This is a genomic window from Pseudorhodoplanes sp. (assembly GCF_059499825.1).
The window spans coordinates 1-114,751 of sequence record NZ_JCABZI010000020.1; the positions used below are offsets into that span (position 1 = coordinate 1).

Sequence of the window (114,751 nt, forward strand, 5' to 3'; positions counted from 1 at the left end):
GATGAGCCAGACCGTCGCCCATATGGACGAGATGACCCAGCAGAACGCGGCGCTCGCCGAGGAAAGCGCCGCCAGCGCCACCTCGCTTCTGAACCAAATTCAGCATCTCGATGGAATGGTCGCGACCTTCTGCACCCATGCTTCCGCAAACGGCGCGAAGGCAAAACCCGTGCAATCGATGGGCCGTCGCGCCGCTTGAATTAAAGCGCTTCCGGCTTGGGTTAAATCGATTGTGACGTGATGGACGGCTCGGGGCCTGGTTCAACGTCAGCGTCGAAGAGGTCGGCGATGGCACGAGCATTGAGCGACGATCTTCGCGGGCGGGTTTTGAAGGCCTCGACGGCTGGTTTGTCGGCCCGTCAGACGGCGGCGCGGTTCCCCGCTGTCGTCGAAGTGCGAGAGACCATCGCCGACTTCCATGCCATGGTCCGCAGGAGGGACGACGCCGATCTTGGATCATGGATCGACCGCGCGCTTGGCAGGCTCGTCGCCACCTTCGGCCGCGGCATCGTCAAGGACGAGGCGGCCGTGCGAGCCGCGATCGGGCTGCCATGGTCGAACGGGCAGACCGAAGGTCGGATCACCAGGCTCAAATTCGTCAAAAGGCAGATGTACGGCCGCGGGAAGATCGATCTCCTCCAAGCTCGGCTGATCGGCGCGTCGACGCCCTGAGCTGCAGCGAAAATGCGTCAGCCCCAAAATTGGACGCAGATCCCCCGCCTCACGGGGTCGAACTTGCACGCCGAAACACAATCATGCGCGTTGAGACCATCTTCTGCGTCTCGCGGGAATAGGTGCGCACGATCGGGATGCGGCTATAAGCGAGCCACATCTGCAGGACCTTCGCCACGACGGGCAGGCCGTGAAGCTTGATCACCTTGTAGCTCCAGTCGATCAGATTAGCTTCGCCAGGATCAACCGCAGCGGGATGACAGCCTGCGCAGGCAGCCGGATACGTCGCAAATCCGCTGCTCATCAGACGGCTTCAACAATGGTCACGTTCGCGCTTCCGCCCGCCTCGCACATTGTTTGCAGACCGAAGCGCCTCGAGGTGGCTCGCAGGGCGTGGACGAGTGTCGCCATCAGCTTAGTCCCGCTGGCACCCAAGGGGTGGCCGAGCGCGATGGCGCCGCCGTTGACGTTGAGCCGGGACGGGTCGGCGCCGGTAAGGCTTAGCCAGGCGAGCGGAACCGAGGCGAACGCCTCGTTAACCTCGAACAAGTCGATATCCTCGATACGCATACCTGCTCGGTCGAGCGCACGGCGGGTCGCATGGATCGGCTCTTCCAACATGATCACCGGGTCACCCGCGCTAACGAAGAGATGGTGGATGCGGGCCATGGGCACGAGGTGGTGATCCCTCACGGCCCGCTCGCTGGCAATGAGGATGCCCGAGGCTCCGTCGCAGATCTGGCTTGCGTTGGCCGCGGTCGTTAATCCGCCCTCGGTGAGCGGTCTTACGGCAGCGATACCGGCGAGCGAGGCATCTGTCCTAATACCCTCGTCGCGCTGGTGAACGCTGCCGTCGGGTAGGGCGAGGGTGACGATTTCTTCCGCAAAGGCCCCCGTCATCGAGGCGGCCGAGGCCTTACGATGGCTTTCGAGCGCATAACGGTCGAGGTCGTCGCGGGACAGTCCATGCTTGCGAGCCAACATTTCCGCCCCTTCGAACTGGCTGAACCCGGACACGCCGTAGCGGTTGGCGATACGTGGGCTGATCGGCCCTGTTCCCATGCCCGCCTGCCGATATAGCTCGACGTTGCTGAACATGGGCACGCGGCTCATGCTTTCGACGCCGGCCGCGATGACAAGATCCTGCGTCCCCGACATCACGGCTTGGGCGGCGAAATGGACCGCTTGCTGGGAGGACCCGCACTGGCGGTCGATCGTTACGGCCGGCACGCTGTCGGGCAGTTGCGAGGCCAGCACGACGTTGCGCCCCAGTGCGAAAGCCTGCTCGCCGCCCTGCGTTACGCAGCCGACTATCACGTCGTCGATGGCGGCAGGATCAATTTCGGTCCGCGCGACCAAGGCATTCAGGATCTCGGCGCCGAGATCGGCCGGGTGCCAGCCCGCGAGCTTGCCGCCGCGCCGGCCGCCGGCTGTGCGCACGGCATCCACGATATAGGCCTCCGCCATTGTCCATCTCCTTTCGCCAGTTGGGCTGCCGCCCGGCCGAGTGTCAGGCCGGCGCCATCCGGATCGCCCCGTCGAGCCGGATGGTCTCGCCGTTGAGCATCGGATTGGCGATGATCGCCTCGACCAGCATCGCGAATTCGTCGGGATCGCCCAGGCGCGGCGGGAACGGCACCTGGCGGCTAAGCGAATCCTGCGTCTCCTGCGGCAAGGCCGCGAGGAGCGGAGTAAGGAAAAGCCCCGGTGCAATGGTGGCGACGCGAATGGCGTGGCGCGCCAGCTCCCGCGCGATCGGCAGCGTCATGGCGACGATGCCACCTTTCGAAGCGGCATAGGCGGCCTGGCCGATCTGGCCGTCGAAGGCCGCGACCGAGGCCGTGTTGACGATGACGCCACGCTCGGCTCCGATCGGCTCGGCCCGATGCAGACGGGCGGCGAATTTCGACAGCACGTTGAAGCTGCCGAACAGATTGACCATGACGATCTTCGCGAAGGCATCGAGCGGCAGGGGAGAGCCGTCCCGCGCGACCACTTTTGCCGGCGCGCCGATGCCGGCGCAGTTCACCAGGATGCGCGCGATGCCATGGCGACGTTCGGCCTCGGCCAGCGCGCTCGCGATCCCGTCCTCGTCGGTCACGTCGACGCGGATGAATTGGCCGTCGATCGACCGCGCCGCCGCCGGGCCCATGGCTTCATCTCGATCAAGGATCGTGACCCGGGCCCCCGCCGCCGCCAGCCGCTTGGCCGTCGATCCGCCGAGCCCGGAGGCTCCGCCCGTCACGATCGCCGCTACGCCGTCCGCTTTCACCGCTTGCCCTCTTCGTTCGGCCGTCGGGCGCGGCGAGACGGCCGACGCGTCGCATTCGGCTGAGCCTGCGGCGCTGAGGCCGGTGCCTTCAGAATGCCGTCGAAGATGATGCGGATGACGGTATCGGCGAAGGATGCGATGCGAACCGGATCGCGCAGGTCGATGTCGTAGATGTCCTCGACCATCGCCTTCAGGCCGAAGGTCAGCGAGGCGGCCGACGTGATCACATTGGTGACGTCGTGCACGGGAAGGTCGGGGATTGCCTTGGCCGCGATCGCCTCGCGCACCACGTCATCGAAGACATGGTAGCCGGCCGCGAAATAGTTCTCGACCAGCCAGGTCAGGCGCGGGCTGCGCACCGTTCCCTCGTGCACTGCGATCCTGACGAAATCCGGATTGCGCGCATTGGCCTCGATCAGCCGCCGGATCAGCGCTTTCAGCTTATCAAGCGGGCCGAGGCCGGCGAGATCGCGCGCCGCGGCGCGGAAGAGCGCGCCGCGGCGCTTCATCATCCGCCTGATCGCCTGCTCCCAGAGATTCGATTTCGAGCCGAAATGATAATGCACCATCGACTGCGAGAGACCCGCCGCCTCGGCGACGGCGCCCGTCGTGACAGGATCGTAGCCATGGTGAGCGAACAGTTTGATCGCGGCGTCGAGCAGGAGCTCCCGCGTCCGGTGTGTGGAGCCCGCTTCGTCGCGGCGCGGCCGGCCGGGAGGGCGCCTGCGCGGTGGGATCTTCGCGGGGCGAGGGCGTGAGGCGTCGTCCGTCATGGCTCCGGCGGCGTGGCTGGCGGGAGCGAAAAGCTTAATCCGGGAGGAGGTCGAGACCATAATCAATTACTCTATTGATTATTTTGCAAGGTGCAATAAGCTGATCGTAACGGGCGTCAAACGGCCTGAAATCAGAGGGAGGACGACGATGATCTCACGCCGCACATTCGCGGCTTCGGCGCTCGCAATCGCCGCGGGGGGCCGCCGCACCGCATTCGCCGCCGAGGGAGCGGTCAAGATCGGCGTGCTCAGCGACATGTCGGGCATCTATTCGGATTTCGGCGGTCGCGGCTCGGTGGTCGCGGCGACCATGGCGATCGAGGATTTCGGCGGCTCGCTGCTGGGGAAGCCGGTCGAGATCGTCTCGGCCGACCATCAGAACAAGGCCGATATCGGCGTCGGCGTCGTCCGGCGCTGGTATGACGCCGAGGGCGTCGATGTCGTCGTCGACGTTTTGAACTCGGGCCTCGCCCTGCCGGTCCAGGCCTTGGCGCAGGAAAAGAAAAAAATCGTCGTCTTCTCCGGCCTGAACAACAAGGATCTGAGCGGCAAGTTGTGCTCGCCGCACGGCTTTGTTTGGGGCTACGACAGCTATGCGCTCGGCAAGGGCGCGGCGACCGGCATCATGAAGGCCGGCGGAAAATCCTGGTTCTTCATCACGATCGACTACTCATCCGGGCATACGCTCGAGCAGGACACCGTCTCGGTTGTGAGGGCCAATGGCGGCGCCGTGGTCGGAACGGTCCGCTATGCTCTCGGCACCAAGGATTTCGCCTCCTTCATCCTGCAGGCGCAGGCCTCCAAGGCCGACGTGATCGCGCTCTCTACTGGCGGCGCCGACACCCAAGCGATGATCAAGCAGGCGGCCGAGTTCGGCGTCAGCCAGCGAATCGTGCCGCTGTTCTTCACGACGATGGATATCCAGGCGCTTGGCCTGCAGAGCGCCCAGGGCGCGCCGGTGGTGACCGATTTCTACTGGGACCAGACCGATGCAACCCGCGCCTGGTCGAAACGGTTCCAGGCCCGCCATGGCGGGCGCATCCCGACGGATGTCCAGGCGACGGTCTACAGCAGCACCCTGCATTATCTAAAGGCAGTGAAACAGGCCGGCAGCAAGGATACCGGCGCGGTGCTGGCGGCTTTCAATGGGCTGCCCGTCGATGATTTCATGACCAAGGCCGCTAGCATCAGGCCGGATGGGCGCCTGCTGCGCGACATGTATTTCGGCGAGGTCAAGAAGCCGTCGGAATCGACCTCGCCGGGCGACACGTTGAAAATTCTCACGACCATTCCGGGAGTGGAGGCCTTCCGTCCGGCGTCCGAGAGCGAATGTCCACTGCTGAGGCGATGAACGTGCGTAGGATCGGGACGGCGGCGCGATGATCAGCAAGCTTCTGATCGCCAATCGCGGCGAGGTTTCGATCCGCATCGCCCAAGCCGCAGCCGAGCTTGGCATCATAAGCGTTGCCGTTTTTTGCGCGGAGGACGCAGCCTGCCTGCATGTGGCGCGCGCCGACGAGGCTCTCGCACTGCCGCATTCGGGCGCGGCTGCCTATCTCGACGGCGCCGCCATCGTCGCGGCCGCCGTTGCGGCCGGCTGTGACGCTTTGCACCCGGGCTACGGGTTCCTCTCGGAGAATGCCGGTTTCGCCCGAGCCTGCGCTGACGCCGGCCTGATCTTCGTCGGTCCGTCGCCGGAGACGTTGGAGCTGTTCGGCGACAAGGCCGCGGCGCGGCGGCTTGCGCTGGAGGTCGGCCTGCCGCTGGCCCGCGGCACCAGCCGGGCGACCTCGTTCGAAGAGGCGGATGCGGAGATGGCCGCGCTTGGCGGTCCGGTCATGGTCAAAGCTCTGTCCGGCGGCGGCGGACGCGGCATGCGGGTGGTTGAGCGCCGCGAGGACCTGCCGGACGCATTCAGGCGGGCGGGCTCGGAGGCGCTCGCGGCCTTCGGCTCGGACGCGCTCTATGTCGAAGAGCTGATCCGCCCGGCGCGCCATATCGAGGTGCAGGTGATCGGCGACGCGACCGGTGCCATCCTGCATCTTGGCGAGCGCGAATGCAGCCTGCAGCGCCGGCACCAGAAGCTGATCGAGATCGCGCCCGCCCCGCATCTTGCCGCACCTATGAGGCAGGCTCTGTGCGACGCCGCGCTGACGCTGGCGCGCGCCGGACGGGTGACCAGCCTAACGACGATCGAGTTCCTCGTCGACGACAAGGCCGGGCGCTTCGTTTTCATGGAGGCCAATCCGCGCCTTCAGGTCGAGCATCCGGTGACGGAGGAGGTCATGGGGATCGACCTCGTCAAGACGCAGATTCGACTGGCTTGCGGCGAGAACCTTGCCGAGCTCGGCCTGTCTCAAGAGGCGGTCGTCGCGCGAGGCATGGCAGTGCAGGCGCGCATCAACATGGAGCGCGTCGTGGCGGACGGCTCCGCCCTGCCGACGGGGGGCGCGCTGTCGGCCTTCGATCCGCCGGGCGGCGCCGGCATCCGCGTCGAGAGCTTCGGCTACAGCGGCTACCGGACGACGGCGAGCTTCGATTCCCTGCTGGCCAAGCTGATCGTCTTCGCGCCGTCCGGCCGCTGGGAGGACGCGCGCGCCAAGCTCGAACGGGCGTTGGGCGGCTTCCGCATCGCCGGCGTCGAAACCAATCGCGGCTTCCTGATGAGCCTGCTTGCCGACGCCGAGGTCGCCGCCGGCGCCTTCGACACGACGCTGGTCGGGCGCAAGGCAGGGGTGCTCGTGGCGGCCCAGCCCGGCATCTCGCGCTTCGCCGCGCAGGCTACGCCCAACCGCGCGGCGGCCGACGCAGACGAGCCTCTCGCCATGGCGGACGGGCTGGAGCGCGTCGTCTCGCCGATGGGCGGCCTGCTCGTCGCCATCGATGTCGCCGTGGGCGATGCGGTCGAGGCGGGCGCACGCTTGGCCGTGATCGAGGCCATGAAGATGGAGCACCTGCTGACGGCGCCGATCTCCGGCACGGTTCGCAGCGTCCATGGCGTTGCGGGCGCCGCCGTCGCAATGGGCGAGACCATGATCGTCATCGAATTAGGGACAGTCACTGGTACGCCTGCCAATGCCATGGCCCCTGAAGACGTCGAGGCCGCTGCTCATCTCGGCGAACTGCGCGCGAAACGGGCAGGCCTGCTCGACGAGGGCCGGTCCGACGCCGTGGCGCGGCAGCGCAAGCGCGGCGCGCTGACGGCGCGTGAGCGCATCGCCCGGCTATGCGACGAGCGAACCTTCACCGAATTCGGCGGCCTGATCCGCGGCGAGAAACTCACCCGCGAGGCTCCGGCCGACGGCGTCGTCACCGGCTCGGCACGCGTTGATGGTCGGCCGGTCATGGTGATCGCCCAAGACTTTACCGTCTTCGGCGGCAGCTCCGGCCATCTCGGCGGCGCCAAGATGGAGCGCGCCGCAACCCTGGCGAAGACCCAAGGGATCCCGCTGGTCATGCTGCTCGACGGTGGCGGACACCGCATCCAGGACGGCCAGAGCTCGCGTGCCTATGCGGCGGCCGTCACCATCTTCCACGAATTCGCGCGCATGACCGGCTGGGTGCCAATGGTCTCCGCTGTGCTCGGTGCGGGCTTCGCGGCCAACACCAACTACAGTGCCATGGCCGATTTCGTGGTGATGGTGAAGGGGCGCTCGACGATGGGGCTGGCCGGTCCGGCGCTGGTGCGGGCCGGTACCGGCGAGGAAGCCACGGCCGAGGCCTTGGGCGGGACGGCCGTGCAGGTCGATGCGCAGGGCCTGGCCGATTTCGGGGCCGACAGCGAGGAGGCCGCGCTCGACGCGATCCGGCGCTTCCTGTCCTACCTGCCCTCCAATGCGGGCTTGCCGTCGCCAATGCTGTCGTCGCCGCCGGGAGCCCCGGAGTCCCTGAGCCTCGAACGCCTCGTGCCGGCGAATACGCGCCGCTCCTACGACATGGGCGCGGTCGTGGCGGGCCTCGTCGATCCCGGCAGCGTCTTCGAGCTCAAGCCGAGTTTTGCGCGCAACATCATAACAGCCTTCGCGCGGCTCGGCGGCCGTTCGGTCGGCGTCATCGCCAATCAGCCGCTCGTCAAAGGCGGCATGCTCGATGCCGACGCTTGCGAGAAGGCGGGTCATTTCATCGCGCTTTGCGACGCGTTCGGCCTGCCGCTGATCTATCTCGTCGACATTCCCGGCCTTTCGATCGGCAGCGGCGCCGAGCGCTCGACGCTCGGCCGGCGCAGCGCCAAGATGCTGTTCGAACTCGGCCACGCCACGGTGCCGCGCATCTCCGTCATCCTGCGCAAGGGCTACGGGCTCGGCTATCTCGCCATGGCCGGCGGGCGCAGTTTCGACGCCGACGCCTGTTTCGCCTGGCCGACGGCCGAGATCTGCGCGATGTCGGTCGAAGGCTCCGTCGATGTCGCCTATCGCAAGGACTACGAGACCGCGCCCGATCCGAAGGCGCGCCGGCAGGAGTTGATCGACGCCATCCGCGCCGGCATCGGGTCGGTCAAGGCAGCCGAGGGTTTTGGCATCGACGACGTCATTGAACCCGACGAGACCCGCGCGAGGCTGATCGAGGTGCTCGAACGGGCGCCGGCGCGCAGACGCCGTGACCTGCCGCCGAAAATTCGCGCGATCGCGCCGATCTGAAATGATGGTCGCGGCAGGACTACCGTGGAAGAGGCGTGCCGATGAGCGATGATATCCTTCATGCGCCGGCCCGCGATTGCGTGCTGCGCGATGTGCTCGACCGGTTTGCGGATGAAACGCCCGAGACGATTTTCGGCGTCTTCGAGGATCGCACGAGCTGGACCTTTGGCCAGCTTCGCAGCGAGGTCCGCGGCGCCGCACATGCCCTGCGAAAGCTCGGCGTGGCGCAGGGCGACCATGTCCTGGTCTGGCTGCCGAGCGGCCGCGATGCCCTGAAAACCTGGTTCGCGATCAATTATCTCGGGGCCGTCTACGTCCCGATCAACACCGCCTATCGCGGCCGCATTCTCGCGCACGTCGTGGCGAATTCGGACGCGGCGGTCGCGGTCGTCCATGCCGATCTCGTCGCGCGCCTGGCCGACATCGACAAGGCCCGGCTCGAACGGGTCGTCGTGCTCGGCGGCACAGCCGAGGCGATAGACGGCCTCGAGCTCCTAGAAGCCTCGGCGCTGGGCGCGGCGAGCGATCTCCCTGTCCCGATTGAGCGGCCGATCGCGCCTTGGGACACGCAGGCGATCCTCTACACCTCCGGCACGACCGGCCTATCCAAGGGGGTGCTCTCCTCATATCTGCACCTGCATGCGATGGGCGAGGGCTTTCCCCTGGTAGATGGCGGCGACCGGTTCTTGGTCAACCTGCCGCTATTCCATGCCGGCGGCACCGGGCCGGTCTATTGGATGCTTTGCCGCGGCGGCTCGATTGTGCTCGTCGCCTCTTTCAGGACGGAGCAGTTTTGGCCGATCGTCCGCGAGACCGGCGTCACCACGCTCATCCTGCTCGGCGTCATGGCCGGATTCCTAATGAAACGGCCCGATGACGGCGCCTCGGCCGGCCACCGGCTGCGTTCGGTCGTCGCCTTGCCGCTCGATGAGGGCGCCATCGCCTTCGGCCGGCGCTACGGACTGCGCTGGATGACCATCTTCAACATGACGGAGGTGTCCTGCCCCCTGGTGTCGGGCGAAAATCCGGACGTAGCGGCAAGCGCAGGTCGGCCGCGCGCGGGCGTCGAGGTCCGGATCGTTGACGAGAACGATATCGCTGTGGCGCCGGGCGAGATCGGCGAGCTGATCGTGCGCACCGATCGGCCATGGGCGTTGAATCATGGTTACTACAAGGATCCCGAGGCCACCGTGCGCGCCTGGCGCAATGGCTGGTTCCACACTGGCGATGGCTTCCGCGTCGACGAGGCGGGCGAATTTTTCTTCGTCGACCGCATGAAGGACGCGATCCGACGGCGTGGCGAGAACATCTCCTCCTTTGAGGTCGAGGCGGAAATCTGCGCCCATCCCGCCGTGCGGGAGGCCGCCGCCGTCGCCGTGCCGAGCGATGTCGCCGAGGACGACGTGTTGGTCGCGGTCTCGCTGGTGGAGGGCGCGCTTCTCGATCCGCTGGAGCTCATCGATTTCTTGCGCCCGCGCATGGCCCACTTCATGATCCCGCGCTACATCCGCGTTCTCGACGATCTGCCCAAGACGCCGACGCAGAAGGTGCAAAAGCATATCCTTCGCAGCGCCGGAGTGACGCCGGAAAGTTGGGACAGGGAAGCCGCTGGCGTCACCATCAAGCGCGACAGGATCGGCCGAACCATGGAAGGCGGCGGTTCGGACACACCCGCGCGAGACCAAGACCCGATTGCGACGGTCCCGGAAAGAAGCACGAGATGACGGATGCCGGGACCGCGTATGATCCCGTAGAGAACCGACTGCAGCCTCAAGGACCGTTGGCGGGCTTGCGGCTCGTCGAGTTCGCGGGGATCGGTCCCGGCCCCTTCGCCTGCATGTTGATGGCGGACATGGGTGCCGACATCGTTCGGATCGACCGGCCGGGAGGCGTCGATCGGTATGCGGACGGCATCGTCGCCCGGGGCCGCAAGACAGTGGTACTGGATTTGAAGTCCCCCGAAGGCATGAACGCCGCGCTTGATCTCGTAGTGCGCGCGGACGCCCTCGTCGAGGGGTTCCGACCCGGCGTGATGGAACGCCTCGGACTGGGACCGGAGGTCGTCCTGGCCCGCAACTCCCGGCTCGTCTACGGCCGGATGACGGGTTGGGGACAGGTCGGGCCCTTGGCCCATGCTGCTGGGCACGACATCAATTACATCGCGATCACCGGGGCATTGTCGGCGATCGGGGTTCGCGATCGACCTATGCCTCCGCTCAATCTCGTCGGCGATTACGGTGGCGGCGCGCTTTATCTCGTGACGGGGGTGCTTGCTGCGCTCTTGTCCGCGGCGCGGACGGGGCAGGGGCAGGTCGTCGACGCGGCGATCTGTGACGGCGCCGCCTCTCTGATGTCGACGGTCCACGACCTTGCGGCGAGGGACGAATGGTCGGACCATCGCGAATCCAACATGCTCGACGGGGGTGCGCCGTACTATCGGACATTCGAATGCTCGGACGGAAAGCATGTGGCCGTCGGCGCGATCGAACCGAAGTTCTACGAGCTGCTTTGCGTCGAGGCCGGAATCGAAACGGGCGACGTGGACGAGCGCGACGACGTCCGCCGGCGTCCTGCCCTGCACGCTCGCCTCGAGTCCGTGTTCAGAACTCGTTCAAGAGATGATTGGGCTCGGACGTTCGAAGGGTCGGATGCGTGCGTCGCACCGGTGCTGATGCCCTCGGAGGCCATGTCGCACCATCACATGGTCTCGCGTGGGTCGTACCTCGTCGTCGACGGGGTGGCACAGCCGGCGCCTGCCCCTCGATTTTCTGGCACGCCCTCAAGGGTGGGCGTCAAGCCTCAATCGGTTTCGGCGGCGGAGGCGATCACGGCTTGGGGGCGTCGACCTGGATGACCATGAGAAGGCTGCGACGTGGACTTCCATGGGTACGTCCTTCGGCTCAAAGTCGCCGGGGCCTTGGGACGTATCGGCAAAAGCGATGGTCTGGATCGAAAAAGGGCGAGTTTGCTCGTTGGAACCTAACCCCTAAAGATATCTCACGTTCACCAGGAAAGAGACAAAGGGAACAGACACTCGCCAACGAGCTTGCGTCGTCGAGAGGCATCCGAGGAGCCGTTTGAGCTCTGAAACTGGCACTGGGCGGCGCATTTCTGGCAGCCGACGGCGCTAAGCTGGTGGGTGCGGCGATGATAGCGGAAGCCTTCGTTCAAATCGGCGTCGGCCAATGGCGTCTGATCGTCGTCGGCGTCATAGAGGTGGCCGGTGTGCAATTGGGCTGTTCATACCCGGATGGACCGCACTGGCCGCGTTGGGCCTTCCTCGTCATGCTCGGTGCCATCGCCGCTCACGTCTTCTTCTTACCGACCGGCGTTGTACCCGCCGCGGAGCTCGGCGTGCTGGCGCTGACGCTGGTGTATCTCCGCCGCGATGAGCTCTCCGGACCCCACGATAGCTTCGAAGAGACGGCGGGAGATCAGCGCGTCGAGCCTCGCGCCGAAGCGGATGAGAAGTTGCGAGCGGGCGGTGTCGAACAAACCCATCGTCGCCAGTGTGATCGTCAGGATCAGGGTCAGCATCACCAAAGTAGTAACGATCTCGCTGACCAGGACGGGGTTATAGACCTGCATCAGGTAGAGCGGCGAACTAAGATAAGGCAGATTGATCGCGCTGCTGAACAGCCCGGCCATCGCAAAGCGGAGCAGGGCTCGCTCATGCAGGGCAGGGAAGGTCTTAAGGACCTGCAGTCGCGTTGGACCGAGGACACAATGCTCGACGACAAGCGGCGCCGCAACGGCACGGTGTCAGTCAACATCATCCTGTCGATGCCGCCCGGGACCGATCCGATCGCTGTGAAAGATGCCGTTCGGGCGTTCGCGATCGAGACTTTCGGAGCTAACCACGACTTCGTTTTTGTCCAGCATCTCGATGACAAGCACCCCCATGTGCATCTGACGGTTCGCTCGCAGGGCTACAATGGGAAGCGCCTGAATCCGCGAAAGGCTGATCTGGCGACGTGGCGCGAGCGGTTCGCTGGCGAGCTTCGCTTACGTAGCGTCGCGGCTGAGGCGACGCCGCGGCGGACGAGAGGAAAGGTGCGCAAGCTCGACAAGGCGACGGTGGTGGCGCGGCGTCGTTCCCGAGACTGACAAGGGTGCGCGAGACGATGTCGTCCGGCGGCGAAAGCGGGCGGCGCCGGCGTTCGGCCATGGGAGATAAAGGCTCGTGAGCGGCAGGCCAAAATTCGAGCCCAGTACCTGGCTCATGCCAAGGAGCTCGAGCGGACCGGGAAGGGTTAGCGATCGTGCGCTTGCGATTTCCGGCCGACCTGAGTCGAGTGGGGGATTCACACGGTGGCGCTGATCTGATTCACGGTACTGGCTGGATGGAGGCCGGCATGGATGGGCAAGCCGTTGTCGATGGATCTGCGGTCGCGGGCGCTGGCCGCGGTTGACGAGGGGATGAGTTGCCGGGCTGCGGCGGTGCGGTTCGGTGTGGCAGCCGCGACGGTGATCCGGTGGCACGTCCAGCGCCGCAGCACGGGCACCTATGCCGCCAAGCCGCAGGGTGGGGAGACGCGGTCGCGGCGGATCGAGGCGCATCGGGAGACGGTGCTGGCGCTACACGAAGCACGGCGCGACATCACGCTGGACGAGTTGCGTCGCGAACTGGGCCAAGCGGGCGTGACGGTGGCGATCTCGACACTGCACCGCTTCTTCGCACGTCACGGGATCACGCGTAAAAAAGGTCGGGCACGCGATTGAGCAGGACCGTGCCAACGTCCTGAGCCAGCGCGAGGCTTGGTTCGATGGCCAGCTCGACCTCGATCCCGAGCGGCTGGTGTTCATCGACGAGACCTGGACAGCGACCAACATGACGCGCAGCCACGGTCGCTGTCGGCGGGGCGAGCGGCTGCGAATGGGCTACCCGCACGGCCATCGCAAGACGACCACGCTGGTCGCCGGTTTGCCGCATGACGGGCATGGTCGCGCCGATGGTGCTCGACGGCCCGATCAACGGCGACTGGTTCGAAGCCTATGTCCGACAGGTCCTCGTGCCCGACCTCGGACGCGGCGACGTGGTCATCATGGACAACCTGTCCAGCCACAAGCGGGCCAGCGTCCGCGAGGCTATCGAAGCCGTCGGCGCCCGCCTGCTGTTCCTCCCGCCCTACAGCCCCGACTTCAACCCGATCGAGAAGGCATTCTCCCGCCTCAAGGCCATGCTCCGCAAGGCCGGCGAGCGGACCGTGTTCGGGCTCTGGTCCCTTATCGGCAATCTGGTCGCCTGTTCCAGCCGTAGGAATGCGCCAACTACTTCAGCTCGTGCGGCTATGATCCGGACTGATCGGAATCCGCTCTAGGGTGCGGAAATTCGTAGCGAAGATGCCGGATCCGGAAACGCGGCGGGAGCAGCTTACGCGAGAGTTGGCGAGAGATGCTCAGCGCTCTCGGACGGACAGAAGCGCGCATGACGTCAATGACAAAAAGCGCTGACTTATCGCATCCGTGCTGGCGCTAAAGGACATATTCCTGTCGGTGCAAGCTAGAAATGGCACCGTGCGCGCAAAGTTGAGATGACACTTTCGCGTTGGATGAGTCGCTGACGGTCAGGATTTCCTAGGGCGAAGCTGGTCAGGGTTGCATCGCCCTAGGAAATCCGGATGATAAGTCAATAGTGATTTATCATCAAGACCGGAACATGTGTCGGGCGTCCTGCCCCTGACGGCGTGGAGCCTTGGAAGATCTCGTGTTTTCTCGTTCCGCTTGTTGTTCTGCTATGTAAGCAAGCACTGATCCGAGGCGCTTGTTCTCGACGATCGCCGCCTGGTCGACCTTCTGCAGCTTGTCGAAGATCCGGTAGGGCAGGCTCATGCCGCAATGTTTGATCGCCAGCGTTCCATCCGGGTAGTCGATTACAGTGACGCGCTGGCGGGCGAGGGGACGCGTCAGCGGGCTCGGCTCAAGCATGAAGAGGATCTTGTCATATTGCAGTGTCAGGTTGTTGGAGACGGTGCGCTCCTCCTTCCAGGCCATGGCGTCATTCATGTTTAGATTGTCCGAGATCGACCGGTGTGAATCGACCTTATCCAACGGCTCTTTTCCGAATTTTGAGTTATACTGAAACAGGAAACGGCCTAGAAAATCGTTGGCCGCATCGACCGTTGACACGCCTTCGAGCCTCAGTTCCTTGACCAGGCGGTCCTGAAGGGTGCCGAACGATCGCTCTACGCGCCCTTTAGCTGATGGCGTATTGGCGCAGATGATGTCGATGTTAAGTTCGTGCAGTGCTCGGCCGAACTGGGTCATGCCGCTGCCACCCGCTGCATCGCGGTTGTTGACCCGGAAGATCGCATGCTTGTCTGAATAGAACGCGATCGGCCGGCCGTGTTTGGCGATGTAGGCCTTCGTCTGCCGCATGTAGTCGAAGCCTGATTCCGAAGCGACGAAAGCGGCATGCTGCAAGCGACTCGTGGCATCATCGATGTAGGCGAGCAGGGTGCATTCGGGACCGCGGTTCTCGAACCAGTGATGAATCGAGCCGTCGATCTGCACCAGCTCGCCGACACGTTCACGGCGGTATCGTGGTTGGTGGACAGAAGGCAGCCGCTGTCGGCGATCCAGCCAGAGACCGTCTTCAATCATCCATTTGCGCAGGGTCTCGCGTGAGACGTGACACCCATGGAGCTCGCTCAGCTTCTCGCTAGCGAGCGTCGGCCCAAAATCGGCGTAGCGCTCTTTGACTAGCAACATGGCGAGCTCACGCACTTGATTCGGTAGGCGGTGATTGCTGGGGTGACCTCTGCGTTTTGAGATCAAGCTGGCCGAACCGTGTTCTCGAAAGCCGGCCAGAATCCGAAACACTTGGCGGCGCCTCAAGCCGAGGAGGCGTGTCGCATCGGCGATCGTGACTCGACCGGCTTCGATATTGAGAAGCATGTCGAGCCGGGAAAACTCCTTCTTGCTCATAGAGATGACCGTCATGCCACACGACCTCCGCAACCCTCGAAACGCGGTGGAGTGTAGTTTGAACTTTGCAGAGGGGTGTCATCTCAATATTGCGTCTACAATTCCGATTCGCATAATCAAGATTATGGAACTACGTCGGCAATTTGTCTTCGCCACTAAAACTTTTTAGCGGTGCTGATATACACGATGTTCCAAGGCAAACGGATTTTTATTGGAAATCTCGCGTCTTCACCTTGATGGTATCGATGTGCAGGTCGCGAACGTAGATGTCCCTTGTGCGCAGGCCTTTCGGTGGGAGGTCGCGCGGATCGGGCGTGGAGCTTCCGTGATGAAACTCGTCGCCACGTCCGTGCCTCATCTGAAGAGGCCTAGCCATCTCGCCGACGCTTGCAAGCTCGCTCGAAAAGTCGGTCAAACGCTGAACCACGAGATGAACCACTTCCCCCTCGCGCTGGATCCGGCCCCTGACCGCAAGCATCCCGGCCGAGAGGATGACGCGCCTATTCAGTTCGAACACCTTTGGCCAGACGACGAGATTGGCGATGCCCGACTCGTCCTCGATCGTGATGAACATGACGCCCTTGGCGCTGCCGGGACGCTGTCGGACGAGCACAAGGCCTGCCGCCTCGATCCAACGCCCGTCGCGCGACGTCATCGCGGCGGCGCAGGTCACGATGCGCCGCCGCGCAAGGTCCTTCCGCAGGAAGGAAACTGGATGATCCCGCAGCGTTAAACCGACATGGGAGTAATCCTCGACCACCTCGCCGCCGGCCGTCATCGGACGAAGCACCACCTCCGGTTCGTCCAGTTCAGGGATGACTGATTGATCGCGGACCGAGGCTGCGGCGAACAGAGGCATCGGCTCGTCCCGCAACCCCTTGATCGCCCATAGGGCTTCCCGCCGTGCAAGTCCCAGCCCTGGCCGAAACGCGTCGGCCTCGGCCAATTGCGCCAAGGCCGACGCCGGTACCACTGCCCGCCGCCAAAGGTCATCCATCGACTGAAATGCAAGCGTGGCCCGGGTCGTCACCAGGCGACCTCCGTGCGCGTTTGCGAGGCCTTTCACCATTCGAAGCCCGAGTCTGACCGCGAACCGATCCTCGTCAGAGGTCGGCTCCAAGGTGCAGTCCCAGCGCGAGGCGTTGACGCAGACCGGCCGAACCTCGACGCCGTGCTGCTGTGCATCGCGTACGATCTGCGCCGGCGCGTAGAAGCCCATCGGCTGAGCATTCAGCAGCGCCGCGCAGAACACGTCCGGGTGCCAGCACTTGAGCCAGCTCGAGGCGTAGGCGATGAGCGCGAAGGACGCCGCATGTGACTCTGGAAAGCCATAAGAGCCGAAGCCCTCGAGTTGCTTGAAGGTACCTTCGGCGAAGGCGCGCTCGTAGCCATTGGCGACCATGCCATCGATCAGCTTGTCCTTGAACGACGAGACCCCGCCGGTGAACTTGAATGTCGCCATCGACTTGCGCAGCATGTCGGCCTCGCCAGGCGTGAAGCTGGCGCATTCGATCGCGACCCGCATGGCCTGCTCCTGGAAGAGCGGCACACCGAGCGTCTTGCCTAGAACCTTCTCCAGCGCCGGTGTCGGGTAGTGGACCGGCTCCTGGCCGGACCGACGGCGCAGGTAGGGATGCACCATGTCACCCTGGATCGGCCCCGGCCTGACAATTGCGACCTGGACGACGAGGTCGTAGAAGGTCCGGGGCTTGAGCCGCGGCAGCATCGACATCTGCGCCCGGCTCTCGATCTGGAAGGTGCCGAGCGTGTCGGCCTTGCGGATCATGGCGTAGGTGCGCGGATCCTCGGCGGGGATCGTCGCGAGGTCGAGCGTGATGCCCTTGTGCTCGGCGAGAAGGTCAAGGCCGCGCTTCATGCAGCTGAGCATCCCGAGCGCCAGCACATCGACCTTCATGAAGCGCAGCGCGTCGATGTCGTCCTTGTCCCACTCGATGACCTGGCGATCGGCCATGGCGGCAGGCTCGATCGGCACGAGCTCGTCGAGCCGATCATGCGTCAGGACGAAGCCGCCGGGATGCTGCGACAGGTGTCGCGGCGCGCCCATCAGCTGCCGGGCAAGATCGAGCGCGAGGAGGAGGCGGCGATCGGGAACGAGCTTGAGGTCCTTGACCTCCCTCATACCGACACCGTCCTTCGAGAACGTCCAGACCTGTGACGATAGCGTCCTGATCAGATCCTCGGTGAGGCCGAGCGCCTTGCCGACGTCGCGGAGCGCGCCCTTCGAGCGATACCGGATCACGGTCGAGCACAGCGCGGCCCGATCGCGACCGTAGGTCTCGAACACCCATTGGATCACGATCTCGCGGCGCTCGTGTTCGAAATCGACGTCGATGTCGGGTGGCTCGCGCCGCTCCTCAGAAACGAAGCGCTCGAACAGCAGGTCGTTGCGGCCCGGGTCGATCGAGGTGATGCCGAGCACGAAGCAGACGGCGGAGTTCGCGGCGGAGCCACGGCCCTGGCACAGGATCTCCTGCGAACGGGCGAAGCGGACGATGCTGTTCACGGTGAGGAAATAAGGCGCATAGGCGAGCTTGGCGATCAGCCGCAACTCGTGCTCAAGCGCCTTGCGGACGCGGTCGGGTAGTCCTTCCGGATAGCGCGCCTGCGCCCCTTCCCAGGTCAACCTTTCAAGCGTCTCCTGCGGGGTCAGCGCCGGGTCGTCGCGTTCCTCGGGATATTGATAGGCGAGCTCGTCCAAGTTGAAGCGGCATCGCTCCACTATCTCGCTCGTTCGCGATAGAGCCTCCGGGTAGCGTTGGAAAAGGCGCTGCATCTCCTCGGGCGGCTTGAGGTAGCGGTCGGCGTGCCGCTCGCGCCGCTGTCCAAGTTCGTCGATGGTGACGTTGTGGCGAATGCAGGTGACGACGTCCTGCAGCATGCGGCGGCCCGGCTCGTGGAAAAGGACGTCGTTGGTCACCACCGTCGGGACCCCCATGCGAGTTGCGAGGTTCGACAGATCATGCAGGCGCAGTTGGTCGTTGGGCCTACGCTGCAGCGTCAACGCCAAGAAGGCGCGATCGCCGAAGGCGTCGCGAAGCCTGCGAAGACGGACGCCGCAGATTTGGTCGGCCTGATCGGGGACCAGAACCACGATCAGGCCTTCGCCATAGGCGACAAGGTCGGCCCACTCAAGCACGCAGCGCGCCTTGCCGCCGCGCTTTTTGCCATGGGTCAAAAGACGGCAGAGCCGGGAGTATGCGGCTCGATCCGTCGGGTAAACCAGGACCGACATCCCCTCAAAGAGGTCTAGGCGACAACCGACGATGAGCCGTACGCCGGTCGACTTGGCCGCCTCATGCGCCCGGACGATGCCCGCCAGACTGTTGCGATCGACCACGGCCAGCGCCTTGATACCAAGCACTGCGGCTGTGGCGAAGAGCTCATCGGCCGAGGACGCTCCGCGCAGGAAACTGAAATGCGAGGTGACCTGCAGCTCGGCGTATCGGGTGAGCGCGGTCATCCGAAGATCCCATGGATGAACCACCGGTGCGACCCGGTGCCCGGGTTCTCGCCGTCGCCGGCACGATAGATCCAGTAGCGCTCGCCGGCCTCGTCCTCGACGCGGAAGTAGTCGCGCACGGCCGAGAGCTCGGCATCGCGGCGCCACCACTCGCCGAAGATTCGCTCGGGCCCATCTGCACGCTTGACGCGGCGACGGACGCCGCGCCAGATGAACGTCACCGGCGGATGGTCGGGCAGCAGCGCGACCGTCTCGATCGGCTCTGCCGGTGCCAGAAGCCGCGAGGGTCGAGGCCACTCGCCGTTCCAGTTCTCGCCGGTCGCGGTCGCCATCGGCAGTACCTTGCGGACGGACCGTTCCGGGACATCGCTGGCAATGGCGGCGATACGATAGAGCCGGCGCTCCCCGACCCGGTTGGCGAGCGTATCGATCAGGCCGGAAACGTCCGGTATCGCGGCCTCAACCAGCGAGGCAACGTGCTGTGTGTTGGCTAGGGGCTCGGCCAGCGTCGCCGCAAGTGACATGATCTCGATCCCGAACCCAGGGTCGATCGTCTCGATCTTTTCAGTGAGCAGGCGCGTCAGCCGCCGGATGTGGCGAACCGGCGCGGCGGTCATCACTCGAACCGCTTCGGTGCGGCTATCGACGCGCTCGCAGATCAGGTCGAGATGCCTGACGCCTAGGCCTCTGGCCTCGAGCCGCTGGCAGAGGTCGCCCACGAGCTTACCGATATATCGAGCGATCGTTTCTGCCGCCCCGATCGGCTCAGCGAAGGCGCGCCGGACCTCGATGATGTCGGGCGGCCGGATCGGCTCGATAGGCTCACGCACCATTCCCAGAGCCTGGTCGAGCCTACGGTTCAGTTCGGGACCAAAGCGCAATATCAACGGCGCGCGCGGTTGGGCGAGAAGATCGGCGGTTGTGCTGAAGCCTAACGCCCGCAGACCCGCGACGATGTCTGGCGCCAAACGCAATGCTGCAATCGGCAACCGCCCGATCGCATCCTCATGGACGCCGTGATCTACGATGACGAGGGAGGCCGCTCCGTACCGCGCCAACCCATGGGCGATGCCCCAAGTGTCGGCGACGGCAGCACGAGCATCGAAGCCCGACGCCGCCAACCTCACGATCAGGCCCTCCAACATGGCCTCCTCGCCGCCGCGAAGGTGGTCGGCGCCGGTGGTGTCCAGAACGACGCCATCTGGCGGGTCCGCCGCGACGATGGGGGAATAACGCAGCATCCAGCCCGCCAGCGCGTCGAGCGATTTCAGATCGCCCGCGAGGTCGGCGTCTTCAAGCGTCAGCCCGGGCACCAGGACCTGCGCCCTGGTCGCGGGCATGCCGATGCGCACGCCGGCCTGCCGAGCCACGCTATCGGCAGCGACGACGACGCGTCGGCGTCCGTCATGGGCAGCAAGAGCCAGCCCACCCTCAAGCTGAGGCGAAGCGGCGCCAGATCTCCTTTTCCACCGGTCGGTTGGCCAGGTCGGGAGGTAGAGCGAGACGACCCGTGCCATCGCAGGCCTCCAGTTCGAAATCGGCGCTTTCGCCGGCGCGGCAACGGATAAGTTCGATCAGCCATCGCGGTCGCCCTACGCCGGGCACCGGAAGTGGAGCGGACGGCAGAGTGGAAACCCGCCACCGCGTCACCGCGGCTGTCGGTTGTCCGAAATCGACCGCGTCCGCCTGTCGCCGCCATCGGCGGATAGCCAGCGCGATCGTTCCTGAGCCCTCGGCTGCGAGTTGAAGTCGCCGCGAGGCCGTGATCGACAACCGCCCGATTTCGCCAACGACGGCACCCAGCCCACCATGACGCAGGCCCTCCTCGGCGCAGGCTAGAACCGCTTTGTCGTCGCCGGCTTCGACGTAAATCACGCGATCTGCGGCAAGGCCGACCTGCGCGATCGCCGGGGCGAACAGGTCGGTGCGTGTGAGGCACCAGAGGACTTTGCCCGTCGTCCGTGCCGCTATGCCGGCGACGAAAAGCGCGGCCGCCGCCCCGTCGGTGGCGCCGTTGCCACCCCCGGCGACTTCATGCAGCGCGCCGAGCTCCAACCCCTTTGCCGGCAGCCGCTCGTCGAGTGCGCGAAGACCGAAGCTCAGTACCTGCCGCTGGCGGGATGGCCCACCCTGGATCCGGTCGATTTGCTCCCGAAGGCGCGCCATGACGGGCTCGCAAGCCACTTGATCTCGCTCCTGAATTATGTTCGCTTTTTGTTCTTTCTAACGGCGTGCGAGTCAAGACACGCAAATGCAACACGCCACGCGACCGCTGAGCGAAGAGCGTTCAGTGAACCTCCACCAATCAGCGGCGTTGTCGGCTCACCCTCGTCGAGATCATGCGCATGCCCACCCCCTCGTTCCGCTTTCCCGGCGTTCTGAATTCACAGGAGCTTCTCATTGCCGAAGCGATACTTGCCCGAGCGTCGAACGCGTTGGGCCTCGAGCGCACGGACGCCGTTACGGATAAGGACGCGGCGAAGGCGCGCCTTGGCGGGATCGTCGTGCGGTTGATGTCGGATCGATCGAGATCCATCGGCGATCTATCGGCCGCCGCCGTCGAGGCGTTCCTCGGAGCTGGCGAACTCACCTAATTCCATCTTCCCGCCACCGTCAGGTTCGCAGAAGAGCGCTACGACAACGGAGCAAGGTCATCCTTTTTGCCGCCCCGCTGAACCGTCGTCAGCGCGCCATCCGGCAACGGCCGCTGCAGCGCCTTGGCCTGGTCCCATGACGCCGTCATCCACATCTCGATTTCCCAGGGCTCGGTCAGGATGACCGGCATCGCCTTGGGATGAACGGCGCCGACTTCGGCATTCGGGTCTGTCGTGAGAAAGGCGAACAGGTCCGTCGTCTCCACGCCGTTCTTGATCTTGCGAACCCCGGTCCATCCCGCAGTCCAGATTCCGGCGAAGAACGCGAGCGGGCGGTCCTCCGCGAGGGCGAACCAGACATCGAGCTTCGACCCATGGTGGAACTCGCTGAAGCTGGTGAGTGGGACCACGCAACGGTTCGCCGGACCAAGCCAGGGCTTCCAGTGCGACGAAGTGGTCTTGCGAACGTTGGTGGTTCCGCCATCGGGCTCAATCCGCAAGAGCTCGTCGAAGTCGACGGCCTTCCCCTTGGCCTCCAGCTTGCCGGCCCGCTTCTTCGCCAACTCGAAGATCGCCTTCTTCGACGACGGCATGCCCCATCGCACCATGGCGAGTTCTCGCGTGCCATCGAGAGCATTCCGGACGATCGGCGCTGGGTAATCCGGAAAGATGCCGGGCAGTGGCGGCAGATTTCCGGTCGTGTCGCGCATGGCCCGGGCGAGCGCGACGATGGCGGCCTGGCCCTTGGTCAGGCTATAGAGGTTGCACATGAGAAGCTCCTGGCTCGCCCGACGCCATGCATTCAATCAGCATCTCGACCAAGAGGCGACAGCATTAATCTAGAGCGAGGGCGGCGCCGGATACTCTATACCGCGCGCCAGGTTGCTCGGCTCGCGCGAGAGCGCTGCGACGCCGACGCGGCTGGTTTTGTGGAGGCGACTCCATCCGGGTGGACGCGAGAACAGGCCTTGTTCCCGGTCGCTCGAAGGGAGCACGTCCCGACAGCGAGTGGGAATTCACCCCGCTTCCAGCGCCCACTGCGCATATGGCGTATTATTGGCCAATTTCCGATTGAGGTCTGGCGCCCCGTCGTCCCACCATACCGGCCCGCGCTCTCCGAGCGCAATTTTAGCGGCATCGACCTCGGCCCTTGCCAGCTTCAAGTCGCCTTGACCCGCCTTGGCGTATCTGACGGCCCGCCGGGCATCCATCAGCTGGCTGACCAACTGCTGCCGCTTCGCCTCGGCGATCGCAGGGTTCGTCGCTCTCCACAATCTGCCCGCGACCATAAAGTAACGGCCGTCGGGCGTCGTCGGGTAGATCCTATCGGCCAATCTGTGTGTCTCCCTGTCGGTGATGCTCGGTGCATTCATGGACTTGCCGTCAAAGCGCGTGCCGAGCCGCTATCCGCGTTTGACCCTCGCGCGCTGATGGACGCCGTCAACGCAGCAGGCCATCAGCGTCGAAGGCGTCCCAGCCTTCCAACGGAGTTCGCGTAATGTCGCCGCTGGTAGTGCTGATACCGCTCGCCATGCCCCGACTTTTCGCCGCACGCGCAAGTGCAGCCTTGCCAGCGGCGCGTCGTCGGTTCTCGGCCGCCTTGCGCGCATCGTCCTCGCGCCAGACGATCGGAAGGTCTTGGTTGAGGACGTCCTCGATGTAACGCGGGTCGAACACATGGAACGTCACGGCCTTAGCGCGACCACGCAGTTTCACGGTGCGCGTTCCGGCGCTTTTCAGGCGCCCGTCATCAAGCCACTTGTGGCGCTCCCGCGCGGACATCGAAAGGATGTCCTCCACTTCGCGCGGGATGATCGGCAAAGCTTCGATCCCGTCCAGCGCGTTGGAGATGATCTTCGAGGCGGCGTTGAACGCGTCCTCCTCGGCGTTATCCATGCGTAGGACGATGCGGCCGCTCGTAGCGGCGACGCACGTCCTCGATGTCCAAGGAAGGCGACGTCGAAGCTGCTGCTCGATCCCCTTCAGCCGCATGGAAGAGCCCAGCGTCGCCGCGGACGGCAGAGGCCATTCGGCGATGAGCCCGGGTGTTGCGTCGGAGGCAGGCTTCTGGGAAGGCGTCATGCTGACGGGGAATCGAGAGAACGAATGTTAAACATCAGCCGATCACGCCTGTTCCGCTTCTGCGATGATCAATGCCTCGTCTGCGTCATAGCAGCCGCGGCTGGACGGCCGGTTTTGCCGGGACACCTTGCACGTCCCCGCGTCGGGCCAACTCCGTCTCGGCACTGAAGCGCAGGTCGATATCACGATCGGAGGCCAACTCACGCAGTGAACCTATCGTGATATCGTCCCAGTTCTTGCCCCGATCAGGCCCCGACGGCACGCGCGGCAGAAGTCCGGGCTGGCGGCTCCAGGCCAGAAGCTGCTCAAGCGAGGTCTGGTTTAGCATGTCGCGCAGATTGTGCGCGGTGACATAGGCATCGGGCATGGCGCGATGCGCCGGAAGCCCGATCTCATGGATCAGCCCGGCCGGCCTGCGCTGATAGCGCAGGAGTTGGTTCGAGAACCGCGGCAGATGCGGCCAAAGCCGCAAGGCGCATTTCCAAGTGCAGATCCAGTCTGCGGCGCCGCTCAGCTTGGGAGTGCAATAGCGCTGCTCGAACGCAGCGCGATGGGCTGCCAGAGCGATGACACCGCCGTGGGGACGCAGGACGGAGGGCGCGACATCCTTCCAGAACGGCGCGCCAACGACATCCTCGTCACGTATGTGATGGACCGCCATGGTATCGGGCGAGATCGGCCGGCCGGGATTTATGAAGAATGCTCCGCGGTCCTCGTCGACGCGCCATGAGCCGTCCAACCCAAGCACGACGTCCTACCATCCGACCTCGCAGACGTCCTGCGGTCCGTTTCCGGCGGTCTCAAGGTCAATGACGCGGACGCGCGTGCTGATCATGGGCAGGAGATCACCATCGCGAGGCACCGATACAAGTCAGGAGCGACGCTCTGTCTCGGTTCGGCGCTGCGCGCGCGTTCTAGACGGAGCGCTGACCAGTGAAACGATACTCGCACGCAGCCTCCCAGGGTCCTCCGCGATATCGCCAGAGCAGCAAGCCCGTCGCTAGGGCCTGGAACGGCATGAACGAGGTCGAGAGCCTCTTAAAGATGGCCTTGGCAGTCGCCGCATCGGTCTTGTTCTGGATCGTGACATGCGGACGGAAGCCTTGCGCGTCCTGTCGGGTCAGATGCGCCGACCACCCGCCCGCGATCTCGGCCCGGAGGCGCTGGAGCTTCGGGCTGTCGATCGCGTAGGCCGTGCCTTGGCCCAGGAAGCGCAGCGACGACACGACGAGATGGAACGGCGCCTGTCTGGCCGCCACCGAAGCCAGCCCCTCGGCGATCTCGCCATGGTGATTGCCCGGCAGATGATGGAACAAGGTCAGATGGGCCGGGATGTGGTTGCGTGCAGGCGGAAAATGCCGCCTGCGCTCCGCATCGAACCTCGCGAAGCTCGTCTCGTCGAAGCGCAGCATCACGATCAGCGGGGCGTCGTCCATGCGGCTCCTGCGCCACCCATCAGCGCCACATGCCACGCATCTGGGCGCGAACATCGATGCGCGGGCCCTGGCTCGCCGCGCGTGCGGCATCCGGCGCTGTGATCGGCCAGGCCGTGCGCTCGAACCGCCCTAGCAGTGCATTGGGGATGAAGCGCGTGCGCGCCGCATAGACGTGGCGGTCTCCAGTCGCGCTCTGGCCGTGCGTGAAGAAGCGCTGCGGCACCATGAGATGGAGATCGTCCTTGGCCCTCGTCATCGCCACATAGAGTAGCCTGCGCTCCTCCTCTATCTCGTCGCTGGTGCCGACGCCGAGATCAGACGGGATGCAGCCGTCGATGACGTTCATGACGAAGACCGATGTCCACTCTTGGCCCTTGGCCGAGTGGATCGTCGAGAGGATGAGGTAGTCCTCGTCGAGTACCGGCACGCCGGCCTGGTCGCTGGTCGCGTCCGGCGGATCGAGGGTCAGCTCGGTCAGGAAGCGCTCGCGCGAGGGATAGCCGCCGGCGATCTGTTCGAGTTGGACGAGGTCGGCCTGCCGCGTCGCGGCGTCCTCGTGGATACGTTCCAGATGCGGCTCGTACCAGAGCCGCGCCCGTTCGATCTCGGCCGGCCAGCCCGCCCGACCTAAGCGCAGTTCCTCGATCGCGCCCACGAATCCCGTCCAATCGTCGCCCGCCCGTGGCGGCGGCGGGGCCGAGGCGAGTGCCTCCATCGGATCGGTCGCCGCCGCGATATGGTCCAGAACACGCTGCGCCGAGGTCGGCCCGACGCCGGGCAGGAGCTGCATCACCCGAAATCCCGAGACCTTGTCGCGCGGATTCTCGACGAAGCGCAGCAGCGCCAGCAGGTCCTTGATATGAGCGGCGTCGAGGAACTTCAGCCCTCCGAACTTGACGAAGGGGATGTTGCGCCGGGTCAGCTCGATCTCGAGGGGGCCGCTATGGTGCGAGGCCCGAAACAGCACTGCCTGCTGCTTCAGGGTCGCGCCGGCCTCGCGGTTCTCCAGCACGCGGCTGGCGATGAAACGGGCCTGGTCGGCCTCGTCGCGGACATTGACCAGCTGCGGCGGAGCGCCCGTCGCGCGGTCGGTCCAGAGGTTCTTTGTGAAGCGCTCGCTGGCGAGGTCGATGACGCCGTTGGCGGCGCTCAGGATGCCTTGAGTCGAGCGATAGTTTTGGTCGAGCGTGATGATCTCGGCCGGCGGCGAGAAGGCTGTGGGAAAGTCGAGGATGTTGCGGATCGTCGCGGCGCGAAACGAATAGATCGACTGCGCGTCGTCGCCGACGACAGTGAGGCCGTGCCCGTCAGGCTTCAGCGCCAGCAGGATCGAGGATTGCAGCCGGTTGGTGTCCTGGTACTCGTCGACCATGACGTGGTCGAAGCGCGCGCCGATCTCGGCGGCGAGATCGGGATCGGCCATCGTCTGCGCCCAGTAGAGCAGCAGGTCGTCGTAATCGAGCACGTTCTGGCGCTGCTTGGCCTCGACATAGGCGGCAAACAGCTCTCGCAACTCGGCCGCCCACGCGACGCACCACGGGAACGACCGGGTCAGCACGACCTCGATCGGCATCTCCGCATTGACGCAGCGCGAATAGATGGCAAGGCAGGTGCCCTTCGCCGGAAAGCGAGTCTCAGTCTTCGAGAATCCCAACTCGTGCCGTACGAGATTCATAAGGTCGGCCGCGTCCTCGCGATCGTGGATCGTGAAAGCGGGATCGAGCCCGATCTGATCGGCATAGTCTCGCAAGAGACGAGCGCCAAGCCCATGGAAGGTGCCGGCCCATTTCAGCGCGTCGGTCATGACGCTAGCGCCCTCGCCCAAGACCTTGCGGGCAATGCGCTCGACGCGGCGCGTCATCTCGGCCGCGGCCCGTCGAGAGAATGTCATCAGGAGGATGCGGCGCGGGTCGGCGCCCGTCACGATCAGATGGGCGACGCGGTGGGCCAGCGTGTTGGTCTTGCCGGAGCCTGCGCCCGCGATGACCAGCAGTGGCGCGGCGCAGTCGCTGCCGATGCCATGAGTGACGGCCCGGCGCTGCGACAGGTTGAGCGTGTCGAGATACGGCGTGGCAAGCGGCGGCGAATCGATGGCGAGCATGCGCCGGATTCGACCAGTTTCCGGTTTTGTTCGCAATATCCGATGACGCAGCAGGCCGACTGGTCCGATCGCGAACATGAAGACGGAACAGACCCCGGCCGCCATCGTTTGGCTTCCGAACAGGGAGTTGGTCATGCGTAATGATCCCAGGGACAGGCTCATCCGTGCGCTCGCGGCGCAACTCGGCGCCGAGCGCGAGACCAGGGCAGCCATCGCCGATATCGTGGCGAACGGAGAGATCGACCGGGAGGTCCTGCTGGCGCTGCTCGAAGATCCTATCCCCGCTTGGTCGCAGGAAGACTTGAACCGCGCCGATCGGCTCGCGACCTCGGCCACGCAGCATCGCGCGATCGCGGCCTGACCTGGCCGCTGCAATCTCGACGGCGTGGCGGAGGCGTGCCTTGGAAAAGCTGAAGGCCTATCGCCAGAAACGCGATTTCGAAAAGACCAGGGAGCCGGATGGAGACGCTTCGGTCGCTGCGTCCAATCGGCTGCGCTTCGTGATCCAGAAGCATGACGCCACGCGCCTGCATTACGATCTTCGTCTGGAGGTCGATGGCGTCTTCCGCTCGTGGGCTGTGACTAAGGGACCCTCGCTCGATCCGTCCGACAAGCGCCTTGCCGTGGAGGTCGAGGACCATCCCCTGCCTTACGGGGATTTCGAAGGCACGATCCCGAAGGGCCAATATGGCGGCGGTACGGTCCAACTCTGGGACCGTGGTCACTGGCAGGCCGCGGGTAAGCTCAGCGCCGAGAAGCAACTTGAGAAGGGCGAGCTGAAATTCCAGCTCGACGGCGAGCGCCTGCAAGGCAGCTTCGTTCTCGTCCGCATGCGTCATGACCGCGATGGCGGCAAGCGCACCAACTGGCTCCTGATCAAGCACCGGGACGAATATGCGGTCGAAAGCCGTGGCGACGCGGTTCTCGCCGACGACAAGTCGGTGGCGTCAGGACGCAGCATGGCAGCGATCGCCGCGGGCAAGGGCCGCTCGCCGACGCCGTTTATGCTGAAGGAGGACATTCTCGCACCCGATGCGCAATGGGACAGTCGCAGAGGGCTCGCCGCGAGCGAAAGGCGCCAGCAGGCGAAGCCTGCCGCCAAACCCAAATCCTCCGCGCCCAAATCCTCCGCGGCCACGGCTGCCAAGTCGAAGAAGTCCGCCGCGGCCACCGCGCTTCCCGCCTTCATCGAGCCGCAGCTTTGTCGCAGCGTCGAACGTCCCGCCAGCGGCGAAGACTGGGTCCACGAGATCAAGTTCGACGGCTACCGGATCCAGATGCGGATCGAGGGCGGCATCGTCACGCTCAAGACCCGTAAGGGTCTCGACTGGACCGCGCGGTTCGGCGCGATCGCGAAGGCTGCGGCCGGCCTGCCTGACGCGATCATCGACGGCGAGATCGTCGCGCTCGACGACCATGGCTCGCCGGACTTCGCGGCGCTGCAGGCAGCCCTGTCCGAGGACAGGACGGACGACCTGGTCTTCTTCGGGTTCGACATGCTGTTCGACGCGAGCGCCGACCTGCGCGGCGAGCCGCTGCTCGCAAGGAAGGAACGGCTCAAGAGCTTTCTTGAAGACCATGCCGACGGCGTGACGCTGCGGTATGTCGAGCACTTCGACACCGGCGGCGACGCGGTCCTGAAATCGGCCTGCCGGCTCTCATTGGAAGGCATCGTCTCCAAGGCGACCGACGTTCCCTATGTCTCCGGGCGAAGCGACAGCTGGACGAAGTCCAAGTGCCGCGCCGGGCATGAGGTCGTGATCGGGGGATGGTCGACGACGGCAGGCAAGTTCAAGTCGCTTCTGGTCGGCGTCAACCGGGGCTCGCATTTCGTTTACGTCGGTCGGGTCGGCACCGGCTACAGCGCGGCCAAGATCAAAGCTCTAATGCCCAAGCTCAAGGCTGTGGCGGCCCAGACGTCGCCCTTCACGGGCATCGGGGCGCCGAAGCGCGAGGCTGGCGTGACCTGGCTCAAGCCCGAGCTCGTCGCCGAGATCGCCTTTGCCGGCTGGACCGGCGACGGCATGGTCCGACAGGCTGCCTTCAAGGGCTTGCGCGAGGACAAGCCGGCCGACGAGATCGAGGCCGACCTGCCGGCCAATCCCGAGACGGTCGAGACGCCGGAGCCCGAACCGTCGCGATCGCGCGGGCGCGGCGGTCGCGCCGTCGTCATGGGCGTCGGCATCAGCCACCCCGACAAGGCGCTGTGGCCACACGCGGAGGACGACCGGCCCGTCTCGAAGCAGGATCTTGCGGAATACTTTGAAGCCATCGGCGAATGGATGCTACCTCATATCAAGGGCCGGCCCTGTTCCCTCGTCCGGACGCCCGACGGGATCGAGGGCGAGACGTTCTTCCAGCGCCATGCCGGCATGGGCACGTCGAACCTGTTCGAGCTCGTCCGCGTCTCAGGCGACAGGAAGCCCTATCTGCAGATCGACCGGATCGAGGCGCTCGCCGCCGCAGCCCAGGTCGGGGGCATCGAACTCCACCCGTGGAACTGCGTGCCGGGCTCTCCCGAGATACCCGGACGCCTCGTCTTCGATCTCGATCCTGGCCCGGGCGTGACCTTCGGCGACGTGATCAACGCGGCCAAGCAGATGCGCGAGCGGCTCGAAGCTCTCAGTCTGGTCAGCTTCTGCAAGACGACGGGCGGCAAGGGCCTTCACGTCGTGGTGCCGCTAGCATCCGGCAAGCGTGCATCATGCGACTGGCCAGAGGCCAAGGACTTCGCGCGGGGGGTCTGCGCGGAGCTCGCGAGCGACGAGCCGTCGCGCTACGTCGTCAACATGGCCAAGCGTCTCCGCAACGGCCGCATCTTTCTCGATTATCTCCGCAACGACAGGATGGCCACCGCCGTCGCGCCGCTTTCACCCCGGGCCCGGCCCGGCGCCCATGCCTCAATGCCGCTGACATGGTCGCAGGTGAAGGCCGGTCTCGATCCCAGCCGCTTCACGGTGAGGACGGTGCCTGGGCTCCTAAAAAAGACGAAGGCATGGGAGGGCTACGACGACGCTGCGGGGTCGATCGCCGACGCAATCAAGAAGCTCGGGAAGCGAGCTGCTGCCGCCTGACGGCTCCCGGTCGGAGGACGCGGGAACGAAGAGACGAGACCCCGCGTTCACCGGGACAATCGGAGATGGAACCATGGCGCAGCGGACGTTTTGGAAGGGCTATCTGAAGCTGTCCCTGGTGACATGCCAAGTCGCGATGATGCCGGCCCGGTCCGAGAGCGAGAAAGTCCGCTTCCACACCCTCAACCGCAAGACCGGAAACCGGATCCAGAGCCGGTATGTCGACGCGGTCACCGGCAAGCCCGTGGCCGATGACGACGAGGTCAAAGGATATCCCAAGGGCGATGACGACTACGTCATCCTGGAGGATGACGAGCTCGATTCCGTCGCCTTGGAAAGCACCCGCACGATCGATATCCAGACCTTCGCGCCGCGGTCCTCGGTCGGCTGGATCTGGTATGACGCGCCCCATTACCTCGTGCCAGACTCCAAGGTCGGCGAGGAGGCGTTCTCCGTCATCAGGGAAGCGATGAAGCGGACGAAGACGGTCGGGATTTCCCGCGTCGTGCTCTATCGCCGCGAACGTGCGGTGCTGCTTGACGCGCGCGACAACGGCATCGTCCTCTGGACCCTGCGGTATGGCGACGAGGTCCGGCCCGAGAAGGATTATTTTGCCGGGATCAAGGATGCCGAGCCCGATGGCGATCTTCGGCCGCTCATGGACAAGCTGATCACTAACCGGACTAAGGACTGGTCGCCGGATCTCGCAAAAGACCCTGTCCAGGATGAGTTGCTCGCGATCATCAAGGCCAAGCAGAAGGGCCGCAAGCCGACGAAGGCGGCGAAGCCTCAAGCCAGCGAGGGCAATGTCGTCAACATCATGGATGCGCTCAAGCGAAGCCTCGAACCTCGGAAGAAGTGATTAGCCCGCTTTTTTCCGTGGCGCTTCCTTGGCGGCAGGTGCCTTTGCCGATTTCTTGCCAGACACGCTCTTGGCGCTCTCACGCAGCGCATCGAGCAGACTGACCACCTTAGTCGGCTCGGGCTGCTTCTGCGGCTTGATCTTGCGCCCTTCGATCTTCGCCTGGACGAGCTCGGCCAGAGCGCTCTCATAGCGGTCGTCGAACTCCTTCGGATCAAACTCGCCGGCCTTCGTCTTGATGATGTGCTCGGCCAGCTCGAGCATCTCGTCGTCGATCTTGATCTTGGGCACGTCTCTGAAGGCGTCCTGTGCCGATCGCACCTCGTAATCGAAATTCAGGGTGGTCGCGATCAGGCCCTCGCCATGTGGCCGGATCAGGATTGAGCGCATGCGGCGGAAGATCACCGTCCGAGCCAGGGCTGCCGACTTCTGACCCTTCATCCCCTCGCGGATCAGCGCGAAGGCCTCGGAGGCGACAGGCGAGCTTGGCGAGACGTAGTAGGGCTTATCGAAAAAGATGTCGTCGATCTCGTCGCAGGGCAGGAACGTCTCGACGGTCAGCGTTTTGTCGCTCTCAGGGATAGCCGCTGCGATCTCATCGGGTTCGAGGATGACGTAGTCGCCGTCGCCCTTGTCGTAACCCTTGACCTGATCCTCGGTCTCCACGGGCTTGCCCGAGACCTCGTCGATGAATTGACGGTGGACGCGGTTGCCGGTCTTGCGATTGATGGTGTGGAACGAGATGCGCTCCGACGTCGAGGCGGCGGTGTAAAGCGAAACCGGGCACGTGACTTCTGCGATCTTGAGAACGCCCTTCCAGACAGCGCGCGGAGCCATGACCATTCCCCAACCGCGTCACCTAGCCAACGCTCGCGAGGAACTAGCTGACGATGTCGATGGTTCCAGCGGCATTCGTCCTCCTAGAGAGAATCCAGTCCGATGCCAAACGACGATGCCGTCATCGCGAAAGCCCTGAATGCAGGCTTGCGCCGGCTTCTCGTGACGGCGTTCGCACACGAGAAGGACCTTTGGTCGGTCCCGCGAACGGGCGATCTGCAGGCCGCGTTCAGGCGCGAGATCGATCGCCTCATGATCCGCGGCGTGACCGAGAGCGGCGACGATGTCGAACTAACGAAGGCTGTTCAGCAGGCACTTAATCTCTTTGTCGATGCTGCTCACCGCGAGGCGTCGATCGGCAGGACAGCGCCAAGCCAGATGCAGTAGATCGGCCATCGAAAGAGCCGGCGTCCGACGGGAACCAGTCGAAATCCAGTTCGGACATCGACATCCTATCTACGACAGCGCCGCAGCGAGTTGCCACTCATGCGTCCGGTTGACGCGACTTTACGGTTCGGCGTCGCGCTGGCACGACCGTCGCCGAGAGCTCGATCCAGACCGGCGCGTGGTCGCTCGCCTTCTCCCAGCCGCGCACATGACGGTCGACCCCGGCGGCAACGAGACGCTTCACGACATGCGGGCTCAGCAGAAAATGATCCAGGCGAAGCCCGGCGTCCCGGCTCCATGCGTTCCGCAGGTAGTCCCAGAAGGTGTAGATAGGCTCGTCGGGATGGAGTGCTCGCACCGCATCGGTCCAGCCTTGGGCCGCCAAAGCACCAAAGGCGTTGCGGACCTTCGGGAGAAACAACGCATCCTTTTGCCATCGCGCCGGATTATAGACGTCAAGATCTGTCGGGATGACGTTGAAGTCGCCGACGAGCATGACCGGAACGTCCAGATCAAGCAGTTCGGACGCGTATCTCGTCAGTCGCTCTAGCCAGCGCAGCTTGTAGTCGAGCTTGGGGCCGGGCGCCGGATTGCCATTCGGCAGGTACAGGCAACCGATCAGCATGCCGTCGACGGCTGCCTCGATATAGCGGCTCTGATCGTCGTCGGGATCGCCGGGAAGGCCGCGCCGTGTCTCGATGGGCTCCCGACCGCGCGCGAGGATCGCGGCGCCATTCCAGGCCTTCTGACCGTACCAGATCGCTCCATAGCCGGCCGTTTCGATTTCTCTCTTCGGGAAGCGCACGTCTGGCGCTTTCAGCTCCTGCAAGCAGACGATGTCAGGCTGCGCTTCTTCCAACCAGCGCAATAGCACCGGCAGGCGGCCATTGATGCCATTGACGTTGAACGTCGCCATCTTCATCGCCCGGGCTGGCTCGTGACCCGATCGGCCCACGCCGACACTGCCACGGCCATCGTCTTGAGATGATCAGCCGTTGTTAGGCCTGAGATGCGCTTTCTCGGCTTCAGGTCATGATCGCCGTCTTCAAGCCATAGGAACTCGATCGCGGAGGATAACTGATAACCGGAGACGTCCGCCCGAGTGCCGAACGCATCGCGCGTTCCCTGCACGATCAGCGTGGGTGTCTTTAAATCGGCCAAGTGCTTCGTCCGGACCTGATCTGGTTTGTCGGCCGGATGGAAGGGATAGCCCAGGCATAAGAGGCCCCGAATGCGGCCAGCGGCAAAGAGTTCATCGGCGACCATACTGGCCACGCGGCCACCCATCGATTTACCACCGATGAGGAGCGACCCATTTGCGCTGATCGCGTCGATAGCCGCGATATACTCCGGGTTCAGCTTTTCAGCTCGCGGCGGCGGCTTGCGACAGGATGCCGTTCGCCTACTCGCCATGAAGTCGAACTCGAACCGCGCCACCCTCATCCCCACCCTGCCCAAGGCCTCGGCGGTCGCCGTCAGGTTTGCTGAGTCCATCGACGCTCCTGCGCCATGAGCGAGGATGATCGTGGTATTCGCGTTTTCTGGACCGTCGAACAGGATGGTCATGGCGCCTCCTGGCCCGCATCGAGGCAGTGTCTGTGGAAGTGCTCAAGTCGGTTGAACGACGAACTTGCGCGCCAGCTCGGCCGACCGAAGCTTGCAATCGAACTCGGTCTCGGGCAACGGCTAGTGGCGGTCTCGATGTGGCGGCTCTCGTCGACGATGGGATCACCTTGAGGCCACGGCGCGTCTTGATCGACTCCTGGTCGCGCTCAGGAGCAGCTTTCCCGTTCTCGATCACGGCGCGTGGAAATCGAATGTTACTTCCTTCAATTCCTGTGGCAGACAATGTCCGGCCGCGTTTCTCCAATCAGCGAAGAAGCACATGACGGCCCGTTGATGCCGTTCACCAGGGATGTAGCGACCCTAATGGAAAGTTGTAGCCCGCGATCTGGTCATCCAAACTCTATATCGCGTTTGCCACCTTTCGATTGCTGAGCCGCTGGATTGCCGTCAACCGAAAGTGGTTCCCGGGCGGGAAGTTAACTCTTCCGACCCGGGAACGCTGATCACGCCGCCTTCGCGACCGCCGCGGAGTTGGCAGGAGCGCCGAGCTGCGTCAGCAGTTTGTCTGTCTTGGTTTCCTCGGCCAGCGTCTCGTCGAGGAGCTTAACGGCATCCTTATGACCCAGCTGCTGCGCCCAGGCCTTCAGCGTGCCGTAACGCGCAATTTCATAATGCTCGACGGCCTGCGCTGAAGCAACCAAGCCGGCGTCGAGGGCCGGGCTGTCGGCATAGTCTTCGATGACCGCCTCACCCTCTTTCAGAATTCCGAGGATGGCGTCGCAGGTCTTGGCCCGCGGCGACTTGCCGATCAGCTCGAAGACTTGGCTCAGGCGCTCAACCTGCTCAGCGGTCTCGGCCTTGTGGGTTTCGAAAGCCTTCTTGAGCTCGGGGGTGTTCGTCGCTTTCGCCATCTTGGGCAGGGCCTTGAGGATTTGTTTCTCAGCGTAGTACACGTCTTTCAGCATATCGTGGAACATCTCTTCGAGCGGCTTTGGTGCGGTGGCCATCGTGTCTCTCCTTGAGCGAGGAATGGAATAGCCGAAGAACCATGGGAGACCGCCGAGGTTCCTTTCGAGCCGGACTTCGTCCAGGCGCGGGCCGCCATGAGTTTAGAAACCCGCGAGACTGACGTGCCGGATGCGTATTTGACATGCTGATGAGCCAAGGCGAGGGGGATGCGAATGCTTGAGAATAAGGCGGTCCTGATCGTCGAAGACGAGCCGATGATCGCCATGATGCTCGACGATTTCCTGACCGACATGGGCTGCCGCGTCGTGGGACCGGCGGCCAACCTGATCCAGGCTCGCGAGCTGCTTGAGCAAGGGCCTTGCGACGCCGCTATCGTCGATCTCAACCTAAACGGGACGATGGCGAACCCGCTCATCGAGACCCTACGCGGGCGGGGCGTGCCGGTGATTGTAGCGACCGGGTACGGCGGCGACGTATCCGGGCTGCCGAACGGGTGCCGGATGGTGGCGAAGCCCTATGCGATTCAGCACGTCGAGGACGCGCTGCGGGCCTGCCTAGCCGGTTGACGACGGTCCACGTTCCCAAGCGGGCGATCGCGGCGCTCAGGAAGCGTCGCCGCCACGGCTTGGCTGACCTCGGATGGCTAAGCGTAGGATTCGCGAAAGATCCTCTACGGCATAGGGCTTCAGCAACAGCTCAAACCCGTGGCGTCCCTCCTCGGCCAGGACGTGGCTGTAGCCTGACGTCAGGACGATGGGCAGGCCAGGGTGCCGCTTCCGGATTTCTAGCCCGAGCTCCACGCCGCCCATGCCGGGCATGACCACGTCGGAGAATACCGCGTCGAACCTTTCGCCCTCGGACAGGAGTCTCAGCGCCTCGTTGCCGTTGGCCGCCCACATCGGCTCATAACCCAGATCGCGTAGGAGCTGGGTCGAGAAGGTTCCGACATCCACGTTGTCCTCAACGACCAATACGCGCTGCCCTCCGCCGCCGCCGACGACCGCCGCCGGCCTGGACGGCTCGGCGTCACCGTGGACGGCCGGATCGCGTTCGACGCGCGGCAGATAGAGCGTGAACCTTGAGCCGCGGCCCTGTTTGCTCTGTACGTCGATGTCACCGCCCGACTGCTTGGCGAAGCCGAAGACCTGCGAGAGCCCCAAGCCGGTCCCCTTGCCGACCTCCTTCGTTGTGTAGAACGGCTCGAAGATCTGCAAGAGCTTGTCGGGCGCGATCCCCGAGCCGGTATCGGCGAGCGAGATGGCGACGAATGCGCCCGTGCCACCGGCATGGCCGCGGATCGGCGGTATTTGCGGCATGTCTTCGACGATAATTGTCAGCCTACCCTCGCCGTCCATCGCGTCGCGCGCGTTCACGGCCATGTTGACGAGCGCCGTCTCAAACTGGCTGACGTCGGCCTCCACAAAACAATCCTCCGCACGGATGTCGGTCACGATCTCGATGCGTGAACCGACGATGCTGCCTAGCATCTCGGTGATGGCGCGGACGCGCGCGGGGGGTTCGAAGACCTCGGGTTTCAAAGGTTGGCGACGGGCGAATGCGAGGAGTTGACCGGTGAGCTTGGCGGCCCGGTCCACCGTGTCGGAGATGGCGTCGACATAGCGCCGGCGGCGTTCTTCCGCGAGGTTTGGCTTACGCAGCAGGTCGGTCGAGCTCTTGATGATCGTGAGGAGATTGTTGAAGTCGTGCGCCACCCCGCCCGTCAGCTGGCCCACCGCTTCCATCTTCTGCGCCTGGCGAAGCGCGTCCTCGGCTTTGGTCCGTTCTGCCACCTCGTCGATGACGCGGCGCTCCAAGGTCTCGTTGAGGTCACGTATCCGTTCTTCGATCCCCTTGCGCGCCGTGACGTCGACAGCCGTGCCGAGCAGACGTACGCACCGGTCACCCACGAAGATGCCGCGACCCTTCGCGGCCACCCAGCGCACGACGCCGTCCTCCTTGCCGACGGTGCGGTATTCTACGTCGTAAAGCGCGCGGAGCGCCGGGTCGGCGGCTGCAGCATAGGCCGCTCCTGTGGCTTCCCGGTCGTCGGGGTGCAGCCCGTCGTAGAAGTCCCGCATGGACACATCGACGTCCGGCGCGATGCCGAACATGGCCTTGACGGTCGGCGGCCAGACCAGCCGGTCGTGGATCGGGTCAACGTCCCAGAACCCGATGTCGGCGTGCTCCGTCGCCAGGCGCAGTCGCTCCTCGCTCTCGCGCAGGCGCGCTTCCGCACCGACCCGCTCCACATGCGACCAGCAGCGCTCGACCACTGTCCTGACGAGGGTTACTTCATCGGCCAGCCAGTTGCGCGCGGCGTCCTGATGCACCGCCATCATCGCCGCAAGCCGACCGTTCCTCACCAGTGGGCAGCACACGATCGCGCCGATGCCAATCGCCAAGAACGTCTCGCGCCCCTCGCCCGGCGCAAGCTCGCCGGCAACATCGCGGACGACGAGCGTTTGGCCGCCCCTCATGTCGGCGGCGGCGCGGGGTCCGAACAAGTCGAGACTGTATGACCCGGCGGAGCTGGCAATCCCCGACGCGGTGTAATCGTTGCGGATGACGAAGCGATCGTTGTCGGCGTCAACATCGGCGTAGGCGCAACGGGAGGCGCCGAGCCGGCCCGCTAGCAGAGTCGCGGCCGTCAGCATCGCGGCCGGCGCGTCGCTCTCGGCGCGCATGCCCTCGTCCAGGTCCCCGAGGAAGCGGAGCCTTGCCACGCTATGGCGAAGGGCATCCTCGGCGAGTTTGCGATCCGTGATGTCGAAGGAGACGCCTGCCATGCGGCTCGGCGATCCATCTGTTGCATAGGTCGGGCGGCCACGGATCGCAACCCAACGGGTCTCGCCCGTCGCCGGCCACCGGACGCGATACTCAATGTCGTAGTCCCGACAACCCACAACTGCGTCGTGAACCGCGGCATCCTGCCGATCCCGGTCATCGGGATGGATAACTTCGCGCAGGTCGGCGTAGCTGAAGGCGGAACCGGGCGCGAAGCCAAAGTTCGCCCGGCAATGATCGGAGGCCGTTAGCACGAGGTCTCGGAGATCCAACTCCCACGCACCCATGCCGCCGGCTTCGAGCGCAAACTGAAGCCGCTGCTCGCCGGCTCGCAGCGCCTCTAATCTTGCCCGCGCTTCATACTGGCGGCTCCGGCCTCGTAGCGCCGCGCGGGTGAGACTGACCAGCGTAGTCGGATGGAACGGGCGCTCTAAGAAGCTCACATTGCCGAGCACATCGAGGTAGCGGCGCGCCGCCGGGTTTCGCTCAATCCCACCGCCCTTGCCTGTCAGGAGGACGAAGGGCAGGTCCGACCACTCCGGCTGAGCCGCTATCCAGGCGGCGAGTGGGTTGAGGTCCGTGGTCGCTAGCGCCTCCTCGGTCAGCACAACGATGCCGGCGCCGACGTCAAGCTCATCGAGGACGTGGGGCAGAGAGGCGCAGGGCTCAGCCGTCATGTCGGCCTCGCCGAGCATCGCGGCTACGATGGCCGCGTCGCGGCCACGCGGCGCCAGGACGAGCACGCGTGCCGAGGTGTCCGACCTGTTCACGCGTCCTCGGCCGGCATAAGCTGCAGGCCGCCACCGACCATCGTCGGTACGCCCCTCAACACGCCCTGAAAGTTGACGAGCGGGTCGCCGAGCGTGATCCCGCAGCCGTCGATCCGATATTCTTGGATGCTGTCCTCATGCGCGCCAATGCGCTTCTTGACGATCGAAATGGCGCGCCGGACGCGGCCCAACGCCTCGAGGTAACGCAGCGGGATGACCGTGTCGGCCAGGTAGCTAACGTCGACCGGCGACTTCATGTCGCCGACGAACCCGTGCTGGGCGACGCGGCATGTCTGTCCAGAAACTCCATCGAGCTCGACCCTCGCATCGAATCAACGTAACTCAACGACCCGCTCAGGACGGCCGTGAATATATGGCCTAGTCTGACCCTATCCTGGGACGGGGCCAAGGTCGATGGAATACGGCGACGCGTGGTCAGGCAATGGCAAAAGACATGGATCGGCACCGGTCAACGAAATTTGACGACCGGCGGCATTTCCATGCCTGGAAGGCGGGCGACACGGTAGACGACAGGGACAATTGCGGCTTGCAGGGTTCTTGATCGGACAGGCAACGGACGGCCGTCCGTCTCAAGCTTTTTATCGTCTACGTTAGGGGCTTGTTCCGTCCCCTATCTAAACAGGTCTTGTCGGCCAGGAGGTGATGCAGTTGCGTGACCAGTTTACCGGAGACCGATAGAAATCTCGACGCGGACCATAGCAAAAATCATTCGGAACATCGGCGCCGCGTCGTCCGTTGCCTCGATAACCAAAGAGGCGACGAAAGTGCCTTGGGATGCCTGGGTGGCCGACTATGCCTCGATTCGCAGGTCGATGGAGAAGACGTGGCCGGAGATGTTCAAGGACTACAACAAGCGACTTTGGACGCCTGGCGGATTTCCCCGGCCGGTGCCTGCGCGCAAACGCGAATGGCGGACCAAGACAGGGCGCGCCAACTTTATCGTTCCCGGCGCGCTGGTGTCAGACGGCTTGGAGCAGACACGTGCGCAGGCCGACGTCATGCGTCTCATCACGACGCGCAGCAACGATCAGTTCAACAACACGATCTATGGATACAGCGACCGTTTTCGCGGCGTCGAAGGAACGCGACAGGTCGTGTTCATGAACAGTACCGACATCGCCCGCCTCGGCTTCAGAGATGCGCAGACGGTCAAGCTGTCGACGGTGTCGGACGACGGCGTAAAGCGCGAGCTCGGCGGACTGCGCATCGTCCCCTATGCCATCGCCGAAGGCTGCGTCGCCGCCTATTTCCCGGAATGCAACGTGCTCGTGCCGATGTGGCATCGGGAGGCCCATTCGATGACGCCGGCTGTGAAGTCGGTGCCGGTGCGTGTGCTTGCAGGAAAATAGACCGCGCTTAGCTGTCAGAGATAGCCGGGATATGGCTTGGCTTTCAAAAGTCGAACAAGATGCGTTGCATTGCGGCAGACCATCTTCGTGGCGGTGGCGACGACCTCAGGCGACTTCTTCAGATCCTTGTAGTCGACGCTACCCATGGCCTCGCCGACCCAATAGGTCGGGCCGCCAGCGGCGATGGTGAACCCGACATCCGTCAGCGCTTGAAATAGCTCGGCCGACACGTGATGCGCCCCGTCTTCGTTGCCCACGCTCACCACGGCTGCCACTTTTCCATAGGCCGGAGTGCGTCCCTTCTCGTCTGCTTCGTCGAGAAAGGCGTCCATGCGTTCGAGCACGCGCTTGGCGACGCTCGTCGGCTGTCCCAGCCAGACCGGCGAACCGATGATGAGCAGGTCGCAGGCATCGATCTTGCGGCGCAGGGCGGGCCAGTCATCGCCCTCGCCTTCGTCTGAAGAGACACCCGGCTTGATGTTCAGAGACGCGACCCGAATGATCTCGGCGTCGACGTCGGTGCCCATCTCCAACACGACTTCGGCAAGCAGCTTGTCCGTTGATGACACGCCCTCGGGTTTCAGCGTGCAGTTCAAGGCAAGGAGTTTGAGTTTCGCGGCCATCATGTATCCTGGGCGTGACTATCTGAACTCAGACATGCCTCATGTAACGGTTGATCGTCGATATCGTTCAATCGCCCGCTTCACCCAATTATGCAGGTAGCTCGACGTCAGCGAGGTTCTTCGGCGGCCTCATCGGACAGCCGCCATGTTCGGCACGAAAGCGCGCCGAGTTTTGGTAGGCGGCCTGGCGAAGGCCAAGGAAGCGCAGGACTTCGCTGCTGGTCAGATCAAGAAGGCCTTTGGCAGTATGTGACGATTGCCGGCAGGGCGGGCCCCCGCTGCTCATGGCCGACCGGACGCATGCTGCCTCCCCGTCTTACCGAGAACGTCTCATGGATCGACGTATGGCCATTTTGGCGCTCGCCGGCTCGGTGATTGCCGGCGTGCCATATCGAAGCGCACGCGCGGTTGGGCCTGTTACCGTCGACAGGACGGTTGGCGAGGGCGTGGGACCGCGCCCCGCTGTGTTGCTGTTGCATGGCTCGGATGGCGTGACGCGCCTGTCCCAGTATCGTTTTGCCGCGAACGCTCTGGCGGCGCAGGGCTATACCGTCCTGTTTCCACATTACTTCGAATCAACGGGAGATCGCCGTATTTCCTATGGCGATATCAAGATCAAGTATTCGACCTGGCTGCGGTCGCTTGGCGCAGTCCTAGACGCCATCGTCCAAGATCGCTCGATCGAAGCCCGCCGGCTCGCGGTCGTTGGCATCACTCTCGGCGGCGCGTTGGCCCTCTCGCTGGCGTCGCGGGCCCCGCCTCGCAGCCATAATCAGCTATTTCGGCTTTCGGCCAGATGACCTCGCCTCTGGCATCGCGCGAGCGCCCACCCTGATACTGCATGGCGACGCCAATCGTCTCGTTCCGGTCAGGAATGCAGCGTTGATTGAAACGACGCTGCGGCAACGGGGCGTTGTCGTCGAGAAGCAGATTTATCCGAGCGAAGGCCACGGCTTCAGTCCAGCGGCGCAGTTCGACGCCGCAACCCGCACCGCAGCCTTTCTGCAGCACTATCTTGGTGCGTGACTGCCTCGCCTAAGCGTGTCTGCAACTTACGAACAGCTTCGATCACTCACTTCCGTTGTTCCTGACGTCGCATCGGCATAGCGTCGATCAGCTGCATCAGGTCGTCCAGTTTGATGGGATCCGTTGCTGTTGTGTTTACGCCTCCGTCCTTGCCGCTGAAGGCAACTTGGAAATCTCCGCTTCGAGTTAACATCCTCGCGATCGGCTCCGCTGAGCTCTGTGTAGGCGCCCGCCCGAACACGGGCTCAATGGCACCATTGCCGAGGACTGCAAAAACGACGAGGTCGCGCTCACGCAGCGCATCTCGATCGACGAGTAGCAGTGCACGTTGCTCCTCAAACTTGGCATTGCTCGCTGTATCGGTGCGAATGACGATGACGCGTTTTTCCCAGCGGAATGGCGAGGCCGCCACTGCCACCGAGGCTGCCATCCTGATTCCTGTCGCGAAACCCAGTTCATCATCGCATGCACCCTTGAAACGGCATAACGGCCCGGAATGGCCCGGCCGGCAGGCTCAGTCGAAATGAAGGTCGTCGTTTTCTGTGATAGAAATCGTGCCGCTCGGCGTCTTCCCTCGCCCTAACGCCGGTTGTCCGTCCGGGCTGCGGTCACTCACACGCGCTTGTCCGCTGCCCGCCCCTCAGTGTCGTAGGACTCATACGGTGGATGCGGCCCTGTCGGATGACTGGAGCGGGGGCTTGGCCGGTCTTGCCGTTCTGCCGCATCGCCAGTCTGGCCCTGCCGTTGAGGCGTGCGGTATTGCGCCGGCGCATCAATCCTCGCGTTCGTCTTGGGTTCGCTCGTCATCGCATCATCCTCCGGAAGTAGGGCTGTTGCCTGTCAACGATGCGTCGACGGTTGTAGTTCCTAGTGGTTCCACGGAACGCCTCGCGCGCAGCCGCGTTGCTGCGGCAGCAAGCGGAGACCCTATGCTCAATGCTCTCGTCGTCATCGTCGCCATTATGCTCGGAGGATGCGCGCCCATGAAGATCGGCGATTTCGCGGGCAAGCAGCCTGCCTTGGTGCTCGAGCGCTTCTTCGAGGGGCGCACGCAGGGCTGGGGCGTGATGCAGAGCCGGTTCGGCGCCTTCCAGCAGCAGTTCAGGATCGAGGCGACCGGACGCTGGGAGGAGGGCTCGCAAACGCTGCGCCTGACCGAGATCTACACATTCGACGACGGCCATGTCGACAAGCTGGAATGGACCATCAGGAAGCGCGATGGCGATAAATATGAAGGCGGGGAGCCGCGTATCGACGGCACGGCGCGGGGAGAGCAGGCCGGCAACGCGTTCCACTGGACCTATAGTCGCCGCGTGCCGGCCAAGGACGGTTCGGAAAGCACGAACGGGTTTGACGACTGGTTCTGGCTGCAGGACGAGCAGACGCTGATCGCCCGCGCCTTCGTCACCAAGCTCGGTGTCGAGGTCGCGACCTTGTCAGTCTTCTATCGCAAGCAATAGCGCACCGGCCTGGTATGGCGGAAAGCCCGCCGCGAGCCTCGAAGGCGCAAAGACAGTATCCTCGACATGACCATCGATGTCTGGCGCGAACTCGACCCGATCCTGCACCTCGTCGCCGGGATGACGGCGGGCGTCATCGTTGGCTGGGAGAGAACGCTCAAGCAGAAGAGCGCGGGAATCCGCACATTCGGCCTCGTCGGTCTTGGCACCGCGACCGCCGCAGCGATCTTCACCGGTGAGGGCCAGGCCGATGCCGCAAGCCGCGTCGTTCAAGGCGTGCTGACCGGCATCGGCTTCCTTGGGGCTGGCGTAATTACGATGTCCAAGGCAGGCCGCACGCCGCGGGGGTTGACGACGGCGGCCGCGATCTGGGTAACGGCGGCGCTAGGCTGCGCCGCCGGGCGTGGCGACTGGCCCATCGTGCTGACCGCCATCGCGCTGGCAGTCGTATTGCTCGCAATCGACCACTCCGTCGAGCGTTGGGCCGGCAGGGGGAATGATGAGGTCTTTTCCGAGCCCAATCGCCCCAAGGATCCCCTTGCGCGATGATTGGATCAATCCCCAGCCTCACGCGTTGCATCGACACCAAACGCGAAGGAGACAGACATGACCTGGGAAACACCCGTCATCGAAGATATCGCCTGCGGGATGGAAGTGACCGCCTATGCGCCGGCGGGCGAAGGCGATGACCTTCACAACGCGCCGGCTGTCGCGATCACGGAAAACTGCGACAACTGATTCCGCATGAAGGCCGTCGTTCTCGGCTCGGCCGCGGGCGGCGGCTTTCCGTAATGGAACTGCCGTTGCGCCAATTGCTCGCTGGCTTGGGCGGGCGACAGTCGTGCGTCCTGGCGAACGCAATCGTCATTGGCACTCATCGACGGTGACGCCGCTATGCTGATCAACGCTTCTCCCGATCTCGGGCAGCAACTACGCCGGACGCCGGCACTCTGGCCCAAGCAGACGCGCCATTCGCCGATTAGTACGGTAATCCTGACCAGCGCGGAGATCGACCATGTGGCCGGCCTGATCACCCTGCGCGAGCGACACGACTTCGATATCGTCGCATTCCCACCGGTCCACGCCGCGATCGCCGGCAATCCTATGTTTACGCCGCTGCAAGCCAGACGTGTGCAGGCTCGTGCGGGTTCGCCCTTTAATGCCACGGCCGATATGCATCTCACGCTCTTCGCAGTGCCGGGCAAGGTTCCGCTTTATCTGGAAGGCAGCACACCACAATCCGACCACGATGAAGGCGAGGCCGCCGGGGTTTTCGTGTCGGGCGGTAGCGCGACACTCGTGTATATCCCAGGCTGTGCGGAGCTGACCGACGACGTCGCGGCGTGGGCGGCGAGAGCCGATATTGTGATCTTTGACGGCACCCTCTTCGATGACGAGGAGATGCGGCGCACACGGCTTGGGGAAAAGACCGGTCGGCGCATGGGGCACATGCCGATGACCGGCCCAGGCGGCTCGCTCGATTGGCTCGCCGGCCTGTCCGCGAGGCGCAAAATCTACAGCCACATCAATAACAGCAATCCCGTGCTGATCGAAGGCTCGCATGAGCGGGGTTTAGTCGAGGCCGCCGGCATCGAGATCGCCTATGACGGGCTGGAACTCGCGCTATGAGCCTTTTGTCGCCCGCCGCCTTGGTCGAAAAACTGCAGGCAATCGGCGAGGCGCGTTATCACGACAAGCACCCTTTTCATCTGCGGCTGCATTCCGGTGGCTGCGGCAAAAGCGAGGTCCAGGCCTGGGCCTTGAATCGCTATGCCTATCAGGCCGCGATCCCACGCAAGGATGCGAGCCTGATCGCGCGGCTGCACGATCCCGCGCTCAGGCGGACCTGGCGGCAGCGCCTTGTCGACCACGACGGCCCGGCCGATGGCGAAGGCGGCATCGAGCGCTGGCTCAGGCTGTGCGAGAGCCTCGGGTTCGACAGGGCCGACGTGATCGCGTTCAAGGGTGTGCTGCCTGCAACGCGCTTCGCGGTCGGCGCCTATGTCGCCTTTGTGCGCGAGCGTTCGCTGCTCGAGGCCGTCGCCTCATCGCTGACCGAGCTGTTCTCCCCGCAGGTTATCAAGACGCGCGTCGCCGGCATGCTGGCGCATTACGATTTCGTCAGCGCCCAGAGCCTGAGCTATTTCACGGCGCGCCCGGAGCAGGCTTCGCGCGACGTCGAAGACGCGCTCGCCTATGTCACCGCGCATGCGCTGACGCCGGCCGACCAGGACGCGGTCGTGGCCGCGCTCGAGTTCAAATGCGACGTGCTCTGGGCGATGCTCGACGCGCTCGACCATGCCTATGGCGAGGCCGGCCAGATCCCGCCGGGTGCCTTCGATCCGGGAGCGCGGGAATGATCGGCACGGATGTCCGCCCAAAGCTTTCCAGCGGCGTCAGGTTGAGCGAAGACCGCGTTCGCGGCGGCTTCAACCTGCTCGCGCCCGAGCATGTGCTGCGCGTCAATGCCTCGTCGGCCGCGATCCTAAACCTGTGCGACGGCGTCCGCCGCGTGGGCGACATCGCCGATCTACTCGCCGCCGAATACGAGGTCGATCGTAGCCGCATCGAACGCGACACGATTGCGCTTATCAAGGATTTGTCCTCCAGGCGCATGGTGGAAACATGAGCGCGCCGGTGCCCTTCGCCTTGCTGGCCGAGTTGACGCATCGCTGCCCGCTCGCCTGTCCTTACTGCTCGAACCCAATCGAGCTTGATCGCAAGGCAGACGAACTCTCGACCGCCGACTGGGCGCGCGTCTTCGCGCAAGCGGCGGAACTCGGCATTCTGCAGGTGCATCTTTCGGGCGGCGAGCCCGCAACCCGGCACGATCTGACGGAATTGATCGCGGCAGCGGCCGGCGCTGGCCTCTACACCAATCTGATCACCTCAGGCATCGGGCTCGATAGCGATCAGCTGGCGGACCTCGTCAATATGGGCCTCGATCATGTCCAGCTCTCAATCCAGGACACCGACGCCGACAATGCCGACCGGGTCGCGGGCCTTGCCGGGTCGCATCGCCGCAAGCGCGCCTTCGCCGGACTGGTGACCGACTCTGGCCTGCCGCTAACGATCAATGCCGTCCTGCATCGCAGCAATCTATCTCGCATGGCCGCCATGGTCGATGAAGCCATGGTCATGGGCGCGAGGCGGATCGAGCTCGCCCATACGCAATATTACGGCTGGGCCGAACGCAACCGCGACGCCCTGATGCCCGAAATGGTCGACGCGCTCGCCGCCCGCGACACGGTCGCCGCTTTGCGCGAGGCAACAGCCGACCGGATTACCATCGACTACGTCCCGCCCGACCATTTCGCCCGCTATCCGAAGCCCTGCATGAACGGCTGGGGCCGGCAGTCGCTCAACGTCACGCCGCGCGGTCTCGTGCTGCCATGTCACGCCGCGCAGACCATTCCCGGCCTGGTGTTCTGGAGCGTCCAGGACCGCTCGCTCGCCGAGATCTGGAAGAACTCGCCAGCCTTCGCGGCCTATCGCGGCACCGAGTGGATGCGTGACCCCTGCCGCACATGCGACCGACGCGAGATCGATTTCGGCGGCTGCCGCTGCCAGGCCATGGCGCTGACCGGCGACCCGCGCAACGCCGACCCGGTCTGTGTGCTCTCGCCATTCCATGACCGTGTCGGACAGCTCACCAATCGCGAACGCAGTGATGCCTACGTCATGCGTGGGCGACCGTCGCGGGAGGCCGGGCGCATCTCGGGGGCAGGGTCAGTTCTCGGCGCATAAACGGAGGATAGCGATGCACAGCACATCGCTGGCTGACAATGACGGCAAGCGCGTCTTCGCGCTCGTGCTGGATACGGGCGAAGAGGCCTTCGCCCGTATCACCCGCTTCGCCGCCGACACACGCATGACCGCAGCCTCGCTGACTGCGGTCGGCGCATTCGAACTGGCCACCATTGGCTTTTTCGACTTCGCAACAAAATCCTATGAGCACGTTGCGGTCGATGCGCAGTCGGAAGTGCTGAGCCTAATCGGTGACATCTCCGAAGGCGATGACGGGCAGGCCAGCGTCCATCCCCATGTCGTCCTCGGCCTGCGCGACGGCTCCACAAGAGGCGGGCACCTTCTCGAGGGGCTGGTGCGGCCGACCCTGGAGGTGATTGTTACGGAGATGCCCGGCCATTTGCGGCGACGCAAGGTCGATGAGCTGAGCATTGCCCTGCTGAAACCGAGTTAATCGACATGGATATGATTACCCTCAGCGGCTTCCTCGCCGCCGCCTGCTCCGTGACGAGCTTCGTGCCGCAGGCCTGGAAGATTGTGCGCACGCGCGACACCTCATCCCTGTCGCCGCCGATGTATGCGCTGACGACGGCAGGCTTCCTGCTCTTTACGATCTACGGGATCGCTCAGGGCCAATGGCCGCTGATTCTGACCAACGCGATCTGCTTCGCCCTTGCGAGCTTTATTCTCGCGATGACGCTACTGTCTGGACGAGCGAAGCGGCAGGTGGCCGACGCCATCGAACCGGAGGGCGATTAACGTCGCCCAGCTGCCGCAGCGCGCGGCGATCGCTTTTCATCTCAGCTCGTCGGTTCGGTCAGCCGCCAGATCGCGTTGCCGACATCGTCGGCGACGAGCAGGCCGTTCCTTCGGTCCACAAGGACGCCCACCGGCCTCCCCCTCGCCTCGCCCTTGTCCGAGAGGAAGCCGGTCATTACAGGCCTCGGCATGCCGGATGGTTTGCCGTCGACGAAGGGCACGAAGATCACGCGATAGCCGACCGGGCTCTTACGGTTCCACGAGCCATGCTGCCCGACGAAGGCGCCGCCCTGGTAGCTTTGCCCCAGTCGCCCATCCTTGACGAAGGTCAGGCCGAGCGAGGCCGTATGCGATCCCAGCGCATAATCCGGCTTGATCGCCTTGGCGACGAGGTCGGGTCTCGGCGGTTCGACGCGCTTGTCGACGATTTGGCCGTGATAGCTGTACGGCCAGCCATAGAAGCCGCCCTGTTTCACCGAGGTCGTGTAGTCCGGCACGAGATCGTCGCCGATCTCGTCGCGCTCGTTGACGGCGACCCAGAGTTCCTTGGTTGCAGGATTCCAGTCGATCCCGACCGGGTTGCGCAGGCCGCTCGCGAAGACCTGCGTCGCGCCGCTTGCCGTGCCGATCTCGAGCACGGCGGCGCGGCGCTCCTCCTCGGCCATGCCGTTCTCGCCGGCATTTGAGTTGGAGCCGACGCCGACATAGAGCTTTTTACCGTCGGGGCTCGCCACCAGGCTCTTGGTCCAGTGGTGGTTGCGGCCGGCCGGCAGGTCGGCGAGCTTGACCGGCGTCGCCGCATTCTTCGTCTCGCCGGCGACATAGGGCACGCGCACGACCGCGTCGGCGTTGGCGATGTAGAGCTGGTCGCCGACCAGCGCCATGCCGAAGGGCGAGGTCAGGTTCTCCAGATAGACGCTTTTGGTTTCGGCGACGCCGTCGCCGTCCTGATCGCGCAGCAGGGTGATCCGGTTGGCGCTCGGCGTCTTCGAGCCGGCCTTCTTCATGAACAGGCTTTGGACCCAGCCGCGGATGCCGCCGCTCTTGCCCTCGGGCTTGGGCGGCGCGTCGCTTTCGGCGACGAGGATGTCGCCGTTCGGCAGTTCGTAAAGCCAGCGCGGATGCTGCAGGCCGGTGGCGAAGGCCGCGATCTGTCCACCACCGGCCGCGACCGGCTTTTCGCCCGGCTTCCAGCCGACGACCTCGGCGACATTGATCGTGGGGAGCCAGGACGATGTCGGCTCCGGCAGGGTCGGATTCGGACCGTAGCCGGCCTGTTCGGTCAGCGCCGGCTTGTTGTCACAAGCGGCGAGAGCCAGCGCCGATGTCGCGATGCCGGCGATGAGAATGGCTTTGCGCGGAGCGGCCATGGTGAGATCTCCTGTCGTCGAGCGCTCGCGCGCGCATCACAATGTTTGAGGTAGTTGAACGTCAGGCCGCGCGTTTTGTTCGGTCTGAACATCGACCTGGCTCGACGCTGCCGGGAACCGCACAATGTCTGGCAGGTTAAGCGGCCGGGGAGTTTTGCTTGCAGCGCTCAGGCGATCAGATTGTGACGGCAGCGCATGACGGCGTACGCGCTCTGCGGGCGAGCGCGATCTTCCTCGTCGCGGCCGGGGTTTTGACGGTGGTCCTTGTCAAGACCGGCCCGCTCTCGCTGCAGATGCTGCTGCATCTCGGTTTGATGAGTGTGCTTGCCCCGCTTGCCGCCACCTTGCTCCCGCCAAGAGACCATGGCGGCAGCGCGGAAATCTGGGGGGCGAGCCTTCTGCAGATGCTGCTGCTTTGGGCTTGGCACGCGCCGGCCTTGCAAATGGCGACCTCGCAATCCTTAATCGGCCAGGCCAGCGCGGCGCTGCTGCTCGGCATCTCCGCGCTCTGGTTCTGGCGCGCGGTGCTTGCGGCCTCCAATGATGCCGGCTGGCGTTCGCTGGCGGCCCTGCTGCTCACCGGCAAGATCGCCTGTCTTCTGGGCGCGCTTCTGATCTTCGCGCCCCGCGACCTTTACCAACTATCCAGCGTCGCATTCGCATGGTGCCAGACCGGGCCATCGAATCTGGGCGACCAGCAGCTGGCTGGCCTGCTGATGGTGACAGCCTGTCCGCTGAGCTACCTCGTGGCCGGCGTGGTGCTGGCGTCCGGGATGCTGAGACGGCTCGATCGCAACGCGGAGGAAGACGATGTCAGTCCTCGCACGCGTTAGATCGGCGGCCGCCTGGGCGCTGGCGAGCTGGCGCCGGCTGCTGACCGTGGTGGCCGGCCTCGGCGTAGCGGCCCTTGCAAGTGGCTTGCTGTTTGCCTGGCTCGGCGTCTACGACGTTGCGGCGAGCAAGGGCCATCTGCGGATCGTCGATGTCCTGCTGCGCTTCGGTATGGAGAATTCGGTCAAGGCGCGTGCGCCCAACACTGCCCTTTTAGGCCAAGACGAGGACCGGATCCGCCTCGGTGCCGGTCATTTCCACGCCGGCTGCGCCTATTGCCACGGCGCGCCGGGTATTCCGATCAGCCCGGTCGCGGCCCATATGCTGCCGCCGCCGCCTGACCTGAAGGAGAAGGTCTCGCTCTGGCGCGATGGCGAGCTGTTCTGGCTCGTCAAGCACGGGCTGAAGTATGCCGGCATGCCAGGCTGGCCCGCGATGGAGCGGGAGGACGAAGTCTGGGCAGTCGTCGCCTTCCTGCGCCGCCTGCCGAGCCTCGACCGGGAGAGTTACAGCGCGCTCGCCATGGGCGAAGTCCGTCTCGAGTTGGACAGCGGCCACGAGATCGCGACCGGTCAGACGGCCGAGGGCGCGACCGGCGCATGCGCCCGCTGCCATGGCGCGGAGGCGCTGCCGCCCAGCCGGCTCGTGCCGGTGCTACACGGCCAGCCGATGGAAATGCTGGCGACGGCGTTGCGGGCCTATCGTAGCCGCGAGCGCGCCAGCGGCGTAATGCAGACCGCCGCGAGCGGCTTGTCTGACCGCGCCATCGCGCGCCTGGCCGAGTATTATGCCGGTCTTCCCCGGCCGGAGCGCTTGACCGCCGATCCGCACGACAGCGCCGCGATCGCACGCGGCAAGACGCTTGCCCGCGACGGCCTGCCCGCGCGAGGCGTCCCGGCCTGTCTCGGCTGCCATGGCCCTGATGCGCTGTCATCCTATCCGCGCCTTGCCGGCCAGCCGGCGCGCTATCTCAAAGGGCAGCTCGCTGCTTGGCGTAGCCGCCTCAACGACAAGACCCCGACAGGCGCGGTCATGGCACCGATCGCGCGTCGGCTCACGAAGGAGCAATCGGCTGAGCTGGCTGCCTATTTCGAGAGCCTGCCGGCCGCGCAGGGGACGGCTCGTTGAGAGGGGTCGTGCCGGTATCTCTCGCAATCGCCTGCCTTGTTCTCGGCGGCTGCGTCGGCGCGCAGTCCGCTCTGTCGCCCGCCAGCGACGAAGCTGGCCGCGTGGCCCTGTTGACATGGATCCTGTTCGGCGGCGCGGCGGTGATCCTGCTGATCGTCTGCGTGGCGCTTTACCTCGCCATCGACGGATCGGACCGGGCGCGCCGCGCGCTCGGATCCGACCGGGCCATCCGCCTGGGCGGCGTCGTCTTCCCGGCAGTGACTCTGACGATCCTGCTCGGCTACGGCGTCTGGCTGATGCGAGAGACGATTGCGTCGGACCGGCCGACGGCCTTGCGCATTGAGGTTACCGGCGAGCAGTGGTGGTGGCGCGTCGCCTATTCCAGCCGGAATGTGACGGTCGCCGAGGCGAATGAGATCAGGATTCCGGTCGGGCACGAGGTCGACTTCGTACTTCGTTCCGCCGATGTGATCCACTCCTTCTGGATTCCGAGCCTCGGCGGCAAGCTCGACATGATCCCGGGCCGAACCAACACGCTCAGGCTCAGGGCCGACCGGCCTGGAATCTATCGCGGGCAATGCGCCGAATATTGCGGCGGCCCGCACGGGCTGATGGCGCTCGAAATCGTCGCGGTGTCGGGCGCCGAGTTCGAGCACTGGCTCGAGGAGGAAGTGCGGCCGACCTTCGCCCGGCAGGCGAGCGAGACTGCCGGCGCTGCACTGTTCCTTTCCGCCGGCTGCGGAACTTGCCATGCCGTCCGCGGAACGCAGGCGGCCGGCGTCGTCGGCCCCGATCTCTCCCGCATTGGCAGCCGACGTTTCCTGGCGGCCGCGATCATTCCCAACACGCCGGAAAACCTCGGCCGCCTGATCACCCATAATCAGACGATGAAGCCCGGCAACCCTATGCCCGAATTTCGCGTCTTCTCGCCCGAGCAACTTGCGGCGCTCACCGCCTATCTGACGAGCCTAAAATGACAGCGCAACGCAGCCAGCCCCGTGATGCCGAGCGCGCATTCCCCAGCCCGCTACCGCGCCCCGAGGGCGAGCTCGCCGCGCTGAAACGCATATGGGCAAGCCCCAAGGGTTGGCGCATCGTCAGCGACGTCAACAACACCGTCATCGGTTATTTTTACATCGCCACCGCCTTCCTGTTTTTCCTGTTGGCGGGTGTGCTTGGACTCCTGATCCGCCTGCAGCTCGCGACGCCGGGCAACGACTTTCTGTCGCCGGAGACCTACAACCAGATCTTCACCATGCATGGCACGGTGATGATGTTCCTGTTCGCGGTGCCGGCGGTCGAGGCGGCTGGCGTGCTGCTGCTGCCTCAGATGCTGGGCGCGCGCGACATGCCGTTTCCGCGTTTGGGTGCCTTCGCCTTCTGGGCCTATTTCGTCGGCGGGCTGGTCTTTTTCTGCACGCTGTTCTTCGGCGTCGCGCCGTCGGGTGGTTGGTTCATGTATCCGCCACTAACCGGTGCGCGCTTCTCGCCGGGCATCGGCGCGGACTGGTGGCTGCTCGGCATCGGCTTCATCGAGATATCCGCCATCGCCGGCGCGATCGAGATCATCGTCGGCATCCTCAGGACGCGCGCCCCGGGCATGACGCTCGCCCGCATGCCCATCTTCGCCTGGACCATGCTGATCTTCGCGGGAATGATCGTCTTCGCCTTCCCGGCTGTGATCCTGGCGACCATCCTGCTCGAGCTCGAGCGCGCCTTCGACTGGCCGTTTTTCATCGCCGAGCGCGGTGGCGATCCGCTGCTCTGGCAGCATCTGTTCTGGTTCTTCGGCCATCCGGAGGTCTACATCATCTTCCTGCCCGCGGCCGGCATGGTCTCGATGATCGTCCCCACGATGACCGGCGTTCCGATCGTGGGCTACCGGCTGATCGTTGTGGCGCTGATCGCGGTCGGCTTCTTCTCCTTCGGTCTGTGGGTCCACCACATGTTCACCACGGGCATCCCGGCCCGCTCGCTCGGCTTCTTCTCGGCCGCGAGCATGGCGGTGGCGATCCCCAGCGGCATCCAGATCTTCGCCTGGATCGCAACCATCGCATCGGGCCGGCTGAAACTCACTGTTGCCTCGCTCTTCATCATTGGCTTTCTGACGATCTTCACCTTGGGCGGCCTGACCGGCGTCATGGTGGCGATGGTGCCGTTCGACCGGCAGGCGCATGACAGCTACTTTGTCGTCGCTCACCTGCACTACGTGCTCTTCGGCGGCATGGTCTTTCCGCTGTTTGCGGCGATCTATTACTGGACGCCCGCTTTCAGCCGGCGGCCGCTGTCGGAGCGCCTCGGCAAATGGGCCTTCGGCCTGATCTTCGCCGGCTTTAACATCGCCTTCCTGCCGATGCACATCACCGGGCTGATCGGGATGCCGCGGCGCGTCCATACCTACCCCGCCGGAATGGGCTGGGACACGCTCAACCTGATCTCGACACTGGGCGCCTTCATGCTGGCGGCGGGCATCCTTGTCTTCCTCGTCGACGTCGCGCGCAACATGCGCCTGACCGGCAGCGAGCCGGCCGGCGATGTCTGGGGCGCCGGCACGCTGGAGTGGCTGCCCAACCACGAATTCGCCGCGCGCAGCACGCCGCGCGTCGCTAGCCGCGAGCCGCTCTGGAGCGACCCGGAACTGGCGCGCGAAGTCGAGGCCGGGCGCTACTACCTGCCGCGCTCGGCGACCGGCGTTCGCGAGACGATCGTGACCTCGGCAGTGGAGGCGCGGCCGCAATACGTCATGCGGCTGCCCGGTCCAGGCTGGCCCCATCTCGCGGCGGCAGTCTTCACGGCGGGCTTTTTTCTGCTGCTGACGGTCAAGGCCGCCGAGCTGGCCGTGATCTGCGGCGTGCTAGCCGTCGCCTCAATTCTCGTCTGGATGTGGGAGAGCGACCCGGCCCCGACCGAACCGGTCGATATCGGCGGCGGCATCACTTTGCCGACCTACGCTTCGGGCAGCCTGTCGCATAGCTGGTGGGCGATCGTGATCCTGATGCTGGTGGCCGCCGCGCTCTATGCGTCCTATATCTTCGGTTACCTCTATCTCTGGACGATCTCGCCCGCGGTCTGGCCGAAGCTGGCCGCCATTCCGGTGCTCGCCGGTCCGCTGACGGCCGCCGGCGCCTTGCTGACAAGCGCCGCTGCGCTCTGGGCGGCTGGCAAAATGCTGACGCGTAGCGAACCGTCACGCGCGGGTTTCGCTCTGCTCGTCCTGCTCGGCGTCGGCGCACTGATTACGGCGCTCGGTATCGACGCCCTGTCGCAATGGCGTGCCGGCCTGCGGCCTAAAGCGGACAGCCACGCCGCAATGGTCTATGCCAATGCCGCCCTGCAAGTGCAGATCGCCGGTGCCGTCGCGGTGATGGCGCTGTTTGCGGTCGCGCGGATCCTGCTCGGCCGGCTCGATCGGATCCGTCACGTCGTTTTCGACAATCTTGCCCTGTTCTGGGCGTATGCGATTGGGCAGGCGGCGCTGGGGCTCGTCGTCACCCACGGCTTTCCGAGGCTCGTCGGATCATGACGGCCGAGAAGTCGTCGCTGAGGCGCGCAGGCGGGGCGCTGGTTGGCCCGTTGGTCTGGGCCGCGCATTTCCTGATCGTCTATACGTCGGAATCGGTGCTTTGCCGCCTGCTGGACGCGCGAGCGCATACATGGCTGGTCGCCGTCGCAAGTGTGCTCGCTCTCGTTGCGATTCTCGGCGATCTGGTCGTCCAACGGCAGCTTTGCCGGCAGGAGAACGCGGAACGGTTCCTCACGCGTCTGCGGATCGGTCTCGACGGCCTGTCCGGTGTCGCCGTCCTGCTCGTCGCGGTGGCTGGTTTGGCGCTGCCGGCCTGCGCGGGGTGAGGCTTGCTGACACGGAAACGCTGCGCACCGCCAACACCTCGGCCAGTCCAAGCGGGACCTCGCCTGCGCAGTCCGCTCCTGCCGGGACCCCGAACCCGGCGGGTGGCGGCGGCCCGAGCGCCAAGCCCTTAGCGGTCTGCTCCAGATCATGATGGAGAAACGCCCCGCCGTGAGACGGGCCTCTTCTCTTACGGAAACTACAAAGTCTGGAAACCCCGTCAATCGTCGCCGGGCGGGGCCCGATGCTTCAGTCCAACAAATCCGCAGGCACTTTCCCGCCGTTCTCCGAGAGCTTCTTGATGACGGCCTTGTGCAGCCAGATGTTCATCGTGGGGGAATCATTGGTGTCACCCGAGTAACCAAGCTCTCGCGCCAGCTCCTTGCGCGATCCCAAGCTGCTGTCGATTTTGAGCGCCTTGAGCAGATCGACGATCGAAGTCTTCCAGTCGAGTTGCTGCCCGCTGGCCTGAACGGCCCTGTCCAAGATCGGCGCGACATCGACGAACTGCGTTGTGGCTCCCGAGGACGAGGGCGACCCGATGCCCGTGGTTGACTGGCCGCCGGTCGTGCCTGCTGGGGACGTGGCGGGAGCTGTGGACGTTCCCGAAGGCGGCACGACCGCGCCTGGGGCGGGCGCAGGTGTTGGGACGGCTACGGTCTCGGCTCTGGCCTCGCCGAAAATCGCCTTCTTGATAGTGTCGAATACACCCATTGATCCTCTCCTACGATTTCTTCGGCTCATTGAACCGGCGAGTCACTGGTTGTGTTCCGGCGCGATGCCATGACGGCCATACGCTCGCCAGTATCAACGGCGCTGGAGGGCGACCTCCGTAGCTGTAGCGGTTGCCTTGAGCTGGCTAACCTTCATTCCGCGCCGATTGAATTCCTTGAGCGCAGGCCGACGATCGTGTCCGGATTGAGACTGCGCGCATGTTCTCGCACTGGGACCTTCCGGCGTACGTCGTGATCTTTTTCACCTCAGACCTGACAGTGCATCTCGCCAAGACTGGTCAGAAGTTTGGCGAGTGCCAGTTTGAATGCGTCGTTGATCGAGGCATCGATCTAGTTCTGCACGGCTCCATCTGGAGCCTATCCGCTCGCCAATTCCGCAATCTTCTTGATCAGCCCTTGCGATCGGCGGCGTCTGCACCGCGTAGTCCGATTGGTTTGGCGGGGCCTTTCGTGGTGTCCTGATCGGTCTGACGTTCCGCTTCCGAATTCAGCTCCGCGCCAACGAGCACGATGGTGGCCGACAACCACATCCATGACAGAAGGCCGATGACCGCGCCGATCGTCCCGTAGGTCTTGTTGTAGTCCTCGAAATTCGCGACGTACCACGAGAACAGCAGCGAGCCGATGAGCCATGCGAGGCTCGCGAAAATGGCCCCCGGGCTGACCCACTTCCACTGAGCCTCGTCTCGGCTGGGACCGAAGCGATAGAGTGCCGACAGACCGGCCATCAGGGCGATGATCAGGAGAGGCCAGCGAGCGATCGAAATCAGCCACTCAGCCGTGCTGCCGAGATACAGGTAATCGAGCAGCACCGGGACGGCGGCGACGCCCGCGATTGCGAGCAACACGAACGACAGGATGCCGACCGTGAACGCCAATGACACGGCGTTGAGTTTCACAAAGCCACGCTTCTCAACTTCGCCGTAAGCGACATTGAGCGCATCGAAGATTGCCTTGACGCCAGCGTTAGCGCTCCAGATCGCCAAACCAAGACTGATCACGAAGGCAAAGCCGAGTTTGGCCTCACCACCCTGCGCGATCCGCCCAATCTGATCCTGTAGGAAGGTGCCCGATCCCGCCGGCAGGAAGCCTTCGACCGCCGCAACATGCTCGGAAATCATCGCCGGCTCCGCGGCAAGCCCGTAAACCGATACGAGCGCTGTTAGAGCCGGGAACAGTGCCAGCAGCGCGTAGAAGGTCACGCCTGCGGCGACGGCCCGGACCCGGTCCTTATCGATCTCGTGATAGGTCCGGCGCGCAACGTCCCACCAGCCCCTCGCGGGTATGTCTTGCGGTTGTTCAGCATCCTCGCCTGCCTGGGTTTGATGCTCGGATTTTGCTTCGTGCTCGGCGTCGCGCGCGCTCTGAGAACCACGCTGCCATACAGAGATGACAAGCACGGATCCAATGCCGATCGTAAAGGCGAGAGCGATGTCGAGTGCAGGCGATTTAAGGCGCAAGGCCTGTTGCCACCGATCGACTGCTATCGGGAAAGCATCAGCGAGGCGGCGCACGGTGCACTCGCTCGTCGTCAGTTTCAGCGCTGAAGTGGTCTGGGTTTCGCCATGGCCGCTTTGCCGCGAGGACGCCGGCGATCAAGCCCGCCACGGCTCCGCCCGCCAGCATCGCCGATCCCGTCACAAGCGGCCTGCGCGGCGGGTTGGCATAAGGCGATGATGCCTTGCGCGCAGACATGGCGGGGCCTGGCGAGCGACCGAGATAAAACGCAATGCCGACACAAATCAGCGCAAGTGCGAGCAAAACGCCGCCGACAATCAGGCTCGCGTAGACGCCTCCAACGCGGACGACGAGCATTTCACGAACCGCATCGAGCCCGTATCCGGCCGCGAAGATAACGATCAACCCGCCAGCCGCCATCAAACCGTAGATAAGCGCCTGCCGCTGCAGCAAGGCTTTAATCTGAGTGAGCAGATATGCGAGGCCTGCGCCGAGCATCGGCTTACCGCGCCGACATGATGCCGAGGACGAAGCCGGCGGCAACAGCCCAACCCAGCGCCCGAAGCGGCCGCTCCCGAACTTCTTCCATCAGCATGTCCTGCAGGTCGCTGGCGCGTTCTTCAGCCATCTCGAACGCGGCGTCGGCATCGATACCCGCCGATTTGAGCCGTTGCGAGGCTTGATTGGCCATAACCTTTGCACCAGCAGCAATGCTGGCACCCATGTCATTCTGCGCCAGAGGATCGCCCGCGACTTCCGTCAATTTATTGAAGCCGCTCTGCTCGTTCGCCATGGGATTTCTCCAGACGGTGTCACATTCTGGCGGCTCAACGCGAGGTTGATCTGTTAAGTTCCGTGGCCGTGCCCGTGGCAGTTGCGCACGCCTGCGGGGCTTCGTGAACGGGCACACCATCCGATTCTTGTTCGAATGATCCGGCCTCTCTATTCATCTTATGTTCTCGTAAGTTGGAGCCGGCCCGATGCACTGGCTCCTCAGGCGATCGCGCGTTGGATGAAGAGGCCGTCGCCATGATCCGCCGTGCCAGCCTGGTGCTGGCTCCACCGTCTGCCTAGGTAACGAGATCATTGGCCTCGCTGTTTCGGTGCGGTTTTCGTGTTCATCAAGAGCCGCTTGATTTAAGTCCGATTTGGTTGACTCTACCGTTCCCGATAAGCTTCGGCCGCATTTGAACGATGATGACGTTTCGGCTCAAGCTTGTTTTCCGGGGAAGACTGACGCTGCACCGATCGCTCTCGCAATTCTGCGTGCTTGAATGCTCCGCCTTTCTCAAGTTGTTTGGCAATTCTCTCCTTCGCGTGAGCCAGAACGGAGTGTCGTAACTTCGGGTCGCGAATGGCCTTATTCAAAGCCCGTTCGATCGCCGCGAGTTGAGAGCGGGCCGCCGTGATGACGTCATCGCCTACACTCTGCCGATCTTCGCCCGAACGAAACACGTCAGCGCGACGCTGCCCCGTCGAGCGCGACGATCGACGGGGCGTGTCCGATCGCAGCGCCACCACGTCGATCGTCAAGGCTGGCCGGTGTGCGGGGCGTTCCCCGGTAGTTCCGGCACCCCCCGACGACGCTCGATCTGAGCGAAGCGGCCCCTGGAATGGTGCTCGATCGTCCTCGCGCTGGCGTCTTTTCTCCGTGCTGCGCTCAGGCGGAAGGACCGTTACCTCGATAGGCCTTCTTGTCGAAACTCCCGCGACGGATATCGTCTCTGACGCTTCGGGTTCGGGCCGCCGGAACTGCGAAGGCGCTCGCGTTGGCCGGTCCTCCGCCTTCGTTCGAAACGACAAGGCGGCCCGATCAACCGGATCAGGCTCATAGCCGCGAACCGACAGCCCACGCGCCGAGGCTTCGAGCCAGGCAGTGCGCCGGAACTCCACCGATCCGCGAAGGTCGATCTCCTTCCAGCCGCGGTGCTGCGCGACCGAAACCATGTCCCGAACGACGCCAGCGTCTTCAAGCCGCGTTGCCATGCGGTCGGTCGAGACCTTGAAGGCGAGGTACTCGCCTCGTGGGTCGGCATAGACCTTCGCCTCGTCGCCCGCGTCTGCTTCTGCGACATAGTATTTTTGGCGGAGCCGCTCCGGTATTCCGCTTTCAGCCTGGCGTCCTGCTGTGCCACCGAGATCGAACTCAGCCTGGCCGGCTCGATGTTCACCGTGAGGCACGCTCGAAGCGTTGCGCGCTGACGTTCTATCGGCGCCGCCAACCTTCTCTTGTCCGCGTTCGATCGTGAATTCGCTCTGATCCTGGCGCTTACCTGGCACGACGCATCTCCTTCACAGATCCGCCTGTCTCCTTCGTCGGGATGATGGCAGCGTCGATCACCTGCGAGCACCAGTCCTTGAGCTCATCTTCGGACAGGCCTTCCAGATTGACTGGCACATCGCCAAAGTCGAAGGTCGCATCGTCGGGGATGAGCGACGGATCGGCGATCTCCTCATCCGTCATCGGCCGGGTCCGAAACGTCGCCTGCAACTCGGCGACTGCGGATTTCAGCTCGATGATCTCGCTCGCCAGCAGCATGTTCGACGGGCCACGGTTGGGCGCGATGACCGGCGGCACTTTCAAGCGCGCTGTGAAGGCGGTATCGTCATAGTAGATGATCTTGTCGCAGATGATCGGGGGCACGCTGGCCGCCAGGATGAACGCCTTGGACGAGGGGATCAGCTTGAGTTCCTGCGGCAGCATCAGCGCGCGACGCTGGTCCGAGACGGACTCGCTGCGTTTGCCCGCCGACAGCCCCCACGGCCGGGAACGACTTTTCGCCTGGACCGTGTCGTAGCCGATCCGCTCCGACAGCTCGTTGGCGACGTCCTGCTCTTTTGGCGCAAACACGACCTCGATCGCGTGGTTGGTCATGATCGTCTTGGCGAGATCGGGACCGTAGATCGCCCGCAGCTGCGCCGGGCTCTGGATGATGGTGAGCAGGCGGATGCCGTAGCCTGCGACGAAGGCGACGGATTTCGCGAGCACGCCGACATGGCCGAGCGCCGGGAACTCGTCGAGGAGAAGCAGCACGCGTCGGTTCAGCTTCGGATTCTGCTCCGGCAGCTCGCGGCTGTTCAGATCGATGACCTGTTGGAAGAACAGGTTGAGCAGCGGCGCCATGCGGTCGAGATTGTCTGGCGTCACGCCCAGGAAGATCGACATTGGCCGGGAGCGCAGCTCGCGCAGGTCGAAATCATTGGCGGACGTCGCGGCATCGATCCTCGGATTGAGCCAGAGGCCGAGCCGCGCTGTCGTGGTTTTGCGGACCGAATTCATGGTGTTTTCGGACGCCGATAGAAAGTCGTTCAGCGCCCCGATGCAATGCGACGAGAGGGGCGCCGTGCTTTTGGCGCGCTCTTTCATCGTGGTTAGAAAATGCGCCTTCAGATCACTCGAGGCGGAAAGCTGCCGCAGGATCTCGCCGATGGTGAGCGGCAGGCCCGGCGTCTCGGCGACATAGCCGCCGATCGCGACGAACGCTGAACGCGCGGTTTCGAACCAGAACGGGTCGGCCCGGTTTTCGGCTGGGAACAGCATCACCGCGATGCGCTGGAGATCGTCATACAGGTCGACCGGATCGCGGCGGACATAGGCGAGCGGATTGTAGCGTGCCGTACGGCCTTGCTCGTCGAGCGGATCGAACAGGAAGACGGCCTGCCCGCTCGCCTCCCGGAAACCGGCGGTGCGATCAAAGTTCTCCTTCTTGACGTCGAGCGCGACGACGGAGTCCGGCCAGTTCAACAGGTTTGGAATGACGTATCCGACGCCCTTGCCCGATCGTGTCGGGGCATAGACCATGACGTGCTCAGGTCCACCGAAGCACAGGAACTTGCCGTCTTTCCGGCCGAGTAAAATTCCCTGCTTCGACCTCAGACCTGCCTTGCGGATGTCGTGCTCGGTGCCGAACCGCGCCTCGCCGTGCAGCGGGCGCGGTTTCGTCCGCATGATCAAACCCATCAGCCCGAAGGCGGCGATCGTGCCGGTGAGCGTTCCAAAAATGATCCAGCGGTCGAGGCGCTCGTTCGTGCCGTAATGGGGCCAGGCGATCGCAAGCTCGTTCCAGTGGAAGCCGCCATCATGGCTGCGCAGGCCGAGCAGCAGGACATTGGAGCCGACGAACAGGAGTATGGCGATGCCGGCAGCCGCGAGCGCGATCCGGAGCGCCACTTTACGCGCTGGCGAGGCGCTTTCGAACGGGGTCATAGTCGATCTCCGTGATGCGGAAGCGGCCGTGCTCGCGTTTCATCTGGATGACGATGTCGACGGTCTGGCGCAGCAGGTTGCGGATGTCGTCGCGCGCGAGGTCCCGGCCCTCCGCGCTCTCCTTCACCAGCAGCGTCAACTGCTCGAAGGCGAGACGGGCGGAATCGGCATGGACCGTGGTGATCGAGCCCGGGTGTCCGGAGTTGACGTTGCGCAGGTAGAAGAAGGCGGTGCCGTCGCGCAGCTCCTGCAGCAGGATGCGATCGGGCCGCATGCGCAGGCAGGATTCGAGCAGCTCGCGCGGTCCGACCTTGGCGAGCCCCTGCCCGTCCTTGGCGTACAGCAGCCGGACATGGTTCGGCTGCGGCACCACAAGCTCGGCCGTGTCTTCGATGGTGATAAGGCGCTCACTCGCCGGGATCTGGGCGATCAGACCCTTCGACAGCGTCGTCTTGCCCGAGCCGGTCGCGCCCGAGATGATGATGTTGCGGCGGCTGCGCACTGCCAGCGCCAGGAATTCGCGCCACTGCCCGGCGTCGCGCAGGCGCACCAGCTCCGTCTCGTCTTCGGAGAGGTCGTCGCTGGTGACGCGGATGTCGGAGAACAGATCCCGCTGCTCAAAATCTTTCAGCGTCATGGTGACGGTCGAAGGCTTTCGGATGGTCAGACTGACGGTGCCAGGCGGGACCGCCGGCGGCACGACGATCTGGCAACGCTCCTCGCCCGGCAGCGTCGTCGAGACGATCGGATGGTCGGGGCCGATGTCCTGCCGGGTATAGCCGGCGGCGGCCGTCGCAAGATGCATCAGATGCGAATGGCTCAGATCGTGAAGCTCGTGGCGATGCCAGCCGCCCGGTCCTTCCGTGAACACCTCGCCCGGGCGGTTGACGACGATTTCGGTGAGGTCCGGATGCGACAGGAAGCACGCGAGCGGCGTCAGATAGCGTTCGAGCACGATGCGGCTGGCGCGCCGTTCGGAAGCAGTCGGGGCGGTCGGCGCAGCCGGCGCGACGATAGCGACGCAATCGGCTGCGGCGGGCCCACGCGCGAGTGCCGTCATGGCTTCGTGACCCGTGAGCCAGTGCTTACGACGGCGTCAACGCCCGGCACCGTGCGATCCAAAATCCGCGCGCGGCTTTCGATCCGCTTCAAATCGTAGACCGAGGAGAAATCCAGATCGCGGGCGACAAAGATGTTGACGCGCTCGCCTTGGTTCTTGTTCAGCGTCGGCGGGATGTCGATCGAGCGCTCGACGGCGATGCCCGCCGCCGTGTTGGCCGATCCGGACGTGTTGCGGATCTCGATATCGGCATTCTCGAGTTGTTGGCGGCCGATCGCGGCAGCGTCGCTGACGATCGAAAGCAGAAGCGCCGCCCCAAAGCGCTCCCAGAAATGTGTGTCGATCTCGCCGTCGAAGCCGGCGCGGCCGAGCGCGTCGGTCGCGGGCGAGGCCAGCGCGACGATGACTCCGGTCGGGGTTTTCGCCCGCGTCCAGAGCACAAACATGCGCTTGGAGCCCTTTCGGACCTGGCCGCGATATTCGCCGACGATCTGCGTGCCCTTTTCCATCAGGACGACATGCCCGGAATCCGACAGGACATCGCGCAGGATGACGCAGGAAACGAACCCCGGCACATCCGAAGACATCGCCGTCTCGAGCACGCAAGGGATCGCCGTGCCCTGTGTCACCAGAAGATTGCGGTTGGGCAGGCGCGCGGCGCGCACACCCTCGATCGTGGTGGCTTTCAGCTTATCGGCGAGTTCATTGCGCGGTTCGGTAGCGCCGGCGAGCAGAGGTGATCCCGGCAGAGAGGCGCCCTGCCCTGCCCCGTCGCTTGATGGGCCACGCCCTGGCCGGTTGAAGGCGAGCACAGGCGCACGGCGGGCGCTCTCCATCAGTTTGTCGGTCTGCGGCGGAGCGGCGGCCGGCGCTAGCTGAGGCGGCAGGACCGGCAGGGCAGCCTGCTGAACGGGAGGCGGCGCCGGCGGTTCGCGCGCCGGCTCGAACGCGGTGGTCTGGCGGATGATCGGTTTGGCGCCGCCCTGATCGACGGGCTTTTCCGATTTCCAGGTGCTCCAGATCACCAGTACCGAAAACGCGATCAGCGCGGCCGCGCCGATGCCGCGTTTGGCGAGCGCCCGGCCCGAGCCCTCGACGGGTCCAGAGACGGGGGTGATGCCGCGTTCGCCCTCGACGCCGGATGACGCGTTCTGATCAGTCATGCGATGCTCCTCAGCGACGCTGCGCCGGCGCTGGCTGTTTTTGCGTGCGGGCGATACTCGGACTCGTCGTGCCGGTGCCAGGGTTCACGCCGACGGCGTCAAAGGCCTCGTTGAAGATGCAGAGCACCTCGCTGCCGCGGCGCAGCCGGAACTCCCGCGCGGTCGCATGCACCACAACGACCTCGCCACGCACGTCCTTGGGCACGAGGCTTTCCGCGCCGTCCGACCCGACAATGTAGATCCCAGGCACCTCGCGATTGCCGGCGAAGCGGAAGCTCGTGACTTTGCCGTCGTCGAAGACGCCATCGGGTTCGAGGTCGGCCGGACCTTGCGCCGAAAACCGCCAGTTACGCGCGCCATATTGCTGGTGGAGATCAAACGTCTGGTCGATGACCGCGCCTTCGCGCTGCTGGCCGCGCGCCTCGGTTTCGGCGCGACGACGATCGGCCTCGTCGGACGGATAGGAGAACTTCACCACGAAGTAGCTCTCCTTCAGCGAGGCTTCCGTGATCGAAAGCTCGAACTGGTAGGAGCGCTTGCGGCCGTCGCGGCGCGTCGTCACGACCTGCAGATTGGTGGGGGGATGCTTTTCGCGGGGTTTGAGGAACAGGATCGAGCCGGCCGGCGCGACCTCCCAGGCGATCGAGTCGCCGATCGCGACATGGGCGATCTCCTCATCCTCGGCGAAAATCACCTGCGTGGATGCCCGGATGACGCCGTTGACCTTGACGACATTGGCAGGGTCATAGGCGACGAAGCGCACGCGCTCGTCGCGCGCGCCGGCGGTGGGAAGTTGCAGGGCAAGCGATGGCAGTCCAAGGCCGAGAGCCAAGAGCAGTCCGCACCCGATTGCGATGACGCGACGGCTCATGGGGCGACCTCCGGATCGGCGCGGTATTCCGAGACGAGGAAGCCGAGCGGGTTGATCAAGCGATCGGTCGATGAGACCGGCGCGTTGACATAGGCGAAGGTCAGCGTTGCGATCCAATGCGTGATCTTGATCTCCTCGCCCTTGCGGCTCTCTTTCAAAAAGCGGACGGAGGCGAGGTTATCGGCGAGCAGCGAGATCGCCTTGATCCGCACCTCGGCGACACCGAAGCGGCCATGCAGCACCTGCGGGCTCTCCGGATTCGAGCCGCGGTAGACGGCGGCAAAGCGCGCCTGCTCGGCCGGCGATGACAGCAACGCCACGGTCTGGAAATTGCTAGCGGCCTCGGCCTGGCTAAAACCTTCGCGCGAGCGGACATAGCGCCCCAAAAAATACTTGGTCACCGCCTCGTCGTAGCTGCGCGGCGATGTCCCGAGCGCGGCGACCGTCTCGACGATGCCGGTAGCATTGTCGACGCGGATGACGAAGGGCTCGACGGTCTTCAGCGGCGCCAGCGCCGCGACCGCGCCGACGGCGGCCGTCGCGAGCACGCAAGCCCCGGTCGCGACGAACCAGGCCAGCCGCTTCGAGCGCTGCGCCGTCAGCAGGAGATCCTGTTCCCAGCGCCGGGCATTGTCGAAGTAATCCTTCAGATCGTCAGGCCTAACCATGGCGCGTCGCCTCGCTGCAGGATCGGAACGAACGCGTGATGTCGAAGGTGGACCAGGCCGTGGCAGCCCGCTCGATGCCACGAGCAGGCAGCTCTGGCTGGGCCTGGCCAAGCCGTTTGACGGCAGGCGCATCAGGTTGCGGCGAAGCTGGAGGCGTGGCTTCCCAGTCCCAGAGCGATCGGTTGAGCGGGCGCTTGGCCGAGCCGTCACAGGACGGCGCGCCCTTGCTCCAGCCGGCGCAGCCCGTCACCATCGTGGCCAGCACAAGACTGGCGATCACGCGACAATTCATCGAGACAAATCCTTCTCGGCATCCTTGCGCGGATGCGGTTGTTCCTGGTGTGAAAGGGACGTTCAGACGCGTCTGATCTCGCCGCCCTGTCGTCGCTCGCGGATTCTTGCTGCCGTGCGGCTCGCCGCGGTTCGCGCGCCGGCATAAGCGCCAACGGCGGCCGAGGCTGCGTTCGCGGTGATGGCGCTGGTGACGATGCGTGCTGCGAGCGAGGCGCCGCCGCCGGCAAGGCCGCCCGCGATGGCGGGAAGCTGCAAAGCGATATATGCGGCGAGACCGAGTACGGCGCTGATCGCGACAGCGCCAACGATGATCGCGCCGCCGGACGCGGCATCAGCACCATATTTCTCGACGAAGCCCTGGACCGAAGTGAGCATCAAGCCGACAAGAGCGACAACGAGCACATGCAGGATCAGGAAGTTAGCAACCTGACGTGTCCAAGCCTCAGCAAAGGGCCGCGTCGCGTCGAACAGCGCCAAAGCGATGAAGATTGGCCCGAGCGCGATGACAATCGCCAAGCCAACCTTCGCGTAGAGCAGGATCGCGAACTGCAGAAAGCCTGAAACGGCCGTGAAGACGAGAAGGATCGCGGCGATCAAAGCTGGCGCAATGTCCGTGAGACCTGCTCGATCATAAATCTTTTGGGCGACCTCGATTCCCTTGTTCAACAGCTTGTCGAAGGGCGCACCCGAGTTGGCATCAAGGGCCGAACCCGCAAGAGCGTTTCCAATCTCCTTTGGCAGCGACGTGAAGAAGAGGTCGGTGACGTATTGCTGGAATGAAGTCGCATTCGATGCGAGGAGCACGATCAGGACGAGCCTCATCGCTCGCCAGGCAAACTCTTGGATCGGCTCGGCGATCGCGCCGCGCATGACCGCAAAACCGTACAGCACGACATAGAGGAGGACAGCGACCCGTAGCGGTCCATCGACGAAGGTCGCGAGGTTCGAGACAGACGTCGACACGAAAGTCGTGATCGGCTGCTCGAACTCTTTCAGGAACTCGTCGAAGACGTTGATCGCCATTTCAATTGCTCGCGCGCTGCAGGGCAGCCTCTCGACCCCAGATCATCACCTTGCGATTGGCTTCCTCAGCATTGCGGCAGGTGGCATCGGACTTCAGGTCGCCAGGATTGGCTCGGCAGCGCGCCAGTGCAGCTTCGTGATCGGATGCGTTCGCGAGGAAGAAGGGCACGTCACGGATCGACGCCGGCTTCGCGTGCTCGGCGTGCTCGTCGCCACAGCCGGAGAGAGCGATCGTCAAGAAGGCGGCAACCAGAGGCCGGCTCATTGGAGAGCAGCCTTCATTTCATCGACCAACTGGCGGCGGCGTTCCTCCGCTCGCTGGCCGTCCATGTCGCCGCGCGCCTGCTGCACCATGGCGAGCCCCTGCATGCGCAGCACCTCGTTCTGCAGCAGCGCCTGCTCCGCCTGAATGCGCGCGGAGAGATCCAGCACATCCTTGGCGTCCTTGGACGCGGTGATCTTCTGGCGAAGCTCTTCCAGCCCATCGATGCGCTTGGAGGCGGTGTCGTAGACGCTCTGACCGATCGAATGCTTCGCGCCGGTCTGACGCGCGATGCGGTCGAGTTCGGTGCGATAGAACGAGTTCGCGTCGCCGCCTTGGTAGGCGCGGTTCTGATCGAGATAGCGATCGACCGTGCCGGTCAGCGACCCGCCGCCGCCCGAGACGAGCTTCTCGATCTCGCCGAACTCCTTCGGCAGATGCTTCCGGAACTCCTCGCTGCTCAGGAGAGAGGCGATGTCGTTGACGTCAGTCAGCTTGTTGAAGCTCTCGTAGAGTTGCTTGGCCTGCGTGAGCTGCGCCTCCATCGTCTTGATCTGCTCGGTCAGCTTGCCGATCTGCTCGACATGCTTTGCGATTGCGCCGGCGTCGAATACCGGCACGCCCTGCTGCGCGAAACCATGTGCGGGCAGTCCAGCCAGTGCTCCGGCAATCAGGAGGCGAGACACTTTCATCGATCGATCTTTCTCTCGGCATGGAAGCGGGGCAGGAACACTGCGGGGTCGTCGCCGACCTCGGCGCGGATGCGGTCGAGCAGCTCGACGGTCTCGGTGCGGCCCGACAGCACGGCGAGCGTGTCATCCATTCCGCCAAGGTCGAGTTCGGCGACGACGGAGTGACCGTTCTGCTTGACCAGGAAGCGCCGGCTCTCGGCCGACAGCTCTTCCTTGATCAGCCGGAACTCGGTCTCGGTCAGGTGGAAACCGTCGACATAGTCCGAGCGCGTACCGCGGGGGTTCGGCATGAATATTTGCGTTGGGCATTGCTCGACGATGGTGTGGGCGATCGGGGACGCCAGTGCGTCGCGCGGCGACTGCGTCCCAAAAACCATGACGCCGTTCTGCTTGCGGATGGTTTTGAGCTTGTCGTTTGCCAACGCGCGAAAGGCGTCGTCGCCGAGCGCTTTCCAGAACTCGTCGATGTCTATGATGATGCGACGGCCGTCGATGAGCTGCTCGACGCGATGGAACAGCACCATCATCAGCGGCGTGCGCACGCTCGCATGGTCGAGCACATCGGTCATGTCGAAGCCGATGAAGCTGGCGTCGAGCGCGATCGCGTCTTCCTCGGCATCGAGGACCCAACCGAGAGGTGCGCCATGGCACCAGCGTTCGAGCCTCGCGCCGATCCCTTCGCGATCCTGCTGCCCGAGAAAGGCGCGCAGCGCCGACAGCGAGCGCTCCTGGCGCGGCAGAGCCCGCATCGCCTCGAGGCTGGAATCGATTCGCTCCTCGTCGACGACGGAGAGCGCCCTGCCCTCGACCGTGACGAGCGTGCGGATGAGCTCGCCGAGGAAAGCAAGATTGGCCGGTGTCAGCTCAAGGGCCTTCAACGGCGCGCAGCCGGTCGAGACGCCGTTCTTCAGCGTGAGGTAGGTTCCACCCGACGCGCGGACGAAGATTTCGGCGCCGCGATCCTTGTCGAACATGACGCGTTGGCAGCCGAACTTTTCCGCCTGGGCGAGCAGGAAATTCTGCAGCACGGTTTTGCCGGAGCCCGACGGCCCGCAGATGAAGGCATTGCCGAGATCATCGGCATGGAATGAAAAATGATAGGGCGAGCCGGACGCCGTCTTCAGCATCGCGACGGACGGACCCCAATGATTACCAGTGGCTTTCCCGGCCGGATGGCTATGGAAGGGCGACAGCGCCGCAAGATTGCGAGATGTGATCGCGCCAGACCGTGCCCGATGCTTGAACAGGCCTGGCATTTGCGCCCAGTAAGCCGCCTCGAGCCCCAGATCTTCACGCGCGACGACCGCGCCGGCTTCGGCCAGCACGCGACGCGCTTGCGCCATCGTCTCCAGCAGAGCCTTCGGGTTTTCCGCCCGCACCAGCAGCGACAGATGATGGTCGCCCATGACGAAGCGGTTGGATTCGAGATCATCCAGCGCGTCGTTGAGGTCGTCGATCTGGGAAGCGGCGACGTCCTGGGTCGAGACGAGCTGGTTCTGCTTGCGCGTCAGAACCGTTTTCGCGTCGGCCTTCGACAGGAAGGCGAAGCTTTGCGACAGCACGAACTCGAACGGGGCCGAGAGCAGACCGTTCAGCATTCCCGGCTTGGTCGAGGCCGGGTATTCCTTCAGCCCGAACATGCCCGAATAGAGCGAGCCGCCGGCGGCCCGGATCTCGATGGCCTCGCGACCAAAGATGACGCGGTTGGTGTAGATCGCCGAGCCGACACGTCCTTGCGGCAAGGCCGTCGGAATATCCTCACTGGAGGCCAGCAGATGTAAAAGCCGCATCGGCTCCGAGAACAGCAGACCATCATGCGCGGCGAGGCCGAGCTGTGTCGCGCCGTAGCGGCCAAACGCGGCCGTGATGTCGCGAGCGGCATCGTTCAGCCGCTTGAGCGCGACAGCATCGATCTCCCCTCCCCCGCGGCGCGCTTGGCCGAGGCGTGAGACGAATCCGGCAGCGGCCTCTGCGCGATCGCGGCCGGGATGGGCGATGATGGTCAGGTAGAGTTCGTTGCGAAACAGCTTCGTGCCCTGAAGCGCTTCGCGATAGCCGTCATCGAGATCGCGCGCGAAGCCAGAGGAAAACTCGCCTTCGGGATAGCCGGTATCCCGCCGCCGGATCAGATGCGTCCAGATCGCGAGCCGATCGTCTGCGAGATTGCGCAGTGTGAGATTGAGTTTGGCGTGCAGATCGTTGAGGTCGCAGATATCGGCGGTCTCGAAGGCGATACCGTCGAGGCGGATCGTCGTCATCAGCGCGCGGGTCGAGAGGCTGATGACGGTCTCGGTTACATGCCGGACATAAGGCAGATGAACGTCGGGTTCGATCTCGCGAGCCATCAGGCGGGCGGCGTCAGCCATGCGCGACCTCGCGAGGCTTGAAGCGGCGCACGAGGCGCAAGGGCGTCGGCGACGACCCGCCCCAAAACGCGCCGTTGCGCGAGCGGCCGCGGGTCTCCAGCCAGGCGACGAGCAGCCGGAACTGGTTTGGATCATGCCGGCAGATTGCGCGGCAGATCAGGTGGATCGGCAGGGCGATCAGCCCATAGACGATCGAACCCGCCATCAGGAACAGGATGCAGGACGCCATCACATTGATGGCCATTGCCTCCATCGTCACGCCCGCGATCATCGCAGGGCGCGTGCAGGCGAGGAACAGGGTGTCCTCGGTCAGGCGCTCGGGCTCGCTCGTCATCGTCTCGAGCCTACTTGCCGCCAGTGAGCGTCGAGACGACTTCGGACGCGCCGAAGACGATGGCGACGCCGAGCACGACATAGGCCGCCTTGCGCAGATCGAGATAGCCGAACATCCAGGCGATGCCGACGATTATGACGGCGAGCGTCGCAAGCAGGCGCGCGACATTGCCGGTCAGCATCGTAACGATGTTTTGCAGCACGCCTTCGATGTTGGCGGTCTGCGCCAAAGCGGGTTCGACGGCGAAAAGAACGAGCGTAGTCGTCACGAGGGCTGGCGCGGCGAGTGTTCGGATTGACGGGGGCATTAGTGGTCTCCAGGCAAGCGTCTTCGACGCCGACATCGCGTGCGGTCGGGAAAAAGGAATTGGGTCGGGCTAGTGGCTGTAGATCAGCAGCGAGGAGCCGCGCTGCGCGCCATAGACGCTCCAGGACGGCGGGTCTTTCGCGGACGCGATCTCCTCGTCAGGGCCGGCTGGCTTTGTCTCACGACCCGAAATCGTGTCGGGCTTGGCTGCGGCTACAGGGGACGCTGCGGTCCGACCGGCTTTGAATGACGTTCTGGCTCTTTCGCTCGCGGCGTCATCGTCGAGGCCGCTCGACACGAGCAGCGCCTTCCGTTCTTGAAATACGCGGCCGACGCCGGCGATGTGTTCGCACGGGTCGAATGCGGCAGCGATGGTGAGCCCGGCCGCTTTTAGATCGGCAACATCGAGCTGAGCCAAACCGATCCGGACCGGTTGTCCTGCCGCGGCCGCTTCGCTGGTGAGTGCGATGGCCTCAGGTTTCGTATCGGCCAGAACCCGGATCGGCCGCTTGCCCGCGATTGTGACAAGCAAGGGCTCGAACTCGCTCGCTTGGCGCATGATCGCGGCAACTGGCCGCGCCAGCGTTGGCGCGGTGCAGCGGTCGATCAATGTCGTAATGTCGGCGGCCTCCATCAGAACCGTACCCGCGTACTGACGCCGTCGGCTCCGGTCACGTCGATGAAGTTAGGTTGGGCGCGATGGCGAACCGCCTGAATGTCATGCGGCTGGCAAACGTCGTCAGCGCGGCCGCAATCGCGAACCGGCTTGCTCGAAACACAGGCCGGTTGACTGGCGCCATCGCGCCCAAGCTTGCGCAGAACATAGCCATCCTGGCATGGCTCATACGGGTCGTAGCCGATCGGCGAGGCGCTCGATCCCGCACCTGAGCAGGTCGGAAATGCCCCTCCCCGCTTCAGATGAGACCAGAGGCGCGTCACGGGCGGGACGCAAGCCGCGTATTGCGTCGGTCCGCCCGGGTTGGCGAGGCACAGCAGGACCGTGCAGCCCCAGTCGTCGGCGCGAGCAGCGCCGGCCGAGAGGCCAATAAGTCCGGCGGCAAAAAGTGCGGGTTTGATCATCTTCGCAGCCATCACGCCGCCAGCGGCAGCTGGAATTCGATCGGAAGCACCGGCGCTGTTAGGCCGCCATTGCGTCGAACCGCCGCGAGCGCATCCTGCTCGATCGGCAGCAAACCTGCGACCGCAACGGTCGATCCGATGCGCCGCGGCGCGCCGAGACGCTCAAGCGTCCACCCGCCCCGACGCAAAATGCGCTCCATGCGCAGATCGGTCACGGTCGCGATCGACGCCACGCCCCGCGCCTCGCCCCATTCGAGCATGGCGGCAAGCAGCACGAACGTCGCCTGCCGCAAGCCGCCATCGGTTATAGCGTTGGTCGCTTCGGTATCGACGCAGAAGCGCGAGCTTTCGGCGATGAGGCTGGAGCGCGGCGCCGGACCGCCGTCGAGCAGCTCCGGAAACGTGTCCGCCAGCATGTTCGGTCCTGTCGTCGGCAGCAACCGCACGCAGCCCAGGACAGCACCGCGATCGGCGACGACCAGGTAGCCCGCATCCAACGTGTCGTAGCGATCCATCTCGAGATCGCCGGTGGTCGAGACAGACCAGTCGAGCCGGTCCTTGAACACTTTTCGCCGCAGCCGATGCATGCCCATCAGCAGCGAGATGTTGGCGCCATATCCGGCGCGGCTCAATTCGACGACCTGCATGGCCACCTCCGAATCGCGTTGATCTGGCCGCCAATCAATCAGAGGCGTGCTCGAGCCGAACCTGTCAGATCTGACAGGGTGGATTCTCTCTAAGGTTGTGGCCGCTCTCTCGCCACATCTTCCCGGCAAAGGCGGTCGGCATTGATCGCATGAGGATCGTCAGGCGCGTGAAGCAAGGCGCCGCAACACAGAGGAGAGCCGATGAAGTCGGTGGAAATGGCCTATCAGGAGTTGGTCGACGGGCTGCATTCGTCGGGCGCCGAAGCAGAGTTCGGGCGCGTCGGCCAACGTGTCGCCGAAAGCATGGGCTTCCGGTACTTCGCCTATCTCGGCTTTGGCGAAGCCGATCCAGTCTTGATCTCGTCCTATCCCAAGCGCTGGAGCGAGCATTACTTCTCGGAAACCTACCAGGACGTCGATCCGGTGGTTGCGTTTGCCCGAAGCGGACGCTCGACATTGCAGTGGACCCGTGAGGCCGCGCGACGGTCTCCGCTGCGCGCTCAGAAGCGGCTCTTCGATGACGCCGACGAGTTCGGCATCCGCCATGGCGTCTCGGTCGCGATCGCCGGCGGCTTCAATCGGTTCGCCGCCTTCACGTTCGCGGTCGACGAAGTCAGCTCAGCCCACGGAAGGATGGTCACTGAAGCCAACGACATCGTGCAGTTAATCGGACTGACCTTCCACGCTCACGCCGATGCGAAGCTAAGGCTGCGGTCGCCGCCCAACGAAGCTTCGCCTCTGACCCAGCGCGAGCGGCAATGCCTCGCATGGGCCGCGCGCGGAAAATCCATGGAGTCGACCGCGAAAATAGTGAGTATCACGCCGCGGGCGGTGAAGTTCCACCTCGACAACGCAAGGGCAAACCTCGGGGCCGAGACCTTGCCGCAGGCGGTCGCGATCGCGCTGCGTGAAAAGACGATAACGTGAAACTCGGCAGGTCGCTGGGCAGCGGGTCAGGTTTGCTGTCGGCGGCGCGAGTCGAAAGTGTCTTCCCGAAAGCTCACGATTTGGGGCGCTTGGGGTTGTCGTGGCCCATTTTCTGAATGGCTGTCTCTGACAGATCATTGATGCGCGAAGATCGATCAGAATTCGCTTAATTAGCTGATTTTGCTAGAGGAACGCAGAAGCAAACTGCTTTTCGCGTCGCCAGGCAGCCCCGTGTGTTAAGATTCTGTTAACCTCATTTTTGTTGTGCGAGCGAGAGAATCGGACATACTGGCGCCAAATCGGCAAAAGATGCCGAATTGGCGCTATTTGGTCGGGCATCCGAAATATGAACGCTCTCGCTCCGTTCGAGTTTGACGATAAAATTCTCCAACAGGGTGCCGAGATCTCGCGCAAGCTAAATCAACTTCGCCTGGAGAAATTTCCGCCTAACGCCCAGAAGACGCTGAGGCGTTTCCCCATGGCTGAGGTTGCCCACTATCTCGGCGTCAGTCCCAACAATCTCAAGCGCCTGCATCTCGAAGGCAAAGGGCCGGAGCCTTCGACTGGGGCCGGCGGGCGCCGCTTCTATACCGCCGAACAAATGCTCGATCTGCGGCATTATCTCGACAAGAACGGCCGATCCGAGGTCAAAAAATACGTCCCTCACCGTAAGCCAGGTGAGAAGTTGCAGGTCATCGCCGTCGTCAACTTCAAGGGCGGCTCAGGCAAGACCACTACGGCGGCGCATCTCGCGCAGCACCTCGCCCTGACTGGGCATAGGATCCTCGCTGTCGACCTCGATCCGCAAGCTTCATTGTCGGCGTTGTATGGATTTCAGCCGGAGCTCGACAAGAACCCGTCGCTTTATGACGCGATCCGCTACGACGATCAGCGAAAATCCATTCGGGACGTTATCCTGGAGACGAATTTCCCGTCACTGGACGTTATTCCTGCAAACCTTGAGCTTCAAGAATACGAGTATGACACGCCCTTAGCGATGCAGAATTCTGCAGAGGGCAAGCGCTTCTTCACGCGCTTCGGCAATGCGCTAAAAGAGGTCGATTCCTCCTATGACGTCGTCGTCGTCGATTGCCCGCCCCAGCTTGGCTACCTGACGTTGACGGCGCTGATCGCCGCGACATCTGTGCTCATCACAGTTCATCCGCAGATGCTGGATCTCATGTCGATGAGCCAATTCCTGCTGATGCTGGGAAATATCGCCAAGACGATCAAGGACGCCGGCGCCGAGGTTCGCATGGACTGGCTGCGCTATCTGATCACCCGCTTCGAGCCGACGGACGTGCCGCAGGTCGAGATGCTCGGCCTCATGCAGAGCATGCTCGCGGCGGAAATGCTGAAGGCACAGATGGTGAAGTCGACCGCGATCTCGGATGCCGGCTTGACGAAGCAGACGCTCTATGAGGTGGAACGCGCGAACTTCACGCGCGAGACCTACGATCGCGCAATCGAATGCATGGATGCGGTCAATTTCGAAGTGCAAGGGCTCATTCATCAGGCATGGGGGCGGCTGTGATGTTGACCGCCGTAAAAATCGCTAAAAACAGGTTCTATTCCAATGGCATGCGCCTGATGAGGAGGCTGCGGAGTGGCTCGTAAAAATCCCTTCGCAAATTTGCTGGCCAAGGATGCTCCTTCTGAGGAGCAGCCCGCGCTCGACTATGCGGTCAAGGGTGCGTCAAAATCCTTCCTGAATTCGCTTAACGAGATCACAGCGCGCGCCGACAGGCTCATGGAAGGCGAGCCCATAGTCGAACTCGATCCCGATATCGTCGATCCCTCTTTCGTCAAAGATCGTCTCGAGGAGAACGAGCAGGACTTTAATGAGATCCTGGAAGCTATCCGCGCGCGCGGACAGGACAGCCCGATTCTGGTGCGCCCTCACCCGGCCTCGAGCGACCGCTATATGGTGGTCTTCGGCCATCGCCGCCTGAAAGTCGCCAAGCTCCTGGGGCGCAAGGTCCGGGCCGTCATCAAGGAGATGAAGGACCGGGAACATGTCATTGCCCAAGGTCAGGAGAATTCGGCACGCGCGAATCTCTCCTTCATCGAGAAAGCGTTATATGCGTCCGAACTGGCGAAGCTGCGTTATGACGATGACAACGCCATCGTCATAACCGCTCTCGCCCTGGACAGATCGACCCTTTCGAAGATGCTCGCCGTTGCGGGCCTTCCAGAGAAGGTGCTGCGGGCAATCGGACCAGCGAAGGGCATCGGCCGCGATCGCTGGTATGAGCTGAAGCTACTGCTCGAACGCCCATCTCAATACGATGCGGCTATTGCCGTGATCGAAGGCGAAGGCTTTGCGGAACTCCCCACCGAAGAGCGCTTCGCTGTGGTCGAACGCCGTCTGAAGGCCAAACAGAGCCGCAGCCGCAGCGAGCCTGACAGGCAAAGTTGGGCACCGCGCGACGGGGCAATCGCGGCGGAGATGCTAGCCGAGGGGCGAAAATTCACTCTGGCCATCAAGGCCAAAGGACCGGATGCCAAGGCGTTCGGCCGTTATTTGTCCGATAATCTGGATCGTCTTTACGATGATTTCAGACGTCGGGCGGGTGCAACCACAAACGGAGATTAGCCCGCAAAAGAAAAAGGCCCCCGAAACGACGTTCCGGAAGCCCTTCTCTGTGTCCTAAGCAAACACAGAATCGCACTTCCACGAATCACCGTCAAGAGTCTCGTGTGAGATTCAGCGCCGTTTCGGCGAGCGGATTTCTTTTGCCCCGAACGAGGCAAAGAAATGGAACCACGACTCTCGACGACGCCCTTTGGGCGGCGATCGCTGACGCTCGCCCATGTGGCGAGCCAGGCGAGCGCGAAAACCCGGCTGCCTGAAAAGGCGGTCCACAAATGGAATATCTTCCGGGCGATCTGCACGGCCAAAAATCTACTCGGCGTACCCGAGCGAGCTCTGGCCGTTCTGGACGCCTTGCTCTCCTTCCACCCCGAGACGGTCCTCACCGGCGAAGGCCTCGTCGTCTTTCCGTCGAACCACCAGCTCGGCCTGCGGGCGCATGGCATGCCGATCGCGACGCTCAGGCGTCATCTGGCAACCTTGGTCGATGCCGGCCTGATCGTCCGGCGAGACAGCCCCAACGGCAAGCGTTATGCCCGTAAGGGCAGGGGAGGGGAGATCGAGTTCGCCTTCGGTTTCGACCTGGCGCCGCTCGTGGTGCGGTCGGAAGAGTTCGAGGCCCTGGCGGCCGAGGTCGAGGCCGAAGCCCGGGCGGTGCGCCTCGTGCGCGAGCGCATCACGATCTGCCGGCGCGACATCGCCAAGATGATCGCGACGGGGATCGAAGAGGGCGTCCCGGCGCAACTTGCAGGGCAGGGGCCGGCCGACTGGGCCGAGATCCACCAGCTCTATCGCGGGATCATGGCGCGGATTCCGCGCAGCGCGACGCGCCTGGCCCTCGAGCCGATCGCCGACGAGCTTTCATTGCTCGCTGACGCAATCCTCAACCTGCTGGAAGCTCACATCAAATCTCAGAATATGAGCGGCAATGAGTCTCAGAATGAGCGTCACATACAGAATTCAAATCCAGACTCCCTTCCTGATCTTGAACCTCGCTTTCCAGAAAGCAGGGGGGCTGGTTTGGAGATTGTGCCGGAACCGAAGCGGGTGCCGGAAGGATCGTTCCCGTTGGGCATGGTTTTGGACGCCTGTCCCGACCTGATCGATTACTCGAAGGGCGGAATTGCGAACTGGCGCGACTTTTTGGCGACGGTTGCTGTCGTCAGGCCGATGCTGGGGATTAGTCCGAGCGCCTGGGAGGAAGCGATCGGCGTCATGGACGAAGTTCCCGCTTCGATCGTCGTGGCGGCGATCCTGCAGCGTGGCGAGGCGATTTCCAGCGCCGGCGGTTATCTGCGTGAGCTGACGCGAAAGGCGCAAGCGGCCGAGTTTTCGCTCGGGCCGATGCTGATGGCGCTGATCAGCAGCCGACGGCGTGAAAGGAAGCGGGCGTGAGGTGATGTAACGCAGTCACGCTCAAGCGAGATGTCTTGTTGGCGCCGGTCAAGGCCTTGCAGAAGCCGTTGCGAGGACTTGAGATGATCGGCACGGCAAGGCCGTCCCGCGCGATCTCACCGTGCTGTTATCCGGTCGTTACGCAGCACTCGGCGGACGCTCGCCGCGAGAACGAGCGGCCAATCTGGCTCGGATCGCGCAGCATATGGCCGTGTCGAGCTCGAGCAGGAAAGGGGTATCGGTCCGGTCCGCGCCGCGGAGGTCGAGCGTTGGCTGGCAGGGCATGCCGCTGAGGTGTTCGGTCTCAACGATCGCTGTCGTCGAATTGCTAGCGGTCAACGCAGATCAAGCAGTCGGCGTGGAGTCCAGATGATGGACTTAGCTTCCGTCCGGCGACCATGAAGCGTGACAAGCAACGAGCCTGGCGGTCTCCGCGGTCGAAAATCGGGTTCAGATCTGAGGTCACCATATTCCCTGTCACAATCGTCGCTTCCTTTGAGGCAAGGCTTTCGGCATGATCTGATTGTGTGTTGGATGGTGTCGGGGCATGGACCAGCGTCGAATATCGGAAGCAGTCGAGGCCGCTGCGAGGGCCTTGCATGAGTCCATCCGTGAGCCCCGTCAGTTTCGGTGGGAGACGATGGCGGAGCAATGGCGCGTCGAGATGCGCTCCTATGTTCGCCCGGCCGTCTTGGCAGCCCTGAGGGCCTCGGATGAGGTTGCGGCACGGTCTCACGATCGACGTGTGGTGGCCGTTCGGCCGCGCTTGGAAATGGTTTCTCGAAAGACGTGACGCTCAAGTTTACCACAGGCCTGTTTCAGAGCGCGGAGCATCGAACGCGACTGAGCGTCTGGCGATTTTTACGATGACGGATCGGACCTTTTGCCCGGCGACGATGTGTCCCCTGTTTGCTATTGACGGCTCGAGCTGGAGCGGCGCGCGCAATGCTCGCTGTGAGCGCAGCGAATGCCGCTGGTTCGACGGTCGGATCTGCCAAGCCGGCCGGGTAGCGAGTGGAGAGGTTGCGCAGGCGGCAGGCGACGATGCGGCGGCGCCAGTTCAATTGTCCTCGTGCCGCTGAATGCACCTGGCAACAGGAATCGCCGGGCGGGCTATGTGCGCCGCGCCGGGCGCTGGCACATGGTCTTGATCCACGAGGCTGCCGGTAGGCGGTATAGGAGTCAGATCGCCAGTCGCGCGGCTTTTCCAAGCGCTTGGTCGGCGTCGTTGTAATAGCGGGCGGCCTGCTGGATGGAGCGATGCTGCGACTGGCGCATGGCGGCGGGCAGGGCGACGCCGGCGCGGGCGGCTTCAGTGAGATATCCTGAGCGCAGCCCATGGGCGGAAAACTCCGCCGGGTCGAGCCCGGCCATGGCGCAGCGACGTTTCAGGATCAGATTGACGGCCTGGGGCGTCAGCGCGCGATCGTCGATCGCCTCCCAGCGGTCGATCGCCCGGAACACCGCGCCCTTCTTGACCTCCGCTCGCTCGATCCACTCGCGCAATGCCAGGACGGGAGGTCCGATCAGCAGCACCCGGGAATCATCGTCGTCGGCCTGGCCGATCTTTGTTCGGCCGAGCGCGATCGCCGTGCAGGGCAGGCGTGGGGAGTTGGGATCATCGGGATCGAGCGGCACGTCGCCTTCGTCGGAAAGCTGCTCCAGCCGCAGCTGCGCGACCTCGCTGCGCCGGCGCCCGCCTGACGCAAAAGCGACGAGCAGGATCGCGAGATCGCGCGTGTCGGCGAGCCGGTCGGACTGGCAGGTCGCGATCAGCCGGTCGAGGACATCGCGGGTGACCGCCCGCCTGCTTTTGCGCCGGCGCGGTTTTGCGCTGGCCCGGACGGCAAGACGCACACTCGTGCGGATCGCCGGGGTGCCGAGCGGGCTTTCCAATCCTTTCCAGCGATGCAGCGTCGCCCAATGCGCCAGGCGCCGTTTGACGGTGGAGCTGGCGTGCGGGCCTTCGGCTCGCAGATGGCCGCCGGCGCGCAGCGCAGCCTCGACATCGGCCGGCATGCCGTGGGCGGCATCCTCGCTGCGCCGTGCGGGATCCCAGAGGTGATGGGCGATGAACTTTAGCACCAAACCCTCCGGCGCCGGCCAGGACAGGGCCGACCCCGTCGAAGCGAGCGACCAGGCTTCGAGATAAGCCAGGTCGGAAGCCAAGGCGCGCAGCGAGCTTTCACCCATGCCCTCGCGGGCGAGATGGCGCAGAGTCTCGACGTCGTCGTCGGTCAGGATGGTCGCCAGCTTGTCGCGGCGCTCCAGCGGCAAAATGCCGGCGAGCGCGTCGAGCTGGAAGGCGCGTCGCGTTTCGGGCTCGGCCGAGAGCAGGGGTGTCGTAGCCATGGCTACTCCTAGCGCCATTCGCGAATGCCGATTTCGTCGACCGGAAGCCCGACCGACGGCGATTCCGGCGTTCCGTAGCGCTAGAATCGCCGATTTCCGGTACCATGTCCATCACTATCGATAAGAGGTACTTACCGTGAGTGATGAGTACTCACTCTTTGGTGTCGATGTGAAACAAATGAATAGCTATTTGGGTTGGGTATGATAGATTTTTAGGGGTGAATTCAAACCGCTATGATATTTCTCGCGTGCAGCGTCAACTCCTGGTTTCGGACTGCGCCGCAGCCTCCGAGACCGCTGCGATCGCGCTCGCCCGTTTTGACGAGCGCTTGCTCCGGGCCAAGCCGATGCTGGCCGAAGGCGCGCGCCAGCGCAGCCACGCTTTTGAGGCGCAGGCGCTGATCGGCCTCACCGGCGGCCTGTGCCCGCTCGAGGATCTCATCCTGCACGATGCCGGCATGGACGTGCGCAGCCCGACGCGGGAGATAGCCAGGGCCGCCGCCATGCTGGACGAGCGCCGGCGCCTGGCGCGGCGCGAGCCGGCCGATATCCTAAGCCACGGGACCTTGCGGCAGCGGCTCGGCATCGAGGGACCGGCAGACCCAGATCGGATGGATAGGGTGATGACGACAGCGGTGGCCCCGAATTACGTCGCGGCGCCATGGGATCGAAACGGCCGGGAGGACGATGCTGAGGACCAAGCTGATGAGGATGACCTGGACCAGGTGGACGAGGCTAATCTCGCCGATCCGGTCTTCGCCGAGATCGACGCGCTCTTGGTGCGTACCCGGAAAAAACTCGACGCCTGGAACGACCTTTCTTCCGACGAGGGCCGCAAGAGCCTGACCCTGCGCGATCCCGGCTATGACGCCGCCGGGCGGTTTGCGCGCTGGCTCGCCATTCTGGAGGAGGGCAGGGTACTGCCAGCAACCCTTGCGGCCGCACTCGCGCTAGATGCCTGGCTTTGGCTCGAGCCGTCCGAGCACTCCGGCGAGCTCGGTTTTGCGCTGGCTGCGACCGGTTTACGGGAACGGGGGCTGGCGGCCGCGCATCTGCCGACGGTTGGGCTTGGGCTGAGGCGGGGGAGGTTTCGGTGGAGCCAGCACCAAGCGCTTGGCGTCCGGATCGTTGGGCTGCTCGGCGCTTTCAGTGAGGCAGCCGCGTTCGGGCAGGCCGACCTCGATCGGCTGTCGCTGGCGCGGGAACTCATGCTGCGGAAGTGTGAGGGGAGGCGGGGGAATTCGAAACTACCGGAGCTGGTCGAGCTGTTCGTCGCGTCACCACTGGTGACCGTGCAACTGGCGGCGGCGCGGTTGCAGGTCTCGCCGCAGGCGGTCGAGGTGATGCTGAAGGAGCTCGGCGGCAGCCTGCCGCGCGAACTCACCGGCCGGAAGCGCTACCGGGCCTGGGGGATTATATAGATTGTCCTCCCGCTGCTATAGCGGGGAGACGGCGGCTCATCATGCCGCCAGTAGGAACGCAGCTCATTTTGCCTCCTTGCGTCGGGGCGCCGAGCTCGAAACCCTCGGCGAGCACACCCAAATCGCCTCGAAGAAGGGCTGCCAGATTATGATCGAGGGCCCGGCCATGTGCTGCACAAGATCAAGATCAACATGGACAAGCAGCTCAAGGAATGCGGCGAGGCACCGTTCTACACGCTCCACTGACCACCGGCATCGCGCCGGGCTACGACCACATCACCTCGTGCATCGGCGCCGCCATGATCGGCTGGTTCGGCTGCTCCATGCTGTGCTACGTGACGCCGAAGGAGCATCTCGGCCTGCCAACCGCGACGACGTCAAGGTCGGCGTCATCACCTACAAGATCATCGACGCTCGCCATCCATGAGATTGAGGCGCTCGAAAAATACGCGATTGCGACGCTTGGCGTCGGTCAGAAGTTTTCCGTAATCGATCACTTCGAAGTAGATGCCGTGATTTGAATGAAATCCGTAATATGACTGGCCGTCGGGGGTGCCTTTTGCGTCGCGATCCACCAATGTCTCACGCATTTTCGGCGTGATGTCGCAAATCACGTAGGCAAATGCGGGGATCTTTTCGTTCGCGACAGGAATTGGTCTACCCCGTTCAGTTTTAAACTGACCACTGCGTATGGCTTGAATCTGATCGAGAACTTGCTTGAGTGGGTTCTCCATATCGCTGTAGTCGTCGCGCTGCGGACGTTTGAACTCGACAACAGAGATGCTGCTGATCGGAGCCCCATCGCCAGCCCCCTCGGCAAAAGCGATCTTGCGGTCGAAAATGAACAGGTCCGGTCGCTTCTTCGAGTCAGACTGGAAATTATCATGAGAATTCAAGGGCTTGTCTGAGGCTATGAACGAATGAAAATTTAGACGCTCGTCGATCATCCATAAATTCTGTTGTGAATATAGAACATCTTCGTCATTTGATCTCATTGGAAATACAATATTATGTACAGCTTCTTCGAGAGGATATTTATGTGTTTTTCTATCTGATGAAAGCGCCTTCTCAAATAACTCGATAATGATCTTCCGGTGCATGACGTATTGAGCCAGCGCTGACAAACCGAGTTCGTTCGACTGCTCCATAAACTCCGCGAGGCGCTGCCTATACTGCTCGTAATTGTCTTGCTTTGCAGCCTCTGTGAGGATGCGAGACCCCTCGCGCTTTAGGGTCACTTCCCGGCGATGTAATTCCCTGTGCAGGGCCAGTTCGATATCGATTTTCGACGCGTTCGGCGAGATTGAACCGATAAAACTGTCCAGATATCGCAGCATGGGCTTGTACTGCGGGGCTTCGGCGCGGACATAGGCGATCACGCGCTCGGCCTTGCCCTTGTTCAAATTGTCAATCAGATCGAATAGATCGCGTTCGACATACTCGACGCATTTTTCCCGGATATCGGATCGGCGAAGTTCATCGTCGATTGTCAGCTCGATCTGAGCTTCATCGGCATCGTCTCTCATCTCGAAATCGGTGCGGAAGTTATTGACTTTGTCGTTCAGGTAATCGCCTTGGACAACAGCAAGATAGACGAAAGAATTTCCTTCTAAGTCATGGAGTCTGCCTGTCAAATTGGGAACGTATTGATCGAGCATTTCCGTGACGACGCCCCGGGAGTTCGCCGCATAGATCAATCGGTGCTTGGACGCGCGAGGTGCCGTCAACCGGAAGCCGTTAATTTGAAATTGTCTACCGGATAACTCGAAGCTTGCGCTGGTTGCAGCGCCGCCGAAGTAATCCCTAAAAACGCGATTTAAAGACAAGCGAAGCCCTTTGTCTTGAAGCTCCACCTCAGGACAGTCGGGCTGCATCAGCACGAGAATGAAATGCTCGGCGAGCCTCTGCGCCAGTTGCTCGACATTGCGCGGACATTCCTGCTGATACGGCGCGCGGAAGCCAGACAGTCGGACAGTGGTACCTTCGCTGCCTCCCTGCTCGATTTCGTGTGCCAGCGCGCTGGCCGGATCGTAGTCGAAGCCGAACCGGAAATCGCGCTCCCACAGGCCCGTCTCGCCATCGAGTTCACGCGTGCGAAAGACACTCCGGATGGTCACGGCATCGAAGGCCTTGAGCCACATGAATCGCCCGAGGCCTTTGCCACCGCGTTCGAACTTGTGTTCGGAGAAGGCCGTATTGAAGGATTCGAAATTGTCAGTCGTGAAGCCGATACCGGTGTCGGTTATTTGGAATCCCGTAATGGGCGGCTCCTCCTCATCGAAGAGGTCCGCCGCGCGCTCCACTACAATGACTATCCTGTGCGCGCGCTCGACTTGGAATTCCTGGATCGCCTGAAATGAGTTCATCACCGCTTCGAAGAGCGGCAGCAGTGCCTTCCATTTCGGGAGGTGCGTCTGCCTGATCTGGCCGCGCAAATTCGTGCGAAGCATGCCGGGAGGAAGGGGCGTCACCTGGTTCATTTCACATGCCAACCCTGGAGGAGGCGCTGGCATAGCAGATCGATGTCGGTGAGGCACCACCGACTCCGGGGACCTCGAATGCCAACGTCAGGTTTGGGAACGGGCTCTTGACGGCAGATATTCCGATGATCGAGCCCAAGGCGCAGGCGCCTGCGCGCCAAGCGGCCTCATCAAGGTTGCCGAGATTCTATCAGATAATGCTTAGCGCACCGATCAAACCTGAGCCTGATCCACTTATAATAGGAGCCCGTCAGGTCCCTTCTTTTTGTCCTCTTCCGGTTCGATCATGGTCTTCGCGGTGCCGCTGCCTTCCGGCGCTGCCTCGGCGCGGCTTCCTTGCGACATCGCTTGATCGGACGCGCGCAGGAATTTCCGCCGATCGAGGCCTGCATAGTCGATCAAAAGACCGATGATCGTCTTCGCCTCTGGGGGCAAGCCGGCGAAGTTTGGAGCTGCCTGGGCAAAGGCCGCAGCCTCCAATTGGATCGCCGCGTCCATTAACTCTCGGCCGGCCGCGGGCCTCGAAAAGAAGTCGATGAACGGGCCAACGGGCAAGTTCTCGACGGCGCGCTGGAAACCTGATCGGATTGTCGCTGCCGCAGCTCCGGTCTTGTCGAGGTAATCCGTTGCGACACGCTCTGCAAATTCTAGATAACGGCTTGCCGATCCATCGGCCGCGTTTCCGAAGACGAGCCCTTCGCGGAAATATGCACGGCGGCTTTCCGCGTCGCCAAATGCTGTGCTCTTTCCGACATAGTCGGCAGCGATCGCCACTAATGACGCGCAGAGCATGACCGCACGCGCGATCGCGGCAGGCACACGTTCATGGTCGTGGCTGTGTACAAGCAGCTTAGCGGCCTCATCGATCCAGATATTTAGTGCGGTGAAGCTCAAGCCGAGCCCAATCTCGACTAGGTTGGTTTCCATCCGCGCTGCGAGCGTCTCTCCACCCTCAAGTCTGACCGACCGCCACATTTTTTCGATGTCTTCAGAAGCGAGCCGGTCCCTTGCGCCCGCATAGCGAGCCATGACAGCCTTGAAGACTTGCGACGACAGGAGCTTTAGGCCCATTCTAGTGGCGAATGGCGCGAGATCCTCCTTGGACGCTGTCGTCGCGACTATGGCTTCGTCGGCTCCCACCGCCGCTTGCAGTCCCTTAAGCCAGATCAGCCGCTCATAGCCCTTGGCCCGCTTCTTGTTTTTGATGTCGACGATTGCGATGTGTCGCGCATGCACGCTTGCACGCGTGTACACCCACAGATCAATGTCGGTGACATGATCCTTTCCGGCCCGTACCTTGACGCCCCGAACGACGAAAGCGCCTAGCTGCTGGAAATAGAGGCGGAGGGCTTCCTCGGCTGCTCCGCCCTTGTCTATGTCTGAGTTGAGCTGCTTAATCATCACCGGGCTTTCCTCAAGCTATCCAATGCAAGCGACGCGGAGCGCTTGGTTTCGGGTACGTCCTTGAGCCGCTCCGCCCTGCGTGCGCCCTCCGGTCCGACGAACTGGCCGGCCTGCGAGCCTATTGTGGCCCGTGCAGCGGCCTCAGAGGCATCCCCTCGCAGGATGAGATCGTGCGCCATGGATCCAATCTCGGGCTTCTGAAGCGTAAGCCGAAATCCGTCGGATGAGGACGATACGGTCACAACGCCACGCCGTTCGAGTGCCTGATAATCTTCTTTGATCGCGCGCGCCCATCCTTCGACATAGCCGCGGTTGATGAGGACGTTCATGAGCACGGCTGGATCTTGAATTTTTCCTCGTTCCTTGCTGCTCTTCAGGATCCCATAGGTCAAACTGCTGGCGAGTGCCTTCGCGTCGTCATGCATGTCTGCCAGACCGCCAGGAACATATTTGACAAGCGCGGCCGGTCGCGTGACGAACCGGGTGCTGCCGTTTTCATTGGTCACCTGGCTGACCTGATAATAGCCGATTTGGTGGAGCTTGCTCCACAGCGCCGTGCCTAGAATAGCGGCGATCGTGTCTTCGGGCAGACATCCGGTCGCGGTAAGGCGCGCATCGGTCTCAAGTAGGTTCTGCCGCTCCGACGTATTCACTCCGTCGAGAATGATCTGCGATTTCCTCGCATCATCGCGCTTGAAGAGCGAGCCATTGAACAGCAGCGTCTTGTCCAGCAAACCTTCGTGATCCACGAAGCCGATCTGCTTGGACAGCAAAGTCAGGTCCGCAGTTTCGGCCTTCGATAGTTTATGCTCGTCGGACAGGCGCTCTGCGGCGGATGCCTCCTCGACCGGGGACTGGCTTGCCAACTCGGCGAGCTCAAGCGCTGCGCGCTCGAGACCGGTCGGCTCCTGCTCCTCGAAGACGGTCGCCGCGTGCTTGAACAGGTTGTTCTGACTCACACCGAGAACCGCAACTCCGCCTGACGTCTCATCGATGACGCCCACCTTCGCCAGCTCCGTCAATAGGCCCGCGACTTCATGCTTCCGGATGCCATTTGCTTGAGCGAGCGTCTGTACCCGAGCAAGCGACACGCTCCACTGCTCTTCTTTCGAGATATACGACAGCAAGCGAGCCGCGCGGCCCGCAGTGGTGATGCTCTCAAACTCGGTTGATTTTACCGCCGAAAGCTTCTGGTCGTGATGCATCAACCAGGCGCCAGTTACCTGAACCGGTATCGACATAGCCCCTCCAAATCCGGTTCACTGAAACGGTCGTCACAATACAGAGGCGACCTCTACAAGTTTGATTGACCTGCGTCACCTAAATGCATTCGACCAGCGTTCGTCCGCTAGCGATGGAGGCTGCGTGGAACCGGCTGATCTGGTAGGCTTTCTGAAGCGAGCCGTATTGTCGCGAGCCCAACCGCCCGTGGGATGAGAGACACGATTAAAATTACCTCGTGTTTAGCCGGCAAGCGCCTGCGGGCTCTCGCTGAATGCCCGGTGCGGCAACGGCTTCAACATTTCCGTTGCTTGGACGTGCAGACTACCATTGGCCTTCGGTCCCAGCGTAATCCGTTTGGCTGCACCGAGGTTTTCGATAGGCAGCCGACGGCACATCATGTCAGCGAGGGCCGGGTCTTCAACGGCGCAAATGATCTGTCTTCCGCCGGCGACAAGCTGCGCAAGCACCTCTGCGAGGTGGACGGTTCGAAAATCGTCGACATGCTGGACCGGATCATCGAGCAGAACCGACTGCCATCGGCTCCAGGCTAGCGATAGATTGATCGAAAGCAGAAACGCGAGACCAGTCGCCCGTCGTTGACCGCTGGAGAAGAGGAACTGCGGATTCAGACCATCACCGACCTTCAGACTGAGAAACCTGCGAACGTCGCCTCGGATCGAATAGTCGATGTCCTGCCATACGGGGTGAGGCTTAAGGCGCGAATAAAGCTCGACCATCAGTGGAAGCACTCGATCGATCCGAAGGTCGAGCGTTTCGGCGGCGGCGCGGCGAGCAGCGTCATAAAGGGCAGTCGCAATTGTTTCTGCCTTTCGAGCGCGACCAAAGCGTTCCTGACCTTTCTGTAAGCGTTCTTTGGACGTCGTTTCAATTTGAGTCGCCCGCGAGAGCTCATCATTCAGGCGCAAAGTATCTAATACACGCAAATCCCGTCGAGCCGTTTCGAGCAGGTTGCGAATTTCGACTGTCCGCCGATCCAATGTTTCGTGGTCATTATCCCCGGTAAGGGAAAGTGCGTTGGCCTCTTCCTCAAAGCGACGGACGATTTCTTGAAGGTCATTAACTCTGAGAGTGATTGACTGCTCCCGTTCTTTGCGATCTGCTAGTTCTGTGCGCGCCGCAGCGATCTCTCCATCGCGCACAGCGAGTTCGGCTGCGATTTCATCGATACGTGACGCCACGGCTTCCGCTTCAAGGGTTCCAGCCGCGAAGCTCGCGTCAGAATGATCGGTCGCGCAAAGCGGACAATGATGTTCGATCAAACCGATTTTTCTACCCTCTCGAATGAGGGTGATCAGCGATCGTGCCTGAGTGGCGAGCTCGGAGCTTCGATCAGCTTGTTCCACCGTTCCGAAGCTGTCCAATTGTTCTTGCGCCTCACGGACGGCTATCGTGGCCATTGCGAGTTGCCGGCCCAAATCGGGCAAGTTGGCGCGCGCCGCTTCGTATTGTGGAAGCAGATCTTTCAGTGAGGCGATGGTTTGGAGCTCGAGCTCGGCGGCTGCGATTCGCCTTTGCGCGGTGCTGACGAGTGTATCCGCACTTGCCGCCGGAGCGTCCACAAAGGCGCGCAGCCGGTCGCTCGCCTCTGCGATTGCTTGGCTGGATGCCAAGGAAAGCCTGAGTTCGTCGATGCGTCTCCCTGCGGAACTCACCTCGTTTGTCAGGGTGGCGACTTCCGTCTGCGTGGCTTCCCGCCTTCGCTTCGCCTGGCCAACAATAGCTTGGGCTCGGCTGATCCAAGTTTCCGCGTCCGTTGCGCCGATGGCCTGGCGGAGGAGGGCGTAACGCTCAGTCTCTTTCAGATCGAGACTCAAGCCGGCAATATGTTCGTCTCGAATGATCGTGGTGGCGCATAGTTGCTTCAGCGGGGCTTCTGGCGCCAAGTCTGGATGCGCGAGAGCGGCTATAAGGTCGGAGGCGACGACGAATGTTTTGGAATCTAGCGGCGTTCTTCGGATGACCCAGTCGCCTTGAACGCCGGAGAAACCGACTTCCACGAATCGGTCAACCGCGGCGTCGCCCTCTCCGATCCACCAGATGTAATCCGCCACGCTTTGGCCAGACGCCGTGGCGCCAGCGTACTTGCTCAGGTCGCCGGTGAGCGCGAACTCGACCGCGTCGAAAATCGTACTCTTTCCGACGCCATTCCGACCGTCCACGATGTTGAACCCCGTAGCAAAGTCGAGGCGCGCCTCTTCTCGGTAGCCCCGGAAGCCACATACAGAGACATAGGTCAGCTTCATGCTTCCTGCTCCAGCATCTGCAATACGATTTGTTCGTCCGCTTCTGAGAGAAAGGCGTCCAAAAGTTTGGGGGAGATTTCGGTCGCTCGCTGCCTGACTTCCAGCTTGCTGTCGACGGCATCGAGAACCGGCGCAGATTGAACTGGCAACAAGGGCAGCAATGCTCGGTTCAGATCGGCGAGATTGCCGCAGCCGGCTCGAGCGATCTTGCGATACCCGGCAAGATCTTCCTCAATGAGGCTCAATGCGACCGCGTCAATCGATGAAGGCTGCTCCGCCGCCAAGAATAATACGTAGGTGTTCCACGCCTTGTTTCCGGCGGCCTTTAACTGGAACCGGCGCGTCGCTATCAGCCCGTCGGCGTTGGCGGCCCACCGACTGATGAGATGGGCGGCCGTGTCGTAGAGAAGTGCAAAGCCAAGAACCGTGTCGTTCTCGAAAAGAAGGGCTTGTCCATGTTCGACTGGCGTATCGGACACGTCGAACATGGCCTCTTGAAGCCTGCGCGACGCCTCCTCATAAACGCTTATCATAGGCCGAACTCCTCAACCGCGTCGGCATAGCTCAACCACGTCCCACCCGACGTCCTTGCGATCGACGGCGTTCCGCCGCCGCGAGTTATGCTGGCCGGAAGGGCTCGGGATTCCGCGCCGACAGCCACGACGTAGTCGGGCGCAACGATCGGGGCAACGTCTCCATCATAGAGCGCTTCGACCCGATGGAGGATTTGATTTGGCGCGCGCAAGACGCGGATCAGTTTTCCACCGAGGTTCCAACTCGAACCGTCGGGCACCGCGCCCGCCGCTCGGAGCTGCAGCAGGGTCCTTCCCAACAACGGCTCATTTGGCGGCGTCGGTGATGTTGCGGGAGCGTTCGGTGCGCATCCGAGCAAATCGCGACGAAGAAGCCATAGCTGGCTATCGTCCATCACCGGCGGTTCGAGCCATGTCGGATCGGGCGCAATACCCTTATCGTCAGCATATGCCCCAGCGCCCGAGTGCAGCACAGCGCGCACGATGTGCTGCGAAAATCTCCGACGAAGCGTTGCGAGGAAGACGTCGCCTGACTCCTTGACGTGATGGAAGCCGTTCGCGGCCCTCTGACCAAGAGCAAAAAGCGCCGGAGCCTTTGCGGGAAATGTCGCGCTGTCGGCCGGATCGACGACGATCACTCGCGATGGATTTATCGCGTTCATAACCCGCGTCAGGATTTGGTTCATATAGTCCCAGTCGGTCCAGTACCCGACAATGACAAGGTCACGGTTGAGGAGCCTATGGGAAACCCAAGGGATGCTCGACTCTACCCGACTACGGACCGGTTCGGTGTCCAATTGGCTCGGTGCCCAAACTGTATTGGGCCAATCCACCTGTCGACAGCCATGAATCTTCAGCATCGGCGTCACATTGGGAGGAAGCGCGGCAATGGTAACGCCATCGATTCCGGTTTCGATCTGCCCAAAGAGGTCATTTCCGGCAGTTTCTACCAGCGGATCAACGTTAGTCGTCAGAACCGTCTGGATGGCCTGCGACAACATCAGATCGGCGATCGCAAAGTGGCCGGGATTTGGCCGACCCGCGAACGCGTGTCGGTCAATTAGGGTGGCCAGATAGACTGTCTGGAGTTCATTTTGTGCGAAGAAGAACTCGGCCTGGGCCTCGATGTCGTCAGGCAGAGGAGGCTTTGCGGCTCCCCATTGCAGCCCATATGTGGCCTTGGCTCGCTCCGCGAGATGCCAAGCACTCGGCAGTTTGCTGGGCGGCGCCATCGATAGTCCTGCGCCAGCAATTATCGCCAGGCGCTGCGCGAGCAGCGACGTGAATGCGAGATCGATACCATCGTCGAGGCTTGTCAGGATCACGATCTCGAATCCGCGTTTGTGCTGTTGTGCGCACCTTGCCAGTTCACATCTAGCACCGATAGTGATGCGGCGAGAGGCGTTCAATCGCGTGTCACAGTAGCACCCGCTTTCCGGCTGTCGGACGCTTCTACGCACCTCCTGCTAGTCCATCGAGCGTTTGGTCGCTTCTTTCTATGACTGACTTAATCGAAACTCCGTCGGGTCTAGACGATTTGAGTCTGGATGACCTGTTCGACTGTGGTCGAAACGGCATCTCCGTCGTCGCAGACGACCAGCACGGCACCTTGGTCTCAATACGCGAGGTGCCGAAGGGGCTTGCCTGCCGGTGCACATGCCTCGGCTGTGGTCGACCGATGGTTGCCAGAAAAGGCGAAGAACTCGCACATCATTTCGCTCACTATGGAACTGCCGGCCTTACCTGTACGTCGGCCGGCGAAACCGGCCTCCACAAATTCGCCAAGCAGGTTCTCAACGAGCGGTTGGTAATGAGGTTGCCGGCGCATAGCGTCACTGAATCGGGCGAGGTCGAAGTCGTCGTCCCTCCCGGCCCATTCGAATTCGAGAAAGCCATCCTCGAAAAGAGAGCGGGGACGATCGTCCCTGACGTCGTCCTGGTTCGTGGCAGCCGCAGGCTGATCGTAGAGTTCATGGTCACCCACGCCTGCGGCCCGGAGAAGATCGATATCATTCGAGAGCTCGACATTGGTGCGGTCGAGATCGATCTGTCGCCCTATCGCGGCATGCGGCTGCGCGATCTGGCTGACCAAATCCTCTTCGAAGCAGGCCGAACGTGGCTCCACAACCCCAAAACCTCCGCTGCTCGCGATCGAGCTCGCAAACGGGCCGCTGAAAAGGCCGCGGCAATCGCAAAGCAGGTCAAGTCACTAGCGCGCCAATATGAACATCGGTCGCCGGCGCGAGCCGATGGAAATGGCAAGGCCGAGGTTGCGATCCGCCACGACGGCCTCCGCAGCTTCATTGATCTCGATGTGAAAGGCTCCGGCTGTTTCTCAGTGCCACTCGCCGAGTGGCAAGCTACTGTGTTGCAGATGCTTCTGAACCTGAATGCTCAGGATCTCGGTGAAGGCGAAATCTATCTCAACCTCGAGGATCGAGGTTGGACGGTACCGCGCTTCATGAAGGTCACCAGCGAGGTCGCGGAGGGACTTCGAGCCACCGTATCAACTTTCGAAGTCCCAGTTCGGGCGGTTCGCGACTACCTGAAACAGCTTCATGATCGCGGGCTTCTATCGAAGTCAGCAGATGATGGATGGAGACCGTCGGGTCGCCTCACCAAGATCGTCGGCGATGCTCGCGAACTTCGAAATCGACCGGCGAAACGCTTCGATGAGATCGAGACGTGCGTCACTGACGCATTGAAAGGCCTGCCCGAAGACGAAACTGTGTCGTTTGATCTGGACGCCTGGTCTCGCCAGCCATTCCCTGGGCGCGCATACACGCTCAGGGAGGCTTTACATTTCGACGAACCAGCATGGCGCTCATTACGTAGTGAACTGGTCAATCTGCCAGGACAAATCGATCTTCTGCCGAAGCCTGACCTAGATCTTCTCGGCCTTCCTCTCGCGGCCGAGCTTTCTCGCGCGCTGGCGACGAGGGCTCAGGAACGCGCAGCGCGCGAAGAGGCTTTGCGGAAGAAGGCTCAGGCGGCGGCCGACGGTCGTGTTGCGAGCTTTAAAGCGTGGGCGTGGCAGAGCATCGGAGCACTGGCCGATGAATGGCTTGCCGTCCCAAATCAGTTGCTGGACGGACGCATCCCCGTTGAGGTCGCCGCGATCAGCGAAGCGGAGTATGTGCGGGCTGAGCGCGCGCTGGAGAAGCGCACCAGGGAATACCTGCGCTGCCAGGCCCAAGCGCAGGCGAAGGCAGCCGCCCAATACGATGTTGAGAAGGTCGCAAAGTCGACACTCGGCGACGAGCGAGCCAAGCTCTGGATGCGAAACTTTCATCCGGCTTTAAAGGCGCGCCCTGAAGAATTCGCCATTGACGAAGGGACCGCCAAACGCTGCCTTGAGCTTCTCCAACCGAAAAAGCGGCGCTGACGTTCGAGGCCCACGTGTGCGTGATCCCCGCGGCGCGTCATGGGAGATCCTTATGGTTTCCTAGCAGGGGCCAACCGGCTGCTATCTCTGATCTCTTCGATGATCTCAGGCTCAAGCCAGTAGTGGGCCTGGAGCGTACGAAGGCGATCCCACACGATTTGGCAGCGGGCTGTCAGGCCATTTATGCGCTCGACGGAAAACTCCAGCGCCTTACCCTTCTGCTTCACCTGGTATGCGCCATCGGCGGGGTTCTGATCAAAATGCCCGTGCGCCACGGTATTTCTCTGGCCAGCAATATCTTTCATCTCATCGAGAGGTGCGGAACCGAGCTTCCCCGGGTCGGAAACAAGGCTCAGCAGGTCAAGATGGAAGACCTTACGGCTGAAATCGACGCTGATCGCGCACTTCTCGAACAGATCTTCTCGATTGTGTGCCCGAAGAACCGTCCGAATCAGATCCGTCAGCTCATTATCGATCTTGTTGAACGCCACCAGGAAACGACCGAGAGCCGCCTCATATTCAAGCTGGATCGCGGGATCTGCGAACGGAGGGTCGTCCTGGTACCAATCGGTGTCGTCGTCGTCGTCGTTCGGCACGCTCATGGTTGTCCTGTCGATGGACCAGGCGGAAATGCGCTTCTCTTCTATCGGTCCGAGTGGGTCGGTCGTCACAATCATCGTCTGAGTCCAGCGGGCTCGCTCAGGGTGCTCTGCGGATCGCGACTCTGATGGAGTTCAGCGCGCGAACCAGGTCCGGGTGCCGCAGGAGATTTACTGCCGGTGACGAGACCAGTTTGACGTCCACTGCGCGGTCATAGACCGCGAGGCACTCGGCCGAGGTCAGCCGCGACGAATAGAGCAGGGCGTCAACCGCGACGGCGCCGTAGACCGCCTTGCTGAGCTGCTGTCCTTCTCGATGTGCTTTGGCGCGGGCGGCATCAGTACTGACGCCGAGCCTCAGCAATCCCGTCGTTCGTAGGTCGAGTACCAGGAGAGGAGACGGCGCAGTTACCTCTGCAACGGCCCATTCCTCAATCTCGCTGTAGTCGAGCACGCGTTCTGTGGCGCCTTCGAAGCGGTCTCGAACGATGGTCTCAGCGATTGCCGTTGCGAGATCACGCGCGATGTAGACCAGCCGAAACGCCCGATCGGGGCTTGAAAAGCGGGTATGACCAAAGCCCATGCCGAGCGGGGTCGCGGCATGGGCGGCCGGCATGACGCGCAAGTAGGCTTGCGGCCGGAATGCCAGGGCAAGGTCCGCGACTGTCCTTGGATCAAGCTTCACGATCAGCCGAAGTCACGTTCGGCCGCGTCGATGACCTCGTCCAGATGTCCAGCCTTGAGCCGATCGAGCGGAGTTCCGCCGATGCTCGGCTTGGGCTGAATGAGCCACTGCCAGGCGGCTCTGGGGTTTTCGATGATCCTGGTGACGTCCGACATGCCTTCGACCGGCCGGCCGTCGACGAACTGCGCCAGGGGAAAGACATGCTTGCGCTCGCCCTTGAGCAGCCCAATGACGGCGCCTCGCCGCTGCCAGTCATGCAGGGTCGATCGCTTGGTGCCGAATGCCTTCTCGATATCACTCGGCCCGGCAACCGGCCCCGCCCAGTCCTCAAGGCGAACAGGCGTCGCATAGGCCGCAAGACGGCGGCGGCCTTCGTCGAGATCCATCATACCGGCCAAGCCGGCTCCCTGACTTACCTCGACGGGCTTGTCGACTTTGAGCTGGATCAGCTTTCCAGTGGGGCGGCCGGCGAGATCGGCGACCACGGCCTGCATCGCCTCGGCGAGGTCGTTTCGGGTCAGAATCTGACACGCCTGATCGTCAGACAGCTGGACAGCGGCCCTCGTGAGCGCGGCGACGACCTCGCTCTTGCTCTTCAACACGGATCTGGAAATTCCAGGATTGTGCCGGGCGAGCATGTCGAGAATGTCGGCGACGGCTGCGCTGTTCACGTTGAACAGAGCGCCACCGCTGGACTTGCGAACCGTTGCGACCATATTGGCCTCCATGTCATCAGAGGTTGATATAGTCCGGATTGTCCGGATTGTCCAGATCGGGAGGGCCTAGGCTCAGGACATATTAATCCGATTTGAGATGTGATTCCCGGTATCCGGGAGGATGCCGTGATGGATGATTTGTTTCTGCTGAGCGAGCGCCAGATGTCGCGGATCGAGGCGTATTTTCCGTTGTCGCATGGCGTGCCACGGGTCGATGATCGGCGCGTCGTGAGCGGCATCGTCTACGTCATCCGCAACGGCTTGCAGTGGAAGGATGCGCCCAAGGGCTACGATGTGAGTGACTACCGCTTGCGCGAGCGCGATGCTATTGCCCAGCACATTGAAGCCGTCGTTGGTTCCGATCACGGGCTAGCTGTAGAGCCTCAACAGGTTGTCCTCGTCGAGAGCGAGTCTGCTGATGGTCATTTTGGCATGGATGCCGCCATGGGGTCTATGCCAGTTGTAGTGGTGGAGCCAGCGCGGCAGTTCCTGGGTTCTGCGATCTGAGTGGTCGTAGGGCCTGGCATAGGCCCATTCGCGCAGTGCGGTCTGGATGAAGCGCTCGGCCTTGCCGTTGGTCTTGGGCGTGTAGGGTTTCGTCCGAATGTGCTTGAGCTCGAGATCGCGACAGGCGTCACGGAAGGCGCGGGCTTTGTAGCAGGAGCCGTTATCTGTCATGACGCGGACGACGGTGACGCCGAGGCGCTCGGAATAGGCCACCGCCGCTCTGAGGAAGGCGACCGCGCTTACGGCCATCGTGACGTCGCGCCTCGACGCCCCCGGCATGGCGCTGCAGGAGCAGACCATGGGCCTTCATGACGCGGTAGACTCGCTTGTGATTGGGCGCTGGCCGGCCTTCCGCCCGCGCCACACGCCGTAGCAACGCCCAGACGCGGCGATAGCCATAGCTCGGCATCTCAGTGACGATCGCCTGGATCGCCATGACCATCTCGTCGTCGGGCAGAGCAGGCCGCCCCGGACGAGGCTTGCCGAGAGGAGCCTTGGCACGAGCGGCGATGTTGGACCGGGCCACGCTCAGCACCTCGCAGACGACCTTCATCGCGAACCGTCCTTGGGCCACGACAGCGAGCGCAGCAGATGTTTTTTTGAGCCAGTGGTGGCGTCGAGCGCTTCCTTCAGGATCTCAGCCTCGAGTGTCTTCTTGCCGAGAAGTCGATGCAGTTCCCGGATCTGGTTTTGCAACATCCGGTACTCGGAGACGGGGACGACCTCTTCCTCGGACTGCATCGCCGTCAGCGCACCCTGGTTCGCCAGCCGACGCCAGGAGAACAACTGGTTGGGCGCAATCCCACGACGCCGGGCAACCAGGCTCACGCTCATGCCCGGCTCGTAGGTCTCCGCGACAATCGCCAGTTTCTCCGCCGGCGCCCACCGACGCCGCCGCTCGGGTCCCGAAAGGACCTCACTCTTCGATATCGAACCAGTCATAGACACGACATTACTCCTACCCCTTACGGAAGTGGGAGGACGTGTCCGGTCAATTGGGGGGCTGCTTCAAAGGGGGACGCTCGGCGCTAGCAATGGTCCTTTTGCCGAGGACCATAACCTCGTAACCTTATTGGTTAGAAACATTTTATCGGGATCACGCTTGGGTGCTGGGCTAACATACGCTTAGCTCGGCTTCGAACGCAGACTTGGTTTGATAATGATCAAAAGTTGTGGCTGCCACGATAAACGCTGGCGGAAGCCCAACGTCTCGAAGCCTAGTTTCACAAAACTGAGGCTGCCCATGCAGCAGCTGACCGCCTCCAGCGTACTATTGCTGTTTGGCATTTTCGGCGCCGTCGTGCGCGCAATTTGCGTCTGGAGATCGGAATCCCGGCAAAAACGGACTTGCTCTGGTCCTCGGCTCTTCTAATGCGTCGGCTTCATCCAAACACTTTTGTCGAAACCTAGCGTGCTTGCCCAAGAGTAGTCTGTTCTGCTCTAAACATGGGTAGCCCACTTGAGCCATTCGCGGAAGCGATGCGGGGCCGTGGCCCACATCGGGCAGCAGGTTGAAGAAGAGGGTGTCCTATGGTGACCCAATATGATCCTCTTGAGCCGTCCGCCGACCGTCGCATCGAGAAGCTCGTTGGCGCCAAGGTTTTTGCGAGCGACCTGCGGCCCGCAGATCTCACCAAACGTTTGAATTGGCCCTCCGGGTGCTCCCACGCTCTCATTCTAAGGGCCCAATGCCTAAACCGCAATATCGAAAAGCTGTGCTTGGACCGATTGGGGAATAATGCCAAGCCTGACATCACCGTCTGTGCTGAGAAGTTGAATACATTTGGCCTCAATAACTTGAGGACAGATAAACTGTTCCATCTCATTCCGATTGGGATGCCGGCTCAATACTTGAGCCAGCCGATTGCGATCTTGATTTTCGACGACTTCATGGCGTTCCGTCGCGCTGCACACGAGATCCGTGAGGATCGTGGGATTGTGACCTATGGGAAGGTCGAAATTTCCGAACCGGACAAGAATCTCGATGAGCTCTTGGCTGATTGGCAGCAATTGAAGGCACCTGCCAACGCATCCGATCGTGAGCGAGCGCATTACATCTTGGCGCGGGAAGGGAATCTCCTCGATAGCCAGTGGAACGGGGGAAAGCTTAAGCGCCTCGGCGAGCGGTTCGTTCGCGAGAAGTCGCCTGACTCGACCGCAGCGAACGACGTTTACCTGAGTCTGCGCGAGTTGCGGTCGGGCGCGCTGTGTATCGAGACCACGACTTATACGCAGCAGGTGGATCCAGCCTTCCTGGAGCCCGAATGCGGGCTCGCCGCCATCAGCGGTGGCGTTATGACCGTCGTGTCGGGCACTCAGTCGGCTTCAAATGACGCTGGCGAAATCCGCGCGATGTTGGGACTTGGCATTGCCGGCCAAGCCCCGACACATGGCGTCAGGAGTGTCGACGTGCTGTCTGTCGACAGTGGTGGCGGGTTCGGCGGCAGGGACAAGTCGCCCCACGCGGTACAGCTCGCCCTCGCGGCCTTTTTCTCGAATCAACCTGTTCGACTCGCTTATGATCGGTTTGAGCAGTTCCAAGCTGGACTTAAGCGACACGGCTCGGTGGTGAACAGCCGTATCTCGGCCACGCCGGATGGAGCGCTAGACAGAATCCATGTGCACTTCATTTTCGACGGGAGCGTCGATCTCAATTTGGGCGCCGCTGTTTTGGGGCTCGGTGCCTTGCACGCCACTGGCCCGTACCGGTACCGCCGCGCCGGCATACATGGCCTTGTCTCGAAGCGAGCAGTGCCGATCGTCGGCTCGATGCGTGGCTTCGGTATTCCGCAGGTCGCATTCAACATCGAGACGGCAGTCGATAGGTTGGCGGTCCTGAACCTCCGACAAGATCCGATCGCGTTGCGAATCGAGAATGCTCTGCGCCATGATCCGGATGATGCACACGCCGACTGGGACGTCGCTGGAACACCTCTGCGCTTCCACGTCGCGAATCTTGAAGTCTGCAAAGCTGCTCTTCAGCATCCTCTCTGGCAGACTCGGGAAGAGGAGCGACGCACGGCCATCGATCGGGGTCTCCTTCGTGGGGTCGGCTTCGCAGCATGCATCGAGGCCTATGGCACGTCGGGCGACGTCGCATATTGCGCGGTCGAACTTGAATCGACGGGCGATGTGCGGGTCTGGGGCCATAGCGTTGACATGGGACAGGGTGCGCGGAGAACTTACGCTCGCATCGTCAAGAGCGCCCTCGGGCGAGTGCCAAAGGTCGACCTAACCGATTCCTCGCCCTTTGTCGGTTTGCGGGACCTCCTAGAGCCCGGTACGGCTTCTCCGCTCGCTATCGGCGCGAGCAGCGCCTCGAAGACCGCCTTCTTTCACGTCCATGTGCTGAAGGAAGCGCTTCGAGCGCTGCTTGAGTTACGGATTTATCCCGCGGTGCGCGCAATCTTGAGCGAGGATGCGCTGACGGACGAAATAATCTCCACGTCTCGGATGGGCAGCGTCTTCCGTGTTCCTGGCCGTGCCGCCGTACCGCTCGACGCGGTCGCCGCGCACTTGGCCGAATCGGGAGGCGAGCGGTTCATAGTTGCTCGAGGTCGGTTCGCAAACGGTTGGACGTTCGGTCGGTTCGACGACGCCGGGCGCGGCTTCAGTGCCTTCCTAAATGGCTTGGCATTCGCAACGCATAGCGGGGCCGGTCAACTAAGGCAGCTTGCGCCGACGGGCCCGCTCGTGGTCCCCGATAGCAACGGCGCGCCGCGTTCGGGGTATGCTGCAGGCGGCCATCTCCTCGCGGTCGAGTTGAACAGAACGACGCGACGGATTCAGGTCAAAGATGCGGTGGCCTTTCTTGACGCCGGCGACCCCATCGTGCCGACAGTTCTTGCCGGGCAGGTTGAGGGTGGCCTCCAGATGGGGCTGGCTCACGCTCTCTTCGAGGAGCTTCCGCCCGAGAGTGGCGAGGATCGCTTCGTGAACTTCGACCGCTACATCCTCCCGCGCGCATCCGACATCGTGAGCACACGTCTCGAAACTGTCCTGATTCCGCTGCCACTTAGCGGCGCGCTCAACGAAAAGCAGCCCAACATCCGGCATAAGGGCATCGCCGAGGCGACGATGACGACGGTCGCACCGGCTCTCGCGAACGCGATCGCACACGCGCTTGGCCACGCGGGCCCGGCGAGTTGGCCGTTCCGACTACCGATCCGCTTCGACGATCTCTCCTTTTCGGGCACCTGACATGTTCGAGCGCAATGTAGCCATCAGCCTCACCGTGAATGGTGAGCGACAGGAGATCGCCGACGCGCCGCCTGACATGCATCTGGCCCACTACCTCCGTGAGGTGCTAGGCCTAACCGGGACGCGAGTTGGCTGCAGCATCGGTGAGTGCCGCGCGTGCACCGTGATGGTTCGTCACCTACCTGGCGAGCCGCCCGTGACCAAGCAGGCCTGCATGGTCAGCTTGCGGCACGTCCAGGACTGGGACGTTACCACGGTTGAGGGTCTTGCCCCCTCAGGCGAACTGCATCCCGTCCAGAAGGCGATCCTCGACGAGGATGCTTTCCAGTGCGGCTACTGTGCGGCCGGGTTCGCCGTGGCGGGCGCAGTCGCCTATGATCAGATGGCTGCCGACCCGAGCCAAGACATCAACCAGGTCGTCGAGGCCATCACGGGCCATAATCTCTGCCGGTGTACGGGATACTTCCGCTATCGAAGGGCGATCGTCCAAGCCGTCGCCACTGTCGCAGCTCCGAGCCCAGGCAAGCTGGCGTTTAGCACGCGAGTCTTCGAGGCATTCTCGGGGGAGCAGCTGAAGCAGCTCCACTACCACCCTTTGTTCGGCAGTCCCCGGCTCGAGCTTGTTAGGCTCCTGAGGGACGCTGCTGAGATCGAGCACTCGCTCCTCGTTCAGTATCTTTACGCAGCCTTCTCCATCCGCATTCCTCGCTACTCGTCGCTCGCGGGTTGGCCCAGCCATCGCTACGGCGGGCGACCGCTCCACCTTCTCGGCGTGGCGATCGAGGAAATGGTCCATCTTAACGTTGTGAACAGCCTTCTTGTCGCACTCGGCGCTGCACCGCATCTGGGCCGGCAGCAGTTTCCGTACGAGCAAGATATCTACCCGTTCGAATTTCGGCTTGAACCTTTGAGCCCGGCATCCTTGGCAAAGTATGTCTACGTCGAGGCTTCGGCCACGGCCATCGATCCGGCTCACCAAACGACAGACGAAGACAAGGTGTTCGTGGCCTACCTGTACGAGCTCCTTGCGCGCGACGGGGCCGTCATTCGGCCAAACCGTGTCGGGTCGCTCTATCAGAAGATCGAGGCCGTTCTCGATCTGCTCCAAGAAGAGGAGCCGGCCCTCATCGACTACCCATATTGGAAATCGCAGCTCGCCGAAGTCCGTGAGGAAGGCGAGAGCGAGCATTACCTGTTGTTTCGGTCAATCCTCGAGGGGACCCATGCCGCGCTGCCCGGGCCAGAAGTCTGGAACTCTAATCATCCGGACCACCCGGTCATCGCGTTGCATGTCCAATCCGGCTTGCCGGCGGCCGGCCAGGAGATCCCTGACGAGGAGATTCCGGTCCTGAGGCACCTCAGCAACCTACACTATTGGTGCGTCTGCATGCTGCTTGACCAATCTTACAGGCGCAGCGGACGGCTGCTCAGTGCCGCGAGGCGGCACATGGCCGGACCGATGCGGAGCCTGGCTACGGCTCTGGCCAAGCATGGGGAGGGCGTTCCCTTCGATCCGTTCCCCTCCGGCTACGCGCCAGGTCGCGATGACGACCACAACCTTCGCCTCACGCAGGCTATGGTCAATGAGGCGACGGTCGCAGAGCAGCGGTTTGCACGGTATCTGCCAGCCGATTACGCTCCTCGCTGCGCGGTTGAGACTGCGCAGGAACTCCATGTCGTCCACTTGGGCTCGCCAGCACCTATCGGACACGAAACAGTGGTGGAACGGAAAACCGAGCTCTGAGAGGCCCTACCCACACTCTTGGGCACATCGCGAGGCCGCACCCGCGGGACCGGCGCCAAGCCTGCCGGCGTGCCCTCTCGCTAGATCGCTCGGATCGCGGAGCGGTAAACCACAGAGACCGTTGGCGGCAAGATCTCGAGGTTCGTGACATCGAGTCGGCCAGAGCGCTCGCCTCGTCGACAGCTCGGGCACGTCCGACAAGAGCATCCCAAGGCTCTCCTCCTCCGCAGGAGTCAACGATGAGGCGTGCCACGCCGACCCTTGTGACGAACATGATTTAGGAACGCTCGCGCGTGGTCGAGAACCATCTCGTTCGATAGAATCGACCCTGAGTCTTCGCTAGCTCTAGCTGGTTTGTGATCCGGGTGTTCCACGCGTAGAGTCTCAAGTTCCACGCGGGCGGCTTCGAACACGTCCATCGCCGGGTCGGTACAAAGAAAAGTGGTGACCGAGGTTGAGCGATCAGGTTTGTGCTTCGGATTGTTCGAGACGAAGAATGGCGGATGCTGCTCAGAGCTGACCTCGTCTACGAATTTTCGGTACCCCTCATCGAGTTGGTGCTTGTACTCGAAGCCAAACAGGTCAGCAGCGATGGGCTCTGGCGCTCCATACTTTGTAACGATCTCACCTTGCTTCGGGGGCTGAAGAGGTCGTGTCAGGTTGTAGAGTAGGTTGCCGACCCGATATTGGCCCGGGTCAGTCTGAAGATATACGATGGCGTTAACATTGCCGAGCGTCATGATTCCGGCGCACTGAGCACACGACTCCAGCGACGTGTAAATTGTAACGCCGGTTAATACTGTACCATAGCTGCTTGGCGGCGGCTCATTAGATATCTTCGTTTGCCAACCATCATAGATTTGGTTCAAGTTGAACACGCGCCTTACCAGGCGGGCTTCGGCGTGCTCCGCGGAACTGTTGAAAATCTCGTTGTGATTGAACTCGAAGTCGATAACTTCGCCATTCGCTGCCACCGCCACGGCCGCGATATTATGGCCTAGGTACCCGTCCCCTTTGTAGCTGCCATTTGCTTGCCGCTGCTCCGTACGCCACGGATATGTGCCGTCCTGGCCGCGCTTGTTTCCGTTCCAGAAATTGGCGGTGATGGCCATTGTCAGAAGTGCATATATCCGATGACGCTCGGCATCAGGCGCCTCTATGACTTCGTTTGAAACCGCTGCGAGCTCTGCCACCGGTTTCGTCCAGTACGCGGCTAAATTGCGATTGATATACGCAGGCGGCGTCGCAACACTTTCTTTGGAGCATCCGTCGCCAGCCATCTTAACCTCCGTGTATTGGAGCATAATGCAATGCATGGGCGCACGGTGACAAGCGCGCCGGGAGCGTTCGGCTCCGCATTGACGAGTTTCTGACAGGCTTGGGCAATTGGATGCGGTTGCCGCCGCCAAAGTTGCAGCTGACGATGCCAGCGTATCGCGTTTTCCCCGCTCCTGCTTTGTGTCATCCGGAGTTTAACTTTCCACGCCGATCGATGTCCGAAGCCGTTGACGCGGACAGCTAACCGCCGGGCGATGACTCGTTAGACTCGCCCCGCTGAAATGCCACGGAGCAGTGGGCGATACGTTCGATCTGCGCAAGATTCTGCAGAAGATCTGGATCGGTGTCGTGGAGCGCGGCCTTGCGCGCGTGTTTCAAGGCCTCTCCCACACGACCGCTCTTGACGAGCTCGAACGCAAGAACGGTATGCGCGCCGGTTTGCGCCTCGTTGCTGGCCAGCGCGCCCCGCGCAAACGCCATCGCCAGCTCTGAGCGCCCCAGATCCGAGGCTGCGACAGCCGAATTAGCCTGCGTGTCAGCATCATGGGGCTGATAGTCGAAAACTGCTCTATACCACCGGAGCGCCGCCTCAGGGTCTCCCTGAAGCAGGAGAGCATTGCCAAGTTCGCGCATCGCCCGCCACTCGGCCGGCTTAATCGCAAGAGCGCGCTCGAAGTCCTCCATTGCCGTTAGATCACCCATCCGGAGCCGCAGCATACCCCGGTTTAGATGCGCCTCGTAGTAGGGCGGTGATAGCGCAATCGCCTGCCTGTAACTCGCGAGCGCTTCGTTGTCCCTCCCTGCTACCCGGGAAAGCAGATTGCCAAGATCGTTGTGGTATTCGGCATAGAATGGGTCACAAGCGATGGCCTCCCGAAGCCGCGCCTCGGCCTGGTCTAGGTCACCGGCCAATTCATATACCTGGCTCGTATTGTAGATTAGGATTGAGCGGTGCAGCTCGAAACGATCATAACCATATGTGTCGACGATGTCGCCGATTCCGCGCTCGCACAACAACAACGCCTCGCTAAAGTGGCCTTGCCGGGCTTTAATATAAGCATAGGCGTTTTCGGCAAACGCTTTAATATAAGTGTAGCGCGGGTGCTCGGCGAACCGTCGGTCGATCAAGGTGAGGTTAGTGACGGCACATTCCTCGGCGCGGTCGAGGTCTACCGGGATCTGATAACGTCCGTAGACCATGGACTGCGCATACAGGGCCGTTGGCACGAAGCGGCTTAGCGGAAACGCAATCAGAAATGCTTCGAGGAACGGCAAGGCGACATCCGCGCGTCCCATCGCATAGAGCACGAATGCGGCGTTGATGAAGATCTCATTCAGTTCAGTGTCGCCTGAGCCCGCCAAGCGCAGTCGCACATCCCCAAACAGAGCAGAAAAGTACGAGAACCAGCTATCGTAAAGGCCGATGCCCATCAAGATTTCCGAGGGCGCAACAAGCGCCTGGGCGCGTGTCATGGGATCACAGAGGGCCAATGCGTGCACAATCGTCAGCGGGCCTTGGCCGGCGCGGTACCGATCCAGCGCACGTTGGTGCGCGGCCAGATTCAGATGGTCGCGCAGTGACTCGTCGAGCGTCTCGTAGCTCCGTCGGTTCAACCGATTGCCGCGCAGGCCATGTTCAACGAAATCACGTGCCCGCTCCTGCCGCTCCTGAGCAGCCATGACCGACAGACGGAGGTCGAGCAAAGCATCGAGTGGCAAGGGCGCGGGCAGGCCGGGAGCATTTGTTGAGGCGTCGATGAGAGCGAAGGCTAGCGCGGCGTTGCCGCTTGAGCGCGCCAAAATGAGATTCCGCTCACTCGAACCGTAGCGTGCAAGCGGCAACGCGTTGGCCAGCGTGCTGGAATCAAGCCCGGGCAAATTCACAACCGCCAGGTCGGCTTGGCTGATGCCGTTGTCGCGCTCAATAAGGATGATGCAGAGCGACGGGCCAACTATCCTCGCCCGCACGATGACCTCCAGCAACCTCTTTGCCGTTGGGGAAAGGTCCCCGGCATTGTCAATAATCAATCCGAGCCGTATGTCGCACGCGCGCAACACCTCCCCGATGAACTCGGAAAGCCCAAAGAGTAGCTTCTCCTGGTATTCGTGATGATAGAAGCGCGTCCGCTCGCCGCGCTGGGCGACATGGGTGAGATCCCGGGGCGTCTCGAACAAAGAAGAAGCCCGAAACGGCCAAAGACGCTTCAGTGTGTGTTCGTGGCGGGTAATCAGCTCTGGCAGGCGCGCTTCGGCTTGCTGCCGCAAGAAGTCCAACGCTTCTTCAAACCCGGCTAGGTACCCCCGGCGGTGCCAATTGCCATCCGTGGTGAAACGTACGTCGTGCCCCTGCCCGAGTGCTGCAAGCGCTGTGGAGCGAGCACCAAGTCCTTCTTCGGCACGAATCCGCGCTATCCCGTCCCGATCCAGCATCACGCGGAGGGCGGCGATGAACTGTTCTCTTGGACCAAGGCCGACGACCGCAGGAGGCCACGTCGAGTCGTGGTGCAATGGCCCGTTCCTTTTTACCCAACTGTCCCTGTGTAGGGTGTCGTCGTTCGTATCCTCGTCTTCGTGACAGTGACCTTCTTCGTGATCGAAGTACCCTTCGGCGCGCCAGACTCATAAGTGAGCTTCTGCTCTTCTGTCGAATCCGAATGCTTTTCTGTCTCGGTCTCGGTGATGATCTCAGGGTAGTTCGCGTTGTGGGGATTGGTGGAGCGAGTTACGTCGTTCATCTTGACTATCCTCCTAACGGGCGATTAAGCCCACCACCGTTAAGTATTCGTCGATCGGACGTTTGTGTCAATCGACGTGCGATCGAGAGCTGCGACCTGTGCTGCGAGCAGATCGCGGAACCCGTCCCGCGTCTCGTTTAGACACGACGTGCGTGGTGAGCCTTCTCGGACGGCCGAGCCGTGCGTCTTCGCCGAACCCCATCTACGAGATAGCGCCCACATTGCCGTAGATCGTCGGACCGCGCAGAAGATGCTCACGCCACACCGTGCTGGTCGATGGCCTCGAGGTCAGACAGGTCGAGCCACCCGCGCATCTTCGCGGCGATCTCGGAAACCGGCTTCCACGTCCCGATCCATTCGTCGGTGACATAAAATTCCTCCTCGGTGAGCTTGCGAACATCCTGCTTGAGCAAGAATGCGTAGGACTGAAATCCAGCCTCCACCTTGACGACAACGATTTTCCAGAACTCGCTCGGAATTTGAATGCGGGCGCCGCCTTCGTGGTCCTTGCCGCGAAACCACCGATCGTCCGCCTTGAAGACTGGCCCGGCAAAGATGCACGCTACCTCGGCTTCCTCTTTAGTGATTGCGGCTATCGTGTCCTCGAGGTCACCCCAATTCTCTTGGCCATGCTGACCTTGGTTGAAAACCTTCACCTGTGGCGAGCAGTTTGTGACGTGGAAGCTGTCGCCGTTCGCCATCTGAATGTCTTCGTAGGTATCGCCCCAACACACGTCGTCGCGACGAACGATGTGGCCCTTGTCGAAGGCTCCGCGGTCCTCCGAATAAAAGACGTCGGGCAGCTGGTGGCGAGAATCGAGCCGCGAATCCTCCGCCCAAAGTTCAGCGATCACGCCGGTCTTTGGAAAACCCGACAGGGCTTTGCGAGCCGTCGACTTGCCGTCGACCACCTTCTTGCGGTTGCGCCAATCAACGTTGGCGGCGGTGTAGAGCGCGAGACGCCGTTCGCGGTGCATCCAGACCGAGAAGTGTTGATACTTAACCTCGTGGCCGGAGCCGTCGAGCAGCGGCGCGAGTAGCTTTTCGCCGGCCGCCGTCACCTGGGGCATGGGGACATCGGTCGCTTCGTCAAGAAAGCGTGGATGGAAGCCCCCGCGCTCGTCGAGCCCATCGTAGATGATCGGCATCTGCAGCTTAATCGCTTCGGCCTCGAGCGCCGTCGCCGCTTCGACGACTAACTGATCCTTCGCGCCCGCAAGCGTTAGTCCGCCGGTCGCCTCGAGCGACACGCGAAGCTGGAGCGGGATGACGATGCCAGTCCCGGGGACCGCAGTTTCGCTCGTGCGCTTTTGGCTCATCATCTCCCCCTGAAATTCTGTTTCGATCGGCTCGACATCGCCGTTCTTGCCTTTGAGGGCGCCGATCACGCTAGACATGATGTCGCCGCCGCGCATCGACTCTTCGAGGGCGGACAGCCTTGCGGGCCACTTCACCTTCGTCTGGGCAATCAAATCCGCGGCGATGCGGCTCACCCGGAAGCCGACATTGGCTTCCCAGGCGACGTCTCTCTCGCGCAGCCCGTCGAGCGTCGTGGTCGTGCCACCATTGGCCAGCACATAGGCTCCGCCTTCGCGCTTGATGCGCCCGTTGGCGTGCAGAGCGACGAGCTGAAAGCTGTCGTTGAACACCGGGGAGCCCGACGACCCATGCGCGGTGTCGGCGGAATACCAGATAAACGGATCGGCCTCGGCGACGCGGATGACCTTGTTCTCGCGAAGCGCGACCTGCATCGGTTCGCCGTCGGGGTGCTGCAGGATGGTGACGAACTCACCCTGGCCGACCTTTCCGGTCTCCGGGATCAGCCGGATGTGCCGGCGGCTCGCGATGGCCTCGCCGAAGGCAGATGCGTCCGCCACCGCAACGACCGCGTAGTCCAGTTCTTTATTACCGACATAGAACAGGTCGGGGCGTAGAGCATAGTCGTCGAGGTCGACCGGATGCTGGCCCGAGACGTCGAGCCAGTAGTCGAAGGAAATTTTCGACGCGCCGACGGCGTCGGCCGACCCGAATACGTGGAAGTTCGTCATCATCAGACCCGGAGCGATCAGGAACCCGGTCGCCCAGCCGCGCTCGTTTACCCGGCTGACTTTCACCCGGCCAATCGCATGCCGGATCAGCAGGCATCGCTCTAGAAAATTGAGCTCGACGAGATCGTTGGTCCCGAGAACCGCTTCCTGCTCGAGTGCGGACGCGACTTGGCCGTCGGCGGTAAGGAACTTGAAGCGGCGGGCGACGAGGGCCGCCGACGCGGGAGTCGCCGGTACCGGCGGCGCGGTCGCCACGCCCTCGGCGAAGCGATCGAGATCAAGCGACTTCAGATCCATTGGGAAACCCCCCATCCAATCTTTGCCTCTATCGTAGGTTGTCAACAAGAGTATTACACGAGCATTCGGGGCATCGTGTATTCGTCCTCGCCTAGAGGGAGAGGGCGGCGGCTGTCGCCGTGACGGGTTCGAGAGGCGAGGAGAGCAGCAGCTGCCGGCCCGTCGCGGAGACAGGCGATGCCACGTTCCTCCTCTTTCCGTTCCACCTCGGCTGCCGAACTTGACAACCTCTACGACGAGATCACGATCATCGGCTAGCTCGAAGCGGCACGCTTATCCTGGGTGCAGCTCTAGGGATCGACCGGCGTAGTGGCCTCGCTCGCCATGCCGCGCAACGCCGCAAGTGGTGGAGGCGCAACGTCGAGATGTCGACGCAGATCACTCGGAGTCGATCGTTACGCCTAGACGTCCTGCAGCAGGTCGCGGATCGGCTCATTCGCCACGGGCGTCCAACCATGCAGACGGGAGACAAGCACGTGAAAACATCGGGCGAATGCAGCCTGCGCGGCGACGAGATTGGCCTGCTGACCGAGCGAGCCGCTGTGCACGATCTCGCTTCGCGCATAATAGAGTGCAAGAACCGCCTGCTTATAGGCGCGAACGCCTGGCACGCCTTTTAGGCAGATGCCGAGCCGGCGCTCGATGCGATCCGCAACGCCCTTTTGGTACGCGTCAGTTAGCAGTGTTTCGAAAGCTACTGCGATGGCGACGACGGCTTCAGACTCGTTGACCCGAGATCCGAAAGATTGCCTATACCAGTCGAGCGCCGTGATGAAACGCTTGTAGAGTCGCTTCTGAACCGTGTCCTTGCTGAACAGGTTCACATGGCGGAAATAGCCCTGTTCAACCGTTTTCAGCGCTGTCACGATGCTGGCAGAGAGCTTTTTCATTCGCGCGGTCGACAGTTCGGCGGTGGAGATCACGGCTGCGACATCGGACAGCCGGGCGAGTTCGAGGGCAGAGACGTTCATGGGAACGCGCCGTAAGCTCATCGGCCGCCCGCGCAGGTTCTCGCCAATCAGGTAGTGGCGGATGTCCAGGGTCTCCCAATTGTTGACGCTCGATGTCGCGTGGAAGCGATCGACCGGGCCGCTCTTTTCGATCGAGAGCGCATGCAACATGAGCAGGCAAGATGCGGCGGTGCGGATTTTCAGTGAGTAGACGAACTGGTTTTCATACATGGCACCAGTGTGCGAGGTCAGCCGCACGAGCATGAGCGGGTTTTGGTCCAGCCAGGTGGCGTGGGTCGCAAAGTGGCGGACATCCTCGAAAGTGATGCGCTGCCTGATCCCGAGTGCCGACGCCATTTTGCCCAGTCGCTCATAAGCGGCCCTGACGGAGTGCTGCTGGCCGCTGACGGCGTAGCCTGCGCGAGGGAAAGCCACCCAATCGCGCAACGCGGAGGAACGATCGAAAAGCTTCGGCATTTCCATGCCGAAGCTGGTCAGCGGGTAGAGGACGAAGCCCGGCCGCTCAGCACCGGCTTGCGCAAGATGAGCGATGACCCTTCCTGTGATGTTGCCGCCGCCAACCTTGGCCATGCCGAGGACGCATTCATCGAGAACAGACAGGCCTATATAAACTTCGTGCGACCATAACTGGTGCGCGATAGCGGCTCGTAGATTAACGATGTGGTGTTCGATCGCCGTGCGCTCGCCTTCCTTCAAACTCGTCTCGTCGGTCACCAGATCGTCGACTGAGCCGAATAGATTGAGCTGATTATGTTTGTTGGCCAGATAGTTTTCGGACTGCTGGATCGATTTAGTCGATCTCACCGAAAGCGTTGGGAGAATTTTCGAACTCAAATGCCCTCCGACAGACTGAGCTAGGCGCAGGATTTTTGGAAATGACTTAAGCTATGCCACTGACAGTAAATGCGATCAATAACCGTGTTTCAACGTAACAGCGTCTATATGCGAGGTCGGATCGGCGTCGGAAAGCTCTCGATCAACGTTGCCCAACCTGGCGGGTTGGAGCAAACCATCGATCCATGTTGGCGTCTCCCTGCGGGCCGGGCTGTCGGCGAAGCTGAAGCCCCTGCGGGTCTTCACCCATCCGGGCGTCCATCCCTGACGCAGGGTGGAGCGTGGCCGAGCGATCGGAAGGAGAAGCGAGGTGTATCGCGCGCTCAGACTACGGCTGGAGCGGCGGCGCGCTATCCGACGACGATGGCAAGCCGACGCCCGTGCGCTCGTGCAGATCGACGAATCTGAAGCCTACTATGCTGCGCAGCGACGAGCAGCCCGCGCGCGGACCGATGGTCTGATGGGCGAGTTCCTTCATTGGACCAAGGTTGCCGCCGAGGTCGCGCGGATCTCGCCTCGCGCGAACATGAATCTGGCAAGCGTCCAGGCGATCGTCGGCAAGAAACTGCGACGCAACGGCAAGATCGTAGGCGTCGCTCGCTGAGGCGAACCGCTTGACCGCGACCCACTGCACACGGCGGCCGGGTGTTTCTCGGCGAATTGCGTCGTTGCCATGAAGCCAGGTCAACCGAGAGCAGCGCAATCCCGCTCTTCAGCGATGGCGTCCTGGCCCGGGTCCGGATCTTCCACGATCAACCCGCAAGGGGTCGGCTACGCGAGCGTGCCGCCGCTGCGGCTTCGCCTTCGCGGTGATCGCGACCGGAACCAGCCCTTCGAGGAGCCATCGAGCGGGAATTGCCCCGCTCCCGGATGGAGCCTCACGATGTCGAACGATCTTGTCCTTGCCCAGAGCCACGCCTTCGCACTCGCCCGCACGCTGATGGTCGCGGTGACCGTCTTCCAGATCGATGGCGCCTATGGGGTGCTGCCGAGCGACGAGATCGACGACGCAGACGATCTCCACGTCATCCACGAATTCGACCCCCATGAGCGCGGGCCGGCTCATTGAGCCGACCGCTTGTGCCGCTGGCGAGCCGCCGCCCGCAAGGGAGGCTGCGCCGCGGCCGATCAGGCTCATCATTCCATCGGTGCCGACCCGCGCCCTTGCAGGCGCCGCTCTTCGCGGCGGGGCGGTCTGGTCCCCGAAATCCAGCGGGATGTGAGAGGCAGCAGGAAAGGCCGGACGTAAGGCGCCGGAAAAGAGAATGGAGCAACGAGAACTCGAAGAACTGAAGGTGCGCGTGCTGTGCGCGGCGGTGCTGGAGAAATCCGGCTTCGCCATCGATCTAAAGGAGAGCACGCGCCGCGCGGTCAAGCATAGGCGCGGCAGCGACATCATCATAGTCATCCATGAAGGGAGGGGCTGGTTCGATCCGCTGTCGGACGCCAAGGGTGATGTTCTTTCGCTGATCCAGCATCTGGATGGCGTCGCCTTCACCGAAGTCCTTGTTCGCGCGGCCGAGCTTGTCGGGTTCCGACCGGCTGAACCCATCTGGCAGAGCGCGCGCACGCAGAGGCCCATTGTCTCTCTCGCCGAACGCTGGCGCGTCCGACGAACCCTTCGACCGGGCTCAGCGACCTGGTGCTATCTGCGCTACGAACGGAATCTCCCGGACGACGTGATGCGCGCCGCGATCCGACAGAACCGGCTGCGGGAAGGTCCGCACGGCAGCGTGTGGGCCGCCCATGTCGACGACGGCGGCATTGTCACCGGATGGGAGGCGCGCGGGCCCGCATGGCGTGGCTTCTCGACCGGCGGGGCCAAGGTGCTGTTCCGCCTCGGCGCGCCCGACGGATTACGGCTCTGCGTCACCGAAGCTGCGATCGACGCCATGAGCCTTGCGGCGATCGAGGAGCTGCGGGACGGTAGCCTCTATCTCAGCACCGGCGGCGGCTGGTCGCCGGCGACGCAAGCCGCGCTGCGCACGCTCGCTGCACGTCCTGGAGCAAAACTCGTCGCGGCGACTGACGCCAACAGTCAGGGCGAGTCTTTCGCCGGCCGGTTGCGCGAGATCGCCGAGAGTGCCGGCTGCGACTGGTTTCGGCTGAGGCCGCCCTGCGATGACTGGAACGACGTTCTGAAGGAGAAGGCCAGGGAGGAAATGGGAAGACGAGAGAGGAGAGGAGGCCTGCCGCATGCCCGCCGGCCGCATCAAGGGTGACGCTTCGCCCGGCTGCGCCGGCCCTTGACCCGGCCGATCGGGAAGGCGGCTGCGCGAAAGGGGTCAGGAAGAGCCGAAGATGATGGCGATGTCGCGAGGATGAGCCGCGCTCCGGTCTGACGAGACCAGAAGGAGCCAGCTCATGACCCTCTCTTCAGTCCGCAAAGTGTTCCAGGGCGTCGCCGACCGGCGTCAGATGTTTCGGATGTTCGACCGCCATGCCCAGCGGCCCGAGCGCAGACCGGACGATGGCACATCGCTTTATGCGGGCGAGTGGTTCGAAATCGGTCAGGCGCAGCACGATTACATGTTCGAGGTTCTGCCGCCTGTCATCTTGCGGGTCGACATGTTCGCGCTGCGCGAATTCCTGACCGGCTCGATCACCAGCATCTTCTTCACCTTTTGGATCGATGGCCGGGCCCGGTACTTCCACGGCTATTGCGATCTCGCCGATATCGGTTCCGGCCGGCGCATGCGCGAGGCGATCATCGAGCGCGAAACCCGACCGGTGCGGGCGATGACGCGGCAGGAGCGGATCGAGCACATCTGGTCGAGCACCCATGAAGATTACCGCGGCTATATCGGCGAGCGCTGGCCCGCGCCCGACCGGGGCAAGCGCACCGTTACCGTCTACGGCGGTCGAGACGGGACGACGTTGAAGCTGCTCGACGACCTCACGGACACGGAAATCAGCGAAAAGCTCCCCGTGCATCTGCGCTATCTGCCCGATGCGGTCGCGGCGTGATGGGCGGCGGCGATGTTCAGCTTTTCCGTCACGGATGTCCGCGCCGTCATCACCCGCGGACGGATCGACGCCGTCCTGAACGGCGGCTTTCGCAATCCTCATGGCCTCAGCGCCGGCAAGAACGAGCGGCCGGGCCTATGGTTGGTCGGCGATGAGGGCGTCTACATCATGTCCAACGGCAAGCTCGCTGAGGATCAGCGTCCGCTCGTGGTCTACGCCCAGGAGTGCGATCCAAAGATCAACCCCGACTACTGGCATTACAAGCGCCAGCATTTTGGCGGGGATGACGGCATCGCGTTTCTCGATGCCGTCATGCTCGTCAAGCTGATCGTGGCCGCGCCAACCGCGACGCATCTGGCGATCACGATGACCGACAAGGCTGTGTCGCTCGCACTGGTTCGGCGCTGATCCGCCGGGCTGCCCAGCCGCCCCCATCCCTCGTCCCGCGACCATCGCAACTTCCGTCGGATGTGATCCGGCTGGAGCGATCGCGCGCGCCCCGACCCCAGGAGACCTCCGCCATGGCGCAAGATCACCGCCTGAATCTCGATCCTTTCACCATCGACCTCTTCAACGAAACCGCTCTCTCATCGAGCCTGAGCCTCGGCATCACCGCCTGCGCCAGTGGTGTCATAGCCAATGACGACGATGAGCCTGAGCCCACGCCGCCGTCACCGGCGCTGCGGGTCGCTCCGCACGCGACACAGCCGGCAACGCCTCAAGGCATCAATTTCGTCCTCGACTGCGACCGAGGCCTGGCCGCGAGCTGGAAGGATCGCGCTCGCGACAGCATCGCGGCGATCCGGCTCGCCGCACAGATCGAAGCTGAGCAGCGGCCGGCGACGCTGGATGAGCAGTACCGGCTGATCCGCTTCACCGGCTTTGGCGCCTCCGACCTCGCAAATGGTGTCTTCCGGCGGCCGGGCGAAACGGCGTTTCGCAAGGGCTGGGAGACCATCGGCGGCGCGCTGCAAGATGCGGTCAGCGACGCCGACTACGCGTCGCTCGCCCGCTGCACGCAATACGCCCATTTCACACCGGAGTTCATCGTCCGGGCGATGTGGGCCGGGCTGCAACGGCTTGGCTGGTGCGGCGGTCGTGTGCTGGAGCCAGGCGTCGGCACGGGGCTGTTCGCGGCGCTCATGCCGGACGCCTTTCTCGATTGCGCGCATGTCACCGGCGTCGAGCTCGATCCGACGACGGCGCGCATCGCCCGGCTGCTGCAACCGCGCGCCCGCATCCTCACCGGCGATTTTGCGCGCACCGAGCTACCAGCGAATTTCGACCTCGCCATCGGCAATCCGCCGTTTTCCGATCGCACGGTCCGTTCCGATCGTGCCTATCGGCAACTCGGGTTGCGCCTGCACGACTACTTCATCGCGCGGTCGATCGATCTGTTGAAGCCTGGCGGGTTCGCAGCCTTCGTCACCTCGCATGGCACGATGGACAAGGCCGACGCGACGGCGCGCGAGCACATCGCGAAGGTTGCCGATCTGGTCGCTGCGATCCGGCTGCCGCAAGGCAGCTTCTGCGCCGACGCCGGCACGGACGTCGGCGTCGATATCCTGTTCTTCCGGAAGCGGAAGCCGGGCGAGCCGAAGGGCGACGCTGCATGGCTCGATCTCGATGAGATCCGGACCGCCACGGCGGACGAAAGCGCTATCTGCGTCAATCGCTGGTTCGCGCGCAATCCCGGCTTCGTACTTGGCACGCACGCTCTGACCGTCGGCCCATATGGCGAGACCTACACCTGCGTCCCGCAGGCTAGCGTCGTTCTCGATGCCGCGTTGGATGCCGCCATCCGTCTCCTCCCGGAGAGCCTCTATGACGGCGAGCTGGAAGAGGTCGATTTCGACTACGGCGACGTGCCGGACGCGAATCCGGCGTTGCCGCGAGAGGCGCGCGTCCGCGAGGGCAGCTACTTCGTCGATACGCGCCGCGGGCTGATGCAGCTCGTCGACGGCGAGCCGGTCGCGGTGAAGGTTCGAAAGGGTCGGGGCGACGAGGGCGTCCCGGAAAAACACGTCCGGATCATCCAAAAACTGATCCCGATCCGCGATGCCGTGCGTGATGTCCTCAGCTGCCAGGAGCAGGACCGGCCATGGAAGGATGCGCAGGTTCGCATGCGCATCGCCTGGTCGAGTTTTTTGCGGGACTTCGGCCCGATCAACCACACGACGGTCTCGATCTCTGAGGACGAGTCGACCGGCGAGGTTCGCGAATCTCACCGCCGGCCGAACCTGCAGCCCTTCCTCGACGATCCCGATTGCTGGCTCGTCGCCTCGATCGAGGATTACGATCTCGATACGGATACGTCCAAACCCGGGCCGCTGTTCAGCGAGCGGGTTATCGCGCCGCCTGCCGCGCCGGTCATCACCTCGTCTGCGGACGCGCTTGCGGTCGTCCTGAACGAGCGCGGTCGGGTCGATCTCGATCACATCGCCGAGCTGCTGCATCGGGATGTCGCCGACGTCGTCGCCGAGTTGGGCGACGCGATCTTTCAGAACCCGGCTGACGGCGCCTGGCTGATGGCGGACGCTTATCTGTCGGGGCCGGTCCGCGACAAGTTGAAGGTTGCGGAAGCGGCTGCAGCACTCGACCCCGCTTTCGAGCGCAATGTTCGCGCCCTCGTCGCGGTCCAGCCGGCCGATCTCCGCCCGTCCGACATCACCGCGCGCCTCGGCGCGCCCTGGATTCCAGCCTCTGACGTCGTCGCATTCGTCAAGGAGACGATGGGCGCGGAGATCACGATCCGCCACATGCCTGAGTTGGCGTCATGGACAGTGGATGCGCGCCAGCTGGCCTGGCTGGCGGCGGGAACCTTCGACTGGGGCACCGGCCGCCGCCATGCCGGCGAGCTGCTGACCGACGCGCTCAACAGCCGCATTCCGCAGATTTTCGACACGGTGAAGGAGGGCGGCGGCGAGCGGCGCGTGCTCAGCGTCGTCGATACCGAAGCCGCCAAGGAGAAGCTGCACAAGATCAAGATCGCCTTCCAGAGCTGGGTCTGGTCCGATCCCGATCGGACCGACCGGCTGGCGCGGGTCTACAATGATCGCTTCAACAACATCGCGCCGCGCGCCTTCGACGGCTCGCACCTGAACCTGCCCGGCGCGAGCGGCGCATTCGCCCTCTATCCCCATCAGAAGCGCGGCATCTGGCGGATCGTCGCGGCAGGTTCGACCTATCTCGCCCACGCGGTCGGCGCCGGCAAGACCATGACCTTTGCCGCAGCGGTGATGGAGCAGCGCCGGCTCGGCCTGATCGCCAAAGCCATGCTGGTGGTGCCGGGCCATTGCCTGGCTCAGGTCGCGCGCGAGTTTCTGGCGCTTTATCCGAACGCCCGCATTCTCGTCGCCGACGAGAGCAATTTTACGAAGGAGAAACGCCACCGCTTCCTGGCGCGCGCCGCGACCGCGACCTGGGACGCGATCATCCTCACCCATTCGGCGTTTCGCTTCATCGACGTGCCCAGCGCCTTCGAGCAACAGATAATCCAGGACGAACTGAAACTCTATGAGACCCTGCTGACGAAGGTCGAGACCGACGACCGCGTCTCGCGCAAGCGCCTGGAACGCTTGAAAGAGGGCTTGAAGGAGAGACTGGAGGCGCTGGCGACCCGCAAGGATAATCTCCTGACCA

Annotated in this window: 98 protein-coding genes and 7 pseudogenes (1 of these 105 cut by a window edge); 45 read left to right on the forward strand and 60 right to left on the reverse strand. The window is 63.1% G+C overall.

All coding sequences use genetic code 11. The features are described from left to right. A pseudogene (locus AC5I5I_RS24060) lies at positions 1–199 on the forward strand (hypothetical protein); the annotation flags it as partial. 89 nt (positions 200–288) lie between these two features. Then, positions 289–672, forward strand: coding sequence for a hypothetical protein (locus tag AC5I5I_RS24065; RefSeq protein ID WP_495977733.1), 384 nt, complete (start codon positions 289–291; stop codon positions 670–672). Between the two features lie 49 nt (positions 673–721). On the opposite strand, the gene AC5I5I_RS24070 is transcribed toward AC5I5I_RS24065, so the two are convergent. From AC5I5I_RS24070 to AC5I5I_RS24085, 4 genes are read right to left on the reverse strand one after another with little or no spacing between them, the layout of a single operon-like run. Then, positions 722–976 (reverse strand): hypothetical protein, encoded by a 255-nt coding sequence (locus AC5I5I_RS24070; RefSeq protein ID WP_495977386.1) that lies wholly within the window; start codon positions 974–976, stop codon positions 722–724. Beyond that, entirely contained in the window at positions 976–2,139 is a 1,164-nt protein-coding gene (locus AC5I5I_RS24075) for an acetyl-CoA C-acetyltransferase (protein WP_495977388.1), read from the reverse strand. Before AC5I5I_RS24075 ends, AC5I5I_RS24070 begins: the two co-directional genes overlap by 1 nt. A gap of 43 nt (positions 2,140–2,182) precedes the next feature. Further along, positions 2,183–2,944, reverse strand: coding sequence for an SDR family NAD(P)-dependent oxidoreductase (locus AC5I5I_RS24080; protein ID WP_495977390.1), 762 nt, complete (start codon positions 2,942–2,944; stop codon positions 2,183–2,185). Continuing rightward, the gene (locus AC5I5I_RS24085) at positions 2,941–3,717 is read right to left on the reverse strand and encodes a TetR/AcrR family transcriptional regulator (RefSeq protein WP_495977391.1); all 777 of its coding nucleotides are present in this window, start codon (positions 3,715–3,717) and stop codon (positions 2,941–2,943) included. The genes AC5I5I_RS24080 and AC5I5I_RS24085 overlap by 4 nt, the downstream gene beginning before the upstream one ends. Before the next feature lie 148 nt (positions 3,718–3,865). On the opposite strand from AC5I5I_RS24085, the gene AC5I5I_RS24090 reads away from it, so the two are divergent. The 6 genes and pseudogenes from AC5I5I_RS24090 to AC5I5I_RS24115 all read left to right on the forward strand — a co-directional run bounded on the left by AC5I5I_RS24090 (position 3,866) and on the right by AC5I5I_RS24115 (position 13,659). Beyond that, complete coding sequence (locus AC5I5I_RS24090; protein WP_495977393.1) at positions 3,866–5,068, forward strand: ABC transporter substrate-binding protein; 1,203 nt, start codon at positions 3,866–3,868, stop codon at positions 5,066–5,068. Between the two features lie 28 nt (positions 5,069–5,096). Beyond that, positions 5,097–8,354: an acetyl-CoA carboxylase family protein gene (locus AC5I5I_RS24095; RefSeq protein WP_495977395.1), complete on the forward strand. Its 3,258-nt coding sequence runs from the start codon at positions 5,097–5,099 to the stop codon at positions 8,352–8,354. A gap of 41 nt (positions 8,355–8,395) precedes the next feature. Then, positions 8,396–10,078 (forward strand): AMP-binding protein, encoded by a 1,683-nt coding sequence (locus AC5I5I_RS24100; protein WP_495977397.1) that lies wholly within the window; start codon positions 8,396–8,398, stop codon positions 10,076–10,078. Continuing rightward, a complete protein-coding gene (locus tag AC5I5I_RS24105; RefSeq protein WP_495977399.1) occupies positions 10,075–11,208 on the forward strand; it encodes a CaiB/BaiF CoA transferase family protein in 1,134 nt (377 codons plus the stop codon). The genes AC5I5I_RS24100 and AC5I5I_RS24105 overlap by 4 nt, the downstream gene beginning before the upstream one ends. 281 nt (positions 11,209–11,489) lie before the next feature. Next, positions 11,490–12,461, forward strand: a complete 972-nt coding sequence (locus tag AC5I5I_RS24110) for a DoxX family protein (RefSeq protein ID WP_495977401.1) — start codon at positions 11,490–11,492, stop codon at positions 12,459–12,461. Between the two features lie 252 nt (positions 12,462–12,713). Beyond that, positions 12,714–13,659, forward strand: a pseudogene (locus tag AC5I5I_RS24115) (IS630 family transposase). Between the two features lie 341 nt (positions 13,660–14,000). Here the strand turns inward: AC5I5I_RS24115 and AC5I5I_RS24120 are convergent. From AC5I5I_RS24120 to AC5I5I_RS24135, 4 genes are all read right to left on the reverse strand, one after another. Further along, positions 14,001–15,296: an ISNCY family transposase gene (locus AC5I5I_RS24120; RefSeq protein ID WP_495977403.1), complete on the reverse strand. Its 1,296-nt coding sequence runs from the start codon at positions 15,294–15,296 to the stop codon at positions 14,001–14,003. Between the two features lie 193 nt (positions 15,297–15,489). After that, complete coding sequence (locus AC5I5I_RS24125; RefSeq protein WP_495977405.1) at positions 15,490–18,762, reverse strand: error-prone DNA polymerase; 3,273 nt, start codon at positions 18,760–18,762, stop codon at positions 15,490–15,492. Beyond that, entirely contained in the window at positions 18,759–20,279 is a 1,521-nt protein-coding gene (locus AC5I5I_RS24130) for a DUF6504 family protein (protein ID WP_495977407.1), read from the reverse strand. The genes AC5I5I_RS24125 and AC5I5I_RS24130 overlap by 4 nt, the downstream gene beginning before the upstream one ends. Continuing rightward, positions 20,194–20,928, reverse strand: a complete 735-nt coding sequence (locus tag AC5I5I_RS24135; RefSeq protein WP_495977409.1) for an ImuA family protein — start codon at positions 20,926–20,928, stop codon at positions 20,194–20,196. Before AC5I5I_RS24135 ends, AC5I5I_RS24130 begins: the two co-directional genes overlap by 86 nt. A gap of 173 nt (positions 20,929–21,101) precedes the next feature. On the opposite strand from AC5I5I_RS24135, the gene AC5I5I_RS24140 reads away from it, so the two are divergent. Next, on the forward strand, positions 21,102–21,356 hold the full coding sequence (locus AC5I5I_RS24140) for a hypothetical protein (RefSeq protein WP_495977411.1): 255 nt from the start codon (positions 21,102–21,104) through the stop codon (positions 21,354–21,356). A gap of 38 nt (positions 21,357–21,394) precedes the next feature. On the opposite strand, the gene AC5I5I_RS24145 is transcribed toward AC5I5I_RS24140, so the two are convergent. The 6 genes from AC5I5I_RS24145 to AC5I5I_RS24170 form a co-directional block, all read right to left on the reverse strand. Continuing rightward, positions 21,395–22,126: an SOS response-associated peptidase gene (locus AC5I5I_RS24145; protein ID WP_495977413.1), complete on the reverse strand. Its 732-nt coding sequence runs from the start codon at positions 22,124–22,126 to the stop codon at positions 21,395–21,397. A gap of 246 nt (positions 22,127–22,372) precedes the next feature. Next, the gene (locus AC5I5I_RS24150) at positions 22,373–22,729 is read right to left on the reverse strand and encodes a hypothetical protein (RefSeq protein ID WP_495977415.1); all 357 of its coding nucleotides are present in this window, start codon (positions 22,727–22,729) and stop codon (positions 22,373–22,375) included. Positions 22,730–22,796: 67 nt separating this feature from the next. Then, positions 22,797–23,438 carry a hypothetical protein gene (locus AC5I5I_RS24155; protein ID WP_495977417.1) on the reverse strand — a complete coding sequence of 214 codons (642 nt, stop codon included), beginning with the start codon at positions 23,436–23,438 and terminating at the stop codon, positions 22,797–22,799. Positions 23,439–23,523: 85 nt separating this feature from the next. After that, the gene (locus AC5I5I_RS24160) at positions 23,524–24,186 is read right to left on the reverse strand and encodes a DNA polymerase III subunit epsilon (RefSeq protein ID WP_495977419.1); all 663 of its coding nucleotides are present in this window, start codon (positions 24,184–24,186) and stop codon (positions 23,524–23,526) included. 166 nt (positions 24,187–24,352) lie between these two features. Next, positions 24,353–24,874, reverse strand: a complete 522-nt coding sequence (locus AC5I5I_RS24165; RefSeq protein ID WP_495977421.1) for a 2'-5' RNA ligase family protein — start codon at positions 24,872–24,874, stop codon at positions 24,353–24,355. Between the two features lie 19 nt (positions 24,875–24,893). Further along, positions 24,894–26,975 carry an ATP-dependent helicase gene (locus AC5I5I_RS24170; RefSeq protein ID WP_495977717.1) on the reverse strand — a complete coding sequence of 694 codons (2,082 nt, stop codon included), beginning with the start codon at positions 26,973–26,975 and terminating at the stop codon, positions 24,894–24,896. A gap of 401 nt (positions 26,976–27,376) precedes the next feature. On the opposite strand from AC5I5I_RS24170, the gene ligD reads away from it, so the two are divergent. Both ligD and ku (AC5I5I_RS24180) read left to right on the forward strand, forming a co-directional pair. Next, on the forward strand, positions 27,377–30,049 hold the full coding sequence (ligD, locus tag AC5I5I_RS24175; RefSeq protein WP_495977422.1) for a DNA ligase D: 2,673 nt from the start codon (positions 27,377–27,379) through the stop codon (positions 30,047–30,049). A 73-nt stretch (positions 30,050–30,122) separates the two neighbouring features. Then, a complete protein-coding gene (gene ku / locus AC5I5I_RS24180) occupies positions 30,123–30,911 on the forward strand; it encodes a non-homologous end joining protein Ku (protein ID WP_495977423.1) in 789 nt (262 codons plus the stop codon). Here ku (AC5I5I_RS24180) and ku (AC5I5I_RS24185) read toward each other — a convergent pair whose 3' ends face one another. Further along, a complete protein-coding gene (ku, locus tag AC5I5I_RS24185) occupies positions 30,912–31,748 on the reverse strand; it encodes a non-homologous end joining protein Ku (protein WP_495977425.1) in 837 nt (278 codons plus the stop codon). 102 nt (positions 31,749–31,850) lie between these two features. Between ku (AC5I5I_RS24185) and AC5I5I_RS24190 the strand changes: the two genes are divergently transcribed. Beyond that, on the forward strand, positions 31,851–32,135 hold the full coding sequence (locus AC5I5I_RS24190) for a hypothetical protein (protein WP_495977426.1): 285 nt from the start codon (positions 31,851–31,853) through the stop codon (positions 32,133–32,135). 97 nt (positions 32,136–32,232) lie between these two features. Here the strand turns inward: AC5I5I_RS24190 and xth are convergent, their stop codons facing one another. From xth to AC5I5I_RS24205, 3 genes are all read right to left on the reverse strand, one after another. Beyond that, positions 32,233–33,057: an exodeoxyribonuclease III gene (gene xth / locus AC5I5I_RS24195; protein WP_495977428.1), complete on the reverse strand. Its 825-nt coding sequence runs from the start codon at positions 33,055–33,057 to the stop codon at positions 32,233–32,235. Next, complete coding sequence (locus AC5I5I_RS24200; protein ID WP_495977430.1) at positions 33,054–33,701, reverse strand: alpha/beta hydrolase family protein; 648 nt, start codon at positions 33,699–33,701, stop codon at positions 33,054–33,056. Before AC5I5I_RS24200 ends, xth begins: the two co-directional genes overlap by 4 nt. A 503-nt stretch (positions 33,702–34,204) precedes the next feature. Beyond that, entirely contained in the window at positions 34,205–34,708 is a 504-nt protein-coding gene (locus AC5I5I_RS24205) for a YciE/YciF ferroxidase family protein (RefSeq protein WP_495977432.1), read from the reverse strand. A 174-nt stretch (positions 34,709–34,882) separates the two neighbouring features. Between AC5I5I_RS24205 and AC5I5I_RS24210 the strand changes: the two genes are divergently transcribed. Beyond that, on the forward strand, positions 34,883–35,236 hold the full coding sequence (locus tag AC5I5I_RS24210; protein ID WP_495977434.1) for a response regulator: 354 nt from the start codon (positions 34,883–34,885) through the stop codon (positions 35,234–35,236). A 36-nt stretch (positions 35,237–35,272) separates the two neighbouring features. On the opposite strand, the gene AC5I5I_RS24215 is transcribed toward AC5I5I_RS24210, so the two are convergent. Both AC5I5I_RS24215 and AC5I5I_RS24220 read right to left on the reverse strand, forming a co-directional pair. Further along, complete coding sequence (locus AC5I5I_RS24215; RefSeq protein WP_495977435.1) at positions 35,273–38,224, reverse strand: PAS domain-containing protein; 2,952 nt, start codon at positions 38,222–38,224, stop codon at positions 35,273–35,275. Continuing rightward, positions 38,221–38,508: pseudogene (locus tag AC5I5I_RS24220) on the reverse strand (ATPase domain-containing protein); the annotation flags it as partial. The gene AC5I5I_RS24215 and the pseudogene AC5I5I_RS24220, both read right to left, overlap by 4 nt. 519 nt (positions 38,509–39,027) lie before the next feature. Here AC5I5I_RS24220 and AC5I5I_RS24225 point away from each other — a divergent pair. After that, positions 39,028–39,594 (forward strand): molybdopterin dinucleotide binding domain-containing protein, encoded by a 567-nt coding sequence (locus AC5I5I_RS24225; RefSeq protein WP_495977437.1) that lies wholly within the window; start codon positions 39,028–39,030, stop codon positions 39,592–39,594. Positions 39,595–39,608: 14 nt separating this feature from the next. Here AC5I5I_RS24225 and AC5I5I_RS24230 read toward each other — a convergent pair whose 3' ends face one another. Then, complete coding sequence (locus AC5I5I_RS24230) at positions 39,609–40,217, reverse strand: flavodoxin family protein (protein WP_495977439.1); 609 nt, start codon at positions 40,215–40,217, stop codon at positions 39,609–39,611. 344 nt (positions 40,218–40,561) lie between these two features. On the opposite strand from AC5I5I_RS24230, the pseudogene AC5I5I_RS24235 reads away from it, so the two are divergent. After that, positions 40,562–41,243: pseudogene (locus AC5I5I_RS24235) on the forward strand (dienelactone hydrolase family protein). A gap of 46 nt (positions 41,244–41,289) precedes the next feature. Here AC5I5I_RS24235 and AC5I5I_RS24240 read toward each other — a convergent pair. Beyond that, complete coding sequence (locus tag AC5I5I_RS24240; RefSeq protein WP_495977441.1) at positions 41,290–41,673, reverse strand: DUF4174 domain-containing protein; 384 nt, start codon at positions 41,671–41,673, stop codon at positions 41,290–41,292. 499 nt (positions 41,674–42,172) lie between these two features. On the opposite strand from AC5I5I_RS24240, the gene AC5I5I_RS24245 reads away from it, so the two are divergent. The 9 genes and pseudogenes from AC5I5I_RS24245 (at position 42,173) to AC5I5I_RS24285 (ending at position 47,209) form a co-directional block, all read left to right on the forward strand. Beyond that, entirely contained in the window at positions 42,173–42,703 is a 531-nt protein-coding gene (locus AC5I5I_RS24245) for a DUF3833 family protein (protein WP_495977442.1), read from the forward strand. 66 nt (positions 42,704–42,769) lie between these two features. Continuing rightward, complete coding sequence (locus AC5I5I_RS24250; RefSeq protein ID WP_495977444.1) at positions 42,770–43,252, forward strand: MgtC/SapB family protein; 483 nt, start codon at positions 42,770–42,772, stop codon at positions 43,250–43,252. 57 nt (positions 43,253–43,309) lie between these two features. Further along, complete coding sequence (pqqA, locus tag AC5I5I_RS24255) at positions 43,310–43,441, forward strand: pyrroloquinoline quinone precursor peptide PqqA (protein ID WP_495977446.1); 132 nt, start codon at positions 43,310–43,312, stop codon at positions 43,439–43,441. A gap of 66 nt (positions 43,442–43,507) precedes the next feature. Beyond that, positions 43,508–44,332: pseudogene (gene pqqB / locus AC5I5I_RS24260) on the forward strand (pyrroloquinoline quinone biosynthesis protein PqqB); the annotation flags it as partial. After that, positions 44,329–45,063 (forward strand): pyrroloquinoline-quinone synthase PqqC, encoded by a 735-nt coding sequence (pqqC, locus tag AC5I5I_RS24265; RefSeq protein ID WP_495977448.1) that lies wholly within the window; start codon positions 44,329–44,331, stop codon positions 45,061–45,063. The pseudogene pqqB and the gene pqqC, both read left to right, overlap by 4 nt. Next, complete coding sequence (gene pqqD / locus AC5I5I_RS24270; protein WP_495977450.1) at positions 45,060–45,332, forward strand: pyrroloquinoline quinone biosynthesis peptide chaperone PqqD; 273 nt, start codon at positions 45,060–45,062, stop codon at positions 45,330–45,332. The genes pqqC and pqqD overlap by 4 nt, the downstream gene beginning before the upstream one ends. After that, complete coding sequence (pqqE, locus tag AC5I5I_RS24275; protein ID WP_495977451.1) at positions 45,329–46,450, forward strand: pyrroloquinoline quinone biosynthesis protein PqqE; 1,122 nt, start codon at positions 45,329–45,331, stop codon at positions 46,448–46,450. Before pqqD ends, pqqE begins: the two co-directional genes overlap by 4 nt. A gap of 13 nt (positions 46,451–46,463) precedes the next feature. After that, positions 46,464–46,904 (forward strand): PPC domain-containing DNA-binding protein, encoded by a 441-nt coding sequence (locus tag AC5I5I_RS24280; RefSeq protein WP_495977453.1) that lies wholly within the window; start codon positions 46,464–46,466, stop codon positions 46,902–46,904. A gap of 5 nt (positions 46,905–46,909) precedes the next feature. Then, entirely contained in the window at positions 46,910–47,209 is a 300-nt protein-coding gene (locus AC5I5I_RS24285) for a SemiSWEET family sugar transporter (protein ID WP_495977455.1), read from the forward strand. 41 nt (positions 47,210–47,250) lie between these two features. Here the strand turns inward: AC5I5I_RS24285 and AC5I5I_RS24290 are convergent, their stop codons facing one another. Then, entirely contained in the window at positions 47,251–48,579 is a 1,329-nt protein-coding gene (locus AC5I5I_RS24290; protein ID WP_495977457.1) for a PQQ-dependent sugar dehydrogenase, read from the reverse strand. Positions 48,580–48,737: 158 nt separating this feature from the next. Here AC5I5I_RS24290 and AC5I5I_RS24295 point away from each other — a divergent pair, with 158 nt between their 5' ends. The 5 genes from AC5I5I_RS24295 to AC5I5I_RS24315 are packed head-to-tail and all read left to right on the forward strand — an operon-like array spanning position 48,738 to position 54,387. Continuing rightward, a complete protein-coding gene (locus tag AC5I5I_RS24295; protein ID WP_495977459.1) occupies positions 48,738–49,412 on the forward strand; it encodes a cytochrome c oxidase assembly protein in 675 nt (224 codons plus the stop codon). Beyond that, positions 49,390–50,538: a c-type cytochrome gene (locus tag AC5I5I_RS24300; protein ID WP_495977461.1), complete on the forward strand. Its 1,149-nt coding sequence runs from the start codon at positions 49,390–49,392 to the stop codon at positions 50,536–50,538. Before AC5I5I_RS24295 ends, AC5I5I_RS24300 begins: the two co-directional genes overlap by 23 nt. Positions 50,539–50,546: 8 nt before the next feature. Continuing rightward, positions 50,547–51,515, forward strand: coding sequence for a cytochrome c oxidase subunit II (gene coxB, locus AC5I5I_RS24305; RefSeq protein ID WP_495977463.1), 969 nt, complete (start codon positions 50,547–50,549; stop codon positions 51,513–51,515). After that, positions 51,512–54,061 carry a cytochrome c oxidase subunit I gene (gene ctaD / locus AC5I5I_RS24310; RefSeq protein WP_495977464.1) on the forward strand — a complete coding sequence of 850 codons (2,550 nt, stop codon included), beginning with the start codon at positions 51,512–51,514 and terminating at the stop codon, positions 54,059–54,061. The genes coxB and ctaD overlap by 4 nt, the downstream gene beginning before the upstream one ends. Continuing rightward, positions 54,058–54,387 carry a hypothetical protein gene (locus AC5I5I_RS24315; RefSeq protein WP_495977466.1) on the forward strand — a complete coding sequence of 110 codons (330 nt, stop codon included), beginning with the start codon at positions 54,058–54,060 and terminating at the stop codon, positions 54,385–54,387. The genes ctaD and AC5I5I_RS24315 overlap by 4 nt, the downstream gene beginning before the upstream one ends. Positions 54,388–54,634: 247 nt before the next feature. On the opposite strand, the gene AC5I5I_RS24320 is transcribed toward AC5I5I_RS24315, so the two are convergent. The 20 genes from AC5I5I_RS24320 to AC5I5I_RS24415 all read right to left on the reverse strand — a co-directional run bounded on the left by AC5I5I_RS24320 (position 54,635) and on the right by AC5I5I_RS24415 (position 71,550). Continuing rightward, entirely contained in the window at positions 54,635–55,099 is a 465-nt protein-coding gene (locus AC5I5I_RS24320) for a DUF3597 domain-containing protein (RefSeq protein WP_495977468.1), read from the reverse strand. A 409-nt stretch (positions 55,100–55,508) separates the two neighbouring features. After that, entirely contained in the window at positions 55,509–56,633 is a 1,125-nt protein-coding gene (locus AC5I5I_RS24325; RefSeq protein ID WP_495977470.1) for a YihY/virulence factor BrkB family protein, read from the reverse strand. Then, on the reverse strand, positions 56,617–57,075 hold the full coding sequence (locus AC5I5I_RS24330) for a hypothetical protein (protein WP_495977472.1): 459 nt from the start codon (positions 57,073–57,075) through the stop codon (positions 56,617–56,619). Before AC5I5I_RS24330 ends, AC5I5I_RS24325 begins: the two co-directional genes overlap by 17 nt. 4 nt (positions 57,076–57,079) lie before the next feature. Further along, a complete protein-coding gene (locus AC5I5I_RS24335; RefSeq protein ID WP_495977474.1) occupies positions 57,080–57,370 on the reverse strand; it encodes a hypothetical protein in 291 nt (96 codons plus the stop codon). A 365-nt stretch (positions 57,371–57,735) separates the two neighbouring features. Then, positions 57,736–58,857 (reverse strand): LPD7 domain-containing protein, encoded by a 1,122-nt coding sequence (locus AC5I5I_RS24340; RefSeq protein ID WP_495977476.1) that lies wholly within the window; start codon positions 58,855–58,857, stop codon positions 57,736–57,738. Then, positions 58,847–60,784 carry a type IV secretory system conjugative DNA transfer family protein gene (locus AC5I5I_RS24345; RefSeq protein ID WP_495977478.1) on the reverse strand — a complete coding sequence of 646 codons (1,938 nt, stop codon included), beginning with the start codon at positions 60,782–60,784 and terminating at the stop codon, positions 58,847–58,849. Before AC5I5I_RS24345 ends, AC5I5I_RS24340 begins: the two co-directional genes overlap by 11 nt. Continuing rightward, on the reverse strand, positions 60,750–61,844 hold the full coding sequence (gene virB11, locus AC5I5I_RS24350; RefSeq protein WP_495977480.1) for a P-type DNA transfer ATPase VirB11: 1,095 nt from the start codon (positions 61,842–61,844) through the stop codon (positions 60,750–60,752). The genes AC5I5I_RS24345 and virB11 overlap by 35 nt, the downstream gene beginning before the upstream one ends. Then, entirely contained in the window at positions 61,841–63,007 is a 1,167-nt protein-coding gene (gene virB10, locus AC5I5I_RS24355) for a type IV secretion system protein VirB10 (protein WP_495977482.1), read from the reverse strand. The genes virB11 and virB10 overlap by 4 nt, the downstream gene beginning before the upstream one ends. Positions 63,008–63,017: 10 nt before the next feature. Then, positions 63,018–63,878: a P-type conjugative transfer protein VirB9 gene (gene virB9 / locus AC5I5I_RS24360; RefSeq protein WP_495977484.1), complete on the reverse strand. Its 861-nt coding sequence runs from the start codon at positions 63,876–63,878 to the stop codon at positions 63,018–63,020. Further along, positions 63,875–64,546, reverse strand: coding sequence for a VirB8 family type IV secretion system protein (locus AC5I5I_RS24365; protein ID WP_495977486.1), 672 nt, complete (start codon positions 64,544–64,546; stop codon positions 63,875–63,877). Before AC5I5I_RS24365 ends, virB9 begins: the two co-directional genes overlap by 4 nt. Further along, the gene (locus AC5I5I_RS24370) at positions 64,539–64,838 is read right to left on the reverse strand and encodes a type IV secretion pathway protein (RefSeq protein WP_495977488.1); all 300 of its coding nucleotides are present in this window, start codon (positions 64,836–64,838) and stop codon (positions 64,539–64,541) included. Before AC5I5I_RS24370 ends, AC5I5I_RS24365 begins: the two co-directional genes overlap by 8 nt. Positions 64,839–64,900: 62 nt before the next feature. Next, positions 64,901–65,863, reverse strand: coding sequence for a TrbL/VirB6 family protein (locus AC5I5I_RS24375; protein WP_495977490.1), 963 nt, complete (start codon positions 65,861–65,863; stop codon positions 64,901–64,903). Between the two features lies 1 nt (position 65,864). Next, the gene (locus AC5I5I_RS24380) at positions 65,865–66,128 is read right to left on the reverse strand and encodes an EexN family lipoprotein (RefSeq protein ID WP_495977492.1); all 264 of its coding nucleotides are present in this window, start codon (positions 66,126–66,128) and stop codon (positions 65,865–65,867) included. After that, positions 66,125–66,817, reverse strand: coding sequence for a P-type DNA transfer protein VirB5 (gene virB5, locus AC5I5I_RS24385; RefSeq protein ID WP_495977493.1), 693 nt, complete (start codon positions 66,815–66,817; stop codon positions 66,125–66,127). Before virB5 ends, AC5I5I_RS24380 begins: the two co-directional genes overlap by 4 nt. Further along, positions 66,814–69,183 carry a VirB4 family type IV secretion/conjugal transfer ATPase gene (locus AC5I5I_RS24390; protein WP_495977495.1) on the reverse strand — a complete coding sequence of 790 codons (2,370 nt, stop codon included), beginning with the start codon at positions 69,181–69,183 and terminating at the stop codon, positions 66,814–66,816. The genes virB5 and AC5I5I_RS24390 overlap by 4 nt, the downstream gene beginning before the upstream one ends. Beyond that, the gene (locus AC5I5I_RS24395) at positions 69,176–69,517 is read right to left on the reverse strand and encodes a VirB3 family type IV secretion system protein (RefSeq protein WP_495977497.1); all 342 of its coding nucleotides are present in this window, start codon (positions 69,515–69,517) and stop codon (positions 69,176–69,178) included. Before AC5I5I_RS24395 ends, AC5I5I_RS24390 begins: the two co-directional genes overlap by 8 nt. A gap of 10 nt (positions 69,518–69,527) precedes the next feature. Further along, entirely contained in the window at positions 69,528–69,824 is a 297-nt protein-coding gene (locus AC5I5I_RS24400) for a TrbC/VirB2 family protein (RefSeq protein ID WP_495977499.1), read from the reverse strand. 69 nt (positions 69,825–69,893) lie between these two features. Further along, positions 69,894–70,457, reverse strand: a complete 564-nt coding sequence (locus AC5I5I_RS24405; protein ID WP_495977501.1) for a type IV secretion protein — start codon at positions 70,455–70,457, stop codon at positions 69,894–69,896. Beyond that, positions 70,457–70,915 carry a hypothetical protein gene (locus tag AC5I5I_RS24410; protein ID WP_495977503.1) on the reverse strand — a complete coding sequence of 153 codons (459 nt, stop codon included), beginning with the start codon at positions 70,913–70,915 and terminating at the stop codon, positions 70,457–70,459. The genes AC5I5I_RS24405 and AC5I5I_RS24410 overlap by 1 nt, the downstream gene beginning before the upstream one ends. Continuing rightward, a complete protein-coding gene (locus AC5I5I_RS24415; RefSeq protein WP_495977505.1) occupies positions 70,915–71,550 on the reverse strand; it encodes an acyl-homoserine-lactone synthase in 636 nt (211 codons plus the stop codon). Before AC5I5I_RS24415 ends, AC5I5I_RS24410 begins: the two co-directional genes overlap by 1 nt. Positions 71,551–71,751: 201 nt before the next feature. Here AC5I5I_RS24415 and AC5I5I_RS24420 point away from each other — a divergent pair, with 201 nt between their 5' ends. The 4 genes from AC5I5I_RS24420 (at position 71,752) to repC (ending at position 76,465) form a co-directional block, all read left to right on the forward strand. Continuing rightward, on the forward strand, positions 71,752–72,477 hold the full coding sequence (locus AC5I5I_RS24420) for a LuxR family transcriptional regulator (RefSeq protein WP_495977507.1): 726 nt from the start codon (positions 71,752–71,754) through the stop codon (positions 72,475–72,477). Positions 72,478–72,823: 346 nt separating this feature from the next. After that, positions 72,824–74,011 (forward strand): plasmid partitioning protein RepA, encoded by a 1,188-nt coding sequence (repA, locus tag AC5I5I_RS24425; RefSeq protein ID WP_495977509.1) that lies wholly within the window; start codon positions 72,824–72,826, stop codon positions 74,009–74,011. A 72-nt stretch (positions 74,012–74,083) separates the two neighbouring features. Next, entirely contained in the window at positions 74,084–75,073 is a 990-nt protein-coding gene (gene repB / locus AC5I5I_RS24430) for a plasmid partitioning protein RepB (RefSeq protein ID WP_495977511.1), read from the forward strand. Between the two features lie 162 nt (positions 75,074–75,235). Then, positions 75,236–76,465 (forward strand): plasmid replication protein RepC, encoded by a 1,230-nt coding sequence (gene repC / locus AC5I5I_RS24435; RefSeq protein WP_495977513.1) that lies wholly within the window; start codon positions 75,236–75,238, stop codon positions 76,463–76,465. Between the two features lie 1,182 nt (positions 76,466–77,647). Here the strand turns inward: repC and AC5I5I_RS24440 are convergent. Continuing rightward, positions 77,648–78,817, reverse strand: coding sequence for a tyrosine-type recombinase/integrase (locus AC5I5I_RS24440; RefSeq protein WP_495977515.1), 1,170 nt, complete (start codon positions 78,815–78,817; stop codon positions 77,648–77,650). Between the two features lie 218 nt (positions 78,818–79,035). On the opposite strand from AC5I5I_RS24440, the gene AC5I5I_RS24445 reads away from it, so the two are divergent. Both AC5I5I_RS24445 and AC5I5I_RS24450 read left to right on the forward strand, forming a co-directional pair. Then, positions 79,036–80,238: an RHE_PE00001 family protein gene (locus tag AC5I5I_RS24445; RefSeq protein WP_495977517.1), complete on the forward strand. Its 1,203-nt coding sequence runs from the start codon at positions 79,036–79,038 to the stop codon at positions 80,236–80,238. 212 nt (positions 80,239–80,450) lie between these two features. After that, the gene (locus AC5I5I_RS24450; protein WP_495977519.1) at positions 80,451–80,759 is read left to right on the forward strand and encodes a phosphomethylpyrimidine synthase ThiC; all 309 of its coding nucleotides are present in this window, start codon (positions 80,451–80,453) and stop codon (positions 80,757–80,759) included. On the opposite strand, the gene AC5I5I_RS24455 is transcribed toward AC5I5I_RS24450, so the two are convergent. From AC5I5I_RS24455 to AC5I5I_RS24480, 6 genes are all read right to left on the reverse strand, one after another. Beyond that, positions 80,643–82,718: an ATP-binding protein gene (locus AC5I5I_RS24455; protein WP_495977521.1), complete on the reverse strand. Its 2,076-nt coding sequence runs from the start codon at positions 82,716–82,718 to the stop codon at positions 80,643–80,645. The two genes, AC5I5I_RS24450 and AC5I5I_RS24455, sit on opposite strands and share 117 nt — an antisense overlap. A 234-nt stretch (positions 82,719–82,952) precedes the next feature. Further along, positions 82,953–84,119 (reverse strand): hypothetical protein, encoded by a 1,167-nt coding sequence (locus tag AC5I5I_RS24460; protein ID WP_495977523.1) that lies wholly within the window; start codon positions 84,117–84,119, stop codon positions 82,953–82,955. Continuing rightward, the gene (locus tag AC5I5I_RS24465) at positions 84,119–85,363 is read right to left on the reverse strand and encodes a hypothetical protein (RefSeq protein WP_495977525.1); all 1,245 of its coding nucleotides are present in this window, start codon (positions 85,361–85,363) and stop codon (positions 84,119–84,121) included. Before AC5I5I_RS24465 ends, AC5I5I_RS24460 begins: the two co-directional genes overlap by 1 nt. A 222-nt stretch (positions 85,364–85,585) precedes the next feature. Continuing rightward, positions 85,586–87,610 (reverse strand): AAA family ATPase, encoded by a 2,025-nt coding sequence (locus tag AC5I5I_RS24470; protein WP_495977527.1) that lies wholly within the window; start codon positions 87,608–87,610, stop codon positions 85,586–85,588. Further along, positions 87,607–88,143: a hypothetical protein gene (locus AC5I5I_RS24475; RefSeq protein ID WP_495977529.1), complete on the reverse strand. Its 537-nt coding sequence runs from the start codon at positions 88,141–88,143 to the stop codon at positions 87,607–87,609. Before AC5I5I_RS24475 ends, AC5I5I_RS24470 begins: the two co-directional genes overlap by 4 nt. Continuing rightward, positions 88,140–89,468, reverse strand: a complete 1,329-nt coding sequence (locus tag AC5I5I_RS24480; RefSeq protein ID WP_495977531.1) for an SIR2 family protein — start codon at positions 89,466–89,468, stop codon at positions 88,140–88,142. The genes AC5I5I_RS24475 and AC5I5I_RS24480 overlap by 4 nt, the downstream gene beginning before the upstream one ends. Positions 89,469–89,641: 173 nt before the next feature. Between AC5I5I_RS24480 and AC5I5I_RS24485 the strand changes: the two genes are divergently transcribed. Next, the gene (locus AC5I5I_RS24485) at positions 89,642–91,528 is read left to right on the forward strand and encodes a competence protein CoiA family protein (protein WP_495977533.1); all 1,887 of its coding nucleotides are present in this window, start codon (positions 89,642–89,644) and stop codon (positions 91,526–91,528) included. 50 nt (positions 91,529–91,578) lie between these two features. On the opposite strand, the gene AC5I5I_RS24490 is transcribed toward AC5I5I_RS24485, so the two are convergent. From AC5I5I_RS24490 to AC5I5I_RS24500, 3 genes are all read right to left on the reverse strand, one after another. Continuing rightward, positions 91,579–92,205, reverse strand: coding sequence for a hypothetical protein (locus AC5I5I_RS24490; RefSeq protein WP_495977535.1), 627 nt, complete (start codon positions 92,203–92,205; stop codon positions 91,579–91,581). Between the two features lie 22 nt (positions 92,206–92,227). Then, positions 92,228–92,743: an RES family NAD+ phosphorylase gene (locus AC5I5I_RS24495; RefSeq protein WP_495977537.1), complete on the reverse strand. Its 516-nt coding sequence runs from the start codon at positions 92,741–92,743 to the stop codon at positions 92,228–92,230. 71 nt (positions 92,744–92,814) lie between these two features. Continuing rightward, a complete protein-coding gene (locus tag AC5I5I_RS24500) occupies positions 92,815–93,528 on the reverse strand; it encodes an antitoxin Xre/MbcA/ParS-like domain-containing protein (RefSeq protein ID WP_495977538.1) in 714 nt (237 codons plus the stop codon). A 129-nt stretch (positions 93,529–93,657) separates the two neighbouring features. On the opposite strand from AC5I5I_RS24500, the pseudogene AC5I5I_RS24505 reads away from it, so the two are divergent. Then, a pseudogene (locus AC5I5I_RS24505) lies at positions 93,658–93,819 on the forward strand (transposase); the annotation flags it as partial. A gap of 78 nt (positions 93,820–93,897) precedes the next feature. Here the strand turns inward: AC5I5I_RS24505 and AC5I5I_RS24510 are convergent. From AC5I5I_RS24510 to AC5I5I_RS24520, 3 genes and pseudogenes are all read right to left on the reverse strand, one after another. Next, a pseudogene (locus AC5I5I_RS24510) lies at positions 93,898–94,275 on the reverse strand (integrase core domain-containing protein); the annotation flags it as partial. Next, complete coding sequence (locus AC5I5I_RS24515; protein WP_495977540.1) at positions 94,196–94,588, reverse strand: IS3 family transposase; 393 nt, start codon at positions 94,586–94,588, stop codon at positions 94,196–94,198. The pseudogene AC5I5I_RS24510 and the gene AC5I5I_RS24515, both read right to left, overlap by 80 nt. Further along, complete coding sequence (locus AC5I5I_RS24520; RefSeq protein WP_495977719.1) at positions 94,585–94,977, reverse strand: transposase; 393 nt, start codon at positions 94,975–94,977, stop codon at positions 94,585–94,587. The genes AC5I5I_RS24515 and AC5I5I_RS24520 overlap by 4 nt, the downstream gene beginning before the upstream one ends. A 588-nt stretch (positions 94,978–95,565) precedes the next feature. Here AC5I5I_RS24520 and AC5I5I_RS24525 point away from each other — a divergent pair. Both AC5I5I_RS24525 and AC5I5I_RS24530 read left to right on the forward strand, forming a co-directional pair. Continuing rightward, a complete protein-coding gene (locus tag AC5I5I_RS24525; RefSeq protein ID WP_495977542.1) occupies positions 95,566–98,235 on the forward strand; it encodes a xanthine dehydrogenase family protein molybdopterin-binding subunit in 2,670 nt (889 codons plus the stop codon). A gap of 1 nt (position 98,236) precedes the next feature. Then, positions 98,237–99,979: a ferritin-like domain-containing protein gene (locus tag AC5I5I_RS24530; RefSeq protein ID WP_495977544.1), complete on the forward strand. Its 1,743-nt coding sequence runs from the start codon at positions 98,237–98,239 to the stop codon at positions 99,977–99,979. A 233-nt stretch (positions 99,980–100,212) separates the two neighbouring features. Here AC5I5I_RS24530 and AC5I5I_RS24535 read toward each other — a convergent pair whose 3' ends face one another. The 4 genes from AC5I5I_RS24535 to AC5I5I_RS24550 all read right to left on the reverse strand — a co-directional run bounded on the left by AC5I5I_RS24535 (position 100,213) and on the right by AC5I5I_RS24550 (position 108,112). After that, on the reverse strand, positions 100,213–101,259 hold the full coding sequence (locus tag AC5I5I_RS24535; protein WP_495977546.1) for a cytidine/deoxycytidylate deaminase family protein: 1,047 nt from the start codon (positions 101,257–101,259) through the stop codon (positions 100,213–100,215). Positions 101,260–101,497: 238 nt separating this feature from the next. Further along, complete coding sequence (locus AC5I5I_RS24540) at positions 101,498–103,765, reverse strand: tetratricopeptide repeat protein (RefSeq protein ID WP_495977548.1); 2,268 nt, start codon at positions 103,763–103,765, stop codon at positions 101,498–101,500. 481 nt (positions 103,766–104,246) lie between these two features. Further along, complete coding sequence (locus tag AC5I5I_RS24545) at positions 104,247–106,337, reverse strand: DNA/RNA non-specific endonuclease (protein ID WP_495977550.1); 2,091 nt, start codon at positions 106,335–106,337, stop codon at positions 104,247–104,249. Positions 106,338–106,738: 401 nt separating this feature from the next. Continuing rightward, entirely contained in the window at positions 106,739–108,112 is a 1,374-nt protein-coding gene (locus AC5I5I_RS24550) for a hypothetical protein (protein WP_495977721.1), read from the reverse strand. Positions 108,113–108,452: 340 nt separating this feature from the next. Here AC5I5I_RS24550 and AC5I5I_RS24555 point away from each other — a divergent pair, with 340 nt between their 5' ends. The 6 genes from AC5I5I_RS24555 to AC5I5I_RS24580 form a co-directional block, all read left to right on the forward strand. Beyond that, entirely contained in the window at positions 108,453–108,746 is a 294-nt protein-coding gene (locus tag AC5I5I_RS24555) for a hypothetical protein (protein ID WP_495977553.1), read from the forward strand. A gap of 279 nt (positions 108,747–109,025) precedes the next feature. Beyond that, positions 109,026–109,211 (forward strand): hypothetical protein, encoded by a 186-nt coding sequence (locus AC5I5I_RS24560; RefSeq protein ID WP_495977555.1) that lies wholly within the window; start codon positions 109,026–109,028, stop codon positions 109,209–109,211. Between the two features lie 196 nt (positions 109,212–109,407). Further along, complete coding sequence (locus tag AC5I5I_RS24565) at positions 109,408–110,364, forward strand: DUF3991 and toprim domain-containing protein (protein ID WP_495977557.1); 957 nt, start codon at positions 109,408–109,410, stop codon at positions 110,362–110,364. A gap of 142 nt (positions 110,365–110,506) precedes the next feature. Next, positions 110,507–111,109 carry a DUF1419 domain-containing protein gene (locus tag AC5I5I_RS24570; RefSeq protein ID WP_495977559.1) on the forward strand — a complete coding sequence of 201 codons (603 nt, stop codon included), beginning with the start codon at positions 110,507–110,509 and terminating at the stop codon, positions 111,107–111,109. A 12-nt stretch (positions 111,110–111,121) separates the two neighbouring features. Beyond that, positions 111,122–111,517, forward strand: coding sequence for a DUF3085 domain-containing protein (locus tag AC5I5I_RS24575; RefSeq protein WP_495977561.1), 396 nt, complete (start codon positions 111,122–111,124; stop codon positions 111,515–111,517). 113 nt (positions 111,518–111,630) lie between these two features. Beyond that, positions 111,631–114,751: the 5' portion of a helicase-like domain-containing protein gene (locus AC5I5I_RS24580; RefSeq protein WP_495977563.1), read on the forward strand. It continues 1,976 nt past the right edge of the window; 3,121 of the gene's 5,097 nt are visible here — the first part of the coding sequence; its start codon is at positions 111,631–111,633; its stop codon lies off the right edge, out of view.

Bases quoted from the DNA above. Each gene is read 5' to 3' on its own strand.
- AC5I5I_RS24250 (WP_495977444.1), top strand. From the start codon at position 42,770: ATGACCATCGATGTCTGGCGCGAACTCGACCCGATCCTGCACCTCGTC.
- AC5I5I_RS24320 (WP_495977468.1), bottom strand. From the start codon at position 55,099: ATGGGTGTATTCGACACTATCAAGAAGGCGATTTTCGGCGAGGCCAGA.
- ku (WP_495977423.1), top strand. From the start codon at position 30,123: ATGGCGCAGCGGACGTTTTGGAAGGGCTATCTGAAGCTGTCCCTGGTG.
- pqqE (WP_495977451.1), top strand. From the start codon at position 45,329: ATGAGCGCGCCGGTGCCCTTCGCCTTGCTGGCCGAGTTGACGCATCGC.
- AC5I5I_RS24090 (WP_495977393.1), top strand. From the start codon at position 3,866: ATGATCTCACGCCGCACATTCGCGGCTTCGGCGCTCGCAATCGCCGCG.
- AC5I5I_RS24515 (WP_495977540.1), bottom strand. From the start codon at position 94,588: ATGAAGGTCGTCTGCGAGGTGCTGAGCGTGGCCCGGTCCAACATCGCC.
- AC5I5I_RS24240 (WP_495977441.1), bottom strand. From the start codon at position 41,673: ATGGCAGCCTCGGTGGCAGTGGCGGCCTCGCCATTCCGCTGGGAAAAA.
- AC5I5I_RS24315 (WP_495977466.1), top strand. From the start codon at position 54,058: ATGACGGCCGAGAAGTCGTCGCTGAGGCGCGCAGGCGGGGCGCTGGTT.
- AC5I5I_RS24475 (WP_495977529.1), bottom strand. From the start codon at position 88,143: ATGATAAGCGTTTATGAGGAGGCGTCGCGCAGGCTTCAAGAGGCCATG.
- AC5I5I_RS24335 (WP_495977474.1), bottom strand. From the start codon at position 57,370: ATGGCGAACGAGCAGAGCGGCTTCAATAAATTGACGGAAGTCGCGGGC.
- AC5I5I_RS24400 (WP_495977499.1), bottom strand. From the start codon at position 69,824: ATGCCCCCGTCAATCCGAACACTCGCCGCGCCAGCCCTCGTGACGACT.
- AC5I5I_RS24390 (WP_495977495.1), bottom strand. From the start codon at position 69,183: ATGGCTGACGCCGCCCGCCTGATGGCTCGCGAGATCGAACCCGACGTT.
- AC5I5I_RS24085 (WP_495977391.1), bottom strand. From the start codon at position 3,717: ATGACGGACGACGCCTCACGCCCTCGCCCCGCGAAGATCCCACCGCGC.
- AC5I5I_RS24485 (WP_495977533.1), top strand. From the start codon at position 89,642: ATGACTGACTTAATCGAAACTCCGTCGGGTCTAGACGATTTGAGTCTG.
- AC5I5I_RS24370 (WP_495977488.1), bottom strand. From the start codon at position 64,838: ATGAATTGTCGCGTGATCGCCAGTCTTGTGCTGGCCACGATGGTGACG.
- AC5I5I_RS24450 (WP_495977519.1), top strand. From the start codon at position 80,451: ATGCGGCGAGGCACCGTTCTACACGCTCCACTGACCACCGGCATCGCG.
- AC5I5I_RS24290 (WP_495977457.1), bottom strand. From the start codon at position 48,579: ATGGCCGCTCCGCGCAAAGCCATTCTCATCGCCGGCATCGCGACATCG.
- AC5I5I_RS24570 (WP_495977559.1), top strand. From the start codon at position 110,507: ATGACCCTCTCTTCAGTCCGCAAAGTGTTCCAGGGCGTCGCCGACCGG.
- AC5I5I_RS24410 (WP_495977503.1), bottom strand. From the start codon at position 70,915: ATGGCTGCGAAGATGATCAAACCCGCACTTTTTGCCGCCGGACTTATT.
- AC5I5I_RS24460 (WP_495977523.1), bottom strand. From the start codon at position 84,119: ATGATTAAGCAGCTCAACTCAGACATAGACAAGGGCGGAGCAGCCGAG.
- AC5I5I_RS24120 (WP_495977403.1), bottom strand. From the start codon at position 15,296: ATGACGGTCATCTCTATGAGCAAGAAGGAGTTTTCCCGGCTCGACATG.
- AC5I5I_RS24210 (WP_495977434.1), top strand. From the start codon at position 34,883: ATGCTTGAGAATAAGGCGGTCCTGATCGTCGAAGACGAGCCGATGATC.
- AC5I5I_RS24535 (WP_495977546.1), bottom strand. From the start codon at position 101,259: ATGGCTGGCGACGGATGCTCCAAAGAAAGTGTTGCGACGCCGCCTGCG.
- AC5I5I_RS24330 (WP_495977472.1), bottom strand. From the start codon at position 57,075: ATGCTCGGCGCAGGCCTCGCATATCTGCTCACTCAGATTAAAGCCTTG.
- AC5I5I_RS24365 (WP_495977486.1), bottom strand. From the start codon at position 64,546: ATGGTTAGGCCTGACGATCTGAAGGATTACTTCGACAATGCCCGGCGC.
- AC5I5I_RS24075 (WP_495977388.1), bottom strand. From the start codon at position 2,139: ATGGCGGAGGCCTATATCGTGGATGCCGTGCGCACAGCCGGCGGCCGG.
- AC5I5I_RS24415 (WP_495977505.1), bottom strand. From the start codon at position 71,550: ATGCAGGTCGTCGAATTGAGCCGCGCCGGATATGGCGCCAACATCTCG.
- repA (WP_495977509.1), top strand. From the start codon at position 72,824: ATGAACGCTCTCGCTCCGTTCGAGTTTGACGATAAAATTCTCCAACAG.
- virB10 (WP_495977482.1), bottom strand. From the start codon at position 63,007: ATGACTGATCAGAACGCGTCATCCGGCGTCGAGGGCGAACGCGGCATC.
- AC5I5I_RS24070 (WP_495977386.1), bottom strand. From the start codon at position 976: ATGAGCAGCGGATTTGCGACGTATCCGGCTGCCTGCGCAGGCTGTCAT.
- AC5I5I_RS24490 (WP_495977535.1), bottom strand. From the start codon at position 92,205: ATGATTGTGACGACCGACCCACTCGGACCGATAGAAGAGAAGCGCATT.
- AC5I5I_RS24200 (WP_495977430.1), bottom strand. From the start codon at position 33,701: ATGACCATCCTGTTCGACGGTCCAGAAAACGCGAATACCACGATCATC.
- pqqA (WP_495977446.1), top strand. From the start codon at position 43,310: ATGACCTGGGAAACACCCGTCATCGAAGATATCGCCTGCGGGATGGAA.
- AC5I5I_RS24135 (WP_495977409.1), bottom strand. From the start codon at position 20,928: ATGGCGCGCCTTCGGGAGCAAATCGACCGGATCCAGGGTGGGCCATCC.
- AC5I5I_RS24525 (WP_495977542.1), top strand. From the start codon at position 95,566: ATGGTGACCCAATATGATCCTCTTGAGCCGTCCGCCGACCGTCGCATC.
- xth (WP_495977428.1), bottom strand. From the start codon at position 33,057: ATGAAGATGGCGACGTTCAACGTCAATGGCATCAATGGCCGCCTGCCG.
- AC5I5I_RS24140 (WP_495977411.1), top strand. From the start codon at position 21,102: ATGCGCATGCCCACCCCCTCGTTCCGCTTTCCCGGCGTTCTGAATTCA.
- AC5I5I_RS24065 (WP_495977733.1), top strand. From the start codon at position 289: ATGGCACGAGCATTGAGCGACGATCTTCGCGGGCGGGTTTTGAAGGCC.
- AC5I5I_RS24520 (WP_495977719.1), bottom strand. From the start codon at position 94,977: ATGACTGGTTCGATATCGAAGAGTGAGGTCCTTTCGGGACCCGAGCGG.
- ku (WP_495977425.1), bottom strand. From the start codon at position 31,748: ATGGCTCCGCGCGCTGTCTGGAAGGGCGTTCTCAAGATCGCAGAAGTC.
- AC5I5I_RS24530 (WP_495977544.1), top strand. From the start codon at position 98,237: ATGTTCGAGCGCAATGTAGCCATCAGCCTCACCGTGAATGGTGAGCGA.
- AC5I5I_RS24285 (WP_495977455.1), top strand. From the start codon at position 46,910: ATGGATATGATTACCCTCAGCGGCTTCCTCGCCGCCGCCTGCTCCGTG.
- AC5I5I_RS24205 (WP_495977432.1), bottom strand. From the start codon at position 34,708: ATGGCCACCGCACCAAAGCCGCTCGAAGAGATGTTCCACGATATGCTG.
- AC5I5I_RS24155 (WP_495977417.1), bottom strand. From the start codon at position 23,438: ATGACGCCTTCCCAGAAGCCTGCCTCCGACGCAACACCCGGGCTCATC.
- pqqC (WP_495977448.1), top strand. From the start codon at position 44,329: ATGAGCCTTTTGTCGCCCGCCGCCTTGGTCGAAAAACTGCAGGCAATC.
- AC5I5I_RS24170 (WP_495977717.1), bottom strand. From the start codon at position 26,975: ATGCTCGCCATCGATTCGCCGCCGCTTGCCACGCCGTATCTCGACACG.
- AC5I5I_RS24465 (WP_495977525.1), bottom strand. From the start codon at position 85,363: ATGTCGATACCGGTTCAGGTAACTGGCGCCTGGTTGATGCATCACGAC.
- AC5I5I_RS24420 (WP_495977507.1), top strand. From the start codon at position 71,752: ATGAAGTCGGTGGAAATGGCCTATCAGGAGTTGGTCGACGGGCTGCAT.
- virB11 (WP_495977480.1), bottom strand. From the start codon at position 61,844: ATGACGGCACTCGCGCGTGGGCCCGCCGCAGCCGATTGCGTCGCTATC.
- ctaD (WP_495977464.1), top strand. From the start codon at position 51,512: ATGACAGCGCAACGCAGCCAGCCCCGTGATGCCGAGCGCGCATTCCCC.
- AC5I5I_RS24565 (WP_495977557.1), top strand. From the start codon at position 109,408: ATGGAGCAACGAGAACTCGAAGAACTGAAGGTGCGCGTGCTGTGCGCG.
- AC5I5I_RS24500 (WP_495977538.1), bottom strand. From the start codon at position 93,528: ATGGTCGCAACGGTTCGCAAGTCCAGCGGTGGCGCTCTGTTCAACGTG.
- AC5I5I_RS24150 (WP_495977415.1), bottom strand. From the start codon at position 22,729: ATGAATGCACCGAGCATCACCGACAGGGAGACACACAGATTGGCCGAT.
- virB9 (WP_495977484.1), bottom strand. From the start codon at position 63,878: ATGAGCCGTCGCGTCATCGCAATCGGGTGCGGACTGCTCTTGGCTCTC.
- AC5I5I_RS24545 (WP_495977550.1), bottom strand. From the start codon at position 106,337: ATGGATCTGAAGTCGCTTGATCTCGATCGCTTCGCCGAGGGCGTGGCG.
- AC5I5I_RS24405 (WP_495977501.1), bottom strand. From the start codon at position 70,457: ATGGAGGCCGCCGACATTACGACATTGATCGACCGCTGCACCGCGCCA.
- AC5I5I_RS24560 (WP_495977555.1), top strand. From the start codon at position 109,026: ATGTCGAACGATCTTGTCCTTGCCCAGAGCCACGCCTTCGCACTCGCC.
- AC5I5I_RS24345 (WP_495977478.1), bottom strand. From the start codon at position 60,784: ATGACCCCGTTCGAAAGCGCCTCGCCAGCGCGTAAAGTGGCGCTCCGG.
- AC5I5I_RS24470 (WP_495977527.1), bottom strand. From the start codon at position 87,610: ATGAAGCTGACCTATGTCTCTGTATGTGGCTTCCGGGGCTACCGAGAA.
- AC5I5I_RS24125 (WP_495977405.1), bottom strand. From the start codon at position 18,762: ATGACCGCGCTCACCCGATACGCCGAGCTGCAGGTCACCTCGCATTTC.
- AC5I5I_RS24165 (WP_495977421.1), bottom strand. From the start codon at position 24,874: ATGGACGACGCCCCGCTGATCGTGATGCTGCGCTTCGACGAGACGAGC.
- AC5I5I_RS24440 (WP_495977515.1), bottom strand. From the start codon at position 78,817: ATGGCTACGACACCCCTGCTCTCGGCCGAGCCCGAAACGCGACGCGCC.
- AC5I5I_RS24395 (WP_495977497.1), bottom strand. From the start codon at position 69,517: ATGACGAGCGAGCCCGAGCGCCTGACCGAGGACACCCTGTTCCTCGCC.
- AC5I5I_RS24230 (WP_495977439.1), bottom strand. From the start codon at position 40,217: ATGGCCGCGAAACTCAAACTCCTTGCCTTGAACTGCACGCTGAAACCC.
- AC5I5I_RS24375 (WP_495977490.1), bottom strand. From the start codon at position 65,863: ATGGCGATCAACGTCTTCGACGAGTTCCTGAAAGAGTTCGAGCAGCCG.
- repC (WP_495977513.1), top strand. From the start codon at position 75,236: ATGGAACCACGACTCTCGACGACGCCCTTTGGGCGGCGATCGCTGACG.
- AC5I5I_RS24300 (WP_495977461.1), top strand. From the start codon at position 49,390: ATGTCAGTCCTCGCACGCGTTAGATCGGCGGCCGCCTGGGCGCTGGCG.
- AC5I5I_RS24455 (WP_495977521.1), bottom strand. From the start codon at position 82,718: ATGAACCAGGTGACGCCCCTTCCTCCCGGCATGCTTCGCACGAATTTG.
- AC5I5I_RS24245 (WP_495977442.1), top strand. From the start codon at position 42,173: ATGCTCAATGCTCTCGTCGTCATCGTCGCCATTATGCTCGGAGGATGC.
- AC5I5I_RS24575 (WP_495977561.1), top strand. From the start codon at position 111,122: ATGTTCAGCTTTTCCGTCACGGATGTCCGCGCCGTCATCACCCGCGGA.
- AC5I5I_RS24105 (WP_495977399.1), top strand. From the start codon at position 10,075: ATGACGGATGCCGGGACCGCGTATGATCCCGTAGAGAACCGACTGCAG.
- AC5I5I_RS24380 (WP_495977492.1), bottom strand. From the start codon at position 66,128: ATGAGCCGGCCTCTGGTTGCCGCCTTCTTGACGATCGCTCTCTCCGGC.
- AC5I5I_RS24095 (WP_495977395.1), top strand. From the start codon at position 5,097: ATGATCAGCAAGCTTCTGATCGCCAATCGCGGCGAGGTTTCGATCCGC.
- AC5I5I_RS24100 (WP_495977397.1), top strand. From the start codon at position 8,396: ATGAGCGATGATATCCTTCATGCGCCGGCCCGCGATTGCGTGCTGCGC.
- AC5I5I_RS24190 (WP_495977426.1), top strand. From the start codon at position 31,851: ATGCCAAACGACGATGCCGTCATCGCGAAAGCCCTGAATGCAGGCTTG.
- AC5I5I_RS24145 (WP_495977413.1), bottom strand. From the start codon at position 22,126: ATGTGCAACCTCTATAGCCTGACCAAGGGCCAGGCCGCCATCGTCGCG.
- AC5I5I_RS24495 (WP_495977537.1), bottom strand. From the start codon at position 92,743: ATGCCGGCCGCCCATGCCGCGACCCCGCTCGGCATGGGCTTTGGTCAT.
- AC5I5I_RS24130 (WP_495977407.1), bottom strand. From the start codon at position 20,279: ATGGCACGGGTCGTCTCGCTCTACCTCCCGACCTGGCCAACCGACCGG.
- AC5I5I_RS24280 (WP_495977453.1), top strand. From the start codon at position 46,464: ATGCACAGCACATCGCTGGCTGACAATGACGGCAAGCGCGTCTTCGCG.
- pqqD (WP_495977450.1), top strand. From the start codon at position 45,060: ATGATCGGCACGGATGTCCGCCCAAAGCTTTCCAGCGGCGTCAGGTTG.
- virB5 (WP_495977493.1), bottom strand. From the start codon at position 66,817: ATGAAAGTGTCTCGCCTCCTGATTGCCGGAGCACTGGCTGGACTGCCC.